The sequence below is a fragment of the Paenarthrobacter sp. 22069 genome (assembly GCF_052046035.1).
Taxonomy (GTDB): Bacteria; Actinomycetota; Actinomycetes; order Actinomycetales; family Micrococcaceae; genus Arthrobacter.
This window is the reverse complement of the sequence record NZ_JBQEQF010000016.1, coordinates 36897-121206: the sequence shown is the minus strand read 5'-3', so window position 1 is coordinate 121206 and position 84310 is coordinate 36897. Positions and strand designations below refer to the sequence as shown.

Genomic DNA, 84310 nt, shown 5'->3' with positions numbered 1-84310 from the left:
TAGGGCGTGTCTCCTAAACCCGGGTTGGTTAAGCCGGGATGCTTGATGAGTGTCTCGTACTTCTGTTTTGACTGATGGGCAGTGGGCCCGCATCCAGCCGTTGCTACCGTCCTCTGATGGTCGTCGGGGCCGTCCTTTTCGGGACGACCGCCGGGTGGTCGAGGGCATCATTTACCGGTATCGGTGCGGAATCGCGTGGCGGGATGTGCCTGGCGAGTTCGGTCCGTGGCAGACGATTTGGAAGCGTCACCGCCGCTATAGCGGTGACGGAACTTGGGACAGCATTCTGGCGGCTTTGCTGACGGTTGCGGACTCTCAGGGTGAAGTGGACTGGTCGGTCTCGGTCGATTCGACGGTGAACCGTGCCCACCAGCACGGCACGAACCTTCCCCGCACCACAGGGGGCCGGCTCGAATTACATGAATCTGTGTGCTGAACCGGACGACCATGCCATTGGCCGGTCGCGCGGCGGGCTGAGTACCAAGATCCACGCCCTGGTTGATGGCAAAGGCAGGCCCCTAGTTCTGCTGGTCGCGCCGGGACAGGGCGGCGATGCGCCGATGTTCGCCCACCTGATGAACCAGTTGAAGGTCAACCGGGCCGGTCCGGGCAGGCCACGTACCCGCCCGGACCGGGTTCGTGGAGACAAGGCCTACTCATCGAGGGCCATCCGAACCCAGCTCCGGGATCGAGGCATCGTCGCTGTCATCCCGCAACCATCCGACCAGATCGGCCACCGCAAGCGACGAGGATCCACCGGAGGCAGGCCTCCGGCCTTCGACAAAGAGGACTACAAAGGCCGGAACGTCGTCGAACGGAACTTCAACATCTTCAAGCAATGGCGTGCCCTGGCGACCCGCTACGACAAACTCGCCCTGACCTACCGCGGCGGAGCCGTTCTCCGGGCAATCAGCATCTGGCTGACAGCTTTAGGAGACACGCCCTAATGCAACCCCTATTGCGGCCACACCTCGGCCCTCAAAAAACAGGCAGGCTCTGGACGGGGGCAAGACTCCATGGATGTGCCCCATCGCAGTGACCGCAATACGATTGCGCTCACGTACCAACGAAACGAACATTCGCTTCACGGGGACTATTGCGAAAGGGGTCCTGCTGGACAAACCATCCCACGTGGACAGCCCTGTGACTAACCTGCAGTGGGGTTAGCCTCTGTTGGTGGACACCTGAAGTAGCGGCATCCTGGGATTCTGCGGGAAGGTGTTCTTGTGAGCACGACACGACGTAAATTCACTCCTGAGTATCGGCGGGAGGCGGCGCGGCTTGTCATCGATACGGGTAGGCCGGTCGCGCCGGTGGCCCGGGAACTGGGGCTGGGTGAGCAGTTGCTTGGCCGGTGGGTGGCCCAGGAGAGGGCGCGTTTGGCCGCTCCTGAGGAGTTCGCCGCGGCGGAGTCGGAGAAGTCGGAGCTGGAGCGTTTGCGCCGGGAAAACGCGCAGCTGCGGATGGATAACGAGTTCTTGGGAAAAGCCGCAGCCTTCTTCGCCTCCAAGCAGCAGAATCGGAATGCTTCGAACTGATGGAGGCCGAGAAGGCTAACTACCCCGTCCAGCGGATGGCCCGGCTGTTGGGGTTGTCCCGGTCCGGGTTTTGCGCCTGGCGGAGGCGAAGCTCCGCAGCGTCGGTGCGGGCCGTTAAGCGGGCGGAACTGGACGCAAAGGTCCGGCGGGCCCATGCGGACTCGACCGGGGTTTACGGGGCACCCAGGGTCCGGGCCGTGCTGGCAAGGAACGGGACCGGTGTTGACCGGAAGACGGTGGCGTACTCGATGCGCCGGCAGGGCCTGGAAGGGGTCTCGCCGCGGCGGGTCCGGCCGGTCGCCCCGATCGGCGGGGTCAGGGTCCATTCGATCCCGGATCTGGTGGCCAGGAAGTGGGACACCGGGGCCTTGGATGCGGTCTGGATCTCGGACGTCACTTACCTGCGCACCGATAAAGGCTGGGTGTATTTGTGTGCCGTCAGGGACGCCTGTTCCCGACGCGTGATCGGATGGGCGATGGACTCCACCCAAACGACCAGCCTGGTCGAGCGGGCGCTGCGGATGGCCCACGTCCTGCGCGGTAGCGGTCCGGACGGTGTGGTCTTCCATGCCGACCGGGGCACCCAGTACACCTCCACCCAGCTCAATGATGTCTGCGCACAGCTGGGTATCCGCCAGTCTGTTGGCAGGACGGGCGCGTGTTGGGACAACGCGATGCAGGAATCGTTCTGGTCCACCTTGAAAGCCGAGTTCTACGACCGGCGGCGCTGGGCAACGAGGCAGGACGCAATCCGGACCACCGGCCGCTGGATCGAGGAGTTCTACAACCGTGCCCGGCTCCACTCACTCCTGGGCTACAACACCCCGTGGAACATGAGCTGCTGCTCACCACGGCACAATCTCAGCCGGTACAAGCCGTCTGATCAACCGTCCACGACTTGCGGTGCACCCCATGCAGTGACATGGTCACATCGATGCTGCACGCCTGAATGCACATGGCTTGTTCTGGGAAGTAACCGGTGCTGCTGCCAGCTTCGAAGTGAACCGCTATTGGGAGTATGTAGTGAAGGTGCGCCTCATGAGTAACGTCGCCATCTAATCAAGGTCTGATCGCCGATAGACAAGTCAGTAGCATCTGAGGTTATTGTTGTGTCGGCTCACAAAGGCTGTGAGAGATGGGTTGGGGGTTGCTATGGCAAATATTCGCTCCGAAGACGATCTCGATTTTCTGACGCAGGTACTGGAGAACCTCGAAGAGAAGTATCCAGGAACACGCGCTTGGGATGAGAGTCCTTTTAGGTGGATTCTCGCTCAGCCACCGGCAACAAAGGGCTCAATCGCGCGACAACTCATAAAAGAATGGGCCCAACTTCATGGTCTTTTCCCGAAACAGGTTTCAGTAGATAACCAGTTATATCTTGATTTGAATGGGATCCTCATCCAGGTGAAGTTCTCCACTATGTGGGATAATGGATACTTCCGTTTCCAACAAATCCGCGAGCGCGACTACGACTACTGCCTATGCTTTGGGCTGGCACCGTTCGACATGAATGCATGGCTTATTCCCAAACCGATCCTTGACACACACGTCATAGGTGTCAGGGGGCAGCATACCGGTTCAGGTTCTGGGGAAACCTGGTGGCTAGAGATATCCCCCGAGTATCCGGAGTATTGGCTGGACGAATGCGGCGGGCAACTGAACCAGGTGGCACAACAGCTAAGAGCACTGGCCTGAACTAGATGTAGGTTACAAAAACAAGACCTCCGTGTGGAGTGGAGCTGTCTAAGAGTCCGATCCACAAGGAGGACTTCAATACACTGCGCTAACCCGCGCCTGACGCGGAAAGGCAGGCTCCCACCGGCCAACGCGTGGTACGAAGGGGCGCCGGGGTTACGGGCGGTGGAACGGTTAAAACGCCAGGGACGACCGCCGCGGTGGGGTGGTGATCGTTCAAGAATCCTTTGATTGAACGATCATCACGCTTATAGCCGCTGCTCGATTTTCCGGAACCGATCCCGACAATCGAGCACACGCACCGGAGACACGGTTCGCAGCAGGAATTTGAGGCTACATCGACGCCCCAGATAAGAACAGCATCGCCACACAGCGACGATGCCGTCGGACCTATCACTGCCGTTACGCCGGGCCGTCGCCCCGAACCGTCGGCGCACGGCCCCTTACGAATGCGGCGTCAAGAGAGACTACATCAGCTTCAACAGGCCACAGCTCCAGAAGGCTGGCGCATCCAGAGAGTAGCTGAGCTTGGCGGCCCTGCTTACCCGGTCCAGTGTCCTTTTCAACAGGAATCTTCGCCTGGGTATCGGCGGTACGGACGCGGCTGCGGTTGCGGTTGCCAACCTCGGCCGCAGCCTACTCGAGGCGAAACGGGATGCAGTTGGGGTCGATATTAGTCGCTTCCGGGCTCGCAAGTCACTGGGCACCCTAAATTACTCCCCCGGCTGGCGTCAACGTCGCCCGGCAGGCGACCAACTGCCGACACATAGAGCACCTGTTAGCTCGTGAGAAGCGACAACCAGCGCGCCGACAGAAGCGGAAACGCTAGAGGGCTTCAGCCACCATCGTTGCGGCCTCATTTTGTGTCGGGGGGCCAACACTTCAGTCCGCATGTCCACAGTGCTGCGCGGATGGAGCAACAAGAAATGGGAAGATATTTCGAGCAAGTGCACATAACAGATTGGGGCAGGGCCTTTGAGCGCCTTCGGTTACCGGATTAGTCTCTTCCAGTTGTCGGTCAAGGGAAAACCCAAAGACAGGTACCCGTTCGACCATAGGGCCCTCGGCGGGTCGTTGTTGGCGCTGCTTGAGGGCGAAATTAAGCAGATGGTGAACCAAGGTGAAGCGGACGACCGGAAGTCCACGTTCTTCACAGTCGACACGGAACGCCGCGACAACTGGGGTCTGGTCACGGAGGTTTCGGGGGGAGTATTTGGTTCCGAGGCACGCGCGGTAAACGTGAAGTCAGGGCAGAAGACGAAGGATATCTTGTCTGACGAGGCTGTCCTGCGCGGATCCAGGATCGTTCTCATCGTTCCCCCCAGCGGGGACTACGGGGTGATCATCTCGGAAGTTCAGGGCAATGCGAGCCTTTTGTCTCCTTTCGTTAACCAGTTGAACTTTCGTCTCGGTCTTATGAACCTCCGAATGCATCTCGAAAAAGACATTGCCGACGGCGTGGCCTGGATGGATTACCTCAACAAGCCAGACGTCGGTATCACTGGCGTAGAGCTTGTTACCAAGCAGTCCGTCGACCGAACCAGTTTCGATTTCGATGACTCCTCAGGCGTGTCCGGCGTGCGCATGTTTGTTGGTTTGGCACCCGGCAGCGGACTTGCCAAAAAATTCGCAGCCTCACTTAAGAGCATGGTTGGCAAGGGTAAGCAGCCGTTCCAGCTTGTAGGGATGGTTGGACTCAAGGACTATACCGACTCGGATTTCGATGAGGAAAAGATCATCACCGTAAAGGACGGGCAGCGTAGGGTCCTAGAAGTCAGTCATGGATGGCCGAGGTTCGTTTACCCCCTAGACACGAATGTCAGACCCTTGGAGCAAGATTTCCTCAAGGCCATTCAGTCTTCCGTCTTCACGGTACTACACGAGGTGGGTCTCACACCGACCCAGGGCTGGTTTCCTAAGTAGGGCCGAACTACAATCCTGGCAGGAGGCATGAAATGCAAGACCTTTCAAGGTTCAGCATCAAGCCAATAGTCGTCAACCACTTCTCTTCTCTTCGCCGCGACGGAAGGGAGAGAATGTCAATTGGCGCTATAGGAGCTCTGTTCGCCCTGCCACTTGCGGTTGCCGGGCTAGGTCTATATTTCCAGTTCAAGCTCGATAGGGGCGGGGCCACGGCCCTCCTCACTGCAACGGGCTTGCTAGTCGGTGCTATGGTCACCGCGTTCATATTTTTGGCTAATCTCCGAATCAAGATCAGCGAATCTGAAGAGCTAAGCATCCGCCGCAAGATGAGTCTTCTTACTAGTGAAACTGCTGTGGCTTGTCTATACTGTGCAGGCTTGGCGCTGGCAATCGCAATGAGTCTTGCAACTGCCCTTGCGGTTCCGCGCGACGCGCGACCAGACTGGGCTCACCTGTCAGGGACCTTCCTGATTGTTGCCGGTTTGGTACACCTGACGGTCAATTTCCTGACGGTATTGAGACGCCTTTTCGGCGTCTATTACGACGTCTTTCGCTCTGACTTTGTGAGATTGGCGTCGGCTACAGACCCCGATGCCCCTGGCGTCTCAACTCTTTCCGTAGCTGGGAGCCGGCCGGAGCCGCAGACCCGCCGAGTCAACATGAATCCGTAGTCGCAGAACCAGGGCAATCTATGGGCTAAGTGCGCAGCCCAGTAGTTGCCCGTCACAAGGGTGTGTACTGAACCTATAGCGCGAGACTAGTTCGGTCCGAGTAGGTCTAAACTACGCACAGTGCTGACCATATCTAAGCCAGGCCTTCGGATTCACTAGTGTAGGACACGGGCAAAAAGCCAGGTCATGGCCGCCATTACAGCCGCCGCTGCCGGAACATCGGGAACGACTCCCGCACCCGGTCCACCGTCTCCAGCGACACCTCCACCGTCCGCACCCCAGGCTCCAGCCCAAGGTCCGCCTCGACAACACCCATCGGGTCCACCAGCACGCTCCGCCCCACCGACACCGGCGGCGCCTGGCACACCCCAGCCATGTACACGCTGTTCTCGATCGCCCGGGCCGCGTTCAGCGCCAGCCACTGCTCGGTTTTGTGCTCGCCCGGCACCCAGGACGAACAGACCAGCAAAACCTGCACGCCGGCGTCGGCCAGCGACCGTGCCAGCTCCGGGAACCGCAGGTCGTAGCAGGTCATCAGGCCGAACCGCACTCCCCGTACTCGAATACCACCGGCGCGGTAGACGAGCCAGGCTTGATGAACTCCGACTCCCCGAAGCCCTGCGCGTCGAAAAGGTGGATCTTCCGGTAGAAAGCCCGCAAGCCGCCGTCGGGTCCGAACGCCACCAAAGTGTTGTACGCCCTGCCCGGCTCCTCCGAGGTCTCCACCACGCCCGCCACCACCGCGATACGGTGGCGGCGGGCGATGGCGGCAAGCTCCCGGCAGACCGGCCCATCCAGCGGCTCGGCCACCGCGGGGAAGGTCGCGTCCACCTTCTTTTTCTCGTAGGTGGCGTACTCCGGGAAGGCCACCAGCCCGGCGCCGTCGCGCGCTGCCTCGGCGGCGAACCTGTCGATCGCGGCGAGGTTGGCCTGGATGTCGGCGCCCGACTCCAGCTGCCCCAGCGCTATCCTCACGAACATTCCTTCCCTCGGCCCAACGGCCACACTACAAACGAAACAGACTCAGGCGGCTGCCTCGACGGTCGCCTTCTCCGTGGCCGCCATTTCCGGCGGCGAGGCCTTGAAGCCGCGGGTGATCAGGGCCAGGACAATCACGCCCAGCACCAGCCAGGACAGTCCCAGCGTAATAGCGTTGCTATCCAGCTGGGAGAGCAGGTAGGCACAGATGACCGCGCCGATCACCGGGACCACCACGTAGGACACCGGGTTCAGCTGCTGCCCGGCCCGGCGCTGGCGCACATAGTGGAACACCACCGAGGCGTTCACCAGCGTGAAGGCGGTGAAAGCACCGAAGTTGATGAACGACGTCGACGTGGCCACGTCCAGGAAGATCGCGATCAGGCCCACGATGCCGGTGATCACCAGGTTCGCCACCGGGGTGTGGAACTTCTCGCTGAGCCGGCCGAAGACCGCCTTGGGCAGGACGGAGTCGCGGCCCATCGCATACAGCAGGCGGGAGGCGCTGGCCTGCGCAGCGAGGCCTGAGGCGAACTGTGCCACCACCAGGCCGGCCAGGAACACGGCACCGAACAGCTGCCCCCCGCCGATCTGCAGGGCGATGGAGCTGGCCGCGGAGGCCGAGTCCTCGAACACGCCGCCGGGGTGCACCAGCTGGGTCACGTAGGACACCGCCACGAAGATGCCGCCGCCGATCAGGGCCACTAGCATGATGGCGCGCGGCACGGTGCGGCGCGGGTTGATGGTTTCCTCGGTGAGGGTGGTGACGGCGTCGAACCCCAGGAACGAGTACGCCGCGATGGCCGCGCCGGCGGAGATGGTGGCGAAGCTGGCGGTGTCGTTGAAGAACGGCTGCCCGCTGGCCAGTCCCCCGGCCCCATTGGCGGACACCACGCTGCCGATGGCCAGCGCCACAAAGAACACCAGGACCAGCAGCTGGAACGCCATCAGCACGTAGTTGGCCTTGTCCGCCACCTTGATGCCCAGGATGTTCAGCAGCGTGGTGATGACGATGAAGCCCACGATCCAGACGCCGATGGGGATGCCGGGGAACTGGGCGCTGAGGTAGGAGCCGCCGATGAGCCAGATGACCATGGGCAGGAAGAGGTAGTCGAGCAGGACGGCCCAGCCCACCAGGAACCCGACGCGGGGATCGATGGAGCGGCGGACGTAGGTGTAGGCGGAGCCGGCCACGGGGTAGGCGATGGCCATCCGGCCGTAGCTGTGCGCGGTGAACAGCATGGCCATGAGCGCCACGAGCGCCACGAGGTAATGGGCTCCGTGGCTGGCTGGCAATCTACGCAAGCGGCAAGGGAGCCGGCTCCGGATTGGGAGAGCATGCCTTCGGCAGGGCATTCGAAGATCCGAAGTGTCTCCAGGCGCGGCTGGACGAGGCTCTTGCAGGCACTCCTACGAGGGCGAAGGCAGCAGCCCGTTCAGCAATTGACCACGCAGGACTGGAAGTTCGGGGGCAGATAGTCGAGACCCGAGCCGAGGCCCACCAGCTGGAGACTCAACTGATCAACGAATACGGGCATCAGCTCTGGAACCGCTAATACTACAGACGACTCTGGGTTGTTTGCGGTGCCCACTGGGACCTAAATCAGCTGCCCAGATGCCATGAATAGCTGGCATCGTTCCAATTGACAGTTGCCGAAAAACGGTAGCCCGAGGATGACCCGTCGGCCTCAGTCTTGTTGACAGCGATGCATTGGAAGGTCCCGGTAATGGCCGTCAAGTCATCGGACGAACCTCCACCAATAGGGGTGCAGGATGCCCGGGTGATTGGCCCCTCGAGGACTCCCTTGCCGACCCGGGACTCGGCGTCCTTCAGGATCGAATCTTCTAGGGATGTCACTATCAGCTTCCGCTGGGCGCGTTTGGTTGCATCTGCTGCCTGTTTGGCCGCGGCCGCGGCCTGTGATGCCCGCGTAGCTTCTGCCTGACGTTTGTCTTCCGCTTCGGCCGCCGACGCTGCCGCAGCGTTCTCTGCATTGACCTGGTTTGTATGCTGAACATTGAGTGAAATGGCAATCCCGGCAACCACGATAATGAGGACGGCTGTAGCTATAGCCACAAGGCGCTTATTCACATTGGCGAAACGCCGTCGCGCGACATATGGTGTGCCGCAACTCGGGCAGTAACCACCGACGGTCAGACTTTGCACACTGCATTTACGGCAGACCCTTGTCTGTGGTTCCAGGGAATCTGCTAATTCGGGCGAGCCTGCAGGGAACGAGTTGTTGTTGCCGGAGACACCTTCCTCAGGCTCCCCAGGACCGCCCTGCGGTGAATTGTTAGTTGCTGAAGTCGTCACAGTGCATCTCCCTATGCCCGGTTTGTGAATCTGTCAGATAGGGAGTCAGGCGGAAACCGGCAAGGTGAGTGGGGCTGGTGCAACTTTTCGATTGAACTCGTGCTGAACTATGGCTGAACCGATGGTCCCGAGAAGGAGCATCAGCCAAAAAGCTGCATGACGTCCGAGACCTCGACGAGTGAAAGCTTCGACTCCCACGGAGTACTTCCATAGCCATACGATGTTGGCGATAGGCAGGACCAACAACCAAGCGGTGGGTATGCCCGTGCCGTACTTATTCATTTCGTTCTTCGTTTTAACACTCCAAACCAAGGAGTAGATACCGAAAGTGACGAGAGGCAAAAGTAGCGGTGCTGCGATGCTGCGGTATTTCATAATTCTCCTAGGTACGATTCATGGAACTTTCGGAGTAACACCTTTAGCGCAACAGCGTCGTAGATTTCCCCCGAATGTGACGGTATCCGATGGCCGTCGCGACGAACGGCGAACCTGCGCCAATCTTGAGGTGATCCTGCGGGGAACGTCATATTCAAGAGTGGCAGTGACTTTTTCCTTGAGCGCCGAAGGACTGTTCCGGCGGCTCCTCATCCCTTAGCCGGCGATACGTTCGCATTCGGCTCGCGCCGTCGTGCGTGTCTTTCGTACTTGTCCTTGTGTCAGCCGCCCTTTTTGCCTTCCCTACGGTGGAAGTTGGTGGGATATGCTTCCTCCAGTTGTGACAGAAGTATATCGGGGGGCATAAGTGAATTCGAAGACGCCGCTGAAGTTCGGGGCCACATTGGTGGAGTTGATCCGGGCGAGACATCCGATCCTTCTCGTCGAGACCCATGAAGGTGACAGAGTGGTCGCTGCCGCGGAAGCTGTCGCGGTCAGTCCAGACATACGTCGCCAGCGGCGGGTCATCACCTACACCGTTTCGAAGGGTCTGCACGCTCCCGGTCAGATGACGGGAAAGCCCACCGCTCCCGACGCTGCCCTGGCAGAAGCGATCAAGACTCAAGAGCCGACCATCTTCATCTTCTTTGATCTACACCACTTCCTGGGGTCGCAGGGCCGCCCCGCCGAGCCCACCATGGTGCGTGCTGTGCAGGACGCAGCGATTGCGTTCCGAACAGGAGAAGTCCCGCACACCCTTATCATCGTCTCTCCCGGTATGACGCTTCCGCCCGACCTGGAAAAGGAAGTCACTGTCGTTGACCTTCCTTTGCCCACAGCAGGCGAAATTGAGGGCGTACTAGACGAGATAGTCAGCGCGAATGCGGCATCGATCGTCGTTGATCTGAGCTCAGACGAGCGTCAGAGGCTTATCCAAGCGGCACAGGGCCTCACGCTTGGCGAAGCAGAAAATGCCTTCGCACGCGCCATCGCTTCGGACCGCCGACTGGACGCTTCTGACATTGCCTTGGTCCTGGATGAAAAGCGCCAGACCATCCGGAAATCAGGACTGCTGGAGTTCATCACGCCGGAGGGTTCGTTGAATGACGTCGGTGGCCTGGAAAACCTGAAGAAATGGCTGCAAAAGCGGAACGGCTCCTGGCTGCCTGATGCCCAGCGCTGGTCCATCCCGGCGCCAAAAGGTGTCCTAATAACCGGCATCCCTGGCTGCGGCAAGAGCCTTACCGCGACGTGCATGGCCACCCTCTGGGGCCTGCCCCTACTCCGCCTTGACGTCGGCCGGGTATTCTCCGGCCTCGTAGGGTCCAGCGAGCAAAATATGCGCGGAGCGCTAAGGCTGGCTGAGGCTGTCTCGCCCTCCATCCTGTGGATAGATGAAATTGAAAAAGGCTTTGGTTCCAGCGGCAGTGGAGACTCCGGCACAAGCCAGCGCGTCTTCGGTACCTTTTTGACCTGGATGCAGGAGAAAAAGAACCCGGTCTTCGTAATCGCCACGGCCAATAAGATCGACACCCTTCCGCCGGAGTTCCTCCGCAAGGGCCGCTTCGACGAGATCTTCTTCGTTGACCTGCCGACTAGAGAGGAACGGGTCCACATCTGGCGCATCCAACTCGAGAAGAGACTGACCGCGGGATCTGCGGCCACTGGTGATTTCGAAATCAACAACGACTCCCTGGGTTTCCTAGCGGAACATACAGAAGGTTTCTCAGGCGCAGAAATTGCCGAAGCGGCCGTCAGTGCCTGCTTCGAGGCTTACTCTGAGCGCCGTCGGCTGAACGAAAAGGACCTCCGCAGGGCCATTACCAACACTGTCCCCTTGTCCGTCACCCAAGCAGAGCAGATCAAGGGGGTCCGAGACTGGGCTTCACAGCGAGCCGTGGCCGCAACGTCGACAAGTTCCAGGGGTGATTACTCCACCAGCGGATCAGCAGCGCCAGCAGACGTAAACTCTTGGCGTGGTGGCCGGCAGATCGACTTCGGGGACTAGGTCATGAGTCTCGAAGTTCTGCTCATTCCCCTTGGAATTGCCGCCATTGCCGCTATCCGTGAGGCACGTAGCACTGATCTCTGCGAGAAGTGCAAGACCACCCGGATTAAAGACCAGCAACTGTTGTATGACGCTCTCATTGCCATGGGCGCCACCAGCCTCAGCGTCGCAGACGGGCGGCTTACCGGCGACAGCCCTTACGGCCGGATCACTTTTCAGCGCATCGGTGAGGTGTTCCTCGGGCGTGTCGATGGCGCCGAAGACCAAGTCACAAACAATATGCTTGCCGCCTTGGACATGAGCGTTGGCGCCTTGCTGCAGGAAAGAACGATCGCCTCCTTGCATGCCCGGGCGGCGGAAATGGGGATGACTCTGGTCTCGCAGACCGCAGCAAACGGAGAAGTTCAACTCGTTTTCGAACAGGCCACATGATGCAAAAGAAGACCATAACTATCACGGTTTCAGCCTCAGGATCTATCACTGCCGAGGCCCATGGTCCGGGCACAGCCTGTGTAGATGAGCTGGCCGCGATTCAGGCTCTCCTGCCGGACGCAGTCATTGCGGATTCACGCCTGACGCCCGCCTACTTCCAAAACGCCACACAAACAGTGGCAAATCAGCAACTACAGCATGAGGGGAACAACGGACGATGACGCCCGAAGAAAAACTGTGTTCACGAACATGGCGGCTGCGGAACAGCGCCGGGGTCCTGTGGAGTATTCTCTCCTTTGGCTTACTTACGGGTGTGGCGTTTCTCATCCGCGGGGTGAAAGCCAAGAACAAGCTGTGGATCCAGATGGGCGTAGGTTTCCTCGTCCTTGGAGTCGGCCTCATGGTGGCGAGCGGAACGTTTGACGCCGGTACGAAAGCAGCACCCATTCGCTCCACGGCGAGCACCATCTGGGGATGGATATGGTTCCTAACGTTTATTGGTGGAATCGTGGCAACCTTCATCACGAACCGGAAATGGCTGGTATGGAAAGCTCACTCTGGCGACACCAAGTGGTATGCCCAGGCTGGCAGTTCCGCTCCCTCGGTCAGTACTAGTCCTGCCACCGGCCACGACCCCAACGCCGCGGCTGCCGCGTTCAGGTCAGTAGTTCCTCCGCCTGTCCAGACCACCCCACCGGCTCACACCTTTTCCGGTCATAGTGCCGCGACGGGGCCCATTGACGTGAACATGGCATCCGCCCAAGACCTCGTTGCGGCCCTCGGAATCGATCAGGCGGCTGCCGGACGCATCGTAGAGGTGCGCCAGAGCCAAGGACACTTCACATCCTTCGAGCAACTCATGGCCAAGGCCCAGATACAACCGCACCTTCTGATTCCGCACCGTCAGAGGCTCCTCTTCGGAACCTCAGGCAGTCCCGCCACAACGGCCCCGGCACAGCCACAGCCGACACGGCGCAGCGCAAATCAAGCAGCCCGTAGACTCGACCTTTGACCACGGACGTACTGCGCGTAGCGCGGATTCTTCACGGGACGACAGCTGAAGGCCCTCGCCTACGCAGCGCCATCTGGTTCCAGGGCTGCAGCATTCGCTGCACGGGCTGCATCAACCCGCACCTCTTTATCCCGAGCGGCGGATGCGACGTAAGGGTCAGCGACATCGTTTTGGGTGCCTTAGCTGGCGAAGTCGAGGGTCTCACGCTCATCGGGGGTGAGCCCTTTGACCAACCTTCCGCTGGTGCGAAGTTGGCCAGGGAGGCGCAGGAACACGGGCTCGGTGTCATTGCTTTCTCCGGCTATGAGTACGAGGCACTGCGGGACAGGGACGCGGACACTCGGGAATTCCTTGCCGGGATTGATCTGCTCGTCGACGGCCCCTACCAAGCTTGGAACCAGGAAAAAGACAGAGCGTTGGTCGGTTCCACCAACCAACGCTTTATCCACATCTCCGATCGGTACAGGTCCTATCGCCCCGAAATTGCCGCCAATCGCGTAGATATTCGTGTCCGGCCTGATGGTTCAGTCGAAGTCGCTGGCTTCCTGAACACGGAAAATCTGCAGAACTTGGCAGAAGCTACCGGAACGGGCAGGAAGGCGCGGAGAGGTCCCGCCATGTAACGGGACGAAACGTAAACACACAGCGGCATGGCAAAAGGCGCGCCCGGCTAGACCGGACGCGCCTTTCGTGTGCCTAAACCTGTGAAAGGGTTAGCAGCGCCTGCTTCAGTCGATAAGAACCGACTGCTTGGCCTCGTCCGGAGATCCAACGGCGGCCGGAACCTTGCCCGATCGCTGGTTCACCCAGCACCCGACCGCCAGCACCGCCACAAGCCCAAAAGTGCTCAGGAGCTGGGGACGGGAGTCCTGGCCGATGAAGCCCACCGTGAAGATCGCCGCCAGAATGACCAGACCTACCGCCGTGAGCCACGGGAAGCCGGGCATCCGCAGGGGCAGTTCAGTTCCCTCGCGATCGGCGCGGAGGCGCAGCGCGAGCTGGGCCAGGAGCGCGGACGTCCACACCAGCAGGCAGGTCGAACCCACGATGTTCAGCAGGACGGGAAGGACCTTCTCTGGGAAGGCAAGCTCGAGCACCACCGTGACAACCCCGAACGCAACGCTGGCTAGTACGGCAACGACCGGAACCCGGGCTTTGGACACAGAGGCCAGCCAACGCGGGGCCTCGCCCCGCTCGGCCAAGGAGTACGCCATCCGGGATGCACCGTAGAGGTTGGCGTTGAGCGCGGACAGCAGCGCCGCGACAGCCACCAAGGTGATGGCGGTAGCGGCACCGGGCATGCCTGCGGCGTCCAGCACTGCGGCGAACGGGCTCTTCAACCCGGCCGAACCCACGGGAACCACCGCTGCGATCACGAAGATGGCGCCGATGTAGAACACCAGGATTCGCCATAGGACCGTCCGGACAGCCTTCTTCACAGAACGGGCCGGCTCAGCTGTTTCAGCTGCAGCTACGGACACGATCTCGGTGCCGCCGAACGCGAACGCCACCACGAACAGCGCCGTCGCAATCCCGCTGAACCCGTTGACCGCGAAGCCCTCCCCCATGAAGTTGGCCAGGCCCGGCGACTGCACACCCGGCAGCCAGCCGAAGAGCAGGGCAGCGCCCACCAGCAGGAACCCGACGATCGCCGCGACCTTAAGCAGGGCGAACCAGAACTCGAACTCGCCGAAGTTCTTCACGCTGGTGAGGTTCACGGCGGTGAGCACCACGATGAACACGAAGGCCATCAGCCACACAGGGAGCGCCGGGAAGATGGTGGCCAGGAGGCCTGCCGCACCGAGCGCCTCGGCGGCGATCACGACCACCAGCTGCAGCCACCAGAGCCAGCCCACAGTTGCACCGGCCACCGGCCCGTACGCTTTGGCGGTGTAGACAGAGAAGGCGCCGCTGTCCGGGTTGGCCGCGGCCATCTCGCCGAGCGCCCACATCACCAGGATGATGAGCGTGCCGGCCACGAAGTAGGAGATCAGCACCGCCGGGCCGGCGGCCTGGATGCCCGCGCCGGAGCCGATGAACAGGCCCGCGCCGATGGCGCTTCCCAGGCCCATCATGGTGAGCTGGCGGGGTTTGAGGGCTGCGCCGAGCGGGCGGGCAGACGTCTTTGTCTGTTGTTCCATGGGATTCCTCTTAGTTGTAGGTGGAACTGTTGGGGATAAAACTTCAGGCTGGGTGGGCTTCGAGAAGCCGGAGCACGCGGTTGTTGGAGGCGGGTCCGGCAACGGTGATCCGCACGCCGTCGCCCTGGTACGCCCGGACCAGGATGCCCGCGCCGTTGAACGCGGCCACCAGGTTCACCAGGCGCTCATCGTCGGCACGGATCCACAGGAAATTGCCCTGGCTCGGCTGCAGTTTCCAGCCCTGGGCTGCCAGCTCCGCGGCCATCCGGGCGCGCTCCAGCTTCACCGCCGAAACCCGCGCTTCCATCTCCTCCCCCGCGTCCAGCGACGCGACGGCCGCCCTCTGCGCCAGGGCGCTCACGCCGAAGGGAAGGGCGGTGCGGCGCAGTCCCTCGGCGATGGCCGCCGTCGTAATGGCATACCCGACACGCAGGCCGGCGAGCCCATAGGCCTTGGAGAAGGTGCGCAGGATGCAGACGTTCGGGTACCGGCGGTAGAGCGCCAGGGAGTCAGGGCCAGCGTCGGCATACTCCACGTAGGCCTCGTCGATCACCACCAGGACACTGGAGGGCACGGACTGCAGAAAAGCTTCGAGGCGGTCATGGCCGATCGGCACTCCGGTGGGGTTGTTGGGCGTGCAGAGCAGGATCACCCTGGTGCGGCCGGTGACAGCGGCGGCCATGGCATCCAGGTCGTGACCCTCGGCATCGTCCAGCGGGACACGGACCGACCGGGCACCCGCCAGCTCCACGAGGATGGGGTATGCCTCGAAGGAGCGCCACGCGAACACCACTTCATCCCCGGCGTCGCACAGTCCGGTGATGATCTGCTGCAGGACGCCCACGCTTCCGGGCCCCACCGCCACTTCCTCCGCGGTGACGCCCAGATGCCGGGCGAGCCGTTCGCGGAGTTCGACGGCGGCCATGTCCGGGTAGCGGTTCATCCTGCCGGCCGCTTCGGTCACCGCAGCCATGGCGGCGGGCAGCGGGTGATAGTGGCTTTCGTTGCTGGCGAGGGCGGCGATGTCCGCGCCGGTGCCGCGCCGGCCCGGGACGTAGGACGGAAGGCCCGCCACCGCGCCACGCAGGGTGGGCAACGCAGTTTCGGGAGCGGCAACAAGCTGATCACTGGTCATGAAGTCCGATCATGGAAGTGACCCGGACCACAATGCAAGGTAGGCTCCGGTGCTTGGGACTTCTGCTCAACTTCTAGTAGCTCTGGTGAAAATATGACCATCGCAAACTCTCGCACCCTCGATTCGCTCGACGGCAGGATCATTCTTGCCCTCGACAAGGACCCCGAAGCCAGCGCCCTGGCACTCTCCCGGACACTCGGCGTCGCCCGCAACACCGTCCACGCCCGGCTGGCGCGGCTGGAGCGCAGCGGCGCGCTCCGCTCCTTCAGCCGCAGGCTGGACCCCGCCGCGCTGGGCTACGAACTGATGGCCTTCCTCTCGCTCTCCATCAGCCAGACCCGGACCGGCTCGGTGGAGAACGGGCTCGCCGCCATCCCGGAAGTCATCGAGGTGCACGCCACCACCGGCGACGCGGACCTCATGGCCAAGGTGGTGGCCCGCGGCACGGCAGACCTCTACCGCATCACCAACGAGATCCTGGAGATCGACGGGATTGAGCGGACCAGCACGGCCATCTCCATCCTGGAACTCATGCCGCCCCGCTACGACGGCCTCATCAGCCGGCTGTCGGAGCAGGAATCCCGCCCCGCGGAATAGGCGGGTGACACGCACCACAAATGGGCAAATTATCACTTCAGGGCTCGTCTGCTGCCAAAAATCCCAGCTGCATCGCAGGGTATTGCAAATGTGAGATGCAGGCCACACGATGCCTGCATGACTACTCTCACGGTCTCGGGCCGCGTCGCACAGGTTCTCAGCAGCTATGTCAGCGACGTTTTCGGCGTCATGGGCAACGGCAATGTCTACTTCCTGGACGCCGCGGAGCAGCAGGGTCTCCGCTTCACCGCTGTCCGGCATGAGGGTGCCGCCATCGCCGCGGCTGACGCCTACTACCGGGCCTCGGGACGGCTCGCCGCGGGCACCACCACCTACGGCCCCGGCTACACCAACGCGCTCACCGCCCTCGCCGAGGCCGTCCAGGCGCAGATCCCGGTGGTGCTGGTCACCGGCGATGCCCCCACCACCGGTGCCCGGCCCTGGGACGTTGACCAATCCGCCATCGCCACGGGCCTCGGCGCGGCCACCTTCACCGTCACGCGCGACGCCGCGGGCGCCATCACCCGGCAGGCGGTGGAGTACGCACTCACCCGGCGCACCGCCGTCGTGCTTGCCATCCCCTACGACCTCGCGGCGGTCGAGGCTGCCGACGAGGAACTTCCGGAGCCGGCAGCTTTGAAGGTGACGGACGACGGCGGCACGGACCTTGCGCGGGTTGGCCGCCTGCTCGCCGGTGCCAGGCGGCCGCTGATCCTGGCCGGCCGGGGTGCGCACCTCGCCGGAGCCGGGCCGGAGCTCCGCGAACTTGCCGACCGGCTCGGCGCACTGACCGCCGGAACCGCCCTCGCGCTCAACCTCCTCAATGGCGAGGGGTTCCTGGGCGTGGCCGGCGGTTTCGGCACCGACACTGCGGCCGGGCTCATGGGCGAGGCCGACGTGGTCATGGTGGCCGGGGCGAGCCTGAGCCCGTTCACCATGCGGTTCGGGCACCTGCTCGGCCCGGATGCGACTGTTATTCAGATCGACACAGCGCTGCAGCCGACCAACCCGCGGGTGGACCTGTTCGTCGGCATGGACGCCAAGGTTGCTGCCTCGCGGCTGTTGTCGTTGGTCGATGGCGAGGTTGCTGCGGCTGGTTGGCGGGCGGAAGCTTCTCGGCGCCTGACTGCCGGACCGGGGCATGCTTTGGGTTCGGCCGAAACTGTGGACGGGCGCCTGGACCCGCGCGCCCTCGCCACCGCCCTCGACGCCGTCCTGCCGGAGCGCCGCACCGTGGTCCAGGACGGCGGCCACTTCATCGGCTGGGCGCCCATGTATTGGAACATCCCGCGCCCGCAGGACCTGGTGATGGTGGGCACCGCGTACCAGTCCATCGGGCTGGGCTTGGCGAGCGCCGTCGGGGCCGCCCGCGCGGTGGAGGACGGCCGCACCCTGGTGCTGGCCTCCGGCGACGGCGGGTTCTTGATGGGCCTGTCCGACCTCGAATCACTCATCGGTACGGCTCGCAGCGCGATCGTGGTGATCTACAACGACGCCGCTTACGGCGCTGAGATCCACCAGTACGGCTCGCAGGGACTGACCGAGAAGCCGATGCTGATCCCGGAGGTGGACTTCAGTGGTGTTGCCCGGGCCCTGGGTGCCGAATCTGCTGTTATCCGTACGCTTGATGACCTGTCTGCGCTGCAGGAGTGGATCGATGCCGGTGCTCGCGGAACGTTTGTTGCCGACTGCCGCATCACCTCCAGCGTTCGGGCGCCCTGGCTGACCGAGTGGATGAACGCCACTCGGGCAGCAAAGGCTGCGGTCGCGGGGTAGGTTCCCTCCCTGCGTTCGCTCCCTCAATCTGCCAAATGGTTAACCAGGGGCTTGCTACATGGGCATGGGACGCTCGCGATTGAAGAGGGTGCTTGTCAGAGCTTGCTCGGCGGCCGCGTAGTGATCTGAGAGCAGAGCCGATTACTCTCTGTGCAGACAGAACCTGGACAAACAGAACGGTCCGAGTCTGCGCCCAGGTAGTGGCGCAGACTCGGACCGATAAGACTGGATGAGCCCGTTAGAGAACTTCGCAAGCTTTCAGCTCGACGCCGAGGTCGCCGCCATCCTGAAAAGTGCCCCGCACAGTGATCGCGCTCTCGGGCACAATGGTGGCTGCTCGTGCTGCTGGCACGTCGTTGCAGTTGACGTGCAAGAAGTTGTACTTGTCGCCGTTATCGAGCCGCACGATGTACTGATCCTTATCGAGGAATTCAGTGTCGACCTTATCGACGAAGCCGGTGACCTGCAGAACCTTGCCCTTGTACTTCGCGTCGGCCGCGGCCTCATTGCCCTTGAAGTCCGCCAGAAGAGTACCAGCTTCGACTTGCACCACCTCAGGAGCCGCTTTCGCAGGAGCGGGCGCCGCCGCAGGTGCTGCCGCTGCGGGCCCCGCAGCAGATGCGACTGCTGATGCGTCCGTGGCAGGCGTGGCAGTGGCTGAAGAATTACTCTTGCCGCCATTCGCCATCGACGAAACGATCGCTATCACGAGAATGATCAGCGGAATCATGAAGCGCTTCTTCTTGAACCAGGGACGCGAGGCCTTGCGATACGCCTTATCGGCCGCGGCCTGAGCTTTGCCGTCGCGCTTTGCATCAGTCATGGTTGTGTTATCTGTCATTTTTTATTCCTGTCTGGATCGTTGACTATTGACTTCGGGAAGATCGTTTGGCTGGGGAACCACTCCGCTATGTCCCACCAACCTGCACGCACCTCCATCCCCTAAATGTGCCAATAGAATCGGCTCTAACTGCTCCTCAATTAACTAGAAGCTGACAAGCTTTCCGCCCAATTTCCCTTGGACTTCTGCCGTTGTCGGGCTGTTAATGACCCAGTTCTCCCCCACAAGCCACGAGTTTCCGCCAGATGATTTCAGATCTGCGTTGAGTTTCTTCACATTCTGAATCAGCTGGCTGATGTCACTGCTTGAGAGGTATGTCGAGATGACCGTATTCGACGAGCACTCGGCCGACTCGGCGGCAAGTGTGATCTTGTTTGTTTGTATGAAGTCCGGGCATGCACCCCCGGCCTTGACATAAGCGGCTTTAAGCGCCGACACGGTTGAGTAGCTGCCCCCATTTGCAGGTGGCGCGGTTACCGTCGGTGTCGCTGTCGTGGTGGATTCTGCAGTAACGGCCGGTTTAGAGCTTGAACAGCCGGAAAGAGCGAGTGATCCCACCAGCAGGACTGTATAGATAGTGAATTTTGAAGACATGTTTGACTTTCCTCGGCGTCGTGACCCGGCCACCTCCAACATGGCGGCCTAAATAAAGGAGTGGTGACAGTAACGTGAAATTGGAGGCCAGCCTCCCAACCGCAGCGCCAATCTCGACCAGTTCAACTACAGGCGAAAAGGGCAGCCAACAGCTTTGCATCAGCCCCGCGGCTCCTGGTACATCGGATGACTTCAGCACAAACGGGAATAATGTAGGGGCAGGCCGGGAAGGAGCCGGGTTCTCGGCGGTGGCAAGATTTACTGTTCTGCAACCATGAATCAGATCATTGCTTCAACCACGAACCGCAGCGGGAAGATTTGAAATCCTGGCCCACTGACAGTGTCACCGAAGGACGCCCGCCCGTGACAATGTCATTGTCCACGATGTCCGACCCGTTGGAGCCTGTGCGGTAGATGCCCCAGTAGCAGCTTCCCGCTACGTCAGCAGTGGTTCGGTACGTCCCTGGTTCGATGTCCCTGCCCACCGTCCAGGTTCCTTCTTTGATGGTGTTCGCTGCTTTCGCCTTCTCGGCAGCCGTCACCGCTTCCTCCCGCTTTTTCACGTTGTCTTCCGCGGCCTTCACTGCCGATTCGCGAACCGTCAATGCGGATTCTTTGGTAGAAATTGTCGACTCGCGCCCGGAAATACTCGAGTTCAGAGTGTTATAGCGACTCTGCAGTTTGGCTAGATCCGCGCTGACGCCGTCCTTCTGCGACTGGAGAGCAACATACTCATCACTTTTCGTGGGATCTGGAAGAGTTGCGCCAAATGCTGTCCCTCCAATGAGGGTGACCACCGCAGCGCTCACCGCCCAATACCATCTAATCCGTGGTTTGCGGCTTCCTTTGCTCGCGCCCTTTGAAGGAGTGGAATTGACACCTAAGCCGGTCATCATTCCCCGCTGTGCTTTATTCTTGAAGAGTGAAAACCGGCGCTTCCCCAATTTCTTAGGATTCTGTGAAGCGGCGCCCTCTTCAGCGCTGGGACCGTGATCTGCCGTTTTGGATAGAGGTGCAGCCTCTGGCCTAGGAGGAATTCCAGGCATGGATTCAATTTCCGACAATGTGGCCCCCAATGATTCGTGCGAGTGCAAATGCGAGTGCTACCCATCAATCAATCGCAGAGACCCACAAAGGGGAGTGCTCAAAATGCTCATGAGCTTTGTGGTACTTCTCGACGTGATAAGTCGCATCTGAAAAGAGAGTATTTGTTCAAAGGGCCGGCCAAAGACAAAAAGGTGTATCCTTGGCATAACTTGATTAGATCTTGATGCAATCTTGAGCAACGGATGACGCTTGTGTCGCCCGCGCTTAATATTTGCAATATTTATTTTCAAGTAATCGACACACCGCTATCACAACAATCGGCGTTGGAACGGAAAATGCAACACATGCCGTTCTAATGGCCGACTAAGGGCCTCTCCCCTCCCGCCCTACGACTCATCTCCATTTTTTGCGAGGGCTCACTTCGGTTGACCGTCGGATCGATCCACACAGAGCTCGGACGTTAAACCACCACTGCCAAAGGATCAAAAGGTCTTAGGCTTCGGTTAGTCTCCGCTCACGCTCAAGCGGCTCCAGTGAAGCCACCACTGTCCGTCGCGGGCGATTTCAGCGCAGCACTGTCGCGCCGTTGCTTTCCTGGGGGGTAACCGCGCAAAGCCTCGCTGCACGGCGACGGCGGCGGAAACTCACCGGTTCTTGTCGTAGAACCCGCATAGGATTCCAACCATGAGAATCGCCGTTGCAGGGGGAACCGGGACAGTAGGACGCCACGTTGTGGCCGTCGCCAGGGAGCGCGGGCACCACGTGGTCAGCCTCAGCCGCGCCGAAGGGGTGGACCTCATCACCGGGCGCGGCCTCGACCAGGCACTCCAGGGCGTCGACACCGTCATCGACGTCTCCGGTATCCAGGTCCTGTCCACCAAAAAGGCCGTGGACTTCTTCACCAACGCCACCCAGAACCTGCTGGCAGCCGGGAAGAAGGCCGGCGTAAAGCACCGTCTGGTGCTGTCCATTGTGGGCATCGATAAGGCCAACTCGGGACTGTACGCCGGGAAGCTGGTGCAGGAGGACGAAGTCAGGCACGGCGGCATTCCCTGGACCCTCCTCCGGTCCACCCAATTCCACGAGTTCGTGCCGATGTCCATCAAAGCCGCCGCAGTGGGCCCGCTGGTCTTCGTGCCCACGATGGTCACCCAGCCGGTGGCAGCAAAGGAGGTAGCCGCAGCCTTGGTAGATGCGGCCGAGTCCGGGCCGAAGGGACGCATTCCGGACCTCGGCGGCCCGCGGACCGAACACCTGAAGGGCCTGGTGGCGGCCTATCTGGCCAAGACGCGGCAGAAAAAACTGATCGTTCCGCTCCGGGTGCCCGGCCCCATGGGCAAGGCCATGCGCAACGGCGGCCTGATCCCGCCGCCGGGTTCCGCCGTCGGACGCCAAACGTTCCAGGAGTGGCTCGACGCCATCGGTGCCGCGTAAAACCGACGCTAAATGAGGCAACTGCCCCATGTCCCTGCCGCGGCCCGCTCCTAGTCTCAAGGCATAGAGAAAAGGAGGCGGCCATGACCATCTACCAGCCGCAGTCATCAGCAGAGGCAACACCAACACTTGCCGAACTTCCCGAGGACCCAGCGGAGCATTTCGCCGGCTACGCCGTCCTGGGCCTGCCTTTCACCAGCGGCCACTACCTGGCCTTCCGGGATTTCCCGGTTAGCTCCGTTGGCCCCGGCTACCGCTCTGTCTGGCACCGCACGCCCGGCGGCGAGTGGACCATCTACGCCAACACCGCGCCCGAGTTCAGCTGCGCCCGCTACTTCGGGAAAGCCGTCCACCATACAGTGGAGACCGACGTCGACATCCAGTGGAGCGGGCCCTCCACCGCGCTGATTACGGTTCCCGGCGTCGTGGACTGGCGCTTGGATCTGGGCACCTCCGCGGCCACGAGGATGCTGACCGCCATGGCCGTGCGGATGCCGGAGAGCCTGTGGCGGAACGAGCTGGTGCTCCGGGCCATGGGGGCATTCGCCGGTCCACTGCTCGGTGCGGGAAGGATGAAAGTCTCGGGTGTGGTGCCCAACGGCCAGACGTTCCAGGCCCAGCCGCGGCAGCTGTGGCTCGTGACGGATTCCCAGGCCACCATCGTGGGTGAGGACGCGGGAGCTCCGGGCCCACTGCCGGTCCAGGACCACCTGGCGGACTTCTGGCTGCCGCAGCGTGGACTTTTCGGAGCGCAGGTGGGCGTCCGGTTCCCGTCCACCGCCCAGCCGGTCGGACAAGGCCTCGTCCAGGCTCGGCCCGGGAAGAACCAGACGGCATAACAGCCGCACGCGTGGTCCCTACTGCCGTAGCCGGCGGCTTCCTAGAATGGCAGGTGTGATGCAGTCACCGGCTGCGCCCCGGCGCAGCGAAGTCCTGGCCGCGCTGTCGCTCGCCATCGACCTGGGGCTGGGGCAGCCGATGGAGCACATGCTGCGTGCGTCCCTGCTGGCCCTGCGGATCGCCGGGGCGGCGGGCGTTGACGCCGCCGGCCAGGGCAGGGTCTACTACGCCAACCAGCTGGCCTGGATCGGCTGCCACGCGGATTCCTTTGAACTCGCCGCGCTGTTCACGGACGATATCGCCTTCCGCGCCGACTATTACCGCCGCGACCAGCACGGCCTGCCCATGTACGCCGGCATGTTCAGCCACGCCGGCGCCGGCCTCCCGCCGCTGGCCCGCGTTGCCCGCTGGACGCGTTTCGCGGCGACCGGCAGCGGGGCGGTACGCACCATGATCGCCTCGCACTGCGTCTCCGCCGGGGTGCTGGCCAGCAGTGTAGGGCTCGACGACGGCGTGGCAGGACTGCTCACCCACACCTTTGAGCGGTGGGACGGCAAGGGCCTGCCGGAGGGAGTCGCGGGGCCGGACATTCCATTGGAGATGCGGATCATGCACCTGGCCGATACCGCCGAGGTCTTCCTGCGGAGGGAAGGAGTGGCAGGCGCGGTGGCCATGGTGCGGGCACGCCGCGGCAGCCAGTTCGACCCGGCACTGGCCGGCCTGTTCATCGACCAGGCCCAGGCACTCACCGAAGGGCTCCTCGACGTCGACTGCTGGCAGGCGGCCCTGGACCTGGCGCCCACTGATGCTCCCCTGTCGGGCAGCCAACTGGATGTGGTGCTGCGCGCCATCGGCGACTTCGCGGACCTCAAGTCCCCCTACACGGCCGGACACTCCCGCGCGGTGGCGGCCCTGGCGGCCGCCGCGTGCGAGGAGCATGGGCTGCCGGCGGACGACGTCACGGAGCTCCGCCGCGCAGGCTGGGTGCACGACCTGGGCCGCCTGGGGGTATCCAACCAGGTGTGGGACAAGAAGGAGCCCCTCTCCGGGCTGGAGCTGGAACGTATCCGCATGCATCCGTACCTGGGCGAACGGATCCTCAGCCGCGTTCCCGGGCTGAAGGGCGAGGCGGCCCTCACCGGCACACACCACGAGCGGCTGGACGGGTCCGGCTATCCCCGCGGGATCGGCGGAAACGAGCTGGGGGTAAAGCAGCGGATCCTGGCGGCAGCGGACTCCTACCATGCCTCCGTGGAGCCACGCCCGCACCGGCCCGCGCTCACCCCCGCTGATGCGGCCGCCCGGCTCCGGCAGGAAGTTTCGGCCGGGAGGCTCGCCGCCGGAGCAGTGGAGGCCGTGCTCGTGGCGGCCGGCCAGCAGCCCCGCCGCCCGCATTCGGCCGCGGGCGGACTCACCCCGCGCGAAGTCGAAATCCTCGGGATGCTGTGCCGCGGAATGACTCCGGCCCAGATCGCAGACAACCTCTTCCTTTCCCGGAAGACCGTCCGCAACCATGTGGAGCACATCTACACCAAGATCGGTGCCACGAACCGGGTGGGAGCTACGTTGTTCGCGATCAGAAATGGGCTGACCGAATAGGAGAGCCCAATCAGAGCAGTCCGCGCTGGCCCGGCGCACGTCCCTTGAGGCTATTGGCCGACAAGCCGCCACAGTGACGTGACCTCGGCCGAGCGCGCCGCGAACAGGGGATCGTCGCGGTCCGAGGCCTTCGGATGCGTTGGCTTGGTGTCCAGCCTTTCCGCCACCTTCAGCCCGGCGGCTTCGACGGCGGCCAGCAGGTCCTCGCGCGAGCGGAGGCCGAGGTGCTCGGCGAGGTCGGAGAGGACCAGCCAGCCCTCACCGCCCGGCTCCAGATGGCCGGGGAGTTCGTTCAGGAAGCGGAACAGCATCCTGCTCCCGGGGTCGTAGACGGCGCTGTCCAGGCTGGAATGCGGCGTAGCCGGAATCCAAGGCGGGTTGCACACGATCAGCGGTGCCCGTCCGGGCGGGAACATGTCGGTCAGGACAGCCTCGGCGCGGTCCTCGACTCCGAGGTTCCGGAAATTCTCAGCAGCGCAGGCGATGGCGCGCGGTTCATTGTCCGTCGCGATCACGCGGCGGACACCGCGGCGGCCGAGGACGGCGGCGAGCACTCCGGTGCCTGTTCCGACGTCGAACGCGAGCGTGTCAGCGGGCAGCGCAGCGGCCGCCACCAGGTCCACGTACTCGCTGCGGGTGGGGAAGAATGTGCCGTAATGCGGGTGAATCCGGTCCTGGAGGGCATCGACGTAGACCCCGCTCCGGCGCCACTCGTGGGCGCCGATGGCCCCAACGAGCTCATGCAGGGACACCACGGAAGATTCTCCTATGTCTCCGTACGCTGCCGCGGCGGCTTCGCGGATGTCCGGTGCGCGGCGCAGGGGCACCACCGGGCCGGGATCGAGGGGAATCAGGAGCAGGCCCAGGATTCGTGCACGGTGTGAGGCGGCTTGCCGGTGCCGGTAGAACTGCTCGGCAGGGGTTCCGCTGGCCTTCTTTCCGGCGCCGATTCGGCGGTCCATGGCGTTGAGGATCTGCCGGGCGTTGTGGAAGTCTCCGTGCCAGAGCATCGCGATCCCCTGTGATGCCATGCGGTACGCATCGTCGGCCGTGAGGGCGTCGTCCACCACCTCCACCCGCCCGGGCGCAGGCCTGCCGTTGGCCGACCGCCACCGCGCTGCCATCCCGGTGCCGGCGTCCATCCAAGTTACATGCCCGGCGGCTGCCGCTGTGTTCAAAGGGGTCGGGTCAAAGGGCGGGACTTCCGCCGGAGCTGGGGTGCCAGTAGGGATGAAGTTCCATTCCAAAATGTTGGGAGCGACCGGATTCGGGCCGATTGCAGCGGGGGTTCGACGACGTCGAAGAGGACGCTGCCAGGAGTCCAGACCGTGCGCCGGCAACAAACTCGGGCTTGGTCGATGGGGCGCTGAAGCCCAGAACCTACTGTCAGGGTACAGGAGTACCGTGGCCGGCAGCCGCTGGCCTGCTCACTCTTTCGAAGCTTGCGAGTACAGGCGCTGGCCCTGGTACGCCAGGGACATGGCCTCCATTGAGCTCGCCGACACATTACGGATGGCCAGCGGGCAGGTCCCTTTCAAGCAATCAGGCATGCCAAGCTATTGCGTTTTGAACAAAGGCGGCCATGCGCTGGACTGAAGCATCGCCAGATGGATGCCCAGCTGAGTACGTGGCAGCCGCTTCACGTACGCAACCGTCCAGTTCCGGCCAGGATATCCAGCAGAAGACCTCCGTGATGCGTTCCAAAAGTTCGGACTCAGGCGGCAGGGATGGGTCGTCGACACGTTCCAACACAGGGCCGAGGAAGCGGCTCACAGCTTCGGCTATCTCGAGTTGGCCATTGCCTTTGACCCGAACCGGCGGAGCGACACCCAAGAGCAAGAGTGCAGGAGCAGCGGACCCGGCCTTCGACATTAGGGTAATGTATTCACGAGCCAATTGTTCGGGCTGAAAACTGCCGTACCTGATGCGTTTGGCCTCAACCAATGTATACGTGCTTGGAGTCTCAAAGATTGCGTCGGGCTGGACTACCAATCGGGCCCTGCCTCCATCCGGACCGAGATTGAAGTCGCCAGGAAGAAAGTGCATCTGCAGTTCCTCAGCCTCTCCTGCAAGCGTGTTGCGCGCGTTATCGGCACCGTGGGCAGTCCTTAAGATGTTCCCTAAGAAATGGGTTCGGGGCAGGAAATCGAGGCCCACCAGAACTTCTGCGGTCAGGACATTCTCGCGGCCCTGGCCGCCGGCTCTGTAGTCACGGGCTTTCTCCCATGAGATTTCCTCCAGGAGCTTTCCCACGATTGAACTGGACGCGGAAGCGGGTGAAGTCTCCAAAAGCTCTCCTCTGACGTGTAAGCGACATTGTTTGAAGTAACCCGGCTACTCGCGAACCTCAATCTCGGGGTGGTGCTGGGTGACCCACTTAGCCATCCGACGCTGCCGCCCTGAAATGAAGCCCAGGGTGGCCTCCCTATATGTCACATACTCTTCGATTGTGGACGGTGTTCCTGGACGGTCGAAGTTCGTGAATGGCAGGAAGAAACGAACCTCGTTGTAGTCGGGTGCCACAAGGTCTTGGAGGTGGAAGAACTCCACGAACTCTCCGAACCCTTCGAAGAGCGCGAAGAAGTCCCCATAAGCATTGATGACGTCGGCGAGTGGGCTCTCCGCCTCTCCCGCGTAATGACGCCGGATGCACTCAAGGGTAAGGTCCATGCGGTCAGCGATCAGTCGGCCGGACCGCCCGAAACCTCGTGCCGTGTTCATGGTAGGCCGGTCCTTGGACCTGACGGGCCAAATCATCGCGCTGCCGATGGTGTAGGGCTGGTCCAGGTAGCGGGACCGTTGTTCCTCGTTGAGCGAGGCAATAGCGTTGGCCAGAGGTTCGGGACGTGACCAGCGGGTGTAGGAGTTGGTGATGGCATCACTGCCGTACCAGTGCCGGTCGCCGGAATCGTCGATGAATATCAGGTAGCCGTCCCGACGGCGCGATGGGGGTACCGGGGCGAAAAGGACGCCGGAATTAAGCTTCTTGGTCCACAGCAACTCATGGTCCTGACGGAGCTTCCGGCTGTCCCGGTCCGCGTCGGGTCGCGTCCTGGCAGGCTTGTCGGACTTGTAGTCATATGTGGTGTCGAAGACGCGCATGCTCGGAGTGTATGCGCAAGGGCATGGCGGAATCCCCAGTGTTCCCACAAGATTTCAGCAGCAATTCGTCCAAACACTGCTAAGCGCTGTCCAGAGGGGGCGGCACAACTGTACCCCCGCACAGGTGGGTCACACGCAAGGGCAACGCTTCCGAATTCCCTGGCTTCCCCTCTGGACAAGAAATAGTCCGTGCATAGATAATCTTTATATAGATCATCTTCGGAGGAGGCCACCATGTGGGAATACGAGCACAGCATCGAAACCAACGCCACGCCAGAAGCCATCTGGCGCCTCTGGTCCGACGTCGAAAACTGGGGCGCCTGGAACAGCGAGATCGAGAAGATCGAGATCAACGGCCCCTTCGAGGCCGGAACCCAGATCCTGATGACGCCTCCGGGGGACGATCCGATCCCCCTGGTCATCGCCGAGGCAGTCGAAAACGAACGCTTCGTGGACGAGGCCCGCTTCGGCGGCCTTCTCCTGCGCACCACCCACCGCATCGATCCCGCCGGTCAGGGCCGGATCCGCGTGGTGTACCGGATGGAGATCACCGGCGACGGCGCCGACGAAGCCGGCCCGCAGATTGGGCCCGGTATCACCGCGGACTGGCCGGAAACCATGGCCGCGCTGGTCAAGATGGCGGGCGGCTGATGCCGCTCAATCCCGGCGAGAGCCCCGGCTTCCTGCTCTGGCACGCCACCCTGCGCTGGCAGCGGGACATCGCCGCAGCTCTCACCCCGCTCGATCTCACCCATGTGCAGTTCGTGCTGCTCGCCTGCGCCTGGTGGCTCAACAATCAGGGCGAGCACCCGAACCAGCTGGCCCTGGCACGGCAGGCCGGCACCGACGTCAAGATGGCTTCCCAGGTCCTTCGCGCCCTGGAAGCGAAGGGACTCATCGAACGGGAAGTCGACCCCGCCGACACCCGGGCCAAACGGCTGCGCGTGACCAGCAGCGGAGCCGAGCTGGCGCCGCGGGCCATCGCCGCCGTCGAACTCGCCGACGCCAGGTTCTTCGAGCCGGTGCCCGTGGACGACGCCGTATCGCTGCTCCGCCGCCTGGCCCGGCCCGCGGGGTGAGAGGCGTGNTGGGCGTCACACGGCCCATTGTTGGGGACTTATGCCGGGTCCTCCAGCTCCCAGTCCTTGACGTCCGCCAAAGGAGCGAACACGGCGGGGTCGAGGTCCCCGAACTCCAGGTTGTTGCGGACAAGGTGCGGCCAGTTCCGGTTGGCCAGCGCTCCCTTGCCCAGCGCCACAACATCCGCCGAGCCGTCCACCAGCATGGACACTGCGGTATCAGGATCATCGAGCTTGCCGTTGGCGATCACAGGAAGGCCCGAGTACCTCTTTGCCAGCGCAGCCAGGGTCTCCCCGGCATCCGCGAACGCGGGCTCGGTGGCGCGGTATTCGGTGGTGTGGACAAAATCAATCCCCGTCCCACCCAGGGTGGCGAAAATGACCTCGGCTTCCTCCACTCCCCCGCTCCACTTGTGCTCGGTGTCGCTGACCTTGGACTGGGAAATGCGGATACCAACGGTCATGTCCGGGCCAACGGCCTCGCGGACGTCCCGGCAGATTTCAGCGGCGAAACGCACCCTGTTCTCCGGGGACCCGCCGTAGTGGTCATCGCGCTGGTTCAGGTAGTCGGTGAGGAACTGGTCCAGCAGGTACCCGTTGGCACCATGGATCTCCACGCCGTCGAACCCCGCCTGCTGCGCATGCAGCGCGGCCGTGACGAACCCGTCCCGAACGTCCTTCATCTGGGACAGGGTGATCGCGGAGGGAACAGGGTAGGGACCTTCACCGCGGTAAAACCCCAGCTGCGCCCCTTTGGGTGCCACCGCCGATGGCCCCACGGAGGAGGCCACAAACCTGTTCCCCTGGCTCTGGGAACCCGCGTGCATCAGCTGGGCGAAGATCTTTGCACCCTCCGCATGGACGCCGTCGACAACCGTGGCCCAGGACCGAGCCTGCTCCTCCGTCGCAATGCCGGGCTGGTGATGGTAGCCCTGGCTGTGGGCGGTGTCCGGGTAGATGCCTTCCGTGATCAGCAGGCCGAAGCCCCCACGTGCAAAGGTCCGGTAGTAGGACGCCATTCTGTCTGTGGCATGCCCGTCCTCGGTGGCGCTGATCCGCGTCATGGGAGCCAGGGCCACCCGGTTGTCCAGCTCGGTGGCACCGATCCGGATGGGTGACCAGAGCGGGGAGTAATCAGTCATGCAAAATCTCCTTGGTAGGGTTCGGCGTCCGGCAGAAGAACAGCTGCCCGCGCAGGCAGGCCCGCGTTGGCCGGATCCGCTGCGTACGCCAGCCGGCGGCCGTTCAGACGGTCCACCACGGACGCGTCCGGGAAGCAGCCGAGCACCGCGGACCACAGTTCGTCGAGGGTCTGGCACCGCGCGGAGGCTCCGGCGGCCCCGGTCATCAGCCACCCGTCTTTGAGGGCGTTCACTTTCGGAGCACCGGGGAGGCCGGCGCAGACGGCATTGACCGTGGCCGCCACGATCAGGTGTTGCCGCATGGTCCGCACCGGGCCCAGGGTGGGGTCCGCCACGGTGGTCCTTCCGCAGGCGCCGCACATGTCGCTCCCTTTCCTTAAGGCATCACATCGCCGGAGTTGGGCCCCAGCGTCTGTCCCACAAACAGGTTTCCACCCGGATCGCTGGCCAGCAGGAGAGCCGCGGGAGCCACCTCCGCGGGCGTCCCGAAACGCCCCAGCGGAAGCTCGGCACGCTTCGCAGCCTTCCAGCTTTCCGAGATGCCCTCCACGAGCGGCGTCTCGATGGGCCCCGGGGCGATGCAGTTGACCAGCACATTGTCCGGCGCCGTTTCCAGGGCAAGCGCTTTGGAAAGGCCGACGACGCCGGCCTTGGCGGCACTGTAATGGGTCAGCCCCACGCCGCCCTTGATGGCCAGCTGGGAGGCGATGTTGATGATGCGGCCCCACTTGCGTTGCCGCATCTCCCCCACCACCTCCCGGCAGCACAGGAACACACCGGTCAGGTCCACCGTGAGGGTCTCGTTCCACATGGCCAGGGACATGTCCTCCAGCGGAGACTCCGTCAGCAGGCCCGCGCTGTTGACCAGGACGTCGATGCCGCCCAGCGCCTCCCGGGCCTCGGCGAAGGCCGCGCGCACGCTGGTTTCGTCGGCCACGTCCACGCGGATTGCGCCGTCCCCTCCGGCCCGGTCCAGCACGGCAACACGGTCGCCGTTGGCCAGGAAGGCCTCGGCGATGGCTTTGCCGATTCCGCTGGAACCGCCGGTGACCACCACCCCGCGTCCGTTTGAGGCTTGGGCGTTCCCGGAAACATGGGTCGATGTGTTCATGGTGTCCTTTCCTTGGGCTGTCAGGCGCGCATCTTCACGGTGAGGCCGCCGTCAACCACCAGCGCCTGCCCCGTGATGTAGCGGGAATCGTCGGAGGTGAGGAAGCCGATGACGCTGGCCACTTCCTCCGGTGTGCCCACCCGGCCCCAGGGGATGTCGTTCCCGGCCCGTTTCAGGCCCTCCGGTCCCAGCGAGTTCACCGGGTCGAGGGACTGCGGGGTTTCGATGAGGCCGGGGATGACGGCGTTGGCGCGGATCTGCCGCGGCCCGAGCTCAACGGCCACGCTGCGGACCAGGCCCAGCACGCCAGCCTTGGCGGCTGCATAGTGGGCGTGTTCCTCCCAGCCGTACACCCCGCCGGCGATGGACGAGACCGCAACCAGTGCGCCGCCGTCGGTCATTCTCTCCGCGCCCGCACGCAGCGTGCGCAGCACGCCGGTAAGGTCCACGTTGAGCATGTCGTGCCAGCGCTCGTCCGTCATCTCCCCCAGCGGGGAGTTCCGGAGGATGCCGGCGTTGGCGATGGCGTAGTCCAGCCGGCCGTACTCGTCCACGGCCCGCTGGGCCAGGGCATCCACGGAGGCGGTGGTGCGGACATCCACTTCGTGGATGACCGCCTCGCCGTTGGCCTCCTTGACCAGCCGGAGGGTCTCCTCCGGATCGTGGGGGTCGCCCGGGAAGGTGCCGATGACGGACACCACCCCCTGGCGGGCGTAGTGCACGGCGAGGGCACGGCCGATGCCGCTGGCGGCACCGGTGATGATGGCGGCTTTGCTAGGCGACGTCATGGGGGTGGTCCTCCATCAGGGCTTCAGCAGGGGGCTTGGCGGCGATCATCAGGAGTCCGGACACCAGGGTGCCCAGGGCACCCACCCAAAGGGCTGCGGTACCGGTGCCGGCGCCGGCAGCAATGGCCGTGAAGATGGCGCCGCCGAGGATGGTTCCGGGCTGGCTCATGGCGCCGATGAAGGCGGTTCCGGTGGCCCGGCAGCTGACCGGGTAGCACTCGGCCATGAAGTACTGGATGGCGGCGTACGGCCCCACCAGGAAGAACAGTCCGGCGCCGTAGGTCAGGATGATCATGAACGGGCTGGTGGCGATGGGGCTGAGCATGATGGAGAAGGAAATACCGGAGAGGATCCAGCCGCCGATGATGGTCCGCTTCCGGCCGATCTTGTCACCGAGCCAGCCGTGGAAGACGTAGCCGAAGTATGCCAGCAGGTTGATGACGATCAGCATCCAGAAGGCGTCCGAGAGTTCCACGCCCTTCGCGTTCTTGAGCACGGAGCTGCCCAGGACGCTGAAGATGGTGATGCCGAAGAAGTTCACAATCCAGGCGAGCGAGAACACAAAGGTGTTCCGGCGCAGGTGCGGCTCCCAGATGCGCTTCAGCGGGGCTGCCGAGGAATGCTCGACGCCGTACGCGTGGGCCAGGGAGTGCGCATCCGCCGTCTTGCCGCTCTTTTCGAGCTCGGTCAGCTTGTGGTGCAGTTCGAACTGGGGCGTTTCCTTGAGCTTGCGGGCGATGACCCAGACGATGACGGCGGCCGGGATGGTGGCCATCAGGTACAGGGCACGCCAGCCCAGGGAGGGCAGGAAGGCCAGGGCCAGGGCGCTTGCCAGCAGGAAGCCGAGCGGCCAGCCGCCCTGAATGAAGGAGTAGTGGAAGCCCGGGCGCTTGCGCTTGTCCGCGACTTCGGTGACCTGGTAGACCTCGTTCATGTAGGTGGCGTTCACGGCCTGCTCGGAGAATCCGAGGCCGCCGAAGGAACGGACCACCACCAGCATGGCGTTGCTGAGGAACGGGATCCCCGTGGGAATCAGTGCCGTGAGGCCGGAGACGACGGCGGTCCCGCCGATGGTGGTCATCATGCCTTTGCGGCGGCCCAGGCGGTCAATGACGGGCCCGATGCCGAAGCAGACGATGGCGGTGCCCACGGCGATCCAGGTGTTGATGGCGTATGCTTCGGGCGCAGACCAGCCGAATTCCTGCTGCATGGCCGGCAGCAGGGTGCCGAACAGGCCGTAGTCGAAGACGGCTACGGTCCAGGCCAGCAGGGCAAGGACAGTGGCGGTGGTGGTGTGGCGCTTGGAAAAGACCGGGAAGCGGCGCTTCTCGTCCGGGCGGGGCTGCGACAGGTCGACAGCCGGTTCTTGGATGGTCATGACTTGTTGTCCTTACGGGGGCTGCGGGAAAGGAAGGAATCGGCGATCTGGTCGAAGGTGCACCAGCTGACGCCCTCGTGGGAGTTGATGTGTTCGATGAGCCGCTCGAGCATGAGGAGCACCTGAGGGCGGCCGGAGACGTCCGGGTGGATGGTCATGGTGAAGACGGCCTGGTCCATTTCGCGGTAGACCCAGTCGAACTGGTCCCTCCACATCTCTTCGATGTCGCGGGGGTTGACGAACCCGTGCGAGTTCGGCGATGCCTTGATGAACATCATCGGAGGCAGGTCATCGAGGTACCAGTTGGCCGGAATTTCCACCAGGTCCGTTTCCTGCCCGCGCTTCAACGGCTCCATCCAGGTCTGGGCGTCCTTGGTGTAGTCGATCTTCTTCCACGAGTCCCCGACCCGGACGTAGTACGGCTCGAAGTCGCGGTGCATCAGGGAGTGGTCGTATTTGATGCCGCGCTCCAGGAGGATCTCGTTGGTGACGGGAGAGAACTCCCACCACGGTGCAACGTAGCCGGTAGGCCGGCGGCCGGACACCTTTTCGATCAGTTCGATCGCGCGGTCCAGGATGGCGGTCTCCTGCTCCCGGGTCATGGCGATCGGGTTCTCGTGCGAATATCCGTGCACGCCGATCTCGTGCCCGGCGTCCACGATCATCTGGGTCAGTTCCGGGAAGGTCTCGATCGAGTGGCCCGGCACGAACCAGGTGGCCGGGAGGTTGTATTTCTGGAACAACCGGATCAGCCGGGGTCCGCCGACTTCACCGCTGAACAGGCCGCGGCTGATGTCGCACGGGGAGTCCTCTCCTCCGTAGGAGCCGAGCATGCCTGCCACTGCGTCTACGTCCACGCCGAAGGCGACTTGAATGTCCTTAGCCATGAGATTTTCCTTTCAATTCGTTCAAAACCGGGTGTTCTGGGTGTCAGGCGGAAGGTTCAGGAGGCCTCCCTCGTTGGGCAAAAATTTCGGTGATCCGGTCCCGGTCGGGATTGATCCTGAGCAGGAGGCTGAGCAGGATCAGTGACTGCGAGGGCCGGAGGTGGCCGGAGCTGATGGCACCGGCAACCCGCAGGTCCTCGCCACCGCCTCCGGCCCCGTAAATGGGCACCACCGGTCCCGCGTCCACACGGGTGCTGGTGACCACCACGGCGCCGGACGCGACGGCGGCGGCCACCTCTGCGCAGAGGCTGGCATTTGCGTTGCCGCTTCCGGTTCCCTGGAGGATGATGCCTTCCGCTCCTGCTTCAAGGGCGGCGTGCATCAGGATGGAGTCGGAGCCTGGGTAGGCGGCAACCAGGTCCACCCGCGGGGAGCCGCCGCCCGGCCGGGGCAGGGGCAGGGCCTCAAGCCTGCCGCTGCCGTCCATGGCAACTTCTCCCTGGGCTGACACTTGGCCAAGTACCCCAAAATCGGGGTTCGCAAAGGCATCCAGCCGAAGAGTCTGGCTTTTCCGCACGCCGGCGGCCGGGAAAATGGTGCCCGCAAACTGGACCATGACGCCCTTTCCCCGCCCGTCCATCGAACCGGCGACGGCGATGGCCCGCGCAAGGTTGTCCGGCCCGTCGGGAGCGTCGGAGTCGGCGGCCCGCTGCGAGCCTGTGAAGACCACCGGCCGCTCGTCGCTGTGTGTCAGGTCCGCGAGGTAGGCGGTCTCCTCCATGGTGTCCGTGCCGTGGGTGACCACCACGCCCAGGACGGTGGGGTCCTTAAGAACCTCCTGGATGGCTGCGCAGATCTTCAGCATGTCGTCGAATGTCAGGAGGTAGGACCCCTTTTGGAACACGTCCAGCACCCGGACGGGGTGGGAAACCCGCGAGCCGAGGGCTTTGAACACCTGCTCGCCGGTATCGGAGGCGACGGCGCCTCCGGCCTGGGAGGAACGCGACGAGATGGTGCCTCCAGTGGCCAGCAGCACGACATGGGAGTCGGTAACAGTCATTTCAGCTCCGGTGGTTTGCTGCGCGGCCCGCAACCCAATCGATTGGGTGACGCTCCGCGGAAAAAGGGAAAACGCGCTGAAAACGGGGCGGCACCCAGGGGTGGGGGCGCCGGGGGAAGTTGTTGGGGGTGGTCTACCCAAACGTTTGGGTAGCGCTGATGAACGACTATAGGATGTGAAGCGGGTCACGTCAAGGGTTGCCTTGGCGGCCTTCCGGGCAGCCCGGGCATACCTGGGCTACAGTGGCCACGGGGGCAGGAGAGGGACATGAAAGAAAAGGCCGACGGCGGCGGAACGGTCACGCTGAAGGATTTGGCCAGGGAGTTGGGCGTCCATCCGTCCACGGTCTCCAGGGTCCTGCATTCCGGTTCCGACGTGGCGAAAGGAGCGGCCTCGGCCGCCACCGCCGAGCGTGTCCGGGAACTGGCCCGCAAGCGCGGCTACTCCCCTGACCCGCAGGCCGCCAGCCTCCGCACGCGGCGCACCAAACTGTTGGGCGTCATCGTCCCCCGGCTTTCGGACCTGGTCCTGGCCATCATGTACGAGGGCATCGACGAGGCCTCAGCCGAGGTGGGGTACTCCGCCTTCGTGATGAACTCCCGCGACGACCCCTACGAACAACGGCGGAAGATCGACCTCATGCTGGCGCGCCGGGTGGACGGCCTCATTATTGGTGACGCCCACCTTGACGGCGGCCTCCTGCAGGAACTGACCGACCGGAAGGTCCCCTTCGTGCTGATGAACCGCCGGGTGACGGGCTACCCGTCTGCCACCTGCGACGACGTCGTGGGCGGCGAACTCGTGGCCGGCCACCTGTGGGAAATGGGCCATCGGCAGGTGGCGGTCATTGCCGGCGAGCCCTACGCAAGCACCGCCGTCGACCGCACCGCAGGCTTCCTGGACCGCTGGCGGTCGCTGGGCGGCACCATTTCCGACGACGACGTGGTGTGGTCCAGATTCGATACCGCCGGGGGACGGGAGGCCGGGGAGAAAATTCTCGCCGGCGGCAGGCCGCGCCCCACCGCAATCTTCGCGGTCAACGATTTCGCCGCCATTGGAGCGATGGGGGCCCTGCGCGCCCGCGGCCTTACCGTGGGACAGGACGTGGCGGTGGTGGGGTACAACGACACCTCCCTGGCCGCCGAACTTCCCATTCCGCTGACCTCGGTCCACTCCCCCATGGCGGACATTGGACGGACGGCGGTGCAGCTGATCCAGGCGGTGCTCAGGGGCGAGAAACCCGAACCCGTACAGCTGGAACCCACCCTGTTCGTCCGCGAAAGCAGCGCCGCCAGGGCGGCCGCCGAGATGGCCGCCACCTAGGTTCCGGCGGCGACGATCCGCAGCGCCAGCAGGCAGGTGGCCCGCACTTCGCCGTCATCCAGGTCAACCCGGAGAAGCTCCTCAATCTTGCGCAACCTGTACGTCAGGGTGTTGCGGTGGATGAAGAGCTCGCTGCAGGTTTCACGGGTATTCCCGCTGTACCGCAGGTACGCCTCAAGTGTTTCGCGCAAGGCCGTGCCGCCGTCGGACATCAACGGGGCCAGGAGGCGCCTGGACATCGCCACCAGCCCGGCCCCGGGCAGGCCCTCCACCACACCGGCCAGGTCAGCGACCGGCGCCCGATGGAGCCCCGGCTCACCCATCCTGCGGCGGGCAAGCTGCAGCACCAGCGGCAGTTCGTCCAGGTTGCCGCACCCGGAGACGACGGCGGACAATTCCGGCGCGTCCTGGAAAGACTTTTGGACGGCTTCCATGAGCTCCATCCCCGCTTCCCCGCGCTGCACCAGGACCGTGGTGAGGCCGGCTTCCTCCATGAACCGCACCGTCCCGAATTCGGCCTGCAGACCCACCCGGACCCGCCAGGCGATGGTCCGCAGCTTGGCCGGCGCGACTTCCCCAGCGCCGCCGATCAGCACGGAGCCCCACTCCGCGTCCGGCTCGAACCCTGCCTCCGCGGCGTAGCGCCGCAGGGCCGGCGCCGGTGTCCCCCTGGCCTCGTAGAGCGCCTCGATGAACCGTGCGGCTTCCCGTGACTGCAGGGGCGACCGGGACCCGAGGGTGTAGCTCAGCTGCATGGCGATCACCGCAGCCACCGGGCCCAACAGCGGCTGCAGCACCAGGCTGCTCTTGATTCCTTCGATGGCCAGCCTGAACCGGAGAATTCCGCCGCTGGGCAGGCTCAGGGTGGTCCGTGCCGTTCCGCCCCCGGCCGTTCCCGCCGACATGAGTTCAAACCCATTGTGGTCAAGGACCGCCACGCGCGCCCGGATGGTTGTGGCCACCCGTTCCAGGACCTGCGCCAGCGAATGGCCGCCCGCCGCCAGCCTGGTGCACTCGTCCGCCAAGTCCCACCCGGCGCGCAGTTCGGCATAGCGTTCGGCGGCGATGAGCTGGTCCACGTGCCGCATCACCTGGACAAACGGCACCTCGGGAGGAAGCTCAAGCAGCGGAAGGCCATGGGCTTCGCAGGCTTTCACCAGTCCCGGCGGCAGTTCACTGTGCGCTGCGCCGAGGCCGAAAACCAGGCCCGAAACGGGAACGGACATCAGGCGCTCCACGTACGCATCCCAGATGCGGTAGTCCCTGACGTTCAGGCCCATCCCGTTAGTGAGCAGCAGTGCGTTGACGCTGAGGAACGGCGTGGGGTCCATGTGCTCCGTGGGGGCACACCATGCAATGGGCCGGGCCAGGCGTCCAGGGCTGCCCTGCACGGCAAGTCGGATGTTCAGCGCAGCATCCGCCACGAGATCGGCAACACGCACGGCAAGCCTCCTTGTTAGTGCAAAAAGCATAATCCGGGTGGCCACATTCGGCGATCCGCCCAATTCCTGCAGGCTCGCCGCCTCTGTACCGTTGCCTGCATGCAAAAAAACGTGACGGAAACCACGCCTGCCCAGGTGCTGCTGAATTCGGACATGGGTGAAGGCTTCGGCCTGCACGAGTTCGGCAACGACGCCGCACTCATGGAAATCATCGACGTCGCCAACGTCGCCTGCGGCTACCACGCCGGGGACCCGGACGTCATGAACCGGACGGTGGCCCTTGCCGCCGAACACGGCGTGGCCGTGGGCGCCCATCCCGGGCTCCCCGATCCCATGGGGTTCGGCCGCCGCCGCATGGTGCTCACGCCGGAGGAGGTCGAGTCGATCATCCTGTACCAGACCGGGGCACTGACCGCCTTCCTGGCCAAGAACGGGCTGTCCCTGAACCACATCAAACCCCACGGCGCGCTCTATGGCATGCTCGCCGGAGACGAAGACCTTATGCAGGCGGCGGCCGGAACAGCCAAACAGTTCGGCGTTCCGTTCTACGGCCTGGCGGGGACCGCCCATGAATCCGTGTGCCGCGCCATGGGCGTGGACTTCGTTGCGGAACTCTATGTGGACCTCAATTACGGCCCCGGCGGCGAGCTCCTCATCCAGCGACGGCCCGCGCCCACCGACCCGGACGCCGCCGCGGAACGCGTCAGCCGGGCGGTGGCAGGCGAGCCCGTGACCGCCGTCGACGGCACGCCCCTGAACATCGCCTTCCAGAGCATCTGCGTCCACTCGGATGCACCCAACGCCGTCGCCGTGGCCTCCGCCGTGCGCAAGGCACTCGACTCATCCCGATCCGCCCACTCCTGAAAGCGAGCAGCACATGGCCACCATCGTTTCACCCCTTCCCGGAGTCTTCTACCGCAAGCCCGGCCCGGGCAAACCCCCCTTTGCCAACGAAGGCGACACCATCGAAGTCGGCCAGACCATCGGCATCGTGGAAATCATGAAGCAGTTCACCGAGATCCAGTCCGACGTCGCCGGAACCCTGGAGTCCTTTGAAGTCAACGAAGGCGACATGGTCAACCCGGGCGACTCGATCGTCGTCATCCGGGAAGGATAAAGGCAGCCCATGAAACTGTTCATCGCAAACCGCGGCGAGATCGCCGTGCGGATCGCCAGGACTGCCCGCGAGATGGGCATCGAAACCGTCCTGGGGGTCAGCGAGCCCGACGCGGAATCACTGGCAGCCCGGACAGCCGACCACTACGTGGTGGTGGGCCCGGCCCAGGCAACCGCCAGCTACCTGAACCAGGACGCCCTGGTCGCTGCGGCGCTCGAGCAGGGGTGCGACGCCGTCCACCCGGGCTACGGTTTCCTCTCGGAGAACGCCGACTTCGCCAGGAAGGTGGCAGAGGCCGGCCTCACCTGGGTGGGCCCCACCGCGGACACCATCTCCATGATGGGCAACAAATCCCTGGCCCGGGAAGCGGCAGCCAACGCCGGCGTCCCCGTGCTCAAGGGGTCTGACGGCCCCCTGGATCCGGAGGCGGACGCCGTCGGGATAGCGCGTGCGATTGGGTACCCGCTGGTGGTAAAGGCCTCCGCCGGTGGTGGCGGCCGGGGCATCCGGTTCGTGCGCGACGAAGGCGAGCTGCTGGAAACCATCGAGATGGCCAGGGGCGAGGCCGCCGCCATCTTCGGCGACCCCACCGTCTACCTGGAACGGTTCGTGGAGCATGCCCGCCATGTTGAGGTGCAGGTCCTGGGCGACGGGACCAACTTCATCCACCTCGGCGACCGAGACTGCTCCATGCAGCGCCGTTCCCAGAAGGTACTGGAGGAAGCCCCTGCACCCAACCTCCCGGACGCCGTCCGGGCCACCATCAGGGAGTCCTCCGTAGCCCTTGCCCGCCAGTGCGGGTACCACGGGGCGGGGACGGTGGAGTTCCTGTACGACCCCGGGAACCACGAGGCGGCTTTTATTGAGATGAACACCCGCATCCAGGTGGAGCACCCCATCACCGAGCAAATCACCGGCGTGGACCTGGTCCGCGAGCAGCTCCTGATTGCCTCCACCGGATCCATGTCCATCTCCCAGGACGACGTGCACTTCAGCGGCCACGCCATCGAATGCCGCATCAACGCGGAAGACCCCAGCCACCACTTCTTCCCCAGCCCCGGAACCATCCGGTCCCTGGACTGGCCATCGGGGGAGGGCATCCGCGTGGACAGCGGGGTGGAAGCAGGTTCGGTGGTGAGCCCCTACTACGACTCCCTCCTGGCAAAGCTGGCCGTCCACGCCGCGGACCGGGACGCCGCCATCGCGGCCACCTTGGCGGCGCTGGAGGCAACACACATTGAAGGGGTCAAGACCACCGTCCCCGTCCACCTGGCGCTGCTGGCGCGGCCCGAATTCGCCGAAGTCAGCCACCACTCCAAGTTCATTGAAACCGCAGCCGACCTCATGGGGGCAAAATGACCACCGAAACCGCCATCCTCCCGGGTGCGCGCTACACCTGGGGCGGGGACGAATTCCTGTTCGTGGAAGTCTCCGAAGCGATGAGCCTGCCCGCGAACTTCAAGGTCATGTCCATCGCCGGCAGGCTATCCGACGCCGGGCTCCCGGGAATCGTTGACATCTGCCCGGCCAACGCTTCCCTGCTGGTGCGGTTCGACCCCGACGTCCTGCCTCCAGAGCAGCTGGAAACTGCTGTGCGTGACATCGAGCGGGACCTGACGTCCCACCAGGAACGGGCACTGGAGACCCGGATCGTCGAGGTTCCGGTCTGGTACGAGGACCCCTTCACCGCGGAAGTGGCCCAGCGGTTCCGTGAAGGCTTCCACCAGGAGCCTGAAGGCAGCGACATTGATTACGCGGCCAAGGTCAACCACCTCAAGGATGCCGCGGAGTTCATCCAGCGGCACCACGAACAGCCGTGGCTGGTGTCCATGGTGGGCTTCGTGGCCGGGCTGCCGTTCCTGTTCCAGCTGGTGGACCGCGAGAAGCAGCTGGAGGTGCCCAAGTACCTGAGCCCGCGGACCGACACCCCCAAGCTGACCGTGGGGCACGGCGGATGCTTCGGCTGCATCTATTCCGTCCGGGGCGCCGGCGGGTACCAGATGTTCGGCGTCGCCGCCGCCCCCATCTTCGACCCCGGCCAGGCCTTGGCGGATTTCAAGGACTTCATGGTGTTCTTCCGCCCCGGGGACATCGTGAAGTTCAAACCGGTCACGGAGGCGGAATACAACACCATCCAGGCGGAGATCTCCGCCGGCACCTTCCGCTACCGCCAGGCACCGGTGACGTTCGACCTGTCCAGGGCGCTGGCCGACCCGGAAGGCTACAACCGTGAACTCATGGAGGCCCTCAATGGCATTTGAAATCGGAAACCCGGGCCTGGCCACCACGGTCCAGGACCAGGGGCGCACGGGCCACTACAACGTGGGCATACCGCAAAGCGGTTCCATGGACCAGTACTCCGCCGAACTGGGAAACGCCCTGGTGGGAAACTCGGCACGGGAAGCGGTCCTGGAGTGCACCTACCTGGGCCCGGTGCTGACCACCGACAGCGACGCCGTCATCGCCGTCACCGGCGCTCCTGTGGAGGTGAAGGTCAACGGGGAGCCGCGGCCACAGTGGAGCCGCCTGCTGCTGAAGGCCGGGGACCAGCTTTCCTTCGGCGTGATCCAGGGCGGCACCCGCTACTACATCGCCGTCCAGGGCGGCATCGACGTCCCGGAGGTGCTGGGCAGCCGGTCCACGTACAGCCTGGGCGGGATCGGCGGGTTCAAGGGCCGCAAGCTCGAGGCGGGCGACGTTGTCCCCGTCGGCGCTCCCCTCAACGGCGGAAGCCTCCCCCAGGCCGAAAGCGTCCCGGATGAATACCGGCCTGCTTTCGCCAAGGAGCAGGAAGTCCGGATCGTGCTGGGGTTGTACGACCACCGCCTGACGGACGAAGGCCTGGGCAATCTCCTCCACGAGGAGTGGAAGGTGACTCCCGTGGCCGACCGGATGGGTCTTCGCTACTCCGGACCCGGCGTGGAATGGAAGGAGCGCGAACAGCCGTTCGGCGCCGGCTCGGACCCTTCCAACATCGTGGACGCGGGGTATGCCGTGGGATCCATCCAGATTCCCGGCGGCACCCAGCCGATCATCCTGCACCGCGATGCCGTCTCCGGCGGCGGCTACGCGATGGTGGGCACCGTGATCAGCGCCGACATGGACCTGGTTGCACGGGCTGCGCCCGGAACGGCGACCCGGTTTGCCGCCGTCAGCTTGGATGATGCCCTTGCTGCCCGCCGGGACCTTGCCGAACGCCGGAACAAGGCCTGGGCGGCCCTGGGCGCCAACCGCTGACGGACAGCGGCGGGCCCNCCCAGGGCCCGCCGCTCCTGGCTATGTGGAGCTGGGCAGCCGGGCTCCGCCGTCGGACGCCAGACGTTCCAGGAGTGGCTCGACGCCATCGACGCCGCGTAAAAGCCGGCGCTCCCAGTCCTGGTAGGGGTTTCCGGGCATCCACCGCCGCCTACCTAAAGCACTCCCCTTTTGGCTCCCCTTCCTGCCACCGCGGCCATCCGGGGCGTGGCCTGCGGACGTATGGTGATCCCGCCGGCAGGTGATGCAACGGCCCCGGCGTTACTGACGTAACCCAAGGGGACTGTTATGCGCCTGCTCCGCCTCCTCATCGCCCTCCTCCTCGCGGCGTCCGTTGCGCTCGCGCTCCCGCTCCCAGCCCAGGCTGCCGACGTCGGAATCCCTGGCCCTTCTTTTGCGGCCGACGGCGTAAGAACGCCAACGGCTGACAAGGCCCAGAGCAAGCTCTGGTTCCAGGACGGGAGCTGGTGGGGGCTGCTGTGGAGCGAATCCGCCCATGCGACGACGATCCACCGGCTTGATGCCGCAACGCAGACGTGGCAAGGGACCGGTACAGTCGTCGACCCGCGTCAGACGGCGCGGGGAGACGCCCTGTGGGACGCAGTAGACGGCAAGCTCTATGTCGTGTCGAGCACGACGGTGCGCTCGGAGTGGAACTCGCCACCGTCCCAGCTGGCGGTGACGTCCGGGTCCGCGGAGCTGCACAGGTTCAGCTATGACGCGTTGGCCAAGACCTATTCGCAGGATGCTGGATTCCCCGTCACCCTGCACAGCGGGAGCACGGAATCGATCACGGTGGCCAAGGACTCCCTCGGCAAGCTGTGGGTCACCTACACCACTGTGTCCTCCGACAACAGCAACCGCGTCTACGTCAACCACTCAACCACCAGCGACACGGCGTGGGGCACCCCGTTCGTCCTGCCCACCGCCAACGCCCAGGTGCACTACGACGATATCTCCGCCGTCACGTCTTTCCAGGGCGACAAGATCGGCATCATGTGGAGCAACCAGCGGCCGGGACAAAAGAAGTTCTACTTTGCCGTCCATCAGGACGGGCAGCCGGAGAACTCGTGGCAAACAGAGGTGGCTTACGGCGGGGGAAAGAACTGCACCGGTGGCTGCGCCAACGATCATCTGAACCTCAGGCAACTGACCAGCGACGGCAACGGGCGCCTCTTCGCGGCGATCAAAACCGCCAACCGGAAGGTAGGCCAAACGTTGGTGGCGCTGCTGGTGCGCGATGGTAAGGGCGACTGGACCAGCGCGGAGTTCGGCGAGGTGCAGGACCTCCACACCAGGCCGATGGTCATGATCGACGAGGAGCACCGCGAAATCTGGATGTTCGCGGTGGCGCCCGAAGAGGGCGGGACCATCTATTACAAGAAGTCGCCGATCGACAACGTTTCCTTCGCGCCCGGGGCAGGCACCCCCATTATCAGCAGCGGCACCGACACGGACATCAACGACCCCACGTCAACCAAACAAAACGTCAACAGCCAGACGGGCCTGGTGGTGCTGGCGTCCTCGAGGCAAAACGCCAGATACTGGCACGCCTACGTAGATCTTGCGCAGTAGCCCGCCACCGCCTGGCCGCTTGGAACGACGGCGACAGCCGCCGTCGCCCTGCCCGTGCGATACGCCACTCCCCAGCCCCATCCGGAATAGCGAGGTGCCGCCACGCAGTTGTCGCAACCATGAAGGCAATCACTTACAGCGAATACGGAAACCCGGACGTCCTCGAATACGGCGACCAGCCGATGCCGAAGGTCGGGCCCGGAATGGTCCTGGTCAAGGTCAAGGCGGCAGCAGTTAATCCGGTGGACTGGAAGATCATGGCCGGCGGACTGGACGCGGTCATGGACCTGCAGTTCCCCGCCATCCCCGGCTGGGACGTGGCAGGCGTTGTGGAGTCCGTAGGTATCGATGCGAGGCAGTTCCAGCCCGGCGATGAGGTTATCGCCTACGGCCGCAAGGACTACGTCCACGGCGGCAGCTTCGCCGAGTACATCGCGCTGCCGGAGCGGGTCCTGGCCAGGAAGCCCGCCACGCTCGGATGGAACGAATCCGCCGGCCTGCCGCTGGCCGGGCTCACCGCCTACCAGGTGCTCAACCGGCTGGGCCTGACGGCCGGGGAAACTGTCCTGATCCACGGCGGCTCCGGCGGAGTGGGCTCCCTCGGCATCCAGATCGCAGTGGCCATGGGCGCCAGCGTCATTGCCACGGCCTCGGAGAAGAACCACGAGTTCCTCCGCTCCCTCGGCGCCGAGCCGGTTGCCTACGGCGACGGTCTCGCGGACCGCGTGCGCGCGCTGCGTCCCGACGGTGTGGAGGTCGTCGCAGACTTCGTCGGCGGCAACCTTGAGGCCACGCTGGCGGTGCTGGCCGACGGCGGCCGGCACGCCTCCATCGCCGACAGCGGCGTGGAAGAGCACGGTGGGGAGTGGATGTGGGTCACCCCCGTAGGTTCGGATTTGCAGGCTCTTGCTGACATGGCGGACCAGGGCAAGCTTCGCGTGGAAGTTGCCGAGGTCTTCCCGCTGGACAAGGCCGCCGATGCCTTCCGGTCCAACATGGACGGCCACACCCGCGGCAAAATCGTGATGGCCGTAAACCAGGATTCCTGATTCGATAACGGTTTGACGAAGGCTCCGCCCCGTGGGGACGGAGCCTTCGGCGTCGGAACAGCATTCGTGAGAGGCTGGGAAAAACTCACATTGGGGGAAATTGTGAATGTTGGATGGATGCTGCTTAACGCAGCTGTGCTGATCGTGCCTATCGCCTTGGGCGCCACGCTGCTGTACTGGATCATCCGGCTGGGCGTAAAGCACGGCATGCGCTCGTACTACGCGGACCGAAACCGGGAGACGGCCGTAAATATGCCCAGCGGCGTGGGATAGCCCGCACCTGGCCGGAGGCACCTGCGCACGCGCCGTCGTCGCAAAACCTGCTACTCCCCTTTCCGCCGCACCATCTCGCCGATCCATGCCGGGGCGAACGGCGACGTACACCCCGAGGGCGTCGGGTAATCCTTCAGCACTTCAAGCCGCTCACCGATCGCGGTGGCACGCTTCCGGTAGGCGGCGTGCTCGATCCCGATCTGCGCCAGGCAGGTGTTCATTGCCCACTGCAGCCTGTCCGGGGCGTCCTTCATCTCCGCTTCGATGGTGTCCAGCAGGGCCGGCAGGTCCAGGCCCCCGGGTTTCCTGACCACGCGGTCCGAGGTCAATGCCCATCCGGCGGCAGCCACCGCGGGGTCCGCGTCAGCCAGCCACGCGGTGCGCAATTCCTCACCGTGGGGGCTCTTCTTGACCACATAGTTCACCAGCCAGTCCTGCAGCTTCGGGGCGCGGGCGTCGCGCAGCATCGCATCCAGCTCATCCCTCCGGAACGCCTTGGGGCGGCAAACCAGCAGCGCCAAAAGCCGGGCAGCCGTATCGCCGGTCTCCCACAACCGGACCGACAGGTCCTGCTGGGTTTTCAGCCGCTTCGCGAGCGCGCGCAGCTGGCCGAGGTTCACGCCGTGGTCATCCCCGCGCTTTTCGTTCGCCTCGCGCACCTTTGCATCCTCGAGCTCAGCCAGCTGGGCCATCGCTTCGTCAACGGTCGTGTGCGCCGCAGTGTCCGCCACAACTTCCTCCCCTTGTTGCCTCTTGGTTCAGGGTACGACGACGGCACAGCCTTCCATGGATAGGGCTGGGCGCCCCTCCCGAACCGAGGGAACCACTCAGCCGACCTTCCGCCGCATTGTGGCCACGGCCTAGCCAACGGGACAGGTGGCGTTTTGGCTCAAGATTCCGGCAATTATTCTCCCTGATGGACAAAACCCCTTCCGTACGTCGGCGCGGCTTCCTACAGTGTCCACACACGCCGGACCGGGGGACACCATGAAAAGCCAGGACGCATCACCAGCCCGCAATAGGGATCGGACGACGCCGGAGCCTCCGGGCGCCGCCCACCGGCCCGTTCCCGCTCCCCCAACAAGGCGTCCCACGGCGTCCCAGGCGCCGGTCCCCCGGGTCAGCGGCCGCGAGCGCGAAGTCCAGCAACTGATCTACGATCTCGCCCTCCTCGCCGCCAGGCAGTGTCCGCAGTATGGCACGCAAGCCGGCGCACCGCCGTCGTAATTTNTTTCCGACGGCGGTGCGCCGGCCAACGTGCGTAACTCCCCTACTGTCCCGGTGCCCGGTAGGTCGGGGTCTTCTTCGCGGCTTCGTCCAGGTCCGCCACCGTCAGGAGCGGCTTCAGCCGGACGTTGACGTTCCCCGACGAGTTGATCAGCAGCGACAACGCTGCAGCGCTGGCATCGTCCGGCGCGTCAAAGACGCCCAGGACGTCATAGTAACCAAAGGCGTAGTAGAAGCTTTCCAGCGTCCCGCCCACGGACTTCAGCGCCTCCGTCAGGGCATCGCGCCGCGCGGTACCGCCTTCCTGCATGAGCCCCTTGATGCCCTGGCCCACGTACGTTGCTTCGAACAGATACTTCGGCATGGTCTTTCCCTTTGATGTGTTCTCATACATGCCGGCGCGGAGCGGGCGATGTCAGCAGGGCGCCGTGAGTGGCGCCGGGGGCAGCGGGCACCCGGCACCTGGTTCGGTGGCAACGGGATTCCACGATCGCCGTTACGGCAGAAAGTATTCCTCCCATCCCGGGCAGTCAATATCCCGGGATACCTAACGGCAAAGTGGGGCATTCCTCCCCTTTGCACAGCCCGGTGCCGGGACTAGCCTGACCGGCATCAGCGTCCATCACCGTCAGGAGTCCGTCATGGCCGGGTTTGTGCAGATCATCGAATTCAACAGCTCGCGAATTAACGAGATCGTGGACCTGGGCCGGCCCGCCAGGACCGGGGAAAGCTCGCCTGCAACATTCCGCCGCATCATAGGCGCAGCTGACAGGGACAAGCCCGGGCACTACTTCACCATCGTCGACTTCGATTCCTACGAGTCGGCCATGGAGAACTCGAACAGGCCCGAAACATCGGACTTCGCCGCGAAAATGGCGGAGCTGTGCGACGGGCCGGTGACCTTCCACAACCTCGACGTCATGTGGGAAGACACCGGAACCGATGAGGGCAACGGTTAACTGCGGGAGCGGCGCCTTCGTCCCAGCGAAACGGACGACGGCGGCGGGCATCAGGGAGGGCACGTCATGACCTACGTCATGGACCTGGGCGACGTCGACCGGAACGACATCGCCGGGGCGGGCGGCAAGGCCGTGGGCCTCGGCGGCCTCATCCGGGCCGGGCTGCCGGTCCCGCCGGGGGTGGTCCTCACCACCAACGCCTACGCCGCCTTCGTCGCGGAGAACAAGCTCGGGGAGGCCATCCAGGAGTTGGCCGCGCTCCCGCCTGAAGCGGCGGCGGAAGACTACGAGCACGCCTCCGCCCTCATCCGGACCCTGTTCAGCAAAGGTGCCATGCCCCCACGCATCCGGGCCGAACTCGAGGCCGCCTATGAGCGCCACGGCGGCGGGGACACCGCCCTGTCGGTCCGCTCCTCCGCCACCGCCGAGGACCTCGCCTCCGCCAGCTTCGCCGGGCAGCAGGAAAGCTACCTCAACGTCCGCGGCATGGACGCCCTGGCCAAGGCCGTCATCAACTGCTGGGCCTCCCTTTGGACCGCGCGTGCGATGGCCTACCGCGCACGCGAAGGCATCCCGCCCGCCCAGGTGCGCCTCGCCGTCGTAATCCAGCAAATGGTGGAGGCCCAGGCAGCCGGGGTGATGTTCACTGCCAACCCCTCAAACGGGCGCCGCGACCAGACGGTGATCAGCGCCGCCTGGGGCTTGGGCGAGGCCGTGGTCAGCGGGCAGGTCACCACCGACGACCTGACCGTTGAGACCGGCACGGGCAAAATCCTCACGCGGCAGACTGCCGACAAGGAGCTCATGACCGTACCCACGGAGAACGGGACGGCCGAGGAAAAAGTGGCGGAAGCCCGCCGTCGTGCGCCCGTCCTGGACGATGCCGCGGCGGCTGAACTGGCTGCCCATGGCCAGCGGATCACCGAGCATTTCGGATCCCCGCAGGACATCGAGTGGGCGCGTGCAGGCGGCAGGTTCTTCCTGCTCCAGTCCCGGCCCATCACCGCGCTGCGCGAACCCGCGGGGGACGTCCCGACGGAATGGCCCGTCCCCTACCCCAAGGGCCTCTACTTCCGGGCGAGCATCGTGGAACAGATGCCGGAGCCGCTCTCCCCGCTCTTCGCCGACCTCATCGACGGATCCGTGTCCCGCTCCATCTCGGCCCTAATGAACCAGGCGCTGGGCGGCCACCCCCTGCGCGAGGGCGACGTCCGCTTCCCCACCGTCAACGGCTACGCCTATTACTACTACCGCACCTGGCCCATGCTGCGGATGACGGCCCGGACCGTCCCCGCCATGAGCGGACTGTTCCGCGGCACGGCGCACATGGGGGTGGCGGGCTGGCGCGACTACTCGCATCCGCGCTACGAACGGATCATTAAGGACTGGTCCACGAAGCCGCCGGCCGGGCTTTCCGGAGCCGATCTGCTGGCGGGCGTGCAGGCCCTCCTGGACGCCGGCACCGTGTACTACACTGCGGTGCAGTCCATCATCCCGCTGGCCGACATGAGCGAACTCTCCTTCCGGGGCTTCTACAAGACCGTCCGGCGGCGCGGCGATCCTCCGGCCCAGGAGTTCCTCCTGGGCTTCGACAGCGAACCGATCCGGGCGGAAAAGTCGCTGTACGACCTCGCCGGCTGGGCGCGCAGCGACCCTTCGCTGGTATCCGCCCTGTTGGAAAGTTCGACGGCGGAACTCGCCGAGTGCCTGCGCACCGGTTCCGCGCCGGAGGGTGTGGAGGACGTCCTGTGGCAGGAGTGGCGGATCGCGTTCCAGGAGCATCTGGACCTCTACGGCCACGCGGTCTACAACCTGGACTTCGCCACCCCGGTGCCGGCCGACAACCCGTCCGCCCAGCTGGAGACGGTGAAGTTTTACCTGCGCGGGCAGGGCACCGACCCGCATGAGCGGCAGCGGCTGCTGACCGAGCGCCGGGAGGAACTGACCCGGGACGTCGCCGGCCGGCTGCGTCCCCGGCGTCGGGCACTGTTCCTTCGTCTGCTGAAGTGGGCGCAGGAGACGGCGCCGGTCCGCGAGGACGCGCTCGCCGACGTCGGACTCGCGTGGCCGCTGCTCCGGCGGTTCCTGAGGGAGCTCGGAGGGCGACTGGTGCGCTCGGGCGTCATTACCGCGCCGGACGATGTGTTCTGGCTCCGGTTCTCCGAGCTGCAGGGTGCGGTGGAGTTCGGGCTCGCGGAGCCCGAAGCTGGCATTGCCCTTGCCGGAGCCTCCCGGCCGGTCCGTGCCGCCGCCGTCGAGGAGCGCAGGATGCTGTGGCGCGGCCAGTCCAAGGCGGCGGCGCCGCAGATGCTCCCGCGGAAGGCCTGGATGGAGAAGGCGTTCGGCTCGATGATGCCGGGAGGCCCGCAGCAACAAGCCGGCGGCGTGATCAAAGGCACCGGCGCAAGCTCCGGCCGTGTGACAGCGGCCGCCCGCGTGCTGCGCGGCCCGGAGGATTTCGGCCGGATGCAGCCCGGGGAGGTGCTGGTGGCCCGGATGACCACGCCGGCGTGGACCCCGCTGTTTGCCATGGCCTCGGCGGTGGTGACCGACGTCGGCGGCCCGCTCAGCCACAGTTCGATCGTGGCCCGCGAGTACGGCATTCCAGCGGTCCTGGGTACGGGGGTGGCGACGCAACGGCTTGCCGGCGGGCAGCGGGTGAGCGTTGACGGCGACGCCGGGACGGTCACCATGGAGCATCCATCCACCCCGCTGGATCGTTAGGAAAGAGGGGCCGCGAGGCGCATAGTTGGAAGATGACAGGTCCTTACACCCGGGGCGACTCCTTCAGCAGCGAGGCTTCCCGGAAACACATCAGGCAGGCGCTGGCGGAGTATGGCGCAACGGACGTTGCGTTTACTCAACGGGGGAACCTGAGCGCTGTCGCCTTCAGGGGTGACGGAAGGCAGTTCCGCATTGTCATGCCGTTGCTGCAGTCAGAAGGCGCCCTGGAAATCAAGGGGGACGTCGCGGACAGCCGGCGCCGCGAAGCGAACGCCAAGATCCTGGAGCGGGCCAACCGCAAATCCTGGCACGCCCTGGCCCTGTCCATTGACGCCAAGCTGGGAGCAGCGGCAGCCGGTATAGCCACCCTGGAATCGGAGTTCCTGGCCCACGTGGTCCTCCCCGGAAACCACACCGTGTTTGACGAAATCGAGCCAGTCATCGACCTTGCCTACCGGTCCGGCCAGCGCCCGTCATTCGGCGGCCCGGATCCCGCCGCGCACCCCAGGGAACCGCAGATCCCCGCTGAGTTCCCGCCGCTTCGGGCTGTTCCTTCCCCCACGGCCTTCCGCCGGAGTTAGGCGCCAAGGCTCCGGAAGCGGACGGCTCCGGCATGGCCGCGAAGCCGCATGCAGCCGCGCCGTCCGGGGGTTGCCAATAGGCGTAGACTCAAAGTATCTCGGGACACCGTGACTGGATATCCGGCGTCCCGAAAACGAGTTCGATTCCTTGCAGCCCTCCCGGGCTGCCGACCAGCGCCGTATCGAATAACTTCGACGCCGGCGCTGCAGGGAATTGTGACGACGAGGGCGGCCAAGAGCGAACCACGGCCCAAACGGCATCCGACCGTTCCCTCCCCGCAGCCGACCCGGGCCCGGGTCCCCTGCCCCTTTCACGCCGGCCCGTATAACGGACTCCGGCAGTGCATTTTCCAGAACGCTGGTAGAACACCATGACCACCATCCAAGACTTCGCCGTCCGCGCCGACTCGACGCTAGCCCTTAGCGAAGTCCTCGCGTCCGCGCTTCCGCATGACCTGGGCACCGCGCAGGGCCCCACGCGCTACACCGTCCCGGTGGTCTTCTCCCGCCGGCCGCAACCGCGCGAGATCGATCTTCTGCACGGCCCCGGCACCAAGCAGCGGCTCGCCGAGGCCGGGTACAGCGACGTGGACCTCCTTGTCTCCGACCGCCGCCTCCTGGTGAGCAACACTAACTTGGCAGACCTCAAATCGGGGCTGGCCCACCTCCTGGGTTCGATCCTGCGTGACATCTCGGCGCAGGCCTCCCAGGAACGCACCGACCGGGCCGAAGAACTGGAAGCCCTGGGACAGGTTGAGGAACAGCGTCTTGAGTCGCTCCGCCAAGCCGCGGCCGACATCCACTTCGACTAAGCCGTTCCGCCAACCGCCCACCCATGAACCACAGCCCGCGAAAGGCACACCATGACCGATTTGAGCATCCGAGACCAGTGGAACCGGCTTCCTTCCCCTGTAACGCAGTGGCTGATGGAAAACCCCGGCTGCATGATCCTTCCGCGGACACTCTCCGCTCAAATCAGTGCAGCCACAGGCGAGGAGACCAACGGCGATCCGCACGGCGAAACCACCCTTAGCCAGGAGGACGTGGACTTCGTCCGGATGAAGTCCCAGGAGGCCGCGCCCGGACAGCCGGATCCGGGTTACACGTTCTTCGATTCAGTTCAGCCGTAGGAACGCCCCGCCGGAAAGCGGGCCCCCCCTTCCCGGGACGCGAAATCAAATGGTCGCCAGGGCGCCCTTGGCGCTGTCCACCCGGACGTGGGCGCCGGCCTGGAGGTGGACCACCTCGCCGTCGATCTGGCAGGGAACGGCGTTGCGCGTGGAAAACGCATAGCTTGTGACGCTGGGCTGATGCCCCAGTCCCAGCGTCACGGCGCGGAGCGTCATCAGTGCCATCTTCATGAGCCCGGCATGGGGCAGCGTCACCACCTCAAAGCGGCCGTCATCCGGGCGCTGTGACTCGCTGACCGTTCCATATTTCGCCATGCGTGAGATGTTGGCCAGGATCAGGCTGTCGAACTTGGCGGTTGCCCCGTCGTCGCGCACCAGTTCGAACGGCTTGAGCCGGGAAAGCGTCCGGGCAACGGAAACAAGTTCGAGGACTTTTCCCTTGCCGCCCTGTTCGATGCCGATGGCCATCAGCGGGGTGAGTCCGAAGCCGATGTAAGAGTGCGCGTACTGGACCTGCTCCCTGCCTCCTGAACGGAACGTTACCCGCAGCAGGTCGATGTGCCGGACCCCGCCCGCCCCAACGGCGTCAGCGAAAGACCGCGCGGGCCGGCTCCGGAAGTGGTCGTTGGCGTTCCCAGCGGGCACCACGGTGCACACCGCGTTGCTGCCGGCAACGGCCATTACGCCGTTGACCACCTCGTTGTACCCGCCATCCCCACTGACTGACACCATAAGCGGTATACCCCGGCCGGCTTCGGCCCTCGCAAGCTCACGGGCGTGCCCGGCGTATTCCGTCGGCAACAGCTCAACGGGCAGGCCAGGCAGGTCCATCGCCAGCTCCCGCTGGAGGGCCTCGATCCGCTCGCCCATTCCGGCCCTGCCCGGATTGAAGATCAGGACGGCGCGGTCGAAGGGTGCCACGGGTGTTCGGTCATCTGCCAAGGCGTGTCCCTTCATCCGGTTACTGGTGTGTCCGGTTCCAGCCTAGCCGGGGCCGCGACCGCCCACGGCGGCCGGCAGGTCACGGTGGACGGCGGCGCGGGAACGGCCACCGTTGGGTGATGCCCGGATCCGGGGACTTGGGCGCATGATATTCGGGTGAACAAGAACCGGCTTGAAGCCTTCAGCGACGGCGTATTGGCCATCATCATCACCATCATGGTCCTGGAACTGCATACGCCGGAGGAACCAACGTGGGAGGGCGTTGCCGCCATCGTCCCGACGCTTTTCACTTATCTCCTGAGCTTCGTCTATGTGGGGATCTACTGGAACAACCACCACCACATGATCCACCTGGCGAGCAGGGTGAACGGGTCCATCCTCTGGGCCAACCTTCACCTGCTGTTCTGGCTGTCCCTGTTCCCGTTCACCACCCGGTGGATGGACGAGTCCGGCTTCATGCAGGTCCCCGTGCTGCTGTACGGCATCAACCTGCTGTGCGCCGCGATCGCGTACTTCATCCTGGAACGTCGGTTGATCGCGGCGCAGGGCAGGGACGGGGCACTCGCCCAGGCCGTGGGCCGGGACTGGAAGGGCAAGGCGTCGCCCGTGATCTACCTGGCCGGGATCGCGCTCACCCTGGTCCAGCCGCTGCTCGGGATCGCCGTGTTCACCATCGTGGCGCTGATCTGGCTCGTTCCGGACCGCCGCGTGGAACACTTCGTCGCCACGGCCCACGAAACCGGCAGCAATGCCACCTGAATGAATTCCTTGCTGCCCCGGGCCAGGGCCGACTACTCCCCCATGCCTGGATTCACGGGAACGAAATCGACCTTGTTGCCGGAGTTGGTCCGGGCCGCCGGGGTGCGGTTGAACCCCCGCGCGTCAAGTCCGTTCCTGGCGCGGAACTCGGCGAGCGCAGCGTCGTAGGCGTTGTTCAGGATCTTGCCGGAGAACTCACCGGTGCTGCCGTCGTTGAAGGCGATGCGGATCCGGGCGGTGGCCGGGTAATGCCGGGTCATGCGGATGAAGCCGTCGGCGTCCTGCTGGAGGGTGATCACGGGATCCTGCTTTCGTTGGGGAGCAACCTCAAGTGTGCCGCACATGCCGTGAAAACCCCTTGCCGGGCATTGCCATGCTTGGCAGCGGGGATAACAGGGCGCCCCCGCTTCCCCCAGGTTCCGGCCCCGGCTACCCCTCGCAGGCCACCCCGTCGCCGTCGCCGTCCAGACCCTGGCGGTACCCGGGACTGCCGGCGTAAAGGGGCGCGGCTCCGGCGGCGGCCACCTCTGTGCAGTTGGCGTAGTAGACAACGGTGGCAGCAGTTGCCGGCTGCACAGTGGCCGGCGCAATCTGTCCGGGGCAACCTGCCAGGATGCCGGCGATGGCGTCGTGCTCCGCTTGCGTCACCCACAGGCTGTAGCGCGCCTTCACCGAAACCTGCCGTGCCACGTACTCGCAGCGGAAGCCCTTGGCCGGCGGCAGCCAGGTGGCGGCGTCGCCGTCGCCCTTTTGCTGGTTGGTGGGCCCGTCCGTGGCCTGGAGGTTCAGCGGATCATTCGCGAATGCCGTCCGCTGCTCCGTGGTCAGCTGCTGCGCCCCCTTCTGCCAGGCGTCGCTCAGTGCCACCACGTGGTCAATCTGCACGGCGCTGCTGGTGGTGGTGCCGCGGACAAAGTTGATGACGGTGCCGGTGTAAGGGTCTGCGAGCACTCCCGTCTTGACCGTGCAGGGAACGCTGTTGACGTAGGTGATGTCCGTCAGGTCCCGGTTGAGGATGTCGTTGCGGGTGTCGCAGCCGTTCTGGTCCACGTCCGCCCACGTTGCGCCGAACAGCGAGCGCTCGTACCCCGTCTTCGGTGCCCGGCCCTTGACCGGAAGGGTCTCCAGCAGGTCAGCGGCCTGGACTGTTCCCGGCTCCGCGGTGGTGCTGTCCGCCACAGCCGGCAGGCTCGCACCGAAGAGCGCCAGCACAGCGGAGAGGACGACGGCGACCGGCCAGCGGTTAGCGGACGCGGACTTGGTGTTGGGCAAGGATGTGTAGCTGGACATTGCAGGTTCCCCAGGTTGTGCAAGACGGGTGAAGGGCGTCAGCCCCCAATCGCGCTGACGCCGAGCAAGAGCCTAGCGGCGGCACATCCCCTAAGTGGCCGGTTCCGGCGGAGCTGGCGCAATCCTTCTCGAGTCCTGCGTTGATCCTGCGGGTGACTGCCGATCCGGGGAAGCTGGATGGCTTCATAATCAACTGGTGGTCACCATTTACAAAATTCTTTATAACCTCCTATTTGTTGCCGGGTATCTAGCGACAACGGTTTTGGCTGCCGTTATCGGCCACTTTGGCCGGCAAGATATCGGATTTGGAATCTTTGCGGCTGCCACCGCTCTGCATCTACTGCTCCTTATCGTTGGATCCGTCATAACCGGAAGAAGCAGGGAGGCGGTGCTTGCCGCGCAGGAAACGAGCGCCATTGCCGTGAATGGGCCAGTAAAGATTCAAAGCGTGCGAGCCTCTGCTTCCTACCAATACGACGCCCGCACCGTCTGGTCAGTAATCCGGCCAGCTGAGAGTGCTGTGCTGCTCTCCGACGCGAAGCACGCCTTTACCGTTCCAGGAACGCCATCTGGTATCGGGGAGCAACAATGCTTTATAAGTCATGACGGTTCCGTCTCCATTATCGAGGTCATTGGCGAGGACAGTCCCTGGTGGGCAACGACAAGGCCAATTGCCAACGACGAAGGCAACCAGCGTTTCACTTATCGGCTGGAACCGACGGCTACCGGCTGTACCCTGACAATGGGCGCCATTCTTGAACTTCCCGCAAATGCAACTTTCGCGGCTGACCCAAACGTCTGGTGGGAGAACCATTCAAGGTCATACCTGAACCGAATTCAGGAAGTTCTTTCGGCACGGCCAAACTAGCACCGCTACGACGCATCAAGAATCGGCGGCGGCACCCAAACCGGGTGCCGCCGTCGTATGTCCTGCTTACCGGGCCCGATCACGCGTGCTGGCTTCGCGGTGGACCCCGGGGCCTCCGCTGCCGGGACGGCCGCCACGGGTCTTGGCCAGGCTGGCCACCGTGGCTACCAGGATGGTGGCGGCGATGAACAGCAGGGAGAACCAGATGGGGATCTCGGGCACCCAGAGGAGCGGCTGGCCGCCGTTGATGAAGGCGAGCTCGTTGACGTGCAGGGCGTGGAAGACCAGCTTCACACCGATGAACGCAAGGATGACGGCCAGCCCCTGGGCGAGGTACACCAGGCGTTCCAGCAGTCCGCCGATGAGGAAGAACAGCTGCCGCAGGCCCATGAGGGCGAACGCGTTGGCGGTGAAGACGATGTAGGCCTCGCTGGTCAGGCCGTAGATCGCCGGGATCGAGTCGACGGCGAAGATCAGGTCCACGAAGCCGATGGCGATGATGGTGAGCAGCATCGGCGTCACGAAGCGCTTGCCGTCCTGCTTCACGGTAAGCCGGTCCCGGTGGTACTCCGGGGTGACCGGCAGGACGCGGCGCACCAGCTTCATGAACCTGCCGTGCGCCGGGTTGGCGTCGTGGCCGCCGAAGGCCTGCCGGTACGCGAGGAACAGCAGCAGCGCGCCGAAGATGTAGAACACCCAGGAGAAGTTTTCGATCAGGGTGGCCCCGATGGCTATGAACCCGCCGCGGAGGATGAGGGCGATGATGATGCCCACCATGAGCACCTTCTGCTGGTACTTCCTGGGGACGGCGAACCCTGTCATCACGATGAGGAAGACGAACAGGTTGTCCACGGACAGCGCTTTTTCGGTGAGGTAGCCGGCGAAGTACTCACCGCCGAACCTCCATCCCGAGACCATGCCGATCCCGACGCCGAACAGAAGCGCGAGCCCGATGTAGAAGGCCGACCAGCGGGCGGACTCACCGATGGACGGTTCGTGGGGTTTGCGGACGTGGGCAAAGAACTCGTAAACGAAGAACAGGATGGTCACGGCGATGCTGATGATCCAGGCGAGGGGCGTTACCTGCATGGCGGGCACTCCAAAGGGGTAGGCGTTGACGTGTACGCCAAGGTCTCCTCCGCCCGGCTGGAACCGGAGCCGGTGGCCCGGGATGCATCGCTGCAATCCGTATTGACGGGCCACTCACAGTTGGGAGTACTCCCCTTGATGGGTTAAATCGTAGCTGATCAACGTTCGACGGCGGCACCCGGTTCCGGATGCCGCCGTCGAAATCCCGCCGAAGAACGCTACGCCATTAACCTGCCGGCCGCACCACGATCGCCGAGCCGCACTGGTTGATGACTGCGCCCGAGCTGGACGCCGCCGTGGCCGTCTTGGTGCCGGTTGCGGACGTGTCGGTCAGCGCCAGGGAGTCCACTTCGAGCGCCGCGTTCGACTTGGACGCAATGTTCGACGTCGACTCGCCCAGCTCAGTCATCCCCGCCGGCGGGGAGAACAGCGTGGTGGCCGAGTTGGTGGCGTTCCTCACGCCATGGGCTGTCAGCAACAACGCTCCTGGTGTCACCGGCGTGATGGACGGAGCCCGCACATCCGGGTAGGCCACCCCGCTGTTGGTGTCAGTGACTGGTGTGACGTCCAGTGGCGTGGTGGTGTTGGCACCCTGCACTGCAACTGTCGACCAGGCATACCTGGAAGCGGGCTCGGCAACGCTCGGCGCCGTGTCCCCGGCCTGCATCACCCGGTACCAGACCGCCTGGTGCGCGGAGGTGGACCCGGCGCTGGTGAAGTCACCCACTGCCTTTGTCCACCCCGCGGGAGCGGTGGTGTTGGCCGATCCGGCCACCGTCACCTGCGAGTACAGGAAGACCGTGTCGCCGGGTTGCCAGCCAGCAGGCAGCGACGTTGTGTACGAACCGGTAGCCGTCAGCTCCCCTGCCCCGCTTGCCGACGACCGGACCGACACTGCCGTTGTTGGCGGCGGCGGAGCCGTTGTTGTAGTCGGCGGAGGAGCAGTTGTTGTGGTTGTAGGCGGCGGTGTTGGTGTTGCCGTCGCTGTTGCTGTTGGTGTCGCCGTCGGAGTTGGTGACGGTGCCGACGCACGGGTGATGGTGAACTTATCTGCATAGGTTCCGCCGGAAGCCCGGACGAATGAACCGGTCAAAGTAGTGCTTGTCACCGACACGTTCAGGAAGCCGTACGTGGGGTTGTTGTTGCTCCCCATGAAGCTCTGGAAGTACGGGGCCGTAGTGGTGTTGCTTTCACTGTTGATCGACCTGCCGCCAGAACCCACTGTGGCCAGGATGGTGCCGGTGCCGGCGGCGAACTGCCCGTTCGCGTTCGTGTCTGCCACACAGTCCGGGTTGAAGCTGCTGACCGGGATGGCCGTGCAGCTGCCCTTGAGCGCGAGCGGGTAGCTGCGCGCGTACGCGTGGTCATGCGCCTGCAAGTACAGGTCCACCTTCTTGGACACGAGCATGTTCATCAAGTCCGGGCTCGCAGCGCAGGGGTAGTTGACCATCGACAGGCAGTACATGTGCATGCCCACCACAACAAACGGGATCCCGGCAGCGCGTGCCGAGTCGATTGCGGAGGTCACGAACTTGTAGCCCTGGGTGCCGGATTTGTAGGACCAGTCAAGGCCGCTGCCGCTGTACGTCAGCTTCGGGGACACCATGATCAGCCGTACCAGCGGGCTGCTGGCCGGGTAGTCGGTGTAGAACTGCTGGGCGTAGTTGCCCACCGAGCCGAGCTGGTCCGGCAGGCACGAGGCGAAGTTTGACCACACGCCGTCGGGACCATCATCCTCGTGATTCCCCGTGATGAATTCGTACGGCATGGATCCCGCATGCTGCTTGACGAACGAGCACCAGGCCGATTCCGGAGTGATCTGGGAGTAGGACAGATCACCAAGGTTGAAGAATGCCGAAGTTCCGGCGTTGCGTGCCGCATCAATCACCTTGCCGGTCACCGTGTTGCCGCCGGTGTCACCGGCGAACCCCAGGCTCACCGACGTTGCGGCCGCGGCCTGCGAGCCATTCGGCGGGCTAAGGACGTCAACATTGGCGACCACGAGGGCCGTGCCGAGCAGGACGGCCAGCACCGCAGCTACTGGATGGCGCATGCGCCCCTGGCCTTTCACTTGCAGCTCCATTCGGTTGCGCGGCGCAGCCCGTTATCGGCTGCGGAGAAGCCAATGACAACGGCGTTGGCTCCCTGGCCTGAAACCGAGGTCGCGGACCCGGACACGCCGGTGAACTGGGCATCGGACCCCGGTGGCAGGATCCGTGCGCTCTTGCCGATCCAGATCACCGCCTGCGGCCGCGACCCGCGGACGGAGGACGAACTGCCTGCTCCCACCGTCACGCCTGCAATGGCCGACGCCGCGCTGGACGTTGCACCGGCAGCGGCTGCACCGACGTCGGTGACGGCACCGGTCGCAGCCCAGGCCACGGCGTGCGTTCCGTCAGCCACGCCACTCTGGCCGACTGCCTGCCCCGTTGAATCAATCCCGAGTACCACACCGCCCTTGCCGCTCAGGGTGGGCAGTGCCTTCGGAGAACCGTCCGGCGCCCAGAGGACCGGAGTGGCGTCATCCCCAAGGGCCACCCCGCCGGCCGTACCGTCCGGGCCGACCGCGAAGGCATGTCCGCCCCTCGCCCCGGCAGGCAGTGCGAGCTCGTGGGGTGCCGTGGTCACGGAAGGCCAAACGGCGGGGTGCTCATCTTCGTCAGCGCCCGGACCATCCGAATGTTCCTCGTCGGCGACCAGCGCCCCGGCAACGACGCCATTGTCAGACACTGCCGACGGTATCGCTATGTCTCCGGGTTTGACCGGGAGTGGATGGTACTGCCCGTCCTGCCACCACCAGCCCACCAGCACCTCGTTGGCGGCGTCATACCCCGTGCCGACGACGACTCCTGACGCGTTAACCGACGCCGGGGCCGGGGCCTGGAGTGGAATCGCAATCTGCGTGGGCTGACCGTTCCGCCAGAGCACCGGCACAGACTCGCCGGCGGCGTTATCGGCGAGGCCGACCACCAGGCCGTTGCTGCTCGAGGCGACGGCGTTGCTGCCCCGGCCGCCGAGTCCGGGAAGGAGTAGCGGGGTGCAGTTCGTGGCCGCGGGCAGATCAGGACCGGCCGCTGTCGCAGCAACAGGCAACATCACCATGCCGCCCTCAGCCGCCAGCACGAGGGCCGTCAGCAGCGCCCCGGGCCGCACGTCCCTGGATTTGCCCAGCCGAAATGGCGTGCTTCCGCTGTCGGATGAAGCCTTGTTGAAAAATCCGTACTTTGCCAATGTTGCTCCCCCGGAGTTGAACTCCAATGTCCCCAGCAGCATCTGCAGCGCAAACGCATTTGCTTAACGGCACTGTCTTTCGAGGCTAGATCCGGGGCAGGCGGGAGTCACGAGTACCCGATACCTGCTTCCCCTAATAGGGGGTACTTGGGGGCCTCCCGCTTAGCCGGAACAAAGGACGACGCCGGCACCCACCCGGGGTGCCGGCGTCGTCCGTCCTGCCTGGAAAGCCCTACTTCAGCCTGGGCACCAGCACAGGCGTGTTCTTCTTGTAGGCCTCGTAGTCAGGCTGGCCGCCCCACTTCTTGTCGGCCTTTTTCTCCAGCGGCGGCACCCCACTGCCCTTGGTGAGCAGCAGGGCAACGAAAACCGGTGAGATGAGGGCCGCCCACTGCCAGCCCTGGAGGACCGGGAGGGCGATGATGGCCACGCCCACCCACAGCGTAATTTCGCCGAAGTAGTTGGGGTGGCGGGACTTTGACCAGAGGCCGGTGCTGATGAAGCGGCCCTTGTTGGCGGTGTCGTCCTTGAAGCGGTTCTTCTGCAGGTCCGCCACGGTCTCGATGCTGATGCCCACGGCCCAGACCAGCAGGCCCACCCAGAAGAATGCGTCCAGGCCCACCTTCCTGTCCGACGTAATGGCCACCCATGCGAGCGCGGCGGTGAGTACCACCCACAGGCCCTGGATGGTCCACGTGTTCAGGAAACGGAAGAAGTCGGGCTTCAGCTCATCGAAGCGGTCGTCCTTCCCGTGCTTACTGATCCGCAGGAACAGGAAGCTGCCAAGCCGGGCCGCCCACAGCACCACCATGGCCGCCAGCAGCATCCCGCGGGCGTCGATGCCCGGGGAGGCCAGGACCAGGAACACTGTGATGGAGATGTATGTCAGGGCGCCGGTGAGGTCGTAGAACTTCTCCGTCTGCGCCTTGTAGGAGGGGATGAACACCAGCCACTGGATCACGAACGCTATGGCGACACCCAGCGCGAACACCGGGAACCCGCCGATCCTGGCTCCGCCCTGGCTCCCCGCCACGGCGATGAGCACCGCCACCACCACGGCAATGACAGTACTGATGAGCGCCTTGCGGCTCTTTTCGTTCACGGACACGTCCCTTTCGCAGCCGGCCGCGCGCTGCTGCACGGCCGGTTCCTGCCGCGCCCCACGGGCACGGTTGTACCAACATCAAACTCAGCCGCGTTGGCCTCGTCCACTTAGTCTTCGGAGCGGACCGGGGAAGGTATGGGTCGCGCGCCCCCTTTGGGCCAGTCCGGGCAGGGCATCAGCAACGAACTGCTTCAGACCGCTTTATACGCTGCCCCAAGGAGCCCTGCATGAGTCCCCGCACCAGGAACTGGCTGACCGCCTACATTGTGACCGCGTTGTTCTTTGCGGTGCTGGACGTTGCCTGGATCCTGCTGGTGGCCAACCCGCTCTACCAGAGCCAGATCGGCGGCCTCCTGGCGCCCAAGGCCAACCTGCCGGGCGCGGTGCTGTTCTACGTCATCTTCGTGGCCGGCATGGTGCACTACGGTGTCCGGCCCAACCACCCGGACCTGGCGACCCGGCAGCGAGTTGGCCGTGCTGCAATGTTCGGGTTCTTCACCTACGCCACCTGGGCGCTGACCGGGTTCGCCGTGCTCAAGGACTTCACGGCCCTGGTGGCGGTAACGGACATCCTCTGGGGCGCCGCGGCCTGCAGCCTGGTCACCTGGATATCGGCCGGCATCCTGCGCCGGCGGATCATGAAGCCGGCGGCGGCCTGAAGTCGCTCACCCGCTATAAAACCCCGCGTACGGACTGGCCCAGTTTTCGGGGCGGATCGGCGGAAACCCAACGGTTCCGTGGGCGTCCGCGCCTGAAAACTGGGCCAGTGTGACACCAAGGGCCGGCTCAGGAACTGAAGAACTCAGCCGAACAGTGCGGCCACCTGGGTCAGTGTCTGGAAGACCCCGAAGGCCAAGGGGATCCCCACCAAAACCCAGGCCAGGACCAGCCTGCCCGTGGACTTGTGAACCGGTTCGTGTGCGCCGTGGGTGTGTGCAGTGCTGCTCATTTCAGGCCTCCCTGGGAAGTCTCGTGCCGCTCGGGGCGGGGTTCATGGAACCGGTCGTCAACGGGTTTGACCAGCAGGTTGGATACGAAACCGATCACCAGCAGGGCCACCATGGTCAGCAGCGCGGGCTGGTAGGACACGGCATTGAGCTGGCCCGGCTTGCCCTGTGCGTCCAGGATGCTGTTGACGATCAGCGGCCCGGCCACCCCGGCCGCGGACCAGGCGGTGAGCAGCCGGCCGTGGATGGCGCCCACCTGGTACGTCCCGAAAAGGTCCCTCAGGTAGGCCGGGACGGTGGCAAACCCGCCTCCGTAGAACGAGATGATGATGAAGGCGAGCACCACGTAGAGGGCAGTGGCGGTGGAACCGGCGAACGCCAGCACCGTGTACAGCACGGCGCCCACGCCCAGGTACATCATGTAGATGCGCTTGCGGCCCGTGACATCGGAGGTGGCAGACCAGGCGAACCGGCCGGACATGTTGCCAATGGACAGCAGCCCCACGAAACCCGCTGCGACGCTGGCAGTGACCAAAGACTTCCCGTCGGACTGCCGGAAGAAGTCCTGGATCATGGGCGCCGCCTGTTCCAGGATGCCGATGCCCGCGGTGACGTTGCAGAACAGCGCCACCCACACCAGCCAGAACTGGCGGGTCTTGATGGCGTTCTTCGCCGAGACGTTTTCCGTGGTCACCAGCTTGGCCGCCTTGACCTTGGCGGGGTCGAAGCCTGCGGGACGCCACCCCTCGGCCGGCACCCGCACGGTGAAGGCGCCGAACAGCATGTAGGCGAGGTAGACGGCGGCGAGGGTCAGGAAGAGCCTGCCCACCGCGTCGCCGCTGGCAACCCAGCCCGGCGAGCCGGAATTGGGGTCGTACGCCTTGAGCAGGGCCTGGGACACGGGGCTGGCGATCAGCGCACCGCCGCCAAAGCCCATGATGGCCATGCCGGTGGCCAGGCCCGGCCGGTCCGGGAACCACTTGATCAGCGTGGACACCGGCGAGATGTAGCCGATGCCCAGGCCGATCCCGCCCACCACGCCGTAGCCCAGGTACACGAGCCAAAGCTGGCGCGTGAAGATGCCGAGCGAGCCGATCAGGAAGCCGCCCGCCCAGAAGATGGCGGAGGTGAACATCGCCTTGCGCGGTCCGTTGGTGTCCACCCAGGTGCCCATGACCGCCGCGGAAAGGCCCAGCATCACGATGGCGATGGAGAAGATCACGCCGATCTCGGTCAGGCTGGCGCCGAAGTGCTTGACCAGTGCTGTCTTGTAGACGCTGGTGGCATAGGCCTGGCCGATACACAGATGGACGGCGAGCGCTGCCGGCGGGACCAGCCAGCGGTTGAAGCCCGGCGGGGCAACGGAGTGGTCACGGTCCAGGAAGCCCATGATTGATTCCCCTTGCTTGTCGAAGACGTCGATGTCTGATCGATCCAGAGGCGAAAGGCCCTACCCCCGTCAGGTCTGATGCCTCAGGCAATCATCGGCCAAATCATCAGTAAACATACTAATCCTGCGCCGAGCGGCGGGAAATGCTCGGCAAACGGTAGCTGTGTACGGCCACTGCTGTACGTTGGAGCTACTTGTCAGTAGGTGGAAGCAGGGACCGGATGGACGCGGACGTCATCATCATCGGCGGCGGGCTGGCCGGGCTGGTGGCCGGCAATGAGCTGGTCCGGGCCGGCAAGCGGGTGGCCATTGTGGAGCAGGAGAACCCTGCCAACCTGGGCGGTCAGGCGTTCTGGTCGCTGGGCGGCCTCTTCCTGGTGGACACTCCGATGCAGCGCCGCCTGGGCGTGAAGGACTCCTTCGAGCTGGCCTGGCAGGACTGGCAGGGGTCGGCGCAGTGGGACCGTTTGTCCGGTCCGCTTCCCGAGGACGAGTGGGCGCAGCGGTGGGGCAGGGCGTTCGTGGAGTTCGCCGCCGGCGAGAAACGCGCCTGGCTGCACGAGCAGGGCATCCGCTTCACGCCCCTGGTGGGCTGGGCCGAACGCGGCGACGGCAGGGCCGGCGGCCATGGCAACTCCGTCCCCCGCTTCCACGTGCCCTGGGGCACCGGCACCGGGGTGTCGGAACCGTTCGCCGCCAAGGCCCGGGCGGCCGCTTCGGCGGGCGGCGTCCGGTTCTTCTTCCGGCACCGGGTGGACGGTTTAACGTACGACGGCGGCACGGTCACCGGGGTCCGCGGCGCCGTGCTGGTGCCTGATGATGCCCCGCGCGGCGTGTCCTCCAACCGGGACGTCGTCCGGGAGTTCGAGCTGCGGGCGCAGGCCGTGGTGATCGCGTCCGGCGGCATCGGCGGCAACCACGCCCTGGTGCGGAAATGGTGGCCCGACCGGCTGGGGACGCCGCCGCGGAAGATGGTCACCGGGGTTCCGCAGCATGTGGACGGGCGGATGCTGGACATCGCGGACGCGTCCGGGGTGCGGCTGGTGAACCGGGACCGCATGTGGCACTACACCGAAGGGATCCAGAACTGGAACCCCATCTGGCCGGACCATGCCATCCGGATCCTCCCCGGGCCCTCGTCACTGTGGTTCGACGCCCTGGGCCGGCGGCTCCCCTCCCCCGGCCTGCCCGGCTACGACACCCTGGGCACCCTGCGCCTGCTGCGGACCACGCCTGGCCTCGGGCAGTACGACCATTCCTGGTTCATCCTCAACCAGCGCATCATCGAAAAGGAACTCGCCCTCTCCGGCTCGGAGCAGAACCCGGACATCACCAACCGGGACCTGAAGCTGCTGCTTAAGACCCGGCTGGGCCGCGGCGCGTCCGGACCCATCGAGGCGTTCAAGGAACACGGCGCGGACTTCGTGGTGGCGGACACCCTGGAGGAGCTGGTGCGCGGGATGAACGGGCTGACGGACCAGCCGCTGCTGGACCAGGCACTGCTCCGGCGCCAGATCGAGGAGCGCGACGCGGAGGTCCGGAACCCCTATTCCAAGGACGCCCAGGTCGCGGGCATCCGCAACAGCCGCAGGTATCTGGGAGACAGGCTCTTCCGGACCGTGAAGCCGCACCGGATCCTGGACCCCAAGGCCGGGCCGCTGATCGCCGTCCGGCTGCACATTGTCACGCGGAAGTCGCTGGGCGGGATCCAGACCAACCTGGATGGGCAGGCCCTCGGGCAGGACGGCGCCCCCATTCCCGGGCTCTACGCCGCGGGCGAGGCTGCGGGCTTTGGCGGCGGCGGCGCCCACGGGTACAACGCGCTGGAAGGCACGTTCCTTGGGGGCTGCCTCTTCACTGGCCTCACCGTGGGCCGGACCCTGGCCGCCGCACTGTAAACCGAGGCCGCACTCGGGCCCGGGGGCAACCGGGCCGGCCGCCGCCGTCGTGCTTACTCCCCTGCCTGGCGTTGCCGTGCCGGCGCCAGGCTCATCTGCGTGGAAAGCCCGTGCGCGGTTGCCAGGTCGGCGTCGTCGTAGACCAGCACCCTGCCGATCAGGAGCACCGAACGCCGTGGCGACGGAATGTGCCCCGTCCCGGCGGGGACGGTGCCTGACCACCCAGGCCCGGTGATGAGGAAATTGCCCGCCCCGGTACCTGTGGTGCGCTTCCCCACGTAGGCGAAATTGGTGTTGTCCGCCGGGTTGGTGAACTGGACGCTGTAGTAGCGGCCCGCCATGTCCGGGACGTGGAGGACCAGCGCGCCTTTCGAGAGGTCCAGCCAGGCGAGGGTCAGGAGGGTGTCCCGGTTGACGCCGGCCGAGGCAAGCTTTGAGCCGCCTGCGGGCACCTTAAGGGGGTCAGCGAAGAGGGCCTGCGACTGGGTGTAAAGCGTGTTGGCGGGGATGGGTCCCTCGCCGAACCCCTTGACCAGGATGGCGCGCTTGAACACGGAGAGGAGCATGCGGGGCCAAAAATAGATCGCAGCGAACCAGGTGGCGGCCATGACCGCGCCGAAGATCAGGAGGTGCTCCGGCCTCATGGCTTCGCGCCTCCCGCCCTGGCCACGGCCGGCACCACGTAGTTTCCGCCCAGGATCGCCGGGCCCGGCTGGTAGACGCGCAGCCACAAAATGAACTTCCCGGACGGCGCGGGAAGCCAGTTGCTTTCCCGGTCCGGCGGAGGGGCGGCCTGGATGGAGATGTCGACCGAGCCATCAGGGTTGGGGACGAGCCCGGACCGGTCGCCCACGCTGTACCTCCGGATGGGATTGGGGACGAAGCGGTTCCGCGCGTCCCCCATGGTCAGCGACCAAAAGGCGTCGTTTGGCGGCAGGCCGCCGGCAGGGAACCGGAGGACGTAGCGGTGCCGGCCGTCCAGCGGGGCGCCTGCTCCATCCGAGTTGGTCCACCAGTACACCGCTTCCTCTGCCGTGTTGACGGGGCCGGGGAACAGCTGCGCGCAGGCCGCCCGCATCAGCATGCCGTTGCCCGGATTGCCCAAGCGTGGCATGGTGGTCCACCCATTGGCCCTGACGGCCGTGATCCTCGCGTAGGCCTGGGCTGTGACGAAGGCCAGACCGAAGCCGATCAGGAAGCCCTGCAGCACATCGCTGCGGACAGTGCGCGTCAGCGGAAGGAAGAGCATGGCGAGGATGAACGCGACGCAGACGGTGCCCACCAGGGCCGCAAAGTACGTGTAGGTCCTGCTCATCTTTGGATTCCTGCTTCATCCCGCCGGACCAGCCGGAACTCGGGCAGTTCCTCCCACTCCGGCGGGAGGGTGTTGCGCTTGCCGTCGGGCCGGAATCCCTGCTTGAGGTAGAACGCGAGCGCCCGGGGGTTGTTCTCCACCACCCAGAGGTAGGAGGGACCGGAGCCGACGGCGGCACGCACCAGGGCCGCCCCCAGCCCGGTCCCGTACGTCCGGCGGAGGGTGTAGATCGAGTACAGTTCGACCGGTTCAGGGGCGTCGTCCTCCCGGCCAGGGCCTGCGTCCGCGTAGCCCGCCAGTTGCCCCTTGGCGTCGAAGGCAAGGATCCGCGGATCGTCGGTGGCCAGGAAGGCACGGCGGCGTTCCACCCGTTCCGGGATGGTTGCCCTGCGCCGCTGGAAGAACTCCGGCGAGAGCAGGTGCCGGTAGCACTCCTCGTGCGCCAGGGTCTGCATCAGCACCACTGCCTCGGCGTCCTCCGGGGTGGCCTGGCGAAGTGTAAAGTCCATGGCGCCAGCCTAACCAGTCGCACCGGGCACCAAGCTGGCCGCCGTCGTCGTACCCCTTGCAGTGTCCGCCACGGCGGCGGGCGATCCTGCGCACTTAAGATGAGGCATGGACTTCGAGAGCGTGCTCCTGACCGTGGCCGGCGCGGCGCTGATTCTGCTGATGGTTGCCGACGTCTTCCACACGCTCCTGTACCCGCACGGTTCGGGTCCGGTGGGCCGGACCATCATGCGCGGGGTCTGGCTGGCATCCCGGAAGCTCCGGGGCGGCGTCTCCACCGTTGCTGCACCGCTGGCCATGGCCGCCGTTATCGCCGCATGGGCCGCCTTGGCCGCCGTGGGCTGGGCGCTTCTGTACCTCCCGCACCTTCCGGACGGGTTCTCCTACTCGGCCAACGTGCCCCGGCAGGCCGATTTCGCCGAGGCCCTGTATATCTCGCTGGTGGCCCTTTCCACCGCAGGGTTCGGCGAGATCGTGGCAACGCATCCGCTGCTGCGGCTGGTGATGGCGTTCCAGGCCGTGGCCGGTTTCGGCCTGCTCAGCGCCACGGTCTCGTGGATCCTGCAGACCTACCCCGCGCTGAGCCGGCGGCGCGCCCTTGCCCATCAACTCAACCTCTTCCGCGATGCGGCCGGCCCGTCCGGCGTCGCTTCGCTTGAGGCCCGGCACGCGGCGGCGCTGCTGGAATCGATGGCCGGAAACGTGGCCTCCGTGAGCATCGACCTGCTGTCCTTCCACGAGACCTACTATTTCCATGACGTGGAGCAGCGCGGGTCCCTTCCGGCAACCATCGCCTATGCGCACCGCCTGGCCTCCGATGCCCAGGACAGCGACAACCCCGAGCTTCGGTTCGCCGGCCGGATGCTCTACGCGGCGCTTGAGGACCTGGCCGGGGTACTGCGGGGGAAGTTCGGCCACGTGGGAGACACGTCATCCGATGTGTTCGACCACTACGAGCTGCACCACCGGCACCGGCGCCCGCCCGAGCCGCGGCAGTAGCCGCAGTGCATGGGAGCCCGGCTTGCTAGGGTCTGCGTATGGCTTCCCACTTCCACTCCATGGACGACGTCATCGGCGAACCCGAACGCATCCAGTTCGAGTTCTTTATCGACCAGCACCGGGAAATGCTCAACGAGTGCCTGGCCGGGCTCACCGAGGAGCAGGCCCGCCGCCGTCTGGTCCCGTCCCGCACCACCCTGCTGGGATTGGTGAAGCATGCCACCTTCGTGGAGAGGGTCTGGTTTGACGAAGCCATCACCGGCCGGCCGCGCAGCGAGATCGGCATCCCGGCCACCCCCGACGAATCGTTCATCCTGGCCGACGGCGACACCATCGCTTCCGTCCGGGCGGCCCACCGGGAGGCCTGCACAGCATCCCGGGCAGCGGCGGCGGCCCTGGGTCTGGAGGACGTGGTCACCGGCAACCGACGGGGGCCGCTCCCGCTCCGCTGGGTCTACCTCCACATGCTGCGGGAACTGGCACAGCACTGCGGCACGCGGACATCCTGCGCGAACAGATCCTGGCAGCCGGGAACCCCGGCTGAGGCGCCGCCGGGAAAGTGACCGGCTACCTCCGCCGGCGCCCCACTTAATGCGACGGGCAGGCTTTCCACGCGAAGGGGCGGTTCCGGCACGGCCGGTGGGCCATGCAGAAACCGCCCCTTCAACTGAGGGCTGCAGGTCAGGCCGCGCCGACGGCGGCAGCGGGCGCGCCGGCGGCGGCACCTGCCGATGCATCCTCTGCTGCCCCGGCGAGCCGGAGCCAGGTGTCCACCACGGTGTCCGGGTTCAGGGAGACGGAATTGACGCCTTCCTGCACCAGCCATTCGGCGAAGTCGGGGTGGTCGCTGGGGCCTTGGCCGCAGATGCCCACGTACTTTTCGCGGGCCCGGCACGCCTTGATGGCCATGCTGAGCAGCTTCTTCACGGCCGCGTCCCGCTCGTCGAAGCTGTTGGCCACGATCGCTGAGTCACGGTCCAGGCCCAGGGTCAGCTGCGTCATGTCGTTGGAGCCGATGGAGAACCCGTCGAAGTACTCCAGGAACTCGTCGGCGAGCAGCGCGTTGGACGGCAGTTCGCACATCATGATCACCTCGAGCCCGTTCTCGCCGCGGCGCAGGCCGTTCTCGGCGAGCAGTTCGATGACGCCCCGCGCCTCGTCCAGGGTCCGCACGAACGGGATCATCAGCTTGACGTTGGTCAGGCCCATCTCGTTGCGCACGAAGGACAATGCCTCGCACTCCAGGTCGAAGCAGTCCCGGAAGGACGGCTCCAAGTAGCGGGACGCACCGCGGAAGCCGATCATGGGGTTTTCTTCGTGCGGCTCGTACGCCGGGCCGCCGACCAGGTTGGCGTATTCGTTGGACTTGAAGTCGGACATGCGGACGATCACCGGCTCCGGCGCAAAGGCGGCCGCGATGGTGGCCACGCCCTCGGCCAGGCGCTTGATGTAGTAGTCGCGCGGGCTGTCGTAGGCGCTGATGCGCTCCCGGATCTCCGCGGCCACGTCCTCCGGCTGGCTGTCCAGGTTGAGCAGGGCCTTGGGGTGGATGCCGATCTGGCGGTTGATGATGAATTCGAGCCGGGCCAGGCCCACGCCGTGGTTGGGCAGCTGCGCGAACGTGAAGGCCTGCTCCGGCGTGCCCACGTTCATCATCACCTTTACCGGCGCCTCCGGCAGGTTGGTGATGCCGGTTTCCTCGACGCTGAAGTCCAGCAGCCCCTCGTAGATGGCCCCGGTCTCGCCGTCGGCGCAGGAGACGGTGACTTCCTGGCCGTCGGAGAGGGCGTCGGTGGCGTTCCCGGTCCCGACGACGGCGGGGATCCCCAGTTCGCGGGCGATGATGGCCGCGTGGCACGTCCGTCCGCCGCGGTTGGTGACGATGGCGGAGGCGCGCTTCATGATCGGTTCCCAGTCGGGGTCGGTCATGTCCGCCACCAGGACGTCGCCGGTCTGGAAGGAAGCCATCTGGTCAATGGCGGTCAGGATCCGGACCTTGCCGGCCCCGATCCGCTGGCCGATGGCGCGGCCTTCCACCAGCACCGGGCCGGTGCCATTGAGGCGGAACCGGGTCATGCTGCCGGGTGCCCGGCGGGACTGCACGGTTTCCGGGCGGGCCTGCAGGATGTACAGTCCGCCGTCGATGCCGTCCTTGCCCCACTCAATGTCCATCGGGCGGCCGTAATGCTTCTCAATGGCGACGGCGTGACGGGCAAGCTGCTCCACGTCGTCGTCCGTCAGGCTGAAGCGTGCGCGCAGGGAATCCTCCACCGGCACGAAGTCGATGGTGCGGCCGATCTCGCTGTTGGTGGTGTAGGTCATCTGCAGCGCCTTCTCACCGAGGCCGCGCTTGAGGATCGCGGGACGGCCGGCGGCCAGGGCGGGCTTGTAGACATAGAACTCGTCCGGGTTCACGGCGCCCTGCACCACGGCTTCGCCCAGCCCGTAGGAGGAGGTGACGAAGACGGCGTCCTGGAAGCCGGACTCGGTGTCCATGGTGAACATGACGCCGGAAGCGCCGACGTCGGAACGCACCATGCGCTGGATGCCCGCCGAGAGTGCCACCTCGGCGTGCTCGAACTTGTGGTGCACGCGGTAGGCGATGGCGCGGTCGTTGTAGAGCGAGGCGAAGACGTCCTTGATGGCCTGGAGGATGTTTTCGATCCCGCGGACGTTCAGGAAGGTTTCCTGCTGCCCGGCGAAGGAGGCATCGGGAAGGTCCTCGGCGGTGGCGCTGGAGCGGACGGCCCAGGACAGATCCGCGGAGCCCTCGTGCTTGTCCACCAGCTGCTGGTACGCCTCGCGCACCTGCGCCTCGAAGTCCGGCAGGAAGGGTGTATCGCGGACCAGGGCCCGGATTTCCTGGCCGGCGGAGGCCAGGGCAGTCACGTCATCGGTGTCCAGCCCCACCAGCCGGTCGGCGATTTTCTGGTCCAGGCCAGAGTCGGCCAGGAACCTGCGGTAGGCGTCCGCGGTGGTGGCGAAGCCGTCCGGGACCTGCACGCCGGCGGAGGTGAGGTTCTGCACCATCTCGCCCAGGGAGGCATTCTTGCCACCCACCTTGTCCAGGTCCTTGAGTCCAAGTTCAGAGAACCACAGAACGTCTGTCGTCATAGTTACTGCTCCTTTGCAGAGGGTGGCGTAGGCATTGCCGGCCGCGCACGGTAGTGCCAGCCGGAAGAAAGATCCTGCTAACAGTTTCAGGTCTTCAGCGGACTTTCCACATGATGTGCGCCATGCCACATTTATGAAAGTCCGCTAGTGCTTAAGGTTCATCCGCTGCAGGATGGTGGCCGCCATTTCCTCCACGGAGACGGTGGCCGAGTTCAGGTACGGGATCCGGTGCGAGACATACAGCTGCTCGGCGCTGCGCAGCTCAAAACCGCACTGCCGCAGCGACGCGTAGGGCGAGCTGGGCCGCCGTTCGGTGCGGATCTGGCTCAGGCGCAGCGGGTTGGAGGACAGGCCGAAACACTTCGACACGAAAGGCCGCAGCGGCTTGGGCAGCCCGTCCCGCTGGAAGTCCTCATCCACCAGCGGGAAGTTCGCCGCGAAGATTCCGTGCTGCAGCGCCAGGTACATGGTGGTGGGCGTCTTGCCGCACCGGGACGGGGCCACCAGGATCACCTGGGCCTTTTCCAGCGCACGCAGGCTCTGTCCGTCGTCGTGCTCCATCGCATACTCCACCGCCGCCATCCTGGACTGGTAGCGCGCGGCGTTTCCCAGCCCGTGCGCCCTGCCCGGTTCGCCGCTGGCGGGCGTGCCCAGCGCGTCTTCAAGGACACCCACGTGGGTGCCGATCAGGTCCACGATGACGCCCTTGCAACCCGCCAGGATCTGCCGGATCTCGCTGCTGACGGCGGTGGAGAATACCAGCGGCTGGGGCCCGGTGGCGGCCAGGCCGTCGATGGTGCGCACCACGGACCGCGCCTGTTCGGCCGTGGTGATAAACGGGATGGTGACACGGTCAAAGTTGGCCACCGGGAACTGGGTCAGCAACGTATTGCCCAGCGTTTCCGCGGTGATGCCGGTACTGTCCGAGAGAAAGTAGACAGGCCGTAGAGCAGCAGTGGTCATGGCATCGACTTTAGTGCCCGCCGGAGTTATGCACCGAAACGCCGGAACATGCTGTAAGCAGCCGGGATGCTCCACCTGCGCGCGGGTGCGGTGCGGTAGTTGGCGTCAGGCCGCTTTGACCGGTGACTTCCCGCCCGCGGACGCGGCTTGGTTTTCGCGGGCCAGGAATGCGGAAAGTTCGCCGATGGTGCTCATGAGCGGGGCGGGGAAGACGACGGTGGTGTTCTTGTCCACGCCGATTTCCACCAGGGACTGCAGGTTGCGGAGCTGCAGCGCCAGCGGGTGGGCCATCATCGTGTCGGAGGCGTCACCGAGGGCAGCTGCCGCGATGGCTTCGCCTTCGGCGGCGATGATCTTCGCCCTCTTCTCACGTTCGGCTTCGGCCTGGCGGGCCATGGCGCGCTTCATGCTGTCCGGCAGCTGGATGTCCTTCAGCTCCACCAGGGTGACCTCCACACCCCATTCGACGGTGAGTACGTCGAGGATTTCGCGGATGTCGCCGTTGATCCTTTCGGTCTCGGACAGGGTCTGGTCCAGCGTGTGGCGGCCGACGACCTTCCGCAGGGTGGTCTGGGCGATCTGGTCGATGGCGGCGGCCACGTTTTCGATCGCGATGACTGACTTCACGGCGTCCACCACCCGGTAGTAGGCCACCGCCGAGACATCGACGCTGACATTGTCCTGCGTGATGATGCCTTGGGACTGGATGGGCATGGTGACGATACGCAGGCTGACCAGCGGCAGCCGGTCGATGACGGGGATAATCAGCCGCAGCCCGGGATCCCTGACGCCAACAACCCTGCCAAGCCGGAACAGCACGCCCTTCTCGTATTGGCGCACGATCCGGATGGACATCCTCGCAACGACGATCAGCAGGACCACAAGGACGATGACAACGATGGTGGTGGGGTCCATCAGGATCCCCTCCTATGAGTGGCGGGACGTGCCGTCGCCGGGCCGGCGCCGTGGCAGGTGTCCTGCCTCCATTGTCCCACCAAAAGGCGGAGGGGACCCTGGGCCCTTCGCCCCCGCGGGAAACAACCAAGCCAGGGCTAGACTGGCCGGGTAAGGACGGATTGGGGGATCCATGGCGGCACTGCCGCAGTTCCGCTGGTCGGTCGCAGCCAGCGGATCCAAGGACCACCATGACCTTCTTCCAGGACTTCCCTGTCCCTCCCCTGCCGCCGCGGCCCCGGTCCCAAAGACACGTCCCGCCGCCATGGGCCGCCGCCCCGGCCTACGAACTCCCGGCCGTGGTCCAGATCGGCACGTTTCTGTCCCGGACCCCGGAAATTGTGGTGGCAGTCAAAAGTGCAGATGTGTACTCCACCGGCTGCGTGTTCGGCGTGTCGTGGCTCATCCGCCGCGGCAGCCAGTCCGACGAGGACTGGGCCGATCTGCAGCACTTGTTCTTCCAGCCGGGCAGGGGCATCCGCCGCGGCACCGGAAGGCAGACCGGCCTGATGTTCGGTGTCCAGTTCCCTGACGGGTCCAAGGCAAGCACCGGCGCCCTGGGACCCCAGGTCTTCATGGACCGGGAACAGCAACCCGAGCCTCCCACCCTTGCGCTCAACAACAGCGGAGGCGGCGGCGGCGAGGACGAGCTCGCAGGCACCGGCACGCTCTGGCTGTGGCCACTTCCCCCGGCCGGAGACCTGCGCCTGGTGGCCCAATGGACCGACTTCGGCCTGGCGGAAACCTCCATCATGCTCGACGGCGGCAGGTTGCGTGACGCTTCATCAGACGCCCAGCAGTACTGGCCGGCGGAGGACAAGCATGGGTGACGTCACCGGGCTGGTCCTTCTTGCCCTTTTCGGCGGGGTCTTCTTCTACATCCTGTACGGCGTCATCCGCGCGGGCGTCCGCGACGGGATCCTTCAGGCCGACGAGCGGCGTGCCCGCCGCTCCGGGGAGTATAACCATCACCTGCAGTAGGCCCCCGCCAGCTTCCGGGAACCGGAGCATACTGGTCCTATGAACGAGACAGGTGCCGCGCAGTGGCTCCCTTGGCTGGTCCTCATCCCCTGCCTGGCCATTTGGGGCTACAGCCTGGTGGACTTCAGCCAGACGGACGAACGGGACATGCGCACCTTCAGCAGAGACATCTGGCTGGTGTTCCTCGTCTTCGGAAGCGTGGTGGGCGGAGTCGCGTGGCTCGTGGCCGGGCGTCCCCGCCCGCCCCGGGTTCATCGTAGAACCTAAACCGCGGTGACGATGCTGCCGTAGCCCTGCAGGAACATGCGGCGGCCCTGGCCGTCGTCCGTCCACACCCAGATGACGGAGTAATCGGATGTCACGGCATCCACCACGCCGGTGCCGGTCACGGTTCCCTCGGCGAAGCGGACACGGTCCCCGACGGCCAGCCGTGGATGCCTGGTCCGTTTCCTCCTGGGCTTGAGTGTGGCGGTTTCCCCGGCCATCGTCGGGTCTGAAAGGCATGTGCTGACGTGCTGGCGCATCGGCTTCCTCGGGCTCGCGGGCGGACGGTCAGCTCATTACAACCCTGCCCGCTGCTCCCAGGTCACGCGCTGCGGCGTGGTGGGTAAAGACTAACGCGGCGGTACCCCAAGGGCACCACCGCGTTGGTCCAAACCGAGTGTGACTGGTTGATACCGCCAAATGCTGCGGGCTCAGTCCAGCGCCGCGACGGATCCCAGTGCGTCCCAGGCGAAGCTGGCCAGCCAGTGCGTGGACATGAAGTCGCCGCTCTCCAGTCCGCGGAGCCCGGCCTTCAGCAGCGGGTCCAGTGCCTCATCGAGCACGGCTGCCGCGGCGGACGCCTCAGCGCTGCCGGACCCGCGGAGGGTCGCGATGATCCGGGCCACCTGCCCGGCACGGGTCAGGTTCAGCCCGTGCAGGTGCACCAGGTAGCCGTCCGTCTCATCCGTCACGCTCACCGGCTGCAGGATCCGCGACCCGGCGGAAAGCCCCGGCAGGAACCCGGCGAACCAGTCCGCAAACTCGTCGGCCGCCAGGACACGGCGCATCAGGTCGGCCTCGCTCAGGCCCGCGGAGAGGAAGTCCTGGCCGCTGAGTTCCCAGTCACCCGGCCAGCCCCGGTCATTCGCGAACCAGGTGCGGGCCGCTTCCTCGCACGCTGCGGCGGCATCAGCCCGGCCCAGCGAGCGGAAGGCATCCAGCATGTAGCCCACGCCGAACGCGGCGTTGGTGTGCAGCCCGTGCCGCACCGGGTACTGGGCCTTGGCCATCCAAGCGGTACTGAGGCCGGCCACGGCGTCCACCAGGGGGTCCAGGGCGGCGCCCCATTCACGGATCTGCGCATCGGCGGAGCCAGCACACATGGCGGCCAGCCGCATCAGCCATGCCCAGCCATACGGGCGCTCCCAGGACGGGTTGGCCACCAGGTAGTCCCGTTCCACCGCCAGCTTGGCCGGTGTGAGGTTGGCGCCCAGTGCTTCCCGCAGCGAGGCCGCCGTGGAGCTGTCCACCCAAGCCGCCGCACCGCCGTCGGACGCTCCTTCCGGGGCAGCCGCAGCAGAAGGCGAGCCCAGCAGGCTGGCCCCCAACCAGTGCATGTGCACGCAGGAATGCCAGTCGAAGGAGGTATAGAACGCGGGGTGGATCTCTTCCGGGATGGGCCGGTCCCCGGCGGAAACCTGCGTGTGGTGGGCCGAGTGCGGGAAGGGCTCGGAAAGGTTGCCCAGCACTACGGCCGCGTAGTCCGGGGCCGCCTGTGCGCGGAGGTCGTTGTCCATGGTGCTCCTTTGCAGCGAAGGGTTAGTGGAAGGCCAGGAAGTACATCAGTGCGATGTTGACCGCCAGCAGCGGAATGGCCGTGCCAACCTGCGCCGTGATGACGCCGTACTTGTTCTTCATTTCCAGCAGCGCGGACGGCACCAGGTTGAAGTTGGCGGCCATGGGCGTGCAGAGGGTGCCGCAGAAACCGGCGAGCATGCCGATGGCGAAGACGATGGCAGGGTCGCCGTGGAAGGTCTGCACCAGCACGGGCCAGCCGATGGCCGCGGTCATGATCGGGAAGGCCGCGAAGCCGTTGCCCATCAGCACGGTGAACAGGAACATGCCCACGCAGTACACGATCACGCCGGCGATCAGCGAGCCCTTGGGCAGCAGGCCGGAGGCCAGGGTGCCCACGGCGGTGCCCACGCCGGCCTTGGTGAAGAGGATGCCCAGCGTGGTGAGCATCTGCGGCAGCAGCGCGGCCCAGCCGATGGACTCGAGGATCCGGCGGCTTTCGAAGATGGGCGTAGCCGGGTTCTTGGGCTTGAGGAGGATGAGTGCGACGACGACGGCGACCACGGCGCCGATGGCCAGGGCTACCAGCGTGGTGTTCTTGGGGTCGAGCAGCGGGGTGCCGCCGATGGACAGGACGGGTGCGGCCAGCACGAGGATGACGGTGACCAGGGGCAGCGTCAGGGCCGGAATGAAGAGCTTGTTGCCGAAGCGCTTGGCGAAGGCCTCCCGCTCGTGGACCGTGGAGGTGCGGTGCTTGCCATGGCCCAGCAGGCCGGTGGAGGCCAGCACCACCAGGACCAGGACGGCGATGCCCAGGATCCAGCCGGGTGCGGTTCCTGCCTGGACCCAGGTGCTGTAGAAGAAGCACAGGCCCAGCAGGCCCCAGAAGGCCGAGCTGCCCCAGCGGCGGGGGTGGTGGGTGTCTGCGGCAATGAGTGATGCCCAGGCGATGAACAGAATGCCGATCAGCCAGTAGACGGCTTCAACGTTGATCATTTGGCTTCTCCTGCAGCTTCCTTCGGGGCGGTAAGCTCGTATTCGCGGTATTCCTTGTCCAGTTGCTTGTCCAGGCGCAGGAGCCGGAAGCCGTGGATGAGGAAGGCTGCGATGGCGGTGGGGATGGCCCAGAGGGCCAGCTGGAGCGGTTCCAGGTGCAGGTGGTACGTGGTGTCCACGAACGTGGTGATCAGCAGGATGGAACCAACGGCCACGAAGACGTCTTCGCCGAAGAACACGCCCACGTTGTCCGCTCCGGCGGAGTGCCCTTTGATTTTCTCGCTGATCTTTTCCGGCACATGGCCGTAGCGGCGCAGCGCGGCGCCCTCGGCCATGGGGAACACCAGCGGGCGGACGGTCTGGGCGTGGCCGCCGATGCTGTTCAGGCCTACGGCGGCCGTGATCTGGCGGACGGCCAGGTAACCGATCAGGACCCGGCCAGCCGTGAGCTTGGCGAGCCGGCCGATGAGGACCTTGGCCTGCTCCTGCAGCCCGAAGAACTCGATGATGCCCACGACGGGCAGCACCGCCACGAAGATGGTGACGGAGCGGCTGTTGGCGAAGCCGGTGCCGAACGAGTCCAGGATCTGTGCGGGGTTCATTCCGCCCAGCAGTGCGGTGACGATGCCGGCGACGGTGACGACAATCAGGGGGTTCAGGCGGATGGCGAAGCCAACGATCACCAGCAGCACCCCGATGAGTACAAGCATGATTATCCCTTCCCAGGGGACCCGTGACGGGTCTGCGAAAGTGGGGGCCGGCGCGTCCAGGGGTTGGTCAAGTTGGGGGTGACGGCGCCGAGGGGCGGGAGCCCCTGTCACGTTGGGGTGCAGTGAGCTGCAGAACAACGGTGTGATCTAAAGCATAGCTTTTTGTTCAACAATCCTGCAACCCCTTTTTCGCCGGCTGCCCAACTGGGTAGCGCCAAGCACATTTTTGAGGGATCAAAAAGGCACTTGGCGCTACGTAGTTGGGGGCGGGGCAGGGTTCTTGTTGCTGCGCGGCGTCAGCGGCCGACGGCGTCGAGCAGCTGGGCCTCCGCGCGGTCCAGGTAGGCGGCCAGGAAGTCCGCTGCCGCGGCCAGTTCACCGGCTTCAAGGAGTTCCACGATTTTCGCGTTGTCCTCCACGTACGGCTCGTGGAAAGCGGGGTTGGCGGCCATGGAGTGGAACACCAGCCGCATCTCGGCCAGTACCTGGTCCATCAGGCTGTTGAGCCGTTCGCTGCCGGCCCGGTCAACGATGGCGCGGTGGAAGTTCTGGTTGGCGCCGGCCATGCCGGGGATGTCTCCCTCCGCGGCGGCGGCCCTGGCGGCTTTGATGATTCCCGTAAGGAGCTCGGGCGAGGCGTCGCGGGACCAGAGCACCGCGGCGGGTTCAAGGAACCGCCGGACACGGTAGATCTCGCGGATATCGTCCGCGGTGGGGTGCGCAACGAACACGCCGCGGTTGGGGATCCGGGTGACGATATGTTCAGCATGGAGCGCGGTAAAGGCCTCCCGGAGTGTGTTCCGCGACACGCCAAGGGCCTCGCGGAGGGCTTCCTCCGCGAGCTTGGACCCGGGCTTCAGCTGGCCCGCGGCGATCCGGCTGCGCAGCTGGGCGGCCACCCACAAACCGGTTTCGGCGTGCTTGGTGGTTCTGGCTTGGGCCTGGAGATCGGCCAGCACCTCGTCAAACGTCATGGCACCACGATATCCGCCCCGCCGGCCCCGGTTTCCCGGTTACCCGATGGTGGCCAGCACCTGTCCGGGCGCGACGGCGTCTCCCGCCGCGGCGAGCTGCTCTCCCAGGGTGCCGGTGCGGTGGGCGGCGACGGCGGTTTCCATCTTCATGGCTTCGAGGACCAGTACCGTCTCCCCCTCCTCCACGCTTGCCCCGGGCTCTGCCAGCCACTTCACCACGGTGCCTGCCATGGTGGCCAGCAGGTCGGCGTCGTTCTTCTCCTGCGGGGTCTCCCCGCTGGTGTCCGGGCGTTCGGCACTCCGCCGGCCCCCGCCGTCGAGCAGGGAATCCAGCAGTGCCTTGGGCAGTCCCAGTTCCATCCGCTTGCCGTCCACCTCGATGCCGATGGTCCGGCGTGGTTCCTCCGGCGCGGCGGGGCTGAAGGCCGGGTCCGCGTCGAGGGCGGTGGTGAATTCGCTCTCAATCCATGTGGTGTAGGTGTCCAGCCGGTCCGCGCGCGTGAAGTCCGGCGCCTCGACCACTGCCCGGTGGAACGGCAGCACGGTGGCCAGTCCGCCGATCCGGAGTTCCTGCAGGGCGCGGCGGGCGCGCCGGAGGGCCTGCTGGCGGTCCGCGCCGGTGACCACCAGTTTGGCCAGCAGCGAATCGAACTGCCCGGGCACCATAGAGCCGGCACGGACTCCCGTATCCAGCCGGATCCCGGGACCTGTGGGCACCTCGAAAGATTCCACGGTGCCGGGCGACGGCAGGAACCCGCGGCCCGGATCCTCGGCGTTGATGCGGAACTCGAAGGCGTGGCCGCGCGGCTCCGGGTCCTCCAGGACGGGGAGCTTCTCCCCCGCTGCGATGGCCAGCTGGGCGGCCACCAGATCCACGCCGGAGGTCTCCTCCGTAATGGGGTGCTCCACCTGCAGGCGGGTGTTGACCTCCAGGAAGCTGAGGAAACCGGAGCCGTCCAGCAGGTACTCCACGGTGCCGGCGCCGACATATCCGGCCTCCCGGCAGATGGCCTTCGCCGAGGCATGGATGGCGGCCCGCTGTTCCGGCGTGAGGAACGGCGCGGGGGCTTCCTCCACGAGTTTCTGGTGGCGGCGCTGCAGCGAGCAGTCGCGTGTGCCCACCACCACCACGTTGCCGTGCGTGTCCGCGATGACCTGGGCCTCCACGTGACGGGGCCGGTCCAGGAATTTCTCCACGTAACATTCGCTGCGGCCAAAGGCTGCAAGGGACTCGCGGACCGCTGAGTCGAAGCTTTCCTCGATATCGGCCAGGTTCCGGACCACTTTGAGGCCGCGTCCGCCGCCGCCGAAGGCAGCCTTGATGGCCACGGGGAGGCCCACCTGCCCGGCGAAGGCGCGGACTTCGTCGGCGCTCTCCACCGGCCCGTCACTGCCGGGTGCCAGCGGGGCGCCGGCCCGGACAGCCACCTCGCGGGCGCTGACCTTGTCGCCCAGCAGGCGGATGGTTTCCGGGGACGGGCCGATCCATGTCAGGCCGGCGTCCAGCACAGCCTGGGCGAAGCCTGCGTTCTCGGACAGGAAGCCGTAGCCGGGGTGTACGGCGTCGGCGCCGCTTTTGGCCGCGATGGCCAGGATCTTGTCAATGTCCAGGTAGGTTTCCTGGGGCCTGGACCCGGCCAGCGAATACGCCTCCGTGGCTGCTGAGACGTGCAGCGCGTCGGCGTCGGGGTCGGCGTAGACGGCCACGCTTTCCAGGCCTGCGTCGTCGCACGCACGGGCGATCCGTACGGCAATCTCGCCGCGGTTGGCTATGAGGACTTTACGCATGGGGACTTTCCTTAGCTGTTTCGGGCAGTTCTGCCGGGGGCGCTGCAGCGGCGAACCGCACAGCGGCGCCGGGGGGAAGTTGGGCCGCCTTGTCCAGGTCCGCGTGGACGACGACGGCGATCACCGGGTATCCGCCCGTCACCGGGTGGTCGGAGAGGAAGAGGACGGGCTGGCCTTCCGGCGGCACCTGGATGGCGCCCCGGACTGTTCCTTCGCTGGCCAGTTCGCCGTCCCGGCTGCGGGCAAGGGCGTGGCCGTTGAGCCTCAGCCCGATCCGGTTGGACTGCGGCGTGACGGTCCAGTCCTGCTCCAGGAAGTCCTGCAGGGTCTGGCTACTGAACCAGTCCTGCCGGGGTCCGGGCACCACGCGGAGCACGGTTGCCCCCGCCTGGTCCGGGAGGGGTGACGTCTCGGGATGGCCCACGATGCTGCCCTGCTTCGGGGCCAGCACGGGCAGGACGGTTCCGGCCTGGAGCGGTTCGGGGCCTATTCCTGACATGCTGTCCGTGGACCGGCTCCCAAGCGCTTCGGGTCCGCCGATCCCGCCGCGGACGCCGACATAGGAGCGAAGGCCTGCCGTGGGGTTTCCCACCGTGAGCCTCTCCCCTTCCAGCAGGGCGAAGGGTACGCCGCACTCAGGGTGCCGTACCGCCGTCGTACCTTTTGCTGCGTCTTGCGCCGGCGTGACCTCCAGTGGGACGTCTGCGCCGGTGACGGCCAGGACCTGGTCCGTGAGGGCCTCTAGTTCCAGGCCGCCAAAGAGGAGTTCGATGCCGGCCGCGTCCTCGGCGTTGCCCACCAGGCGGTTGGCGCGGCGGAGGGCTGCCCGGTCCATGGCGCCGGCACTGCTGACGCCGAGGGAGGCGTATCCCGGGCGGCCCAGGTCCTGGATGGTGGACTGCAGCCCCGGTTTGCGGACCGTGATCCCTGCGGTGACGTGGTCCGTTGCCGCGGACCCTGAAGCATCCGTCCCGGATTCGGCTGCAGACTCTTGGATCGCAGGCTGTCCGGTCCCCGGCTGTCCGGTCAGGGTCGCCTGTGCCCGGACGGGATTGAAGCGGACCGTGTCGCCGGGGCGGACGAGGGCAGGGTTTTCGCGGTTAAGGTCCCACATGGCGGCTTCGGTCCGGCCGATGAGTTGCCAGCCGCCGGGCGACTGCCTTGGGTAGACCGCCGAGTACGCTCCGCCCAGGGCCACCGCACCGGCGGGCACCGCCGTCCTCGGTGAGTGGCGCCGCGGCACCTCCAGGCTGGGATTTTCACCCGTGAGGTAGGCGAAGCCGGGTGCGAAGCCGGCAAAGGCTGCGGTCCAAAGCTGGCCCGTGTGGGCGGCGATGACTCCCTGATGGTCCAGCCCGGTGAGCTTCGCGACCTCGTCCAGGTCCTCGCCGTCGTACACCACGTCGATGGTGACCAACGTGCTCTCTTTGTCCGCCGGCGCTCCCAGGTCGAGGCTGCGGACGTGTGCGGCAAGGGCCCGTACCGCGTGGGGCGAATCAGCCGTGATGAGGACGGTCCGGGCTGCTGCAATCACGTCGATCTGCCCCGGCTGGGGATGTGCGGTGAGTTGCGCCTGGAGGCTGAGGACGGAGTCCAGGGTGGGGAGCTCCACCAGGATCGCGCAGTCTCCGGCGGCCCGGATGCCGGTCAGTTCGGCGTGTGGCGGCTTCTTTGCCTGCTGCTGTGTGGCGGCCATGGCTAGGCGAAGCTTTGGATCTGGATGCCGGCGTCCAACAGCGCGGCGCGGACGGCGGCCGCCATGGCAACTGCACCCGGCGTGTCACCGTGCAGGCAGATGCTCTCGGCCTTGACCGGCACCAGGGAGCCGTCGATGGCGCGGACCACGCCGTCCCCGGCCAGGCGCAGGACGTGCTCGACGACGTCCTCCACCTTGTGCAGCACGGCACCGGGCTCGCGGCGGGATACCAGGGTGCCGTCGGGGTTGTAGGCACGGTCGGCGAACGCTTCGGCGACGGTCCGCAGCCCGGCGGCGTCGGCCTGGCGCTGAATCTCCGAGTTGGGGAGGACCATGAGGGGCAGGCTGGGGTCGACGGCCAGGATGGCGGCGACGACGGCGCCGGCCTGCTGGGGGTGGTTGACGATGGTGTTGTAGAGGGCGCCGTGCGGCTTAACGTAGCGCACGGCCGTCCCAGCGGCGAGGGCCACGGCCTGGACCGCGCCGATTTGGTAGACGACATCTGCGGTGAGTTCCGCCGGGGTCATGTCCACGAAGCGGCGGCCAAAGCCGGCGAGGTCGCGGTAACCGGGGTGTGCGCCCACGGTGACGCCGGCCTTTACGGCGGCCTGGCACGTGGCCATGATGCCCACGGGGTCGCCCGCGTGGAAGCCACAGGCTACGTTGGCGCTGGAAACACTCTCGAAAATGGCGGCGTCGTCGCCGAAGGACCAGTTCCCAAAGGACTCGCCGACGTCGCTGTTCAGGTCGATGCTGGGCATTGTGATCTCCGTCTCGGATTGCTGTTCATTCAAGAATGCCCTAAAAACTCAGATTGTTCAACAATCCTAAGTCCCCTATTTCTCCCAGCCCACGACGCGACAAGGACGTCCCTTAGAAATCTTCCAGCGTTTCTGCGAGCATCCGATGGCCTTGTTTTTCGAATGCCTCGTCGCCAACCTGGTAAGCCCAGGCAGCCGTGGACACCGCTTCGCGCAGCAGCATCACCCTCCATTCCGTGGTTCGCCTGGGATCTGAACCGTATCCCTCAAAAAAGGCCGACTCCAACTGGGGGGCTGTACGCCACTGTTGTACGGCCAGCCGACATAAATCACTGGCAGCCGGCCGTAAAGCGTACCGGCCAAAATCGATGACCTTCAGCTCAGACCCGTCGACAAGCCAGTTCCGCGGCTGCCAGTCACCGTGCGTCGGGACGACAATGACCGGCTCCGGCTTGTAGTCGCGAAGTAGGACCTTGGCCCTTCGCGCGGCGGAATCGTCGATGCGGTGGGGTCCTTCGAGCCAGGCGAGTGCTTTCGCGGTGGCTGCTGACTCATACCCGGGGTCGCAGTAAAAGGTCTGTTCATGGAAGGCACGAAGGAGAGACCCGGCCTGAACGTATGTCCCGGTCGCGTATTCCGACTCATGGCCTTCTACGAGGCACCCCTCCAGATACTCTGCTATCAGGACGTTTGCAGTGGTGTCAGAGTGAACGAGCTTCGGTGCACGGTTTCGGTAGACCAGGACAGCCGTAGCCAACTGGTGGGCTTCAATTTCACGCAGTATGTGGTGGTTGGACGATCGCCCCGCTTTGACGATGTACCTGTGCCCTTGATGGTCAACTTCAAGTACCACGGTATCTGAGAGCTGCCAGGAACAATCGTTCACCAGACGGGCACCGGGAAGCCACGTTTCAACGAGCTCGGCCTGTTTCAGGCTGAGCCGGTTCCGATGCCAGAAGTCCATTCCGGCAGCATAACCGCTCGATTGGTGTGTTAAATGTGGGAGGCCCCAACCATGGTGGTTGGGGCCTCGACCTAATGTGTGTCCGGCGGTGACCTACTCTCCCACACCCTCCCGGGTGCAGTACCATCGGCGCTG

84 protein-coding genes and 2 pseudogenes are annotated in these 84310 nt (G+C 65.2%); 39 read left to right on the top strand and 47 right to left on the bottom strand.

Annotated elements, in window-relative coordinates; all coding sequences use genetic code 11:
* The first annotated feature begins 49 nt into the window (after positions 1–49).
* From ACTJK0_RS14555 to ACTJK0_RS14535, 5 genes and pseudogenes are all read left to right on the top strand, one after another.
* Positions 50–947 (top strand): IS5 family transposase gene (locus ACTJK0_RS14555; RefSeq protein WP_440744999.1). Its coding sequence is split into 2 segments (ribosomal slippage): positions 50–400 and positions 402–947, totalling 897 coding nucleotides; the frame shifts between segments, so codons are not numbered across the junction.
* 279 nt (positions 948–1226) lie between these two features.
* Positions 1227–2365 (top strand): annotated as a pseudogene (locus ACTJK0_RS14550) (IS3 family transposase); the annotation flags it as partial.
* Positions 2366–2690: 325 nt separating this feature from the next.
* Positions 2691–3233, top strand: coding sequence for a hypothetical protein (locus tag ACTJK0_RS14545; protein ID WP_440745644.1), 543 nt, complete (start codon positions 2691–2693; stop codon positions 3231–3233).
* Positions 3234–4208: 975 nt separating this feature from the next.
* Entirely contained in the window at positions 4209–5156 is a 948-nt protein-coding gene (locus ACTJK0_RS14540) for a hypothetical protein (RefSeq protein ID WP_440745643.1), read from the top strand.
* A gap of 32 nt (positions 5157–5188) precedes the next feature.
* Positions 5189–5827, top strand: coding sequence for a hypothetical protein (locus ACTJK0_RS14535; RefSeq protein WP_440745642.1), 639 nt, complete (start codon positions 5189–5191; stop codon positions 5825–5827).
* Between the two features lie 196 nt (positions 5828–6023).
* Here ACTJK0_RS14535 and ACTJK0_RS14530 read toward each other — a convergent pair whose 3' ends face one another.
* The 5 genes from ACTJK0_RS14530 to ACTJK0_RS14510 form a co-directional block, all read right to left on the bottom strand.
* Entirely contained in the window at positions 6024–6377 is a 354-nt protein-coding gene (locus tag ACTJK0_RS14530; RefSeq protein ID WP_440745641.1) for a nitrilase-related carbon-nitrogen hydrolase, read from the bottom strand.
* Positions 6362–6802 (bottom strand): nitrilase-related carbon-nitrogen hydrolase, encoded by a 441-nt coding sequence (locus ACTJK0_RS14525; RefSeq protein WP_440745640.1) that lies wholly within the window; start codon positions 6800–6802, stop codon positions 6362–6364. Before ACTJK0_RS14525 ends, ACTJK0_RS14530 begins: the two co-directional genes overlap by 16 nt.
* 48 nt (positions 6803–6850) lie before the next feature.
* On the bottom strand, positions 6851–8110 hold the full coding sequence (locus ACTJK0_RS14520; RefSeq protein ID WP_440745639.1) for an APC family permease: 1260 nt from the start codon (positions 8108–8110) through the stop codon (positions 6851–6853).
* 298 nt (positions 8111–8408) lie between these two features.
* Complete coding sequence (locus ACTJK0_RS14515; RefSeq protein ID WP_440745638.1) at positions 8409–9122, bottom strand: hypothetical protein; 714 nt, start codon at positions 9120–9122, stop codon at positions 8409–8411.
* 45 nt (positions 9123–9167) lie between these two features.
* The gene (locus tag ACTJK0_RS14510; protein ID WP_440745637.1) at positions 9168–9497 is read right to left on the bottom strand and encodes a DUF4234 domain-containing protein; all 330 of its coding nucleotides are present in this window, start codon (positions 9495–9497) and stop codon (positions 9168–9170) included.
* Between the two features lie 367 nt (positions 9498–9864).
* On the opposite strand from ACTJK0_RS14510, the gene ACTJK0_RS14505 reads away from it, so the two are divergent.
* The 4 genes from ACTJK0_RS14505 (at position 9865) to ACTJK0_RS14490 (ending at position 13572) form a co-directional block, all read left to right on the top strand.
* Positions 9865–11505: an AAA family ATPase gene (locus tag ACTJK0_RS14505; RefSeq protein WP_440745636.1), complete on the top strand. Its 1641-nt coding sequence runs from the start codon at positions 9865–9867 to the stop codon at positions 11503–11505.
* Between the two features lie 3 nt (positions 11506–11508).
* Entirely contained in the window at positions 11509–11937 is a 429-nt protein-coding gene (locus tag ACTJK0_RS14500) for a hypothetical protein (protein WP_440745635.1), read from the top strand.
* Positions 11938–12154: 217 nt separating this feature from the next.
* Positions 12155–12949 carry a ComEA family DNA-binding protein gene (locus tag ACTJK0_RS14495; RefSeq protein ID WP_440745634.1) on the top strand — a complete coding sequence of 265 codons (795 nt, stop codon included), beginning with the start codon at positions 12155–12157 and terminating at the stop codon, positions 12947–12949.
* The gene (locus ACTJK0_RS14490) at positions 12946–13572 is read left to right on the top strand and encodes a 4Fe-4S single cluster domain-containing protein (protein ID WP_440745633.1); all 627 of its coding nucleotides are present in this window, start codon (positions 12946–12948) and stop codon (positions 13570–13572) included. The genes ACTJK0_RS14495 and ACTJK0_RS14490 overlap by 4 nt, the downstream gene beginning before the upstream one ends.
* A 105-nt stretch (positions 13573–13677) precedes the next feature.
* Here ACTJK0_RS14490 and ACTJK0_RS14485 read toward each other — a convergent pair whose 3' ends face one another.
* Together ACTJK0_RS14485 and hisC are read right to left on the bottom strand one after the other, a co-directional pair.
* A complete protein-coding gene (locus ACTJK0_RS14485; protein WP_440745632.1) occupies positions 13678–15090 on the bottom strand; it encodes an amino acid permease in 1413 nt (470 codons plus the stop codon).
* Positions 15091–15133: 43 nt separating this feature from the next.
* A complete protein-coding gene (gene hisC, locus ACTJK0_RS14480) occupies positions 15134–16225 on the bottom strand; it encodes a histidinol-phosphate transaminase (RefSeq protein ID WP_440745631.1) in 1092 nt (363 codons plus the stop codon).
* A 93-nt stretch (positions 16226–16318) separates the two neighbouring features.
* On the opposite strand from hisC, the gene ACTJK0_RS14475 reads away from it, so the two are divergent.
* Together ACTJK0_RS14475 and ACTJK0_RS14470 are read left to right on the top strand one after the other, a co-directional pair.
* Entirely contained in the window at positions 16319–16822 is a 504-nt protein-coding gene (locus ACTJK0_RS14475) for an Lrp/AsnC family transcriptional regulator (RefSeq protein ID WP_440745630.1), read from the top strand.
* A 117-nt stretch (positions 16823–16939) separates the two neighbouring features.
* Positions 16940–18598 (top strand): thiamine pyrophosphate-binding protein, encoded by a 1659-nt coding sequence (locus ACTJK0_RS14470; RefSeq protein WP_440745629.1) that lies wholly within the window; start codon positions 16940–16942, stop codon positions 18596–18598.
* 238 nt (positions 18599–18836) lie between these two features.
* On the opposite strand, the gene ACTJK0_RS14465 is transcribed toward ACTJK0_RS14470, so the two are convergent.
* The 3 genes from ACTJK0_RS14465 to ACTJK0_RS14455 all read right to left on the bottom strand — a co-directional run bounded on the left by ACTJK0_RS14465 (position 18837) and on the right by ACTJK0_RS14455 (position 20977).
* The gene (locus ACTJK0_RS14465; RefSeq protein WP_440745628.1) at positions 18837–19439 is read right to left on the bottom strand and encodes an OB-fold protein; all 603 of its coding nucleotides are present in this window, start codon (positions 19437–19439) and stop codon (positions 18837–18839) included.
* Positions 19440–19583: 144 nt separating this feature from the next.
* Entirely contained in the window at positions 19584–20033 is a 450-nt protein-coding gene (locus ACTJK0_RS14460) for a hypothetical protein (protein WP_440745627.1), read from the bottom strand.
* A 284-nt stretch (positions 20034–20317) separates the two neighbouring features.
* Positions 20318–20977 (bottom strand): hypothetical protein, encoded by a 660-nt coding sequence (locus tag ACTJK0_RS14455; protein WP_440745626.1) that lies wholly within the window; start codon positions 20975–20977, stop codon positions 20318–20320.
* A gap of 787 nt (positions 20978–21764) precedes the next feature.
* On the opposite strand from ACTJK0_RS14455, the gene ACTJK0_RS14450 reads away from it, so the two are divergent.
* The 3 genes from ACTJK0_RS14450 (at position 21765) to ACTJK0_RS14440 (ending at position 24953) form a co-directional block, all read left to right on the top strand.
* Positions 21765–22514, top strand: coding sequence for an SDR family oxidoreductase (locus ACTJK0_RS14450; RefSeq protein WP_440745625.1), 750 nt, complete (start codon positions 21765–21767; stop codon positions 22512–22514).
* 83 nt (positions 22515–22597) lie between these two features.
* Entirely contained in the window at positions 22598–23353 is a 756-nt protein-coding gene (locus ACTJK0_RS14445; RefSeq protein WP_440745624.1) for a hypothetical protein, read from the top strand.
* A 58-nt stretch (positions 23354–23411) separates the two neighbouring features.
* The gene (locus ACTJK0_RS14440) at positions 23412–24953 is read left to right on the top strand and encodes an HD domain-containing phosphohydrolase (protein ID WP_440745648.1); all 1542 of its coding nucleotides are present in this window, start codon (positions 23412–23414) and stop codon (positions 24951–24953) included.
* A gap of 50 nt (positions 24954–25003) precedes the next feature.
* On the opposite strand, the gene ACTJK0_RS14435 is transcribed toward ACTJK0_RS14440, so the two are convergent.
* From ACTJK0_RS14435 to ACTJK0_RS14425, 3 genes are all read right to left on the bottom strand, one after another.
* On the bottom strand, positions 25004–26095 hold the full coding sequence (locus ACTJK0_RS14435; protein WP_440745623.1) for a methyltransferase: 1092 nt from the start codon (positions 26093–26095) through the stop codon (positions 25004–25006).
* A gap of 400 nt (positions 26096–26495) precedes the next feature.
* Entirely contained in the window at positions 26496–27206 is a 711-nt protein-coding gene (locus ACTJK0_RS14430; protein WP_440745622.1) for a hypothetical protein, read from the bottom strand.
* A gap of 81 nt (positions 27207–27287) precedes the next feature.
* Entirely contained in the window at positions 27288–28055 is a 768-nt protein-coding gene (locus tag ACTJK0_RS14425) for a DUF6994 family protein (protein WP_440745621.1), read from the bottom strand.
* 234 nt (positions 28056–28289) lie between these two features.
* Between ACTJK0_RS14425 and ACTJK0_RS14420 the strand changes: the two genes are divergently transcribed.
* On the top strand, positions 28290–28706 hold the full coding sequence (locus ACTJK0_RS14420) for an SRPBCC family protein (RefSeq protein ID WP_440745620.1): 417 nt from the start codon (positions 28290–28292) through the stop codon (positions 28704–28706).
* Positions 28706–29134 (top strand): MarR family winged helix-turn-helix transcriptional regulator, encoded by a 429-nt coding sequence (locus ACTJK0_RS14415; RefSeq protein WP_440745619.1) that lies wholly within the window; start codon positions 28706–28708, stop codon positions 29132–29134. Before ACTJK0_RS14420 ends, ACTJK0_RS14415 begins: the two co-directional genes overlap by 1 nt.
* A 38-nt stretch (positions 29135–29172) precedes the next feature.
* Here the strand turns inward: ACTJK0_RS14415 and ACTJK0_RS14410 are convergent, their stop codons facing one another.
* From ACTJK0_RS14410 to ACTJK0_RS14380, 7 genes are read right to left on the bottom strand one after another with little or no spacing between them, the layout of a single operon-like run.
* On the bottom strand, positions 29173–30276 hold the full coding sequence (locus ACTJK0_RS14410) for an oxidoreductase (RefSeq protein ID WP_440745618.1): 1104 nt from the start codon (positions 30274–30276) through the stop codon (positions 29173–29175).
* On the bottom strand, positions 30273–30611 hold the full coding sequence (locus tag ACTJK0_RS14405; protein ID WP_440745617.1) for a hypothetical protein: 339 nt from the start codon (positions 30609–30611) through the stop codon (positions 30273–30275). The genes ACTJK0_RS14410 and ACTJK0_RS14405 overlap by 4 nt, the downstream gene beginning before the upstream one ends.
* A 41-nt stretch (positions 30612–30652) precedes the next feature.
* Positions 30653–31387, bottom strand: coding sequence for an SDR family NAD(P)-dependent oxidoreductase (locus ACTJK0_RS14400; protein ID WP_440745616.1), 735 nt, complete (start codon positions 31385–31387; stop codon positions 30653–30655).
* Between the two features lie 20 nt (positions 31388–31407).
* Positions 31408–32175, bottom strand: coding sequence for an SDR family NAD(P)-dependent oxidoreductase (locus tag ACTJK0_RS14395; protein ID WP_141180938.1), 768 nt, complete (start codon positions 32173–32175; stop codon positions 31408–31410).
* A complete protein-coding gene (locus ACTJK0_RS14390) occupies positions 32162–33553 on the bottom strand; it encodes an MFS transporter (RefSeq protein ID WP_440745615.1) in 1392 nt (463 codons plus the stop codon). Before ACTJK0_RS14390 ends, ACTJK0_RS14395 begins: the two co-directional genes overlap by 14 nt.
* Positions 33550–34440, bottom strand: a complete 891-nt coding sequence (locus tag ACTJK0_RS14385; RefSeq protein WP_440745614.1) for a polysaccharide deacetylase family protein — start codon at positions 34438–34440, stop codon at positions 33550–33552. The genes ACTJK0_RS14390 and ACTJK0_RS14385 overlap by 4 nt, the downstream gene beginning before the upstream one ends.
* A gap of 43 nt (positions 34441–34483) precedes the next feature.
* On the bottom strand, positions 34484–35500 hold the full coding sequence (locus ACTJK0_RS14380) for an asparaginase (RefSeq protein ID WP_141180935.1): 1017 nt from the start codon (positions 35498–35500) through the stop codon (positions 34484–34486).
* A 267-nt stretch (positions 35501–35767) separates the two neighbouring features.
* Between ACTJK0_RS14380 and ACTJK0_RS14375 the strand changes: the two genes are divergently transcribed.
* The gene (locus tag ACTJK0_RS14375) at positions 35768–36823 is read left to right on the top strand and encodes a LacI family DNA-binding transcriptional regulator (RefSeq protein WP_440745613.1); all 1056 of its coding nucleotides are present in this window, start codon (positions 35768–35770) and stop codon (positions 36821–36823) included.
* Here the strand turns inward: ACTJK0_RS14375 and ACTJK0_RS14370 are convergent.
* A complete protein-coding gene (locus tag ACTJK0_RS14370; protein WP_440745612.1) occupies positions 36820–38265 on the bottom strand; it encodes a PucR family transcriptional regulator in 1446 nt (481 codons plus the stop codon). The two genes, ACTJK0_RS14375 and ACTJK0_RS14370, sit on opposite strands and share 4 nt — an antisense overlap.
* 99 nt (positions 38266–38364) lie before the next feature.
* On the opposite strand from ACTJK0_RS14370, the gene pxpA reads away from it, so the two are divergent.
* The 8 genes from pxpA to ACTJK0_RS14330 all read left to right on the top strand — a co-directional run bounded on the left by pxpA (position 38365) and on the right by ACTJK0_RS14330 (position 45534).
* A complete protein-coding gene (gene pxpA, locus ACTJK0_RS14365) occupies positions 38365–39129 on the top strand; it encodes a 5-oxoprolinase subunit PxpA (RefSeq protein ID WP_141180932.1) in 765 nt (254 codons plus the stop codon).
* A gap of 13 nt (positions 39130–39142) precedes the next feature.
* The gene (locus ACTJK0_RS14360; RefSeq protein WP_018770516.1) at positions 39143–39382 is read left to right on the top strand and encodes an acetyl-CoA carboxylase; all 240 of its coding nucleotides are present in this window, start codon (positions 39143–39145) and stop codon (positions 39380–39382) included.
* A gap of 9 nt (positions 39383–39391) precedes the next feature.
* Complete coding sequence (locus tag ACTJK0_RS14355; RefSeq protein ID WP_440745611.1) at positions 39392–40741, top strand: acetyl-CoA carboxylase biotin carboxylase subunit; 1350 nt, start codon at positions 39392–39394, stop codon at positions 40739–40741.
* A complete protein-coding gene (locus ACTJK0_RS14350) occupies positions 40738–41643 on the top strand; it encodes a 5-oxoprolinase subunit B family protein (RefSeq protein ID WP_141180930.1) in 906 nt (301 codons plus the stop codon). The genes ACTJK0_RS14355 and ACTJK0_RS14350 overlap by 4 nt, the downstream gene beginning before the upstream one ends.
* On the top strand, positions 41633–42619 hold the full coding sequence (locus ACTJK0_RS14345; RefSeq protein ID WP_440745610.1) for a biotin-dependent carboxyltransferase family protein: 987 nt from the start codon (positions 41633–41635) through the stop codon (positions 42617–42619). The genes ACTJK0_RS14350 and ACTJK0_RS14345 overlap by 11 nt, the downstream gene beginning before the upstream one ends.
* Before the next feature lie 306 nt (positions 42620–42925).
* The gene (locus ACTJK0_RS14340) at positions 42926–44212 is read left to right on the top strand and encodes a hypothetical protein (protein ID WP_440745609.1); all 1287 of its coding nucleotides are present in this window, start codon (positions 42926–42928) and stop codon (positions 44210–44212) included.
* Positions 44213–44331: 119 nt separating this feature from the next.
* On the top strand, positions 44332–45261 hold the full coding sequence (locus ACTJK0_RS14335; protein ID WP_440745608.1) for an NADP-dependent oxidoreductase: 930 nt from the start codon (positions 44332–44334) through the stop codon (positions 45259–45261).
* A 117-nt stretch (positions 45262–45378) separates the two neighbouring features.
* Positions 45379–45534, top strand: a complete 156-nt coding sequence (locus ACTJK0_RS14330) for a hypothetical protein (protein ID WP_307361608.1) — start codon at positions 45379–45381, stop codon at positions 45532–45534.
* A gap of 50 nt (positions 45535–45584) precedes the next feature.
* Here ACTJK0_RS14330 and ACTJK0_RS14325 read toward each other — a convergent pair whose 3' ends face one another.
* Complete coding sequence (locus ACTJK0_RS14325) at positions 45585–46226, bottom strand: DNA alkylation repair protein (RefSeq protein ID WP_440745647.1); 642 nt, start codon at positions 46224–46226, stop codon at positions 45585–45587.
* 578 nt (positions 46227–46804) lie between these two features.
* Complete coding sequence (locus ACTJK0_RS14320) at positions 46805–47125, bottom strand: GYD domain-containing protein (RefSeq protein ID WP_141161327.1); 321 nt, start codon at positions 47123–47125, stop codon at positions 46805–46807.
* A 277-nt stretch (positions 47126–47402) separates the two neighbouring features.
* Here ACTJK0_RS14320 and ACTJK0_RS14315 point away from each other — a divergent pair, with 277 nt between their 5' ends.
* The 5 genes from ACTJK0_RS14315 to ACTJK0_RS14295 all read left to right on the top strand — a co-directional run bounded on the left by ACTJK0_RS14315 (position 47403) and on the right by ACTJK0_RS14295 (position 52155).
* Positions 47403–47720: a hypothetical protein gene (locus tag ACTJK0_RS14315; RefSeq protein ID WP_141161328.1), complete on the top strand. Its 318-nt coding sequence runs from the start codon at positions 47403–47405 to the stop codon at positions 47718–47720.
* Positions 47721–47786: 66 nt separating this feature from the next.
* The gene (locus ACTJK0_RS14310; protein ID WP_440745607.1) at positions 47787–50444 is read left to right on the top strand and encodes a PEP/pyruvate-binding domain-containing protein; all 2658 of its coding nucleotides are present in this window, start codon (positions 47787–47789) and stop codon (positions 50442–50444) included.
* A 32-nt stretch (positions 50445–50476) separates the two neighbouring features.
* Complete coding sequence (locus ACTJK0_RS14305) at positions 50477–51025, top strand: hypothetical protein (RefSeq protein ID WP_440745606.1); 549 nt, start codon at positions 50477–50479, stop codon at positions 51023–51025.
* 371 nt (positions 51026–51396) lie between these two features.
* Positions 51397–51837 (top strand): hypothetical protein, encoded by a 441-nt coding sequence (locus ACTJK0_RS14300; RefSeq protein WP_440745605.1) that lies wholly within the window; start codon positions 51397–51399, stop codon positions 51835–51837.
* A gap of 51 nt (positions 51838–51888) precedes the next feature.
* Entirely contained in the window at positions 51889–52155 is a 267-nt protein-coding gene (locus tag ACTJK0_RS14295; protein ID WP_440745604.1) for a hypothetical protein, read from the top strand.
* Between the two features lie 45 nt (positions 52156–52200).
* Here ACTJK0_RS14295 and ACTJK0_RS14290 read toward each other — a convergent pair whose 3' ends face one another.
* Positions 52201–53097 (bottom strand): diacylglycerol/lipid kinase family protein, encoded by an 897-nt coding sequence (locus ACTJK0_RS14290; RefSeq protein WP_440745603.1) that lies wholly within the window; start codon positions 53095–53097, stop codon positions 52201–52203.
* Positions 53098–53253: 156 nt separating this feature from the next.
* Here ACTJK0_RS14290 and ACTJK0_RS14285 point away from each other — a divergent pair, with 156 nt between their 5' ends.
* Positions 53254–53856, top strand: coding sequence for a TMEM175 family protein (locus ACTJK0_RS14285; protein ID WP_110542600.1), 603 nt, complete (start codon positions 53254–53256; stop codon positions 53854–53856).
* Positions 53857–53888: 32 nt separating this feature from the next.
* Here the strand turns inward: ACTJK0_RS14285 and ACTJK0_RS14280 are convergent, their stop codons facing one another.
* Together ACTJK0_RS14280 and ACTJK0_RS14275 are read right to left on the bottom strand one after the other, a co-directional pair.
* Positions 53889–54155, bottom strand: coding sequence for a hypothetical protein (locus ACTJK0_RS14280; RefSeq protein WP_110542599.1), 267 nt, complete (start codon positions 54153–54155; stop codon positions 53889–53891).
* A gap of 130 nt (positions 54156–54285) precedes the next feature.
* Positions 54286–55146, bottom strand: coding sequence for a GmrSD restriction endonuclease domain-containing protein (locus ACTJK0_RS14275; RefSeq protein WP_440745602.1), 861 nt, complete (start codon positions 55144–55146; stop codon positions 54286–54288).
* 196 nt (positions 55147–55342) lie between these two features.
* On the opposite strand from ACTJK0_RS14275, the gene ACTJK0_RS14270 reads away from it, so the two are divergent.
* Positions 55343–56014, top strand: coding sequence for a hypothetical protein (locus ACTJK0_RS14270; RefSeq protein WP_440745601.1), 672 nt, complete (start codon positions 55343–55345; stop codon positions 56012–56014).
* Positions 56015–56080: 66 nt separating this feature from the next.
* Here ACTJK0_RS14270 and ACTJK0_RS14265 read toward each other — a convergent pair whose 3' ends face one another.
* The 4 genes from ACTJK0_RS14265 to ACTJK0_RS14250 form a co-directional block, all read right to left on the bottom strand.
* Positions 56081–57103 carry a TerC family protein gene (locus tag ACTJK0_RS14265; protein ID WP_440745600.1) on the bottom strand — a complete coding sequence of 341 codons (1023 nt, stop codon included), beginning with the start codon at positions 57101–57103 and terminating at the stop codon, positions 56081–56083.
* A gap of 226 nt (positions 57104–57329) precedes the next feature.
* The gene (locus ACTJK0_RS14260; protein WP_440745599.1) at positions 57330–59156 is read right to left on the bottom strand and encodes a metallophosphoesterase; all 1827 of its coding nucleotides are present in this window, start codon (positions 59154–59156) and stop codon (positions 57330–57332) included.
* A gap of 14 nt (positions 59157–59170) precedes the next feature.
* Positions 59171–60334: a hypothetical protein gene (locus tag ACTJK0_RS14255; RefSeq protein ID WP_440745598.1), complete on the bottom strand. Its 1164-nt coding sequence runs from the start codon at positions 60332–60334 to the stop codon at positions 59171–59173.
* Between the two features lie 232 nt (positions 60335–60566).
* Positions 60567–61436, bottom strand: coding sequence for a DUF1295 domain-containing protein (locus ACTJK0_RS14250; protein ID WP_440745646.1), 870 nt, complete (start codon positions 61434–61436; stop codon positions 60567–60569).
* A 230-nt stretch (positions 61437–61666) separates the two neighbouring features.
* Here ACTJK0_RS14250 and ACTJK0_RS14245 point away from each other — a divergent pair, with 230 nt between their 5' ends.
* Complete coding sequence (locus ACTJK0_RS14245) at positions 61667–62098, top strand: DUF2177 family protein (protein ID WP_440745597.1); 432 nt, start codon at positions 61667–61669, stop codon at positions 62096–62098.
* A gap of 143 nt (positions 62099–62241) precedes the next feature.
* Here the strand turns inward: ACTJK0_RS14245 and ACTJK0_RS14240 are convergent, their stop codons facing one another.
* Positions 62242–62388: an MFS transporter small subunit gene (locus ACTJK0_RS14240; RefSeq protein ID WP_181422404.1), complete on the bottom strand. Its 147-nt coding sequence runs from the start codon at positions 62386–62388 to the stop codon at positions 62242–62244.
* A complete protein-coding gene (locus ACTJK0_RS14235; protein ID WP_440745596.1) occupies positions 62385–63776 on the bottom strand; it encodes an OFA family MFS transporter in 1392 nt (463 codons plus the stop codon). Before ACTJK0_RS14235 ends, ACTJK0_RS14240 begins: the two co-directional genes overlap by 4 nt.
* Before the next feature lie 221 nt (positions 63777–63997).
* On the opposite strand from ACTJK0_RS14235, the gene ACTJK0_RS14230 reads away from it, so the two are divergent.
* The gene (locus ACTJK0_RS14230) at positions 63998–65674 is read left to right on the top strand and encodes an FAD-binding dehydrogenase (RefSeq protein ID WP_440745645.1); all 1677 of its coding nucleotides are present in this window, start codon (positions 63998–64000) and stop codon (positions 65672–65674) included.
* Positions 65675–65727: 53 nt separating this feature from the next.
* On the opposite strand, the gene ACTJK0_RS14225 is transcribed toward ACTJK0_RS14230, so the two are convergent.
* From ACTJK0_RS14225 to ACTJK0_RS14215, 3 genes are read right to left on the bottom strand one after another with little or no spacing between them, the layout of a single operon-like run.
* Entirely contained in the window at positions 65728–66318 is a 591-nt protein-coding gene (locus tag ACTJK0_RS14225; protein WP_440745595.1) for a DUF1254 domain-containing protein, read from the bottom strand.
* On the bottom strand, positions 66315–66989 hold the full coding sequence (locus ACTJK0_RS14220; protein ID WP_440745594.1) for a DUF1214 domain-containing protein: 675 nt from the start codon (positions 66987–66989) through the stop codon (positions 66315–66317). Before ACTJK0_RS14220 ends, ACTJK0_RS14225 begins: the two co-directional genes overlap by 4 nt.
* Positions 66986–67498 carry a GNAT family N-acetyltransferase gene (locus ACTJK0_RS14215; protein WP_110542587.1) on the bottom strand — a complete coding sequence of 171 codons (513 nt, stop codon included), beginning with the start codon at positions 67496–67498 and terminating at the stop codon, positions 66986–66988. Before ACTJK0_RS14215 ends, ACTJK0_RS14220 begins: the two co-directional genes overlap by 4 nt.
* Positions 67499–67604: 106 nt before the next feature.
* Between ACTJK0_RS14215 and ACTJK0_RS14210 the strand changes: the two genes are divergently transcribed.
* Together ACTJK0_RS14210 and ACTJK0_RS14205 are read left to right on the top strand one after the other, a co-directional pair.
* Positions 67605–68495, top strand: coding sequence for a potassium channel family protein (locus ACTJK0_RS14210; protein ID WP_110542586.1), 891 nt, complete (start codon positions 67605–67607; stop codon positions 68493–68495).
* Between the two features lie 38 nt (positions 68496–68533).
* Positions 68534–69039, top strand: a pseudogene (locus ACTJK0_RS14205) (DinB family protein).
* 137 nt (positions 69040–69176) lie between these two features.
* Here the strand turns inward: ACTJK0_RS14205 and ppsA are convergent.
* From ppsA to ACTJK0_RS14190, 3 genes are all read right to left on the bottom strand, one after another.
* Positions 69177–71609, bottom strand: a complete 2433-nt coding sequence (gene ppsA / locus ACTJK0_RS14200) for a phosphoenolpyruvate synthase (RefSeq protein WP_440745593.1) — start codon at positions 71607–71609, stop codon at positions 69177–69179.
* 144 nt (positions 71610–71753) lie between these two features.
* Entirely contained in the window at positions 71754–72572 is an 819-nt protein-coding gene (locus tag ACTJK0_RS14195) for a pyruvate, water dikinase regulatory protein (protein WP_440745592.1), read from the bottom strand.
* Between the two features lie 105 nt (positions 72573–72677).
* Entirely contained in the window at positions 72678–73487 is an 810-nt protein-coding gene (locus tag ACTJK0_RS14190; RefSeq protein WP_440745591.1) for a slipin family protein, read from the bottom strand.
* 230 nt (positions 73488–73717) lie between these two features.
* Here ACTJK0_RS14190 and ACTJK0_RS14185 point away from each other — a divergent pair, with 230 nt between their 5' ends.
* The 3 genes from ACTJK0_RS14185 to ACTJK0_RS14175 are packed head-to-tail and all read left to right on the top strand — an operon-like array spanning position 73718 to position 74774.
* Positions 73718–74356 carry a hypothetical protein gene (locus ACTJK0_RS14185; protein WP_440745590.1) on the top strand — a complete coding sequence of 213 codons (639 nt, stop codon included), beginning with the start codon at positions 73718–73720 and terminating at the stop codon, positions 74354–74356.
* Positions 74349–74507, top strand: coding sequence for a hypothetical protein (locus tag ACTJK0_RS14180; RefSeq protein ID WP_440745589.1), 159 nt, complete (start codon positions 74349–74351; stop codon positions 74505–74507). The genes ACTJK0_RS14185 and ACTJK0_RS14180 overlap by 8 nt, the downstream gene beginning before the upstream one ends.
* Positions 74508–74546: 39 nt before the next feature.
* A complete protein-coding gene (locus ACTJK0_RS14175; RefSeq protein ID WP_440745588.1) occupies positions 74547–74774 on the top strand; it encodes a PLDc N-terminal domain-containing protein in 228 nt (75 codons plus the stop codon).
* Here ACTJK0_RS14175 and ACTJK0_RS14170 read toward each other — a convergent pair.
* The 9 genes from ACTJK0_RS14170 to ACTJK0_RS14130 all read right to left on the bottom strand — a co-directional run bounded on the left by ACTJK0_RS14170 (position 74771) and on the right by ACTJK0_RS14130 (position 84175).
* Entirely contained in the window at positions 74771–75031 is a 261-nt protein-coding gene (locus ACTJK0_RS14170) for a hypothetical protein (RefSeq protein WP_440745587.1), read from the bottom strand. The two genes, ACTJK0_RS14175 and ACTJK0_RS14170, sit on opposite strands and share 4 nt — an antisense overlap.
* A 171-nt stretch (positions 75032–75202) precedes the next feature.
* Positions 75203–76288, bottom strand: a complete 1086-nt coding sequence (locus ACTJK0_RS14165; protein ID WP_440745586.1) for a DUF2891 family protein — start codon at positions 76286–76288, stop codon at positions 75203–75205.
* Positions 76289–76310: 22 nt separating this feature from the next.
* Positions 76311–77282: a DUF979 domain-containing protein gene (locus tag ACTJK0_RS14160; protein WP_110542579.1), complete on the bottom strand. Its 972-nt coding sequence runs from the start codon at positions 77280–77282 to the stop codon at positions 76311–76313.
* Positions 77279–77992, bottom strand: coding sequence for a DUF969 domain-containing protein (locus ACTJK0_RS14155; protein ID WP_110542578.1), 714 nt, complete (start codon positions 77990–77992; stop codon positions 77279–77281). The genes ACTJK0_RS14160 and ACTJK0_RS14155 overlap by 4 nt, the downstream gene beginning before the upstream one ends.
* A 296-nt stretch (positions 77993–78288) precedes the next feature.
* Entirely contained in the window at positions 78289–78966 is a 678-nt protein-coding gene (locus tag ACTJK0_RS14150) for a GntR family transcriptional regulator (protein WP_440745585.1), read from the bottom strand.
* Between the two features lie 39 nt (positions 78967–79005).
* Positions 79006–80754: an acetyl/propionyl/methylcrotonyl-CoA carboxylase subunit alpha gene (locus ACTJK0_RS14145; protein WP_440745584.1), complete on the bottom strand. Its 1749-nt coding sequence runs from the start codon at positions 80752–80754 to the stop codon at positions 79006–79008.
* Positions 80747–82450, bottom strand: coding sequence for a 5-oxoprolinase/urea amidolyase family protein (locus tag ACTJK0_RS14140; protein WP_440745583.1), 1704 nt, complete (start codon positions 82448–82450; stop codon positions 80747–80749). The genes ACTJK0_RS14145 and ACTJK0_RS14140 overlap by 8 nt, the downstream gene beginning before the upstream one ends.
* Positions 82451–82452: 2 nt before the next feature.
* The gene (locus ACTJK0_RS14135; RefSeq protein WP_440745582.1) at positions 82453–83211 is read right to left on the bottom strand and encodes a LamB/YcsF family protein; all 759 of its coding nucleotides are present in this window, start codon (positions 83209–83211) and stop codon (positions 82453–82455) included.
* A 112-nt stretch (positions 83212–83323) separates the two neighbouring features.
* Complete coding sequence (locus tag ACTJK0_RS14130) at positions 83324–84175, bottom strand: phosphotransferase (protein ID WP_440745581.1); 852 nt, start codon at positions 84173–84175, stop codon at positions 83324–83326.
* Positions 84176–84310 lie beyond the last annotated feature (135 nt).

What these genes read in the sequence shown, in the direction of transcription:
- ACTJK0_RS14170 (WP_440745587.1), bottom strand. Translation starts at nt 75,031, where the DNA reads ATGCGCCAGCACGTCAGCACATGCCTTTCAGACCCGACGATGGCCGGG.
- ACTJK0_RS14460 (WP_440745627.1), bottom strand. Translation starts at nt 20,033, where the DNA reads ATGTCTTCAAAATTCACTATCTATACAGTCCTGCTGGTGGGATCACTC.
- ACTJK0_RS14300 (WP_440745605.1), top strand. Translation starts at nt 51,397, where the DNA reads ATGACCACCATCCAAGACTTCGCCGTCCGCGCCGACTCGACGCTAGCC.
- ACTJK0_RS14470 (WP_440745629.1), top strand. Translation starts at nt 16,940, where the DNA reads ATGACTACTCTCACGGTCTCGGGCCGCGTCGCACAGGTTCTCAGCAGC.
- ACTJK0_RS14410 (WP_440745618.1), bottom strand. Translation starts at nt 30,276, where the DNA reads ATGACTGATTACTCCCCGCTCTGGTCACCCATCCGGATCGGTGCCACC.
- ACTJK0_RS14425 (WP_440745621.1), bottom strand. Translation starts at nt 28,055, where the DNA reads ATGCGCGTCTTCGACACCACATATGACTACAAGTCCGACAAGCCTGCC.
- ACTJK0_RS14235 (WP_440745596.1), bottom strand. Translation starts at nt 63,776, where the DNA reads ATGGGCTTCCTGGACCGTGACCACTCCGTTGCCCCGCCGGGCTTCAAC.
- ACTJK0_RS14140 (WP_440745583.1), bottom strand. Translation starts at nt 82,450, where the DNA reads ATGGCCGCCACACAGCAGCAGGCAAAGAAGCCGCCACACGCCGAACTG.
- ACTJK0_RS14325 (WP_440745647.1), bottom strand. Translation starts at nt 46,226, where the DNA reads ATGGCCCAGCTGGCTGAGCTCGAGGATGCAAAGGTGCGCGAGGCGAAC.
- ACTJK0_RS14185 (WP_440745590.1), top strand. Translation starts at nt 73,718, where the DNA reads ATGACCTTCTTCCAGGACTTCCCTGTCCCTCCCCTGCCGCCGCGGCCC.
- ACTJK0_RS14130 (WP_440745581.1), bottom strand. Translation starts at nt 84,175, where the DNA reads ATGGACTTCTGGCATCGGAACCGGCTCAGCCTGAAACAGGCCGAGCTC.
- ACTJK0_RS14330 (WP_307361608.1), top strand. Translation starts at nt 45,379, where the DNA reads ATGCTGCTTAACGCAGCTGTGCTGATCGTGCCTATCGCCTTGGGCGCC.
- ACTJK0_RS14385 (WP_440745614.1), bottom strand. Translation starts at nt 34,440, where the DNA reads ATGGCTAAGGACATTCAAGTCGCCTTCGGCGTGGACGTAGACGCAGTG.
- ACTJK0_RS14445 (WP_440745624.1), top strand. Translation starts at nt 22,598, where the DNA reads ATGACCATCTACCAGCCGCAGTCATCAGCAGAGGCAACACCAACACTT.
- pxpA (WP_141180932.1), top strand. Translation starts at nt 38,365, where the DNA reads ATGCAAAAAAACGTGACGGAAACCACGCCTGCCCAGGTGCTGCTGAAT.
- ACTJK0_RS14375 (WP_440745613.1), top strand. Translation starts at nt 35,768, where the DNA reads ATGAAAGAAAAGGCCGACGGCGGCGGAACGGTCACGCTGAAGGATTTG.
- ACTJK0_RS14265 (WP_440745600.1), bottom strand. Translation starts at nt 57,103, where the DNA reads ATGCAGGTAACGCCCCTCGCCTGGATCATCAGCATCGCCGTGACCATC.
- ACTJK0_RS14450 (WP_440745625.1), top strand. Translation starts at nt 21,765, where the DNA reads ATGAGAATCGCCGTTGCAGGGGGAACCGGGACAGTAGGACGCCACGTT.
- hisC (WP_440745631.1), bottom strand. Translation starts at nt 16,225, where the DNA reads ATGACCAGTGATCAGCTTGTTGCCGCTCCCGAAACTGCGTTGCCCACC.
- ACTJK0_RS14535 (WP_440745642.1), top strand. Translation starts at nt 5,189, where the DNA reads ATGCAAGACCTTTCAAGGTTCAGCATCAAGCCAATAGTCGTCAACCAC.
- ACTJK0_RS14150 (WP_440745585.1), bottom strand. Translation starts at nt 78,966, where the DNA reads ATGACGTTTGACGAGGTGCTGGCCGATCTCCAGGCCCAAGCCAGAACC.
- ACTJK0_RS14175 (WP_440745588.1), top strand. Translation starts at nt 74,547, where the DNA reads ATGAACGAGACAGGTGCCGCGCAGTGGCTCCCTTGGCTGGTCCTCATC.
- ACTJK0_RS14310 (WP_440745607.1), top strand. Translation starts at nt 47,787, where the DNA reads ATGACCTACGTCATGGACCTGGGCGACGTCGACCGGAACGACATCGCC.
- ACTJK0_RS14215 (WP_110542587.1), bottom strand. Translation starts at nt 67,498, where the DNA reads ATGGACTTTACACTTCGCCAGGCCACCCCGGAGGACGCCGAGGCAGTG.
- ACTJK0_RS14155 (WP_110542578.1), bottom strand. Translation starts at nt 77,992, where the DNA reads ATGCTTGTACTCATCGGGGTGCTGCTGGTGATCGTTGGCTTCGCCATC.
- ACTJK0_RS14210 (WP_110542586.1), top strand. Translation starts at nt 67,605, where the DNA reads ATGGACTTCGAGAGCGTGCTCCTGACCGTGGCCGGCGCGGCGCTGATT.
- ACTJK0_RS14260 (WP_440745599.1), bottom strand. Translation starts at nt 59,156, where the DNA reads ATGCGCCATCCAGTAGCTGCGGTGCTGGCCGTCCTGCTCGGCACGGCC.
- ACTJK0_RS14315 (WP_141161328.1), top strand. Translation starts at nt 47,403, where the DNA reads ATGGCCGGGTTTGTGCAGATCATCGAATTCAACAGCTCGCGAATTAAC.
- ACTJK0_RS14440 (WP_440745648.1), top strand. Translation starts at nt 23,412, where the DNA reads ATGCAGTCACCGGCTGCGCCCCGGCGCAGCGAAGTCCTGGCCGCGCTG.
- ACTJK0_RS14420 (WP_440745620.1), top strand. Translation starts at nt 28,290, where the DNA reads ATGTGGGAATACGAGCACAGCATCGAAACCAACGCCACGCCAGAAGCC.
- ACTJK0_RS14395 (WP_141180938.1), bottom strand. Translation starts at nt 32,175, where the DNA reads ATGACGTCGCCTAGCAAAGCCGCCATCATCACCGGTGCCGCCAGCGGC.
- ACTJK0_RS14240 (WP_181422404.1), bottom strand. Translation starts at nt 62,388, where the DNA reads ATGAGCAGCACTGCACACACCCACGGCGCACACGAACCGGTTCACAAG.
- ACTJK0_RS14495 (WP_440745634.1), top strand. Translation starts at nt 12,155, where the DNA reads ATGACGCCCGAAGAAAAACTGTGTTCACGAACATGGCGGCTGCGGAAC.
- ACTJK0_RS14165 (WP_440745586.1), bottom strand. Translation starts at nt 76,288, where the DNA reads ATGGACAACGACCTCCGCGCACAGGCGGCCCCGGACTACGCGGCCGTA.
- ACTJK0_RS14135 (WP_440745582.1), bottom strand. Translation starts at nt 83,211, where the DNA reads ATGCCCAGCATCGACCTGAACAGCGACGTCGGCGAGTCCTTTGGGAAC.
- ACTJK0_RS14335 (WP_440745608.1), top strand. Translation starts at nt 44,332, where the DNA reads ATGAAGGCAATCACTTACAGCGAATACGGAAACCCGGACGTCCTCGAA.
- ACTJK0_RS14380 (WP_141180935.1), bottom strand. Translation starts at nt 35,500, where the DNA reads ATGACTGTTACCGACTCCCATGTCGTGCTGCTGGCCACTGGAGGCACC.
- ACTJK0_RS14545 (WP_440745644.1), top strand. Translation starts at nt 2,691, where the DNA reads ATGGCAAATATTCGCTCCGAAGACGATCTCGATTTTCTGACGCAGGTA.
- ACTJK0_RS14190 (WP_440745591.1), bottom strand. Translation starts at nt 73,487, where the DNA reads ATGGACCCCACCACCATCGTTGTCATCGTCCTTGTGGTCCTGCTGATC.
- ACTJK0_RS14435 (WP_440745623.1), bottom strand. Translation starts at nt 26,095, where the DNA reads ATGGACGCCGGCACCGGGATGGCAGCGCGGTGGCGGTCGGCCAACGGC.
- ACTJK0_RS14465 (WP_440745628.1), bottom strand. Translation starts at nt 19,439, where the DNA reads ATGACAGATAACACAACCATGACTGATGCAAAGCGCGACGGCAAAGCT.
- ACTJK0_RS14220 (WP_440745594.1), bottom strand. Translation starts at nt 66,989, where the DNA reads ATGAGCAGGACCTACACGTACTTTGCGGCCCTGGTGGGCACCGTCTGC.
- ACTJK0_RS14180 (WP_440745589.1), top strand. Translation starts at nt 74,349, where the DNA reads ATGGGTGACGTCACCGGGCTGGTCCTTCTTGCCCTTTTCGGCGGGGTC.
- ACTJK0_RS14245 (WP_440745597.1), top strand. Translation starts at nt 61,667, where the DNA reads ATGAGTCCCCGCACCAGGAACTGGCTGACCGCCTACATTGTGACCGCG.
- ACTJK0_RS14275 (WP_440745602.1), bottom strand. Translation starts at nt 55,146, where the DNA reads ATGTCCAGCTACACATCCTTGCCCAACACCAAGTCCGCGTCCGCTAAC.
- ACTJK0_RS14485 (WP_440745632.1), bottom strand. Translation starts at nt 15,090, where the DNA reads ATGGAACAACAGACAAAGACGTCTGCCCGCCCGCTCGGCGCAGCCCTC.
- ACTJK0_RS14160 (WP_110542579.1), bottom strand. Translation starts at nt 77,282, where the DNA reads ATGATCAACGTTGAAGCCGTCTACTGGCTGATCGGCATTCTGTTCATC.
- ACTJK0_RS14400 (WP_440745616.1), bottom strand. Translation starts at nt 31,387, where the DNA reads ATGAACACATCGACCCATGTTTCCGGGAACGCCCAAGCCTCAAACGGA.
- ACTJK0_RS14390 (WP_440745615.1), bottom strand. Translation starts at nt 33,553, where the DNA reads ATGACCATCCAAGAACCGGCTGTCGACCTGTCGCAGCCCCGCCCGGAC.
- ACTJK0_RS14355 (WP_440745611.1), top strand. Translation starts at nt 39,392, where the DNA reads ATGAAACTGTTCATCGCAAACCGCGGCGAGATCGCCGTGCGGATCGCC.
- ACTJK0_RS14340 (WP_440745609.1), top strand. Translation starts at nt 42,926, where the DNA reads ATGCGCCTGCTCCGCCTCCTCATCGCCCTCCTCCTCGCGGCGTCCGTT.
- ACTJK0_RS14320 (WP_141161327.1), bottom strand. Translation starts at nt 47,125, where the DNA reads ATGCCGAAGTATCTGTTCGAAGCAACGTACGTGGGCCAGGGCATCAAG.
- ACTJK0_RS14225 (WP_440745595.1), bottom strand. Translation starts at nt 66,318, where the DNA reads ATGAGGCCGGAGCACCTCCTGATCTTCGGCGCGGTCATGGCCGCCACC.
- ACTJK0_RS14415 (WP_440745619.1), top strand. Translation starts at nt 28,706, where the DNA reads ATGCCGCTCAATCCCGGCGAGAGCCCCGGCTTCCTGCTCTGGCACGCC.
- ACTJK0_RS14195 (WP_440745592.1), bottom strand. Translation starts at nt 72,572, where the DNA reads ATGACCACTGCTGCTCTACGGCCTGTCTACTTTCTCTCGGACAGTACC.
- ACTJK0_RS14350 (WP_141180930.1), top strand. Translation starts at nt 40,738, where the DNA reads ATGACCACCGAAACCGCCATCCTCCCGGGTGCGCGCTACACCTGGGGC.
- ppsA (WP_440745593.1), bottom strand. Translation starts at nt 71,609, where the DNA reads ATGACGACAGACGTTCTGTGGTTCTCTGAACTTGGACTCAAGGACCTG.
- ACTJK0_RS14230 (WP_440745645.1), top strand. Translation starts at nt 63,998, where the DNA reads ATGGACGCGGACGTCATCATCATCGGCGGCGGGCTGGCCGGGCTGGTG.
- ACTJK0_RS14500 (WP_440745635.1), top strand. Translation starts at nt 11,509, where the DNA reads ATGAGTCTCGAAGTTCTGCTCATTCCCCTTGGAATTGCCGCCATTGCC.
- ACTJK0_RS14345 (WP_440745610.1), top strand. Translation starts at nt 41,633, where the DNA reads ATGGCATTTGAAATCGGAAACCCGGGCCTGGCCACCACGGTCCAGGAC.
- ACTJK0_RS14145 (WP_440745584.1), bottom strand. Translation starts at nt 80,754, where the DNA reads ATGCGTAAAGTCCTCATAGCCAACCGCGGCGAGATTGCCGTACGGATC.
- ACTJK0_RS14475 (WP_440745630.1), top strand. Translation starts at nt 16,319, where the DNA reads ATGACCATCGCAAACTCTCGCACCCTCGATTCGCTCGACGGCAGGATC.
- ACTJK0_RS14295 (WP_440745604.1), top strand. Translation starts at nt 51,889, where the DNA reads ATGACCGATTTGAGCATCCGAGACCAGTGGAACCGGCTTCCTTCCCCT.
- ACTJK0_RS14360 (WP_018770516.1), top strand. Translation starts at nt 39,143, where the DNA reads ATGGCCACCATCGTTTCACCCCTTCCCGGAGTCTTCTACCGCAAGCCC.
- ACTJK0_RS14510 (WP_440745637.1), bottom strand. Translation starts at nt 9,497, where the DNA reads ATGAAATACCGCAGCATCGCAGCACCGCTACTTTTGCCTCTCGTCACT.
- ACTJK0_RS14305 (WP_440745606.1), top strand. Translation starts at nt 50,477, where the DNA reads ATGACAGGTCCTTACACCCGGGGCGACTCCTTCAGCAGCGAGGCTTCC.